This window comes from Kitasatospora sp. NPDC127121 (assembly GCF_042677305.1).
Taxonomy (GTDB): domain Bacteria; phylum Actinomycetota; class Actinomycetes; order Streptomycetales; family Streptomycetaceae; genus Kitasatospora.
In genome coordinates this window covers 68,908-176,795 of the sequence record NZ_JBHXTQ010000005.1, presented here as the reverse complement: position 1 = coordinate 176,795, position 107,888 = coordinate 68,908, and the positions used below count along the sequence as shown (strand labels likewise).

Here is a 107,888-nt window from a genome sequence, read left to right as displayed (position 1 = left end):
GCGCTTCCCCGCGGGGGGGGGTGGGGCTTCCGGCCCCGCCCCACCCCCCACTCCGCACCCGTTCGGGCCCGTCCGCCCGGATTGCCCGAAAGCTGAGTACGGATACTCAGGCGCCCGGGACCGGGCGCGGCGCACCCTGGACGTGTGCTCTGGTCAGACCCCCGCGACGAGCCCTCCCCGGAGGCCCGCCGGATGATGGAGCGGCTGCACCGGGCCGGCCGGGTGCTCGCCGCCCTCGCGATGGTGGCCGCCGTCCTCCTCCTGCTGTGACCGCCGCTCACCCGATCGCCGCGACCGCCGTTCACCCGAACGGCGGACACCGGCACCCCCTACCCTGAGGGGCATGACCGACCAGCGCATCCTCGTCCTCGCCTCCGCCTCCCCCGCCCGCCTCGGACTGCTCCGCCAGGCGGGCCTCGACCCGCGCGTGGTGGTCAGCGGCGTCGACGAGGACGCGATCAGCGCCGCCACCCCGGCCGAACTCGCCCTGGTGCTGGCCGAGGCCAAGGCGAAGGCGGTCGCCGCCGCACTGACCGGCGGCGAGCTGGTGATCGGCTGCGACTCCGTCCTGGAGCTGGACGGCCAGGCCCTCGGCAAGCCCGCCGACGCCACCGAGGCGCTCGCCCGCTGGCAGTCGATGCGCGGCCGGGCCGGGGTGCTGCGCACCGGCCACTGCGTGATCGACACCGCGACCGGCCGGCAGTCCTCGGCGACCGCGTCCACCACCGTCCGCTTCGGCACCCCGGACGACGCCGAGATCGCCGCCTACGTGGCCTCCGGCGAGCCCCTGCACGTCGCCGGGGCGTTCACCCTGGACGGGCGCTCGGCGCCGTTCATCGAGGGCATCGACGGCGACCCGGGCAACGTCATCGGCCTCTCGCTGCCGCTGCTGCGCGCCCTGCTCGCCGACCTGGACGTCCGGCTGGTCGACCTCTGGGCCTGACGGCCGGGCCCGCAGGACGGCGGCGGCCCGCCGCCCGTTCCACCGTCGTTTGAGCCGGCCGCGCGAGAGTGTGTCCGATGCCACCGGGGCACCGGACAACGCCCGGTCACCCGCTGTGGATCCGGCCGGTTCGACCGCACCGGCCGCGACCTGCGGCGTCGCCGGACGGGCGGTCGACGGGCCCCGGAAATTCATCACCGTCCGTGTGGGATAGTTCACAACCTGGGGCTACTCGCCGGTACCGCCCAGGAATCCATAAACTCGACCAGGTTCAAGAAGGGAGCCACAGTGCGCAAGGTGCTCATCGCCAACCGCGGGGAAATCGCCGTCCGCGTCGCCCGGGCCTGCTCGGACGCCGGTATCGCCAGCGTCGCCGTCTACGCCGAGCCGGACCGGGATGCGCTGCACGTCCGCGCGGCCGACGAGGCTTACGCGCTGGGTGGAGACACCCCCGGCACCAGTTACCTGGACATCGCCAAGGTCCTGAAGGCCGCAGCGGACTCCGGGGCCGACGCCGTCCACCCCGGCTACGGGTTCCTGTCGGAGAACGCCGACTTCGCCCAGGCCGTCCTCGACGCGGGCCTGACCTGGATCGGCCCGCCCCCGCAGGCCATCCGCGACCTCGGTGACAAGGTCACCGCCCGGCACGTGGCGCAGCGCGCCGGCGCGCCGCTGGTCGCCGGGACCCCGGACCCGGTCTCGGGTGCCGACGAGGTGGTCGTGTTCGCCCGGGAGCACGGCCTTCCGGTCGCCATCAAGGCGGCCTTCGGCGGCGGCGGCCGCGGCCTCAAGGTCGCCCGCACGCTGGAGGAGATCCCGGAGCTGTACGAGTCCGCGGTGCGCGAGGCCGTCGCCGCCTTCGGCCGCGGCGAGTGTTTCGTCGAGCGCTACCTGGACAACCCGCGGCACGTGGAGACCCAGTGCCTCGCGGACAAGCACGGCAACGTGGTGGTCGTCTCCACCCGTGACTGCTCGCTGCAGCGCCGGCACCAGAAGCTGGTCGAGGAGGCGCCCGCGCCGTTCCTGACCGCCGAGCAGAACGCCGAGCTGTACCGGGCGTCCAAGGCCATCCTGAAGGAGGCCGGCTACGAGGGCGCCGGAACCTGCGAGTTCCTGGTGGCGCTGGACGGCACGATCTCCTTCCTGGAGGTCAACACCCGGCTGCAGGTCGAGCACCCGGTCACCGAGGAGGTCACCGGACTCGACCTGGTCCGCGAGATGTTCCGGATCGCCGACGGCGAGGAACTGGGCTACGGCGACCCCGAGGTGCGCGGCCACTCGTTCGAGTTCCGCATCAACGGCGAGGACCCGGGCCGGGGCTTCCTGCCCGCGCCCGGCACCGTGACGCTGTTCGCGCCGCCGTCCGGCCCGGGCGTCCGGCTGGACTCCGGCGTGGAGACCGGCTCGGTCATCGGCCCGGCCTGGGACTCCCTGCTGGCCAAGCTGATCGTCTCCGGCCGGGACCGCAAGCAGGCCCTGGAGCGGGCCCGCCGCGCGCTGAACGAGTTCAAGGTGGAGGGCATGGCCACCGCCATCCCGTTCCACCAGGCGGTCGTCACCGACCCGGCATTCGCGCCCGAGGTGCACGGCGGCGAGGGCCCGTTCACGATCTACACCCGGTGGATCGAGACCGAGTTCGACAACACCATCCCGCCGTTCGCGGGCGCGGCCGGCGACGGCGAGGAGGCCGAGGGCCGCGAGACCGTCGTGGTCGAGGTCGGCGGCAAGCGGATCGAGGTCTCGCTGCCGTCCTCGCTGGGCGTCTCGGCGGCCCCGGCGGCCGGTGCGGCGGGTGCCGCGAAGGCCAAGCGCCGGGTGGGCGCCAAGAAGGCCGGTTCGGCCGTCAGCGGTGACACCCTGGCCTCGCCGATGCAGGGCACCATCGTCAAGGTCGCCGTCGAGGAGGGCCAGGTCGTCGCCGAGGGCGAGCTGATCGTGGTCCTGGAGGCGATGAAGATGGAGCAGCCGCTGAACGCGCACAAGGCGGGCACCGTCGTCGGCCTCAAGGCCGAGGTGGGCGCGAGCGTCAGCAGCGGCGCCGCGCTGTGCGAGATCAAGGACTGACGCGCTCCCTGGAGCACCGGCCGGCCCGTACCCCCCTCGGGGTGCGGGCCGGCCGCGTTCGCGCGGCGGTACGGACCCTCAGCGCCCGCGCGGGAGGCCCAGCTCGGCCAGCCTGGCCGGCAGGCCGCCCGGACCGCCCGGACCTCCGTGCGCGCCCGGCCGGCGCTGGCCGGGCAGCGGGGCGCCGCCGGGGGGCGGGGCGGGGCGGCGCGCCAGCGGGCCGGGCTGGGTCTGGTGGACGGGCCCGCTGCCGGTGCCGTGCACCGGGGCGTCCCCGGTGGGGGCGGCGCCGAGCGGCGCCAGGTCGATCTGCACCCCGCAGTCGGCGATCGCGTCGAGTTGCCGGGCGGTGCCGTCGTCGGCGGTCGCCTGCTCGTCCGTGACCAGCCGGGTGATGTTCTCGGTGGGCACGGTCTGGAACATGGAGTCCGCGCCGAGCTTGGTGTGGTCGGCGAGGACGATGACCTCGTTGGCCGACTGCACCAGCGCCCGGTCCACGCTCGCGGACAGCATGTTGGCGGTGGACAGGCCCCGCTCGGCGGTCAGCCCGCTGCCGGAGATGAAGGCCTTGGAGACCCTCAGCCCGTGCAGGGACTGCTCGGCACCGCTGCCGACCAGCGCGTAGTTGGAACCCCGCAGGGTGCCGCCGGTCATCACCACCTCCACCCGGTTGGCGTGCGCCAGCGCCTGGGCGACCAGCAGCGAGTTGGTGACCACGGTGAGGCCGGGCACCCTGGCCAGCCTGCGGGCCAGCTCCTGGGTGGTGGTGCCGGCGCCGACCACCACCGCGTCCCCCTCCTCCACCAGGCCGGCGGCGAGGTCGGCGATGGCGCTCTTCTCCGCCGCGGAGAGGTGGGTCTTCTGCGGGTAGCCGGGTTCGCGGCTGAAGCCGCCGGGGAGCACCGCGCCGCCGTGCCGGCGGTCGAGGAGCCCTTCTGCCTCCAGTGCCCGTACGTCGCGGCGCACGGTCACTTCGGAGGTCTGGACGACGCGGGCCAACTCCCGGAGCGAGACCGCTCCGTTGGCGCGCACCATTTCGAGGATCAACTGGCGACGTTCTGCTGCAAACACAGAACCGACGGTAACCTGCGTGACCGTCTGCTTTCAGGCGTTTGCAGCTAGTAGCTGGAATTGCTCACGCAAGAGCGGCGCGTGACCGTACAATACGCGCCGTCAGCAGCCCGGGACTGCGCCCGCCGTCCGGGTGACGATCACTCCTGCGCAAAAGGCGGCCGCCGATCGGCAGCCGCCCTCAACTGTGCGCCGGAGGTTCAGGATTCGCTCTCGACCCGCTTGCGGATGTGCAGCTGCCGGGCGGCCTCGGCGGTCGAGCCGGAGACCGACGGGTAGACGGTGAAGGCGCTGGCCACCTGTTCGACGGTCAGATTGGCGTCCACCGCGAGCGCGATCGGGTGGATGAGCTCGCTGGCCCGCGGGGCGACGACCACGCCGCCCACCACGATGCCGGTGCCCGGGCGGCAGAACAGCTTCACGAAGCCGTCCCGGATGCCCTGCATCTTCGCCCGCGGGTTGCCGCGCAGCGGCAGCTTGACCACGACCGCGTCCATCTTGCCGCACTCCACATCGGCCGCGGTGTAGCCGACGGTGGCGATCTCCGGGTCGGTGAAGACGTTGGAGGCGACGGTCTTCAGGTTCAACGGCTGCACCGCGTCGCCGAGCGCGTGGTACATCGCGATCCGGCCCTGCATGGCCGCCACCGAGGCGAGCATGAAGACGCCGGTGCAGTCGCCGGCCGCGTAGACGCCCGGGGCGCTGGTGCGGGAGACCCGGTCGACCTGGATCTGGCCCCAGTCGTTGAGCTTGACCCCGGCCTCCTCCAGGCCCATCTGCGCGGTGTTGGGGATCGAGCCGACCGCCATCAGGCAGTGCGTGCCCTCGATCACCTTGCCGTCGGCGAGGGCCACCTCGACCCGGTCGCCGATCCGCTTGACGCTCTCGGCGCGCGAGCGGCCCATCACGTTCATGCCGCGGCGGCGGAAGACGTCCTCCAGCACCTCGGCGGCGTCCGGGTCCTCGCCCGGCAGCACCCGGTCACGGCTGGAGACCAGGGTGACCTTGGAGCCGAGCGCCTGGTAGGCACCCGCGAACTCCGCGCCGGTCACACCGGAGCCGACCACGATCAGCTCGCGGGGCAGCTCCTCCAGGTCGTACACCTGGGTCCAGGTGAGGATCCGCTCGCCGTCCGGCTGGGCGTCCGGCAGCTCGCGGGGGTGGGCGCCGGTGGCGATCAGCACCGCGTCGGCGCGCAGCGACTGGACGGTGCCGTCCGGCGCGTCCACCAGCACCTCGCGGGAACCGTCCACCGCCTGCCCGCCGCCGCCGAGCCGGCCGCGGCCGCGCAGCACGGTGACCCCGGCCCGGGTGACCGACTGGGTGATGTCGTGGGACTGCGCGATCGCCAGCCGCTTCACACGGCGGTTGACCTTGCCCAGGTCCACGCCGATGACCTTGGCCGCGTCCGCGGCCTCGTCCTGCGCGACGGTGATGCCCAGCTCCTCGTACGAGCTGTCGAAGGTGGTCATCACCTCCGCGGTCGCGATCAGGGTCTTCGACGGCACGCAGTCGGTGAGCACCGCCGATCCGCCCAGACCGTCGCGGTCGACGACGGTCACCTCCGCGCCGAGCTGCGCGGCCACCAGCGCAGCCTCGTAGCCGCCGGGTCCGCCACCGATGATCACGATCCGAGTCACGTGCACCATTGTCCCGCACGCCGGGAACGCCGCCACGCCGGGGTCCGGGCTTCTGTGCGATCGCCCAGTCGCCGCGGACCGTCCATCCACCGGGCTAGTCTTCCCCCCATGCCCCTTTACGCCGCGTATGCCACCAACCTCGATGCACGGCAGATGACCCGCCGCGCCCCGCACTCACCACTGCGCGGCACCGGGTGGCTGGACGGCTGGCGGCTCACCTTCGGCGGTGAACAGCTCGGCTGGGAGGGCTCGTTGGCCACCGTCGTCGAGGACGGGAAGGACCAGGTCTTCGTCTCGCTGTACGACGTCGCGCCGATGGACGAGGAGGGCCTGGACCGCTGGGAGGGCGTCCAGCTCGGCATCTACCGCAAGATCAAACTGCGCGCGCAGACCCTGGACGGCGACACCCCGGTCTGGACGTACGTGCTCAACGACTACGAGGGCGGCCTGCCCGCGGCCCGCTACCTCGGCCTGGTCGCCGACGCCGCCGAGAGCGCCGGCGCCCCGCACGACTACGTGATGGACCTGCGCCGCCGCCCCTGCTAGCCCTGACCCGCTAGCCCTGACCTGCTAACCCTGGCCCGCTAGCCCTGACCCGCGGCCCAGCCGCGGGCCGTCTGCGCCAGCACCCCGGCCACCGCCACGCGGCGGGCCGGCTCGGTGCGCAGCCCGTTGCCCAGCTCGACGTGCAGCCACGGCACGCCGAGCCCGGCCGCGAACCGGCCCTCGACGTTGGTGGTGCCCCCGAGCTGCCCGCACTTCTCCCGCCAGGCCCGGCAGGCCGCGTACCCGGCCTTCCCCAGCCCGGTGGCGGTCAGCTCGGCGGCCGGGCCCGGCTGGCCGGCGCCGCTGGAGACCACCGCGTCCTGCCCGGGCAGGCTGCCCTCGTCGAAGCCGTGCACCTGGATGCCGGGCAGGCCGCGCCCGGTGAGCGCCTCGACCACCGCCGCGAAGACCGTGTCGGCGCGGTGCGCGACGTCCGAGGCGCCGTCCGCCCCGGCCCGGCGGTGCGCCCCGGCGAGCACCAGCACCCCGCCCGGCGCGGCCCGGAAGAGGTCCACCCCGAGCGCCTCGGTACGGGCGTCCGAGACCGGGTGGGGCACCTGCACGGACCAGCCCGTCCGGGCCGAGAGGTCCAGGTAGACCCGGCCCCAGCCGCGGCCCTCGGCGTCCGTGCCGTCGGCGATCTCCGCCACCCGGCGGCCGGTCGCCGCCTCGGTGAACTCGGTGAGCCGGTAGCCGACCCGCGCCAGCGAGCGCCCGGCCTGCTCGGCCTGCCCGTCCAGCGCGCCGAGCACGCCGTCGGCGATCGCCCGGCGCTGCCCGGCGTCCGGCGCGGTGTACGGGCCGCCTGCGGTGAACCCGGCGGTGTACCCGTCGACCAGGGCCGCCAGGTCCACCGGGGCGGGCCCGGTCGGTCCGCTCCGGCCCGCCGGGGCGCCCGCCGCAGCGCCCGCCGCCGGCCGCTCGGCGGAGCCGCGCACGGCCAGCGTCAGCACCGCCGCGAGCGCCGCCAGCACCAGCAGCACCGCCGCCGACAGCAGCAACGGGCGTCGCGAACCCCGAGTCTCCATGGCCGTCGAACCTACCGTGCCGCCCGCCGCGGACCACCGGGGGCCGCCCGGGGCCGCGCACCACGCCCGGTTCGCGGAAAGAGATCTCCAAGCGGCATCCGATCGACACCGAAACGTGACAACTTTTCGAAATCTCCTTCGTACGCTGTTCCGGCTTGACCAACTCTTGATCAGTGCTTGACCGACGAGAAGGCCGGCGGACCTCCCGGGGACAGGTGCGCCGAGCCCCGAGAAGAACGAGGCCCCGTGAGCACGGCACCCAACCCGCCGCGACAGCACCGCTATCGCCGCCGGGCCGACATGCCGCTGCTGGGAGGCATCCGCCCGCCCATCGCGCTGCTGCTGGTGCTACTGCTCGCCGTCGCCGCCATCACCGCGCTCGCCGTCGGCGGGCTGCGCGTCGACGACACCCCGCAGGCCGTCCGGGAGTCCCACCAGTACGCCGCCGAGGACACCGCGGCCTCGCTGCGCGCCGGGCTGCACGAGAGCGCCACCGACCTGCGCCGGGCCGCCGCCCGCTACGACGCCGCGCCCGCCGAGCCGGCCGCGGTGCTGTCCGCGCTCGGCCAGGCGTACCACAAGTGGCGCGGCACGGCGGTGGTCCGCCCCGACACCGGCAGGCTGCTCGCCGCCCGCGGCGAGACCGTGCCGCTGGCCGGCCTCGACCTCAGCCGGGTCACCGACACCACGCCCGCGCCCGTCCTGGTGCCCTCCGCCACCGGCACCCGGCTGCTCACCTTCGCCCTGGTCGCCACCAAGGCCGACGGCCGCGCCCTGCTGGTCGCCTCCGACAACCTGCGGCTGCCCGGCATCGCGACCCGCAAGGAACAGACCATCCAGGTCCTCGACGCCGCCGGCGCCGTCCTGGACAGCACCGGCGCCGAACTCGGCGCCGAGGCCGACCGCGCCGTGGTCACCGGCGCCCGGGAGCGCGCCGCCCGCGAGCGCCCGGCCCCCGGCGGGACGGCCGCCGGCAGCCTGGCCGGCAGCCCGGACGCCAAGGGCGTGCGCCGGGTCGCCGGCTACGCCGCCGTCGGCACCACGGGCGGGCACGACCCGGCCGCCCCGCTCGGCCTGACCGTGGTCTCCACCAGCACCGTCGACGGCAAGCCCGGCAGCCTGCGCCACCCCGCGCTCGGCCTGGCCGCCGCCGGCGCGCTGCTCGCCCTGGCCCTGCTGCTCGCGTGGTACCTGAGCCGCAGCCTCCAGCGGCCGCTGCTGCGGCTGTTCCTGGAGTCCCGCCGGCTCACCCGCGGCGAACGGCTCGACCTGCCGGTCCGCGGCCCGAAGCGGAGGGAGGCCGGCCGGATCGCCCGCGCCCTGGAGGAGCTGCGGCTGCAACTCCTCGACCCGGCCCGCCCGCCGGCCCCCGCCGCGCCGAAGCGCCGCCCCGGCACCGCACTGCCGCTGGCGCTGTGCGCCGTCCTGGTGCTCGGCTGGTCCGGCCCGCTGCTGTTCCTGGGCGGCAACGACCCGACCGTACGGGTCCCCACCCAGGTGGTGGCGGGCCAGCGCGACCGCACCGACACCGCCGCCGACCGGATCCGCCAGGCGCTCAACGAGGGCTACGCGGACCTGCGTTCGCTCGCCCCCGAACTCGCCGGCGCCTCCGTCGGCAAGGCCGACGCCCTGCTGCGCGCCACCCTCACCGAGCACGACCGCTACCGCGCGCTGTACGTCCTCGGCGCGAACGGCGAGGTCCTCGCGCACGCCGGCGACGCCCCGCACCGCACCGGCCCGCAGGCCCTCGGCGCGAGCGGCGTGCTGCTGCTCAACAGCTCCGGCCGGGAGCCCCGGATCGCCGCCCGCGCGGCCCTCACCGCCGCCCCCGCCGACGCGGAGTCGGAGGGCGCCGCCGAGCCGCCCGGGCCCGTGCTGATCGGCGAGTTCAAGACGGACTTCCTCAGCGGGCTGCTGGTCCGCCCCGGCCTCGGCCGGGTCTGGCTGGTCGACGACCGGCAACGGGTGCTCGCCGCCAACGAGGGCTACAGCTCCTTCGGCGAGCTGCCCGAGGGCCGCGCCAGGGCCCTGCTGGCCCAGGCGAAGAAGTCGGCCGCCGCCGAGGTGCTGCGCGGCGGCGGCGACCCGGCGCTGTTCGCCGCCGCCCCGCTCGGCGGCAACGGCAGCGTGGCCAAGCTGGGCTGGTCGGTGGTCACCGCCCACCCGGTGGCCTGGCTGCACCTGGACGAGAACCGGGCCGACCGGCGGGCCGTGCTGGCCGGCATGCTCGGCCTGGCCGCGGCCGCGCTCTGCCTCGGCTGGCTGTTCATCGCGGTCGGCCTGCCGCTGCGCCGGCTCGCGGCGAGCGCCGAGGCGCTGGCCGCCGGGGACCGCCGGACGGTGCTCTACCCCGTCCACCACGACGAGGTCGGCGCCGTCGCCCGGAGCCTGGAGCTGATCCGCCAGGAGCTGGTCCGTCAGGAACCGGCCCGCCCCCGCCGCACCGCCGCCCCCGAGTCCGTCCCCGTGCCCGCGCACGCCCGCTGAGCCCCGCCCGAAGGACCTCCCGTGCTCTTCCTCTACGTCGTGCTGCTGGTGTGCTGCGCCGTGCTGCTGGTGGCCGGCATCGTCGAGCAGCGCCGGCACTTCGCCGCGCTGGAACAGATCCCGACCCGGGTGCTGGTCAACGGCATCCGCGGCAAGAGCTCGATCACCCGGCTCTGCGCGGGCGCGCTGCGCGGCGGCGGGCTGGTGACGGTCGCCAAGACCACCGGCACGGCGGCCCGGTTCATCCATCCGGACGCCACCGAGGAGCCGGTCTACCGCAAGTTCGGCATCGCCAATGTGGTCGAGCAGATCGGCATCGTCCGCCGCGCCGCCACCTACCGGCCGGACGCCCTGGTGATCGAGTGCATGGCCGTCATGCCGGCGCTCCAGGAGGTCAACCAGACCAAGCTGATCCGCTCCACCATCGGCGTGCTGTGCAACGTCCGCGAGGACCACCTCGCCGAGATGGGCCCGACCCTGGACGACGTCGCCCGCTCGCTGTCCCGCTCGATGCCGGTCGGCGGGGTGTGCGTCACCGCCGAGCAGGAGCGCGCGCACATCCTGCGCACGGAGGCGGCCCGGCGCGACTGCGAACTGATCGTGGTGGACCCGGAGTCGGTCACCGACGAGGAGCTGCGCGGGTTCAGCTGGTTCACCTTCAAGGAGAACGTGGCGATCGCCCTGGCCGTCGCCGAACTCCTCGGCGTGGAGCGGCGGACCGCGCTGCAGGGCATGTGGGCGGCCCCGCCGGACCCGGGCGTGCTGTCCGTCGAGCGCTACCGCACCGAGGACGGCAAGCGGCTGCGCTTCGCCAACGTCTTCGCCGCCAACGACCCCGAGTCCACGCTGATGAACGTCCGCCAGCTGGAGGGCCTGGGCGCGATCCACCGCCCGCTCAACGTGGTGATCAACTGCCGCCCGGACCGGGTGGAGCGCAACGGCCAGATGGGCCAGATCGTGCCCGAGCTCGACCCGGACACCGTGTTCCTGATCGGCCACCCCACCAGGAGCGCCCGGGACGGCATCCCCGCCGGGTGGTCCGGCCGGGTGGTCGACCTCGGCGGCGACAAGCGCGACCCGGCCCGGCTCACCGCCGACCTGCTGGCCGAACTCGGGCCGGACTCCTCGCTGGTGGCCGTCGGCAACATCCACGGCCAGGGCGAACTGTTCCTGGAGGAGCTGGCCCGGCTCGCCCCCGACGAGGCCCCGGACGCGCCCGACGCCCCCGAACTCCCGTACCACGAGCCCGAACCGCTCTACCCCGAGCCGGTGTACGACTCCGCGTACCAGCCCGTCCACCACCCCGAACCGCTCCCCGACTCCTGGTTCGAGCCCCACCACCACACCCCCCACCACGGAGACCAGCAGTGATCCCCACCGAGCTCACCCCCGAGATCGCCGCCATCGGCATCGCGCTCGGCCTGGTCTTCTCGCTCGTCTGCTACCTGACCACCAACCTCTCCCCCGGTGGCATGATCACCCCCGGCTGGCTGGCCCTCACCCTGGTCGAGGACCTCCAGCGGGTGGCCATCGTGATCGGCGTGACGGTGCTGACCTACCTCGCCACCCGGGTGGTCCAGAAGCTGGTGATCCTGTACGGCAAGCGGCTGTTCGCCGCCGTGGTGCTGATCGGCGTGCTGCTGCAGGCCACCGTGATGCTGGTCCTCCAGCGCGAACTGCCCACCCTGTACGCCAACCAGACGCTCGGATTCATCGTCCCCGGCCTGATCGCCTACCAGCTGGTCCGCCAGCCCCGGGCGGCCACCCTGATGGCCACCAGCACGGTGACGCTCGCCAACTACGTGGTGCTCACCGCCGGCGTCCTGCTCGGCGCCCTGCCCGGCACCTGATCCCCCCGTTCAGGAACCCCCGCCAGGAATCCCCGCAGGAACCCCCAGGAAGACCCCCCGATGCCCGTCACCCGCAAGTCCCTGCTCAGCGGCGGCCTCGCCGTGGCCCTGCTGGCCGCCAGCGGCTACCTCACCGTCCAGCTGCGCGACCGCGACCACGACCGGCCGTCGGACCCGGGCGGCGGCGCGCCGCTGATCACCAGCGCCGCCGTGCCGAGCCCCGCCCAGGGCACCGCCGCCGAGTACCGCTACGAGCGGCTGGGCGGACCGGACCGCACGGTGGTCCGGGACGCCCGCGGCGGCGTGGTCGCCACCCTGACCGACAGCGCCCGCACCGCCGTCCTGGCCGGCCCGAGCCGCACCTTCGCCGAGCCGGGCACCACCACGGCCACCGTGGTGACCGACACCTGGGTCCGGCTGATGCCGCAGCCGTGGCGGCCGGGCGCCGAGCAGGAGGGCTGGTTCCGCACCTGGTTCCAGCAGTCGCTCGGCTCCACCGCGGACGACGTGCTGGCGGTGGCCACCCAGTACCTGGCCGGCGCGGCGCCGGAGAAGGACGCCAAGGGCGTGCGGTTCAAGGGCGACGCCTCCTTCGGCCCGCTCAACCCGAACGGTTCGGTGGGCAACGACCTGCGGCTGGAGCAGACCGACTTCCTCGACTACCTCGGCGTTCCGTACACGTTCGCCGACAAGGTGGCCAAGCAGCCGGACAAGACGCGGTACGGCGCCTTCGACTGCTCCGGGTACGTCCGGATGGTCTACGGCTACCGCTCCGGTTACCCGCTGCTCTCCAAGGACGTGGCCGGCCCCGGCCTGCCGCGCAGCGCCAACGGCCTGGCCCGGGTCGGCCCGGGCGTCCCGGTGCTGCCGCTGACCACCGCGCCGGGCTCGGACACCACCCTGCGGCCGGCCTCGATCGACCCGCTCCAGCCCGGCGACCTGGTGTTCTTCGAGATCGACGCCCGCACCGGCGCCCGGCTCGACCACACCGGCATCTATCTGGGCCTGGACACCGACGGCCACCCCCGGTACGTCTCCAGTCGGGAGGAGGCGGACGGCCCGACCTTCGGCGACAAAGGCGGCACCGCGCGGCTGGACGACAACGGCCTGTACGCGAAGGGGCTGCGCAGCGCGAAGCGGCTCTGAACCCGGGCCCGGCCCGCACCGCCTGCGGTTCGACCCCGCACCGACCTCGCACCGACCCCGCACCGACTTGTACGTACCGACGAGCGACGTCACCCGAAAGGCGCCACCGAGCTGTGCTTTCGGGTCAACCGGGTAACGATCCGGCATGCCGCGCCGGATTTTCTACGCGCGTAGTCGAATCCCGTCTATCCTCGGAGCCGTGAACGCATCTCCTCAGTCGGTCGTCTCCGCCGACCCCTACGCCGCCGCCCAGGCCGCCGCCGAGCGCCTGCGCGAGCTGACCGGTGCCGAGCGGCACGACGTCGCCCTGGTGATGGGCTCCGGCTGGGTGCCGGCCGCCGACGCCCTGGGCGAGACCGTGGCCGAGTTCCCGGTCACCGAGCTCCCGGGCTTCCCCGCCCCCGCCGTCGCCGGCCACGCCGGCACGATCCGCTCGGTGAAGATCGGCGACAAGCGCGCCCTGATCTTCCTCGGCCGCAACCACTACTACGAGGGCCACGGCGTGGCCACCGTCGTCCACGGCGTGCGCACCGCCGCCGCGGCCGGCTGCGGCATCATCGTGCTGACCAACGGCTGCGGCGGTCTGCGCGAGGGCTGGGTCCCCGGCCAGCCGGTCCTGATCAGCGACCACATCAACCTGACCGCGGACTCCCCGATCGTCGGCGCCAACTTCGTCGACCTCACCGACCTGTACTCCAAGCGCCTGCGCGCGCTCTGCCACGAGGTGGACCCGAGCCTGGACGAGGCCGTCTACGTCCAGTTCCGCGGCCCGCACTACGAGACCCCGGCCGAGGTCAACATGGCCCGAGTGATCGGCGGCGAGCTGGTCGGCATGTCCACCACCCTGGAGGCCATCGCCGCCCGCGAGGCCGGCTCCGAGGTGCTCGGCATCTCGCTGGTCACCAACCTGGCCGCCGGCATCACCGGCGAGCCGCTCAACCACGCCGAGGTGCTGGAGGCCGGCAAGGCCTCCGCCGAGCGCATGGGCGAGCTGCTCGCGAAGGTCCTTGAGCGGATCTGACGCCCGGCTGGCGCACAATCATGAGCGACGGGGCCCTCGGCCGTGATCCCCTGATCACGCCCCGCGGGCCCCGTCCGCATGTGCCCACCCCTTCTTTGCGGAACCCTCCGGCCGACCAACCGACGCACTTCCCGATGGAGCAGGCAGCCATGACGCAGGCAACCACCACCGACCTCCTCGCCCGGGCCCGAACCTGGCTGGCCGAGGACCCCGACCCGCAGACCCGCGAGGAGCTGACCGCCCTGCTCGCCCGGGCCGAGGACCCGGCGGCCGAGACGGACGGCAAGCTCGCCTGGTCGGACCTCGCCGAGCGCTTCGCCGACCGGCTCCAGTTCGGCACCGCCGGCCTGCGCGGCGAACTGGGCGCGGGCCCGATGCGGATGAACCGCGCCGTGGTGATCCGGGCCGCCGCCGGCCTGGTCGCCTACGTCAAGCAGCAGAACCTGGGCGACCTGGTCGTGATCGGCTACGACGCCCGCCACAAGTCCTACGACTTCGCCCGGGACACCGCCGCCGTGGTGGTCGGCGCCGGCCTGCGCGCCGCGCTGCTGCCGCGCCCGCTGCCGACCCCGGTGCTCGCCTTCGCCGTCCGCCACCTGGGCGCGGCCGCCGGCGTCACCGTGACCGCCAGCCACAACCCGCCGCAGGACAACGGCTACAAGGTCTACCTGGGCGACGGCTCGCAGATCGTCCCGCCAGCCGACGCCGGGATCGCCGCCGAGATCGACGCGATCAGTTCGCTCCACGACGTCCCGCGCGCCGAGGACGGCTGGGAGGTGCTCGGCGAGGACGTCATCGAGGCCTACCTGGCCCGGGCCGTCTCGATCGTCGACGAGCACAGCCCGCGCAACCTCGACGTCGTCTACACCCCGATGCACGGCGTCGGCCGCGACACCCTGGTCGCCGCCTTCCGCCGGGCCGGCTTCCCGGCGCCCACCGTCGTCGCCGAGCAGGCCGAGCCCGACCCGGACTTCCCGACCGTGGCCTTCCCCAACCCGGAGGAGCCGGGGGCGATGGACCTCGCCTTCCGCACCGCCGCCTCGGTCGGCCCCGACATCGTGATCGCCAACGACCCGGACGCCGACCGCTGCGCGGTGGCCGTCCCGGTCCTCGCCAACGCGGCCGGCAGCGGCAACGGCACCTCCGGCTGGCGGATGCTGCGCGGCGACGAGGTCGGCGCGCTGCTCGGCGCGGCCCTGGTCGCCAAGAAGGCCGAGGGCGTCTTCGCCACCACCATCGTCTCCGCCACCCTGCTGGGCCGGATCGCCGAGGCCGCCGGCCTGGGCTACGCCGAGACGCTGACCGGCTTCAAGTGGCTCTCCCGCGCCGAGGGCCTGCGCTACGGCTACGAGGAGGCGCTCGGCTACTGCGTCGACCCGCAGGGCGTCCGGGACAAGGACGGCATCACCGCCGCCCTGCTGGTCGCCGAACTGGCCGCCACCCTCAAGACGTCCGGCCGCACCCTGACCGACCTGCTGGACGACCTGGCGCTGGAGCACGGCCTGCACGCCACCGACCAGCTGTCCGTCCGCGTGCAGGACCTCTCGCTGATCGCCGACGCCATGCGCCGGCTGCGCGAGCAGCCGCCGACCGTCCTGGCCGGCCTCCGGGTCACCCGTGCGGACGACCTGTCGGCGGGCTCCGCCGAGCTGCCGCCCACCGACGGCCTGCGCTACTACCTGGCCGGCGAGGCCGTCCGCTCGGCCCGCATCGTGGTCCGCCCGTCCGGCACCGAGCCCAAGCTCAAGTGCTACCTGGAGGTCGTCCTCCCGGTCGCCACCGCCGCCGACCTCACCGCCACCCGCGAGCGGGCCGCCGAGCTGCTCGAAGCGGTCAAGCGCGACCTGGCCGAGGCCGCGGGCATCGCCGCCTGACGCCCGCCCGTACGACAAGGGGCCCGCCGGTCGCGTACCGGCGGGCCCCTCGCGTGCTTCGGCTCAGACCGCGATCACCGTGATCAGCGCGGCCAGGCCGGCCAGCGTCGGCGCGATCACCCACCAGCACCACGCCACCTCGACCGGGCCGGCCGCGTCGGGGCGGCGGGCGTTGCGCTCGGCCATCTCCTGGAGCACGTTGGTCACCTGGTCGGACCAGGCGCGGGTCGGATCGGGCGAGCCCTGCACCACCGGGTTGGTCTGGCGGCCGAACACCATCCCCATCCGGGAGGCGTGCTCGGCGCCGCCGCGCTGCTGGGCCCGGGTCGCCCGCTTGCGCTGCCGCAGCGACACCGGCACCGCCCACACCTGGTACTTCTTGCCCCCGGCCAGCAGCTCGACCGAGTACCCCGCGCGCAGCGCGTCCACCGAGGCCCACGGCGCGGTGATCGTCCGCCACGGGTTGCGCACCAGCAGCCGGCTGCTGTCCGCCAGCACCGCCGGGCGCAGCGTGTAGGCGATCACCGGGAAGGCGAACAGCGGTACCGCCGCGAGCGAGACGTACGGCGTCTTCCCCGTCCCGTTCAGCACCGCGTCGCCGATCAGCCAGGCGGCGACGGCCAGCAGCAGCACTCCGGAGATCACACCGGGGACAGAGCGGTACACGCGGTCCGCGTACGCGGGATCCCCGTCGGGGGCGGCGGAACCCTTGCGGGGCTTGCCGTGGGAATCGGTCATGCCGTCGATTCTGCCCCATGCCCCCCACCGAGAGGTCTCGGTCCGGCATCGAATGCCGCCCCCGGACCACCCGGTCGCCGGTCGCCGCGCCTCCCGCGCGTACACGCCCCCTGCCGCCCCTCCGCCTCCCCCGAGGTCTCGGTCCGGCCACGAAAGGCAGGCCCCCTAGCGGTCGACTACGCGCGTAGATATGCTGCTCTGGTGACTATGTCCACTGTTGCAGCCAATGCCCTCGGCGTTGCGGGCAGCGGCCTTCAGGACGTTGCGGCGTCCGAGGCCTCGCTCCGCCGCTTCCTGCACGGCCTGCCCGGCGTCGACCAGGTCGGCCTTGAGGCGCGTGCCGCCACCCTCGGTACCCGCTCGATCAAGACCACGGCGAAGGCGTACGCCATCGACCTGTCGATCTCGATGATCGACCTGACCACGCTGGAAGGCGCGGACACGGTCGGCAAGGTGCGCGCCCTGTGCGCCAAGGGCAGGACCCCCGACCCGACCGACCCGACCACCCCCCGCGTCGCCGCCATCTGCGTCTACCCGGACATGGTCGCCACCGCGAAGGACGCCCTGCGGGGCACCGACATCCAGGTCGCCTCGGTGGCCACCGCCTTCCCGGCCGGCCGCGCCGCCCTCCCGGTGAAGCTCGCCGACACCGCCGACGCGGTCGCCGCGGGCGCCGACGAGATCGACATGGTGATCGACCGGGGAGCCTTCCTCTCCGGCCGCTACTACGACGTCTTCAACGAGATCGTCGCCGTCAAGGAGGCGTGCAAGCGCCCGGACGGCACCAGCGCCCACCTCAAGGTGATCTTCGAGACCGGCGAGCTGCAGACGTACGACAACGTGCGCCGCGTCTCCTGGCTGGCGATGCTGGCCGGCGCCGACTTCATCAAGACCTCCACCGGCAAGGTCGCCGTCAACGCGACCCCGCCGGTCACCCTGCTGATGCTGGAGGCGGTCCGCGACTTCAAGGCGCAGACCGGCGTCCAGGTCGGTGTGAAGCCCGCCGGTGGGATCAAGACCACCAAGGACGCCATGAAGTACCTGGTGATGGTCAACGAGACCCTCGGCGACGACTGGCTGAGCCCGCACTGGTTCCGCTTCGGCGCCTCCAGCCTGCTCAACGACCTGCTGATGCAGCGCCAGAAGCTCACCACCGGACGCTACTCCGGCCCCGACTACGTGACGGTGGACTGATCACCATGGCCAAGAAGAAGAACATCGAGGAGCCCGCGAAGGCCTCCGGCCTCTTCGCCTACGCCCCGGCCCCGGAGTCCCCCGCCGCCGCGGGCGACATCGCCACCTCCTACGGCCACTTCATCGGCGGCGAGTTCGTCGACTCCTCCGGCAGCGAGGCCCTGAAGACGGTCAACCCGGCCACCGAGCAGGTGCTCGCCGAGTTCGCCCAGGGCACCGACGAGGACGTGGACCGCGCGGTCGCCGCCGCCCGCAAGGCCTTCGCCGACTGGTCGGCGCTGCCGGGCAGCGAGCGCGGCAAGTACCTGTTCCGGATCGCCCGGATCATCCAGGAGCGCAGCCGCGAGCTGGCCGTGCTGGAGTCGATCGACAACGGCAAGCCGATCCGCGAGACCCGCGACTTCGACATCCCGACCGTCGCCGCGTGGTTCTTCTACTACGCCGGCTGGGCGGACAAGCTGGACTACGCGGGCTTCGGCGCGAACCCGCGCCCGCTGGGCGTGGCCGGCCAGGTCATCCCGTGGAACTTCCCGCTGATGATGCTGGCGTGGAAGATCGCGCCCGCCCTGGCGACCGGCAACACCGTCGTCCTCAAGCCGGCCGAGACCACCCCGCTGACGGCCCTGCGCTTCGCCGAGATCTGCCGCCAGGCCGGTCTGCCGAAGGGCGTCGTCAACATCGTCACCGGCGACGGCCGCACCGGCGCCGCGCTCACCGCGCACCCGGACGTCAACAAGGTCGCCTTCACCGGCTCCACCCCGGTCGGCAAGGCGATCGCCAGGCAGCTGGCCGGCAGCCGCAAGAAGCTGTCGCTGGAGCTGGGCGGCAAGGCCGCGAACATCGTCTTCGACGACGCGCCGATCGACCAGGCGGTCGAGGGCATCGTCAACGGCATCTTCTTCAACCAGGGCCACGTCTGCTGCGCGGGCTCGCGCCTGCTGGTCCAGGAGTCGATCCAGGACGAGCTGCTGGACGCCCTGAAGCGCCGGATGTCCACCCTGCGGGTCGGCGACCCGCTGGACAAGAACACCGACATCGGCGCCATCAACTCCGCCGCCCAGCTGGCCCGGATCACCGAGCTGACCGACGCCGGCGAGGCCGAGGGCGCGGACCGCTGGTCGCCCGAGTGCGAACTCCCGGGCACCGGCTTCTGGTTCAAGCCGACCCTGTTCACCGGCGTCAGCCAGGCCCACCGGATCGCCCAGGAGGAGATCTTCGGCCCGGTCCTGTCGGTGCTGACCTTCCGCACCCCCGACGAGGCGGTCGCGAAGGCCAACAACACCCCGTACGGCCTCTCCGCCGGCATCTGGACGGAGAAGGGCTCGCGCATCCTGTGGACGGCGAGCCGGCTCAAGGCCGGCGTGGTCTGGGCCAACACCTTCAACAAGTTCGACCCGACCTCGCCGTTCGGCGGCTACAAGGAGTCGGGTTACGGCCGCGAGGGTGGCCGCCACGGTCTGGAGGCCTACCTCGATGTCTGATGTCGCGACGCGTCTTGACGTCCTCAAGACCTACAAGCTGTACGTCGGCGGGAAGTTCCCGCGCTCCGAGAGCGGGCGGGTGTACGAGGTGACGGACGCCAAGGGCCAGTGGCTCGCCAACGCTCCGCTGGGCACCCGCAAGGACGCCCGCGACGCCGTCCTGGCCGCCCGCGCGGCGGTCAAGGGCTGGGCCGGCACCACCGCGTACAACCGCGGCCAGGTGCTGTACCGGGTGGCCGAGATGCTGCAGGGCCGCCGCGAGCAGTTCGCCGCCGAGGTCTCGGCCGCCGAGGGCATCGGCCCGAAGAAGGCCGCCGCGCTGGTGGACGCCGCGATCGACCGCTGGATCTGGTACGCGGGCTGGACGGACAAGGTCGCCCAGATCGCGGGCGGCGCCAACCCGGTCGCCGGCCCCTTCTTCAACCTCTCCACCCCGGAGCCGACCGGCGTGGTCGGGATCGTCGCCCCGCAGGCCGGGTACGGGCACTCGCTGCTCGGCCTGGTCTCGGTGATCGCCCCGGCGATCGCCACCGGCAACACGGTCGTGGTCGCGGCCGCCGCGGACGCCCCGCTGCCGGCCCTGTCGCTGGGCGAGGTGCTCGCCACCTCGGACGTCCCCGGCGGCGTGGTCAACATCATCTCGGGCAGGACCGCCGACATCGCGCCCACCCTGGCCTCGCACCAGGACGTCAACGCGGTGGACCTCACCGGCGCGATCGCCGCCGACGGCCCCGGCGCGGCGCAGGCGCTGGAAGCGGCCGCTGCGGATACCCTGAAGAGGGTGGTCCGTCCGGAGCTGGACCCGTTCGCCCAGGACTGGACCAATGCGCCCGGTACCGACCGGCTACTCTCGTTCCTGGAGACGAAGACGGTCTGGCACCCGATGGGGATCTGACCGCCCCGTCGACACCGAGTAACAACTCCACAGACTGGCCGTCCCCAGTGCCCTCTCCCCCCCAGGGCCCGGACGGTCATTGGACGGACCCGCGCCTCTCCCCCCCTGGCGCGGGTCCGTCGCCTTTCCGTGCCGTTTCGACGCCGTTTCGCCGCCGTCCTGCGGCTCGCCGATCCGCGGGGCCCGCAGAAGGTGTGATCCGACGGGTTTCGGCATCGGGCCCGGATGCGTCAGACTGGTGTCCCGTGAGTGACGACCCGCTGAATCCTGTGCCGACGACCCACGCCCGGGTCGTCCTGCTGTCCGGCCCCTCCGGCTCCGGGAAGTCCTCGCTCGCCGAGCGCAGCGGGCTGCCGGTCCTGCAACTGGACGACTTCTACAAGGACGGGGACGACCCCACCCTGCCGCTGCTGCCCGACGGCGCGGTCGACTGGGACTCCCCGCTCGCCTGGCACCGCGACCAGGCGGTCGCCGCGATCCGCAGCCTGTACGAGACCGGCCGCGCCGACGTCCCGGTGTACTCGATCCCGGACAACGGCCGGATCGCCACCCGCGCCCTGGAGCTGGACGGCGCCCCCGCGTTCATCGCCGAGGGCATCTTCGCCGCCGAGATCACCGCCGAGTGCGCCGCCGAGGGCCTGCTCGGCGACGCCCTGTGCCTGCGCAACGGCGCGCTCACCACGGCCTGGCGCCGACTGCGCCGGGACGTCCGGGAGGGCCGCAAGTCGCTGCCGGTGCTGCTGCGCCGCGGCTGGCGGCTGATGCGCGCCGAGCGCTCCATCGTCGGGCGGCAGGTCACCCTGGGCTCCCACCCGTGCGCCGGGGCCGAGGCCGAGCGCCGGATCCGTGCCGCGGCCGGGCGGCGGGAGCTGTCCTCCGTCTGAGCCGCCCTCCGTCTGAGCCGCCCTCCGTTGGGGCCGTCCTCCGTTCGGGTGGGCCGGCTCCGGGCGGGGGCTCGACGCGGAACGAAGACACGAAGAACGACGGGCCCGGTGCGTCTCCCCCGCACCGGGCCCGTCGCCTTCCCCGAACGGCCGTCGGGCTCCCCGTGTTCACCGCTCCCCCGAGCCGGCGTCCACACACCGCGACCGTCCGCTACCCGTCCCCCGACGGGAGTTCCACTCCTTCGCGTCACCCGCGTCCGCGTCAGGCGACCAGCTCGCCGAACGCCCGGACGGTGTCGCCCGACTTGTTCAGGTGCTCGTCCTCGCGCAGCCGGCGCAGCGCCCGCCAGATGCTGCTCTTGACCGTGCCGACGCTGATCCCCAGCACGTCGGCGATCTCCGGGTCGGTCTTGCCCTCGTAGTACCGCAGCACCAGCATGGTGCGCTGGTTCTCCGGAAGCTTCGCCAGCGCCTGCCAGAGCACGGTGCGCAGCTCGGTGCCGCCCATCGCGTCGGTGTCGCCGGCCGTCTCCGGCAGCTCCTCGGTCGGGTACTCGTTGACCTTGCGGCGCCGCCAGGCGGAGATGTGCAGGTTGGTCATGGTGCGGCGGAGGTACCCGCCGACCGCGGCCTTGTCGGTGATCCGGCCCCAGGCCCGGTAGGTGCTGAAGAGCGCGCTCTGCAGCAGGTCCTCGGCCTCGTAGCGGTCACCGGTGAGGTGGTACGCCGTGGCGTACAGGGAGGCGCGGCGCTCACGCACGTACGCGGTGAACTCCGTGATGTGGTCCTCCGCGACGGCCGGGTGCTCCCCCTGCGCGTCCGCCCGTCCCGCCTCGGTGGTGCGGGCCGCCGCCGGGTTCAGCTGCAGCAGCGTCGCACCGGCGGCCTCGCGGCCGGCCGACTCCCCCGAGCCGACCGTCCGCAGACCGTTCCCGCCGACGCCCCGGTTCCCCGCCGGAGCGTCCTTGCCCTCGACGCGGACGGGGAGGATCCCCCGCAGCGTGAGGGTGTTGCCGGAGTCGGCCGCGTTCCCCACCCGGCCGATCCCGAACAGCTCCCCCGTCCTGGCGCCGCCGCTCACCCGGCGGGCGACAGGGTTTCCACCGGTGCTGTGCGCGCACCCCCGTACGGTCACGGCACCGGAGTTCTCGTCGGTCCTGACCTCGTACCGAGTCCGCGGGGCGGTGGCTGACGAACGCGCGGTGCGGACAGCCGGGTTGGTCCGGGTCTGAAGCATGGCGTTCATCGTGCGCCCCCTGGGTCGGTACGAGCGGTTCCTGTTGCCGCCTTCCAGCCGGCCGGGTTGGCCCGCTGTCCTGCGGCGACATGGAAAATCTTGCCCGCCGGTTGTGATGACGCTGTCCGCCGACTGTCACAGGGGTGTCACAGGGGCGGGCCTTTCGTCCCGGTCCGCCTCCCTCCGTACCGGACGCCGGTAGTGCTCCTTCCGGTTCCCATACGGTCGGTGACCGGTCCTGGGGGTGATTCGACGCTTCGAGTGGGCCAAAATGGGGCCGTGCCTTTCCTCCTTCTGATCGAGGACGACGACGCCATCCGGACCGGCCTCGAACTCGCCCTCACCCGCCAGGGCCACCGTGTGGCCACCGCCGCCTCCGGCGAGGACGGTCTGAGGCTCTTCAAGGAGCAGCGGCCCGACCTGATCGTGCTGGACGTCATGCTGCCCGGAATCGACGGCTTCGAAGTCTGCCGCCGCATCCGCCGCACCGACCAGCTGCCGATCATCCTGCTGACCGCCCGTTCGGACGACATCGACGTGGTGGTCGGCCTGGAGTCCGGCGCCGACGACTATGTGGTCAAGCCGGTGCAGCCGCGGGTCCTGGACGCCCGGATCCGGGCCGTGCTGCGGCGCGGCGAGCGGGAGAGCTCGGACTCCTCCGCGTACGGCACCGTGGTGATCGACCGGGCGGCGATGACCGTCACCAAGGACGGGCAGGACCTCCAGCTCACCCCGACCGAGCTGCGGCTGCTCCTGGAGCTCAGCCGCCGCCCCGGCCAGGCGCTCTCCCGCCAGCAGCTGCTGCGGCTGGTCTGGGAGCACGACTACCTGGGTGACTCCCGTCTGGTGGACGCCTGCGTGCAGCGGCTGCGGGCGAAGGTCGAGGACGTGCCGTCCGCGCCGACCCTGATCCGCACCGTCCGCGGGGTGGGCTACCGGCTGGACCCGCCGGCCTGAGTTCCGCTCCCGTCCTCCTGCCTGCCGTCCTCCTGTTTGCCGCCCGCCCGATCCGCCTGGGCCGCCCGAAATTCCTGAACTCTCTGAACTCCCTGAACTTCCGTACGACGACAGGCTCTTGTGACTGATCATCAGACGACGGCCCGCCGCTTCGCCGCGGGCCCGTGGCGCAGGCTGCGCTCCCTGCGGGTACGGCTGATCGCGGTGTTCGCGGCGGTCGCGCTGCTCGCCGCCGTCTCGGCCTCCGGCATCGCCTACTGGCTCAACCGCGACGCGGTGCTCAAGCGCGCCCAGGACACCGCGCTCAACGACTTCCGGGTCTCGCTCAGCCGCAACGTCTCCGAGCTGCCGCTGAACGCGAGCTGCCCGGACCTGACCGCGCTCGCGTCCACCGTCGCCAGCTCCGGGCTGAGTTACGACGTGGTGGTGGCCGACCCGGCGCACCCGGAGTGCACGGCCTCCTCCGACCCGGGGCAGTTCACGCTGGCCGACGTCCCGGCGGCGCTGCAGTCCACCGTCGCCCGGCAGCGCGAGGTCACCGAGAACAACCCGTACCCGTACCACCTGTACTGGCAGCGGCAGAACCTGGCGGGCCAGCCGTTCCTGATCGGCGGCACCAAGGTGGTGCCGACCGGCCCGACGGCGTACATGTTCAAGTCGCTGGAGAACGAACGCAAGGACCTCAACACGCTGGGCTGGTCGCTGGCCATCGCCACGCTGCTCGCCCTGATCGGCTCGGCGCTGCTCGCCCAGGCCGCCTCGTCGACCGTGCTGCGGCCGGTCAAGCGGCTCGGCGACGCCGCCCGACGGCTCGGCCAGGGACACCTGGACACCCGGCTGGAGGTCGAGGGCGGGGACGAACTCGCGGACCTGGCGAGGACGTTCAACCGGGCCGCGGAGTCGCTGCACGAGCAGGTCGAGGAGCTGAGCGCGCGCGAGGCGCAGAGTCGGCGGTTCGTCGCCGACATGTCGCACGAGCTGCGCACGCCGCTGACCGCGATGACCGCCGTCACCGACATCCTGGAGGACGAGGCCGAGTCGCTGGACCCGATGATCGCGCCGGCCGTACGGCTCGTGGTCAGCGAGACGCGGCGGCTGTCCGACCTGGTGGAGAACCTGATGGAGGTGACCCGCTTCGACGCCGGCACCGCCAAGCTGGTCGCCGACGAGGTGGACATGGCCGACCTGATCATGTCCTGCATCGACGGCCGGGCCTGGTACGACGCCGTCGAACTGGACGCCCCGCGCGGCATCCTGGCCGTGGTCGACCCGCGCCGGCTCGACGTGGTCTTCGCCAACCTGATCGGCAACGCGCTCAAGCACGGCGGCTCCCCAGTGCGGGTCAAGGTCCGGCAGACCGCGGGCTCGGTCGTCATCGAGGTCTCCGACAGCGGCCCGGGCATCCCCGAGGACGTGCTGCCGCACGTCTTCGACCGGTTCTACAAGGCGGACCGGGGGCGGGCCCGCTCGGAGGGCAGCGGCCTGGGGCTGTCGATCGCGATGGCCAACGCACAGATCCACGGGGGCACGATCACGGCGGCGAACGGGGAGGTCGGGGCGGTGTTCACGCTGACGCTGCCGCTGGCCCCGCCGCCTCCGCCGAACGAGGGCGAGACCGGTGACGGCCTTGTCGGCGACTCCGCCCAGGACAAGGACGCCACGTGACCGCCCCCACCCGCACCGCCCTGCGCCGCACCGCCGGCGCCCTGCTGCTGCTCGCGCTCGCCTCCGGCTGCGGCATCCGGCCGACCGCCGTCCCGGTGGACGCGGGCGCCCCGGCCAGCCGGACGGCCTGCCCGACCGCCCCGCACATACCGACCGCCCTGGCCACGCCGTCGGCGCCCACGCCGACCCCGCCGGCCCGCGGCGCCGCCAAGGCCGGTGTGAGCCCGAGCCCGTCGCCCACGGTGGTGCCCGCCACCCCGCCGGCCGACAACGTGTTCGGCGCGGTGCCGACCGCGGCACCCTGCCGGTAGCCCCGCCTGCCCGTCATCCGTCTACCTGTCTGCCTGTCGCCCCGCCGTTCGGCCCCGGGGCGGCGGGCGAACGGGGGCGCGCCCCGGAATGTTCACGCCCGGGGGGAACCACCGCGCCACCGGTCCACGTCCTTCCCCCCGTGCAGCGAGATGGCACCAGGACACGCGACGAGCGTTCCGGCGCACGGACCAGGAACCGGCCGGCGGCGGCCGTCCACCGTCCCCTTCGAACAGCCGGACTGGCGGGCCTGACCTGCCACCTGGCCCTCGTCCTCTGGCTGGTGGTGCTGAGGCCGCTGCCGGTTCCCTGGGTGTACGACACCAACCTGACGCCACTGGCCTCCCTCCGCTCCTCCACCGGCTGGCAGGTGGTCGGCGAATTCCTCCTGCTGGCCCCGCTCGGCGTGCTGCTCCCGCTGGCCGGCGGCCGGCTGCGGGCCCCCTGGCTGCCGTCCTTCCTGCGCACCACCGGCGCCTCCGCCCTGCTGGCGACCGGCCTGGAGTTCCTCTCCTCCTGGACGCCCGGGCACGTCCTCAACGTCGACCACATACTGCTCGCCGTGATCGGGGTGGCCATCACCCACCTGGCCCTCGTCCCCGGCCTGCGGCGGCTGCTGCGCGACCGGCGGCCGCGGGTCCGGATGCCGGTGCCCGCGTCCGGGGCCGCGCCCGCGCCCGCGCCCGCGCCCGCGCCGAAGGTGACCACCCTGGTCGGCCCGCCGGTCGCGCGCGCCCGCGCCTACGCCGAGCCCACGCCCCCCACCCGCTGAGGCCCGCCCTCCCGCACCACGGCGAGTGCGTTCCCGCACTCGCCGCCGGGGCCGCAAAAGACCCGCAGCACCTCATAGTCAGTCATTTCCCACCCCGTCAATTGCCGTTCCGTCGGGGTGCGACGACTCCGTGATGAAAAGGCGACGCCGAATGTCGGCCGCCTCCGGTAACCTGCGCTGTCGCCCCAAAGGCTTCACCGTCTTATCCCCCGTCCCACAGGAATCCCCCCTTGAACAATCTCAATTTCAGCGCCGAGCCGCTTTTCTCCTGGTACGTCGTCGCGCTCGCGATCAGCGGTGCCGCCATGCTGGTCCTCGGAGCGGTCAATCCCGGTAGCGGCCTGAAGGTCGGCTGGCGAATCCTCAACGTCCTCGCCGGCCTCGGATTCCTGGGGTACGCCTACTACCTCGCGTTCGTCTTCGAAGGCGGCCGGTACGAAATCTTCCTCAAGGCGTTCATCCTCCCGATCGCGCTGATCGCCAGCTCCGTGAAGGCGATCGTCGAGCGCGGCAACGCCAAGAACCAGCAGCCGGCCCCGCAGCCGGCGCCGTACGACCCCAACGCCCCGCAGGCGGCGCCGTACGGCCAGCCCGTCCCGCCGCAGGGCGCGCCGCACGCTCCGCAGGGCGCCGCGCCGCAGGCCGCGCCGTACGCTCCGCCGACGCAGCCCGTGCCGGACAACCCGTACGCGCAGCCGGTGCCGCCGGCCGGGCAGTCCGGGCAGGCGCAGTAGCCGCCTGCTGATCCGCCGCCGGCGGGGGGGGGGGGGCGGGGCCGCCGGGGGCCCCCCCCCGGGGGTTTTTTCTCACCCACGCCCTAGGGGCCCGTCCTGCGAACCCGGACCAGGTAGTCGGCCGGACCGTCCGGGGGGTTCCCGGGGATTTCCGCACCGCCCGGCACCCGTTCACCCGCCGTCCGCCCGCCCGCCATCCGCCACCCGTTCGCCGCCCGACCATCGCCCGTCCGATGCCCGTGCCGCCCGTCCGATACCCGTCCGCGGACCCCCGGCGTAGGGTGGCCGGATGGCCGATCCCACCGTCCTGCGGGACGATCTCGACCTGCCCGTCCGGCTCGGCCCGCGCCCGCCGCGCCGGGTGGTGTCGCTGGTGCCGTCGCTGACCGAGGCGGTCGCCGCCACCGCCCCCGGGCTGCTGGTCGGCGCCACCGACTGGTGCAGCCATCCGGCCGACCTGGCGGTCACCAGGATCGGCGGCACCAAGAACCCGGACGTGCCCGGCATCCTCGCCCTCGCCCCGGACCTCGTCCTCGCCAACGACGAGGAGAACCGGCGCCCCGACCTGGACGCGCTGCGGGCGGCCGGCCTGCCGGTCTGGGTCACCGACATCCGCACCCTGGACGACGCGTTCCGCTCGCTCGACCGGCTGCTCACCGCCGCCTGCGCGCTCCCGCGCCCGGACTGGCTGGACCAGGCCGAGGCAGCGTGGGCCCCGGTCCGGCGCCCGCCGGACGGCCCGCGGGCGATCGTTCCGGTCTGGCGCCGCCCGTGGATGGTCCTGGGCCGCGACACCTTCGCCGGGGACCTGCTGCGCCGCCTCGGCCTCCGGCTCGTCCACGCCGGACACGCCGAGCGCTACCCGGCCGTTCCGCTGCCCGAACTGCTCGCCTGCCGACCCGAGTTGGTGGTCCTCCCGGACGAGCCGTACCGCTTCACGGCACAGGACGGCCCCGAGGCGTTCCCCGGCGTCCCGGCGGCGCTGGTCAGCGGACGCCACCTGACCTGGTACGGACCGTCCCTGGTGACGGCGCCGACGGTCCTCGCGCACGCGTTGGACCACCCGTTCACAGGGGGCATGAACATCACATCGTAGGATGACCGCCACTCACCGGGCCCGCCGGTGACGAGTGGGGGGAACCACAGTGGCAGTGAGCGCATCCCGGAGAGCACTGGTCATGGTGTCGGCCGCAGCGGTCTCGACGGCCGTCCTGGCCGGCTGCGGCACCAAACACGCCGACAACCACCAGAACAGCGCGCCGGACACCACCGCGGTCGCCGCCACCGGGACGCCGACCGAGACACCGAGCGCGAGCCCGTCCGCGACCGCCACCCCTACGCCGACCGCCTCCCCGACGGCCAGCGCCTCCCACAGCCCGAACCCGTCCGCGAGCAAGTCCAGCAAGCCCGCCCCGACCACCCCGGCCCCGACCGCCGCCAGCACCAAGCCCGGCGCCCCGAGCAGCCCGCCCGCCGCGCCCGCCACGCCGCCCCCGGTCGCCAAGCCCGCCGTCGTGGCCCCCGTGCCGGTCGCCAAGCCCGGACCGGTCGCTCCCCCGCCGCCTCCCGCGCCGCCGACCCCGCACGTCCCGCCGCTGCAGAGCAGCTGCCAGCCCAGCAAGCCCCAGCCCGACGAGCCCAAGGAGGCCGTCGGCGCGGCCCTCGCCACCGCCGCCGGCCAGGCCCGCACGCTCAACCTCAGCAGCGGCGGCACCGACAAGCTCCCGCCGCTGCCCGTCAACCTGGTCAAGGCGATCGCCTGGCAGGAGAGCGGCTGGCAGTCAGGCATCCTCGCCTGCGACGGCGGGATCGGCACCATGCAGATCATGCCGAACACGATCAGCTGGATGAACAGCAAGTTCGGCACCAACTCCGACGCGAAGACCCTCCCCGGGAACGTCCAGCTCGGCACCCAGCTGCTCGACTGGCTGGTCGCCTACTACGGCGACTCCTCCTTCGACGGCAAGTACGACCTCTCCCCCGACCCGGCCACCGGCAAGACGCCGCTGCTCGACCTCGTCATCTCCGCGTACAACGCCGGGGCGGGCAACGTGCACTACAACACCGTCACCGACCCGGCCACCGGCCAGGTCGTCGGCAGCCTGGTCATCCCCAACCCGGGGTACGTGGCCAACGTCAAGGCGCTGATGACCGGCCAGCCGTGGACCAAGACGGGCTGACAAACCCCGAACCCGCGCGGGACAGCGGAAGGGCCCGGAACGCGATCCCGCGTCCCGGGCCCTTCGCCGATGTTCCCCGCTCGTACGTCAGCCCCGCGCGGCGGTGACGGCGGCGCCCAGCGCCTCCTTGATCCGCGGCCCGAGGCGGGCGAAGCCCAGCTCCTTCATCGCCGCCCGCAGCAGTTCCTCCTCCGTACGCTCCACACCGTCACCGTCCACCCACCGGACGACGGCGAGCAGTTCGTCGGCCGAGTAGGCGGTCACGGGCCGGCCGGGCGTGAAGTCCGGCTTCTCGGGCCGACCGGCGGCGACGGGCGCGGGCTCGACGGCGGGCGCGGACTCGACGACCTCGACCTCGACGACCTCGGCCACGGCCACCGGCTCCGCCACAGCGGCGGGCGCCTCCTCGACGACCTCGACCTCAGCCACCGGCTGCACGTCCTCAATGGCCTCGGTCGCTTCGACCGACTCCACGACGACAGCGGCGGGCGCCTCCTCGACGACCTCAACCTCGACCACCGGCTCCACGACAACTGTGGGCTCAGCGATCGGCTCGACCTCAGCCACCGGCTCGTCCGCCTCTGCCACGGGAGCCTCGACCGCGTCGACCTCGGCAACCTCGGCAACCTCGGCGACCTCGGCGACCTCGGCGACCGTCTCAGGCTCCGCAGCGGGCTCCACCTCAGCCACCGGCTCCACGACGACGGCGGCAGGCGCCTCCTCGACGACCTCAACCTCAGCCACCGGCTCCACGACAACTGTGGGCTCAGCGATCGGCTCGACCTCAGCCACCGGCTCCACGACGACGGCGGCAGGCGCCTCCTCGACGACCTCGGCCTCGGACACCGGCTGCACGTCCTCACTGGCCTCGGTCGCTTCGACCGACTCCACGACGACAGCGGCGGGCTCAGCGATCGGCTCGACCTCAGCCACGGGAGCCTCGACCGCGGCGACCTCGGCGACCGTCTCGGGCTCCGCAGCCTCCTCGGTCGTCTCCGGCTCGACGACGGGCGCGTCCTCCAGGACCGGCGCCTCCTCCGCAAGCTCGACCTCGGCCTTGGCTTCGACCTCGACCTCGACCTCGACAGCGGAAACCTCGACGACGGCCTCGGCCTCCGTGGTTTCCGCGGCCTCCGCCAGGGCGGCGGTCGCGGCGGCCACCAGGTCGTCGGCGGCCGGGGACGGCGCCGGGAGGGAGACCACGACAGCGGACGGGGCTTCCTCCGTCGCCTCTTCCTCGGCTGCCTCGGCCGTCTTGACCACGGCCGCAGCCTCAGCGTCGCCCGAGTCTGCTTCCGTGTCCGCGTCCGCGTCGGTCACCGTCTCCTCAGCCGAAGCCGGAGCCGGAGCCGAGGCCTCGACGGCGCTGCCCTCCCCCGCGAGCCCGTCGCGCTGGCCGCCGGCCAGGGCCTGGCGGGCGGCGAACGCGGCTTCGGCGGCGCGGCGGTCGGCCCGGGCGGCGGCCAGTTCGGTGAGCAGGTCGCCGAGGCCGGCCTCCTCAAGGGTGGTGCGCAGCCCGCGGATGGTGGGCAGGCGGTAGAGCGTGCCCTCGTCGGCGGCGAGCCGCTCGACGAGGTCGACGAGCTCGGCGAAGGCCAGCCCGTCGAGGTCGTGGTCGGGGAGCATCCGGGCGAGGCCGCGCAGTCCGGTGTTGATCGCCTCGAAGGCCTGGGCGGTGCGCTCGACCAGGGCGCCGTCGGCGGGGACGACCGGCAGGGTGCCGGCGGGGGCGAGGGCGGCCCAGGCGCGGCGTTCGACCTCGGCGGAGGCGAGTGCCTCGTGCAGGTCCTCGCGGCGGATGCGGCGGTCGGTGGCGAGTGCCGTGGCCTGCTTGCGCAGGGAGCGGGCGCGCAGCCAGGAGAGCTTGACCCCGTTCTCGCGGCGCCAGGTGCCGTCGGCGGTGGCGGCGGCGAGGGCGCCGAGGTCGGCGTCGTAGGCGGCGGTGGTGAGGGTGGCGGAGGTGCGGTGGACGCGCTGGAGCATCTCGACGAGGAGTGCGGCCTTGGCGACGGTGTCGGGTTCGTCGAGCTTGGCGTCGGCGGCGAGGACGGTGACGGCGTCCCAGGTCTGGCGGAGGTCGCGGCCGCGCAGTTCGGCGAGGGCGGTGGAGGCGGCCCGGGCGTCCTCGGGGGTGGCGACGGTGTCGACGGCCGCGTACCAGGCGTGGGTGTCGGCGGTGAGGGTGAAGGCCCCGAGTTCGGCGTAGCGGCCGAGGTCCTCGCGGAGGTCGGTCTCCGCCGTGGTGGCCTTGGCGTCCTGGGGGTCCTTGACGTCTGCGGCGTCGGCGACGTCCGCCGGGTCGGCTGCGTCGGCGTTGCGCGAGTGAAGCACTGTCATGTGAGGTCCGGTTCTGGGCGACGACGGCGGGGCTGGCGGCGAGGGGGCGGCGGACCGGTTGCGCGGGGTGCCCCGGGGGCGGGGCTGGGGGGCGCGCGGGCGGCCGCCGGTTGTGGACGCCCAGAATACGGGTGCCCGTTCGAGCCTTGCACGCACCCACCGCCCGACGGGCGGGTGTCGTGTGCCATACCCCCCGCCTGGCCGCTACCCGGGAGGGCCGCACGGGTGGTGGGGCGTTGGGCCGGACGGGTACTGGGGCCCACGGCCGTCGGGCCGGGCGGGCGGGCTCTCCGGGCGGGCCCCGGGCCGCCGCGGCCGGTCCAGCGGGACGGTGCGGAGCCGTCGGCCGAGGGGTGGGCGGTATCCGGCGCGGCCGAGGGTGGTGAGGTCGACCGGCGCGAGGTACTCGTGGAGCGCGGTGCGGTGCCACCATGCGCCGGTTTCCCGCAGTTCGCGCCAACTGGTGAACCGGTAGAGGTAGAGGGTCGCCCGGACGTGGGTCGGCGGGGTGCCGGGAAAGGGGTTGTGGCGCAGCAGGCGAAGGGTGGCGGGATCGCCGGCGAGCAGGCGGGCGATGAAGGGCAGGAACCAGGGGCGGGCGTAGGCGGGTGAGATGCCGGCGAACCACATCAGCCAGTCGAGCCGCAGGTGGTAGGGGGCGTACTGGCGCGGGAGACGGCGCACGTCGCCGGGTTTGCCCTTGAAGCCGTACTCGTGCCAGACGGTGTGCGGGGTGAGGGTCGGTTCGTCGGTGCCTTCGACGACGACCTCCTGGCGGATGCGGCTGATGCTGCCGAAGGCGCCGTAGGTGTTGACGAGGTGCAGCCGGTTGAAGGAGCGGTTCATGGCCTGGCGGCGGGAGACGAGGTTGCGGACCGGCCAGTAGCTCAGGACGGCGACGGCCGCGGTCAGGGCGATCACCAGCGCCTCGAACCAGACGGGCGTGGCGGGGTGGACGCGGGCGTGGACGGGCAGTCCGACGCGGGCCGGGTCGACGGCGGCGAGGGCGAGCGTGGTGGTGAGCCAGTTGAGCCAGGCGAAGTTGCCCGAGGCGATCAGCCACAGCTGGGTGGCGACGACGGCGCAGGCGGCGTAGCTCGCGACCGGCTGCGGGAGGAGGAGGCCGACGGGGACGACGAGTTGGACGAAGTGGTTGGCGGCGACCTCGACGCGGTGCAGCGGGTCGGGCAGGTGGTGGAAGAACCAGCTGAGCGGTCCGGGCATGGGCTGGGTCTCGTGGTGGTAGCGCAGGCAGGTGAGGTCGCGCCAGCAGCGGTCGCCGCGCAGTTTGATCAGTCCGGCGCCGAACTCGACCCGGAAGGCCAGCCAGCGCATCAGCCAGAGCACCAGGGTGGGCGGGGCGGTGTCGGCGTTGCCGAGGAAGGCGGCGAGGAAGCCCGCTTCGAGCAGCAGCGACTCCCAGCCGAAGGAGTACCAGGTCTGTCCGACGTTGACGATCGAGAGGTAGAGCCCCCAGAGCACCGCCCACAGCAGGACGGACGCCCAGAGCGGGACGGCGTCACCGAGTCCGGCGGTCACGGCGGCGGCGAGCGCGGCGCCGCTCCAGGCGACGGCGGCGAAGAAGCGGTCGCTGTAGTGGAGGTGGAACAGTCCGGGCGAGTGGCGGAACGGGACCCGGGCGGTGAAGCGGGGCACCGGCAGCATGCCGTCGCTGCCGATGAGGGCGCGGAACTGTGCGGCGGCGGCGAGGAATCCGATCAGGTAGAGGCCGGCGAGCAGGCGTTGGACGAGCAGTCGGCTCAACCAGTAGTCGGGGGCGGCGAACCAGTCCATGCGGCCCATGCCTACCATCGGCGGCCGCCGGGCGGGACGCGGCCGGGGCGCGGGCGGGGACGGTTCACCCGCTCGGGCCCGCCCCCGGACGGCACCGTGGCGGGGAGCCTCTCCTCGGGGGTGAGAGGCGCCCCGCCACGGTGGTGGGTGGTGCGCGGTGGTACGGATCGACGGGCAGTGGTGCGGAGGGGGACGGCGACGCCGCACGCGGACGGCGGGTCGGCGGCTCAGCTCGGCAGGACGAGACCGGACTCCCCGGCGATGCCCGGGCGGCCGACGGGGGTGGCACCGTTCTGTTGGAGCCGGTCGACCAGCAGGGCGGCCAGCGTGCCGAGTTCCTCCTCCGTGCGGGACTGCGCGGTGACGTCCATGCCGACGGTGAGGACACCGTTGACCTGGCCGGTGCGCGCGGCCCGCAGCGGGGTGCAGGTGAAACTGAAGATCTGCTGGCCGCGCTGGACGTCGGGGCGGCCTGACTGGATCCGGACGTCGTTGAGGACGGTGCTGCGCCCGGTGTGGTAGGCCTCGACGATGACCTGCTGGAGGCCGGCGGCGCCGAGCTGCGGGTAGGCCAGGCCGATCGCGCCGTACGCCACCGGGGCTCCGAAGGTGTCGGCGTGCTGGGCGTTGGCGTAGCGGATCTCCTGACCGGGGCCGTCGGTCAGCATGATGGGGAACGGGGAGCCGTCGAAGGCGGCGAACATCTCCTGCTGCTGGGCGAGCAGGTTGTCGCGCAACCGGATCTCGGAGAGCAGTGCCTCGGCGAGGTGCTGGATGTCGCGCAGCCGCTCGCGCCCCCACTGCCGGGGTTCCCGGTCGAGGACGCAGACGGTGCCGATGACGGTGTTGGTGTCGTCGACGAGCGGGGCGCCGAGGTAGGCGCGCACGCCCAGTTCGTCGACGACCGGGTTTCCGGAGAACCGGGGGTAGGCGAGGATGTCGTCGAGCGCGAGGGGGGACCGCTGGGCGACGACATGCGGGCAGAAGCCGTGACTCAGCGGCATCTGACGGGTGGGAAGGTCGAAGGCGATGCCCCGATCGGCCCAGGAAGCGCCTTCATCGACCGCGACGTCGTTCGAGTTTGGCGGAATGTAGAGCCCCCGGAACATCTGGCGCTCGTCGTTGATGAAGTTGACCATCGCGATGGGAGCGCGGGTGATGCTGGCGGCCAGGTGGGCGAAGCGGTCGAAGGCCTCGTCCGCGGACGGTTCGTTGAGACCAAGGCTGCGCAGCCTGCGGGTCCGCTCGGACTCCCCGGCGGCACCCGGGAACTGGCCTTGAGTGCTCATCACATCAGTCATGGCGCACATGTAATCAGACATCCGGGCGGTTCGGTGCTCCCGGTCCGGCTCATCACCGTTGCTGATGGACAGTCAAAGCCGCATGTGAGCGGCCGCTCAGCAGGTTGCCATGGCGGGGCAGGATCACTTCCCACTCAGAGCCATGGCAAAACTCCTCAGCGTAAGGACGGGCCGATTTCCGCCAATCCAAGATCGACTCTGGGTCAGCACAGGAGGCCCATACGACAATGAGCCCTGCCGAAGACACGGGCGGCATTCCCAACCCCGGGGAGGACGCCCCGAGTTCCGCATGCACCGATTGCAAAGGGGCAGTCGGCCGCCACCACCTCGAACCCCCACTCATTCCCGGGGAGCGGCTGGAGCGACTTCGACAGCACGGACGGAGGCACGGCACATCCACTGACAAGAGAGGACCCCAGCATGGCGATGGACTACTTCACCGACGAGCGCCACGAGAGTCTCCGAGCGGAGGTCCGGGAGTTCGCGGAGAAGGAGGTACGCCCGCACGTGGCCCGAATGGAGGCCGAACGGACCGTCGAGTTCGAACTGTCGCGGGAGATCGCCCGGCGGGGCTGGATCGGGGTGACCATTCCGCGCGAATTCGGCGGACTGGGACTGGGGCACCTCGCCAAGACCATCATCGTGGAGGAACTCGCCCGGATCAGCGGCGCCATGGGTGCGATGGCGCAGGCCTCACAGCTCGGAGTCGCCAAGGTCATCCACTTCGGCTCGGACGCCCAACGGCGCAAGTGGCTGCCGAGGTTCGCCTCCGGCGAGTCGCTGCCGACCATCGCCGTCACGGAACCGGAGTGCGGCGGCCACGTGCTCGGCATGTCCGGCACCGCCCGCCGCGAGGGCGACCAGTACGTGCTCAACGGCCGCAAGTGGTTCGTCGGCAACTCCCACATCGGCGACGTGCACGGCGTGGTCTTCCGCACCGGCGAGGGCAGCAGGGGCCTGTCCGCGTTCCTGGTCGAGAGCGAGCGCCCCGGCTTCCGCGTCGGCGAACTCGGCTCGCAGAGCGGCCTGCACGGCTTCAGCTTCGGCGAGATCGTCTTCGAGGACTGCCGCATCCCCGTCGGCAACCGGCTGGGCCTGGAGGGCCAGGGCCTGGACGTCGCCTACTCCTCCTCCACCCTCTACGGCCGGCTCAACCTCGCCGCCGTCGCGCTCGGGATCCACACCGCGATCGTCCAGGACACCGCTCGCTTCGCCGAGGAGCGGGTGCTCTACGGCAAGCCGATCAACCAACTGCCCAACATCGCGCTGAAGCTCGGCGAGATGCAGTCCAGGCTGATGACGGCCAAGTTGGCCGCCTACCACGCCTCCCACCTGCTCGACCACGGCAAGGCCTGCGACGCCGAGCTGATGAACGCCAAACTCATCAACACCGAGTACGCGCTGGACTCCGCGCGCAACGCCATGGAGATCCACGCCGCCCGGGGCCTGCAAGCCGAGTTCCGCATCGAGCGCTACCTGCGCGACGCCACCCACGTCTACCCGCCGGCCGGGACCTCGGACGTCCAGCGGCTGCGGCTCGGGCAGGTCGCCTCCGGCACCTACGGCAAGCAGTGGTCGGCGGAGCTGTCCGACCTGGCGAGCTGGGCGTGGAGCGAACTGTCCCAGCGGGAGGCCGCGGTGGAGCTGCAGGCCATCGGGGGCGGGCAGGTGGTACCGATACCGCTGGCGGGCTGAATCGGTACTGCGCGCCCTCGGGGCCGGACGCCCTTGGAGCCGGGCACCCTCGGAGCCGGGCACCCGAACCGAGAGGGCGAACGTTCGGCACGGCGGCGACTTGACCTGTTCCTGACGACTCTCCGGGAGGTTCTCCCGGCCCCCGGAGAGCCGTCCACGCGCCGTCCGCACGCCATCCACGCGCCACCCGCGACCGACGTGAGCTGCGGCTTTCCGCCGGCGGACATTCCCCCCGGGCTCCTCCACCATCGTCACCACCCGTCCACAGATCGTCAGTTGATGTTGCGATGAGGGCACCTGGGACTGATAGCGTTCCTGCCGTCGGCGGCCGTGCTGCACCCCCGCCCGGACGATGACACCGCGTCACCCCGTCCGGCCACCCCGGCCGCGGCGCCCTGAAGCCCCGGCCGGACCGCGTACAGGCCGGCCCGCCGTTCGGCCCAGCGACTCGGCCCTGCAACAAGGAATCAGATGCCAGGCATATCGGCCCCCCGCACGGCCCACCGCGCCGGCCGGTCCGGCTCGCTCCGCAGCTCGCTCCTCGCCCTCGTACTGGTCCCCAGCCTGGGCCTCGCCGCCGCCTGGGGCTACGCCGCCTACCTGCTGCGCGGCACCGAACACCGCACCGCCCTGATCGCCGGAAGCGCCGCTGTCGCCCTGGTCCTGCTGATCAGCCTGGCCCACGGCATCCGGACCGCGCGGGCCCTGTCCGCCCGCCTCGGCGCACTGCGCACCGACACCCTCGCGCTCGCCCAGGACGAGATCCCCGAGGTCGTCGGACGGCTGCGCGCCGGGGAGCCCGTACCCACACCGCCCGCCTGGTCACCGTCCCGCCGGACCGGCGACGAGGTCCAGCAGACCTCCGACGGCCTCGCCGCCGTCCGCCAGGCCGCCGTCGCCGCCATCATCCACCAGGCCCAGGGCCGCGAGGGGACGAAGAAGGTCTTCCTCAACATCGCCCGCCGCACCCAGATCCTGATCCACCGACAGATCAGCATGCTCGATGCCCTGGAGCGCGAGCACGAGGAACCCGAGCTGCTGCGCGAACTGTTCGCGGTCGACCACCTCGCCACCCGGATGCGGCGCAACGCCGAGAACCTCGTCATCCTCGGCGGCGCCCTGCCCGCCCGGCGCTGGCGCAACGCCGTGCCCATGGTCAACGTGCTGCGCAGCGCCGTCTCCGAGACCGAGAACTACGCCCGCGTCGTCGTCCAGGGCGTGCCGCGCGCCTCACTCAGCGGACAGGCCGTCGCCGACGTCATCCACCTGATCGCCGAACTCATCGAGAACGGCACCACCTTCTCCCCGCCGTACACCCAGGTGCAGGTCTCCGCGCAGGAAGTCCCCAAGGGCCTGGCGGTCGAGGTCGAGGACCGCGGCCTCGGCATGGGCGAGGACGAGTACGAGCGGCTCAACGACTACCTGGCCAACCCGCCCGAGCTGGACGTCTCCGCCCTCGGCGACGACCTGCGCCTCGGCCTGTTCGTCGTCGCACGGCTGGCCGCCCGGCACGACATCCAGGTCACCCTGCGGCCCTCGCCCTACGGCGGCACCCGGGCCGTGGTGCTGGTGCCGTCGGTGCTGCTGGAGCAGGCCGACCAGCCGGCCGCCATGGCCGGACTGCCGTCCGGCGCGCGGGTCACCCGGACCCCTGTCCCCGAGCCCGTGCGGGCGGCGGGCGGCAACGACCCCGGCGGTCTGGACGGCGGGCTGGACGGGGGGCTGACCGGCGCGCTCGCCGGAGTGCTCGGCGGGCTGATCGGCACCGGGCCGGGCGCTCCGGCGCCCGGGGCCGAGCCGGGTGCGCCCGGCGGGCCCGGGGCTGGTGGTGTGGCCAGTGGCCTGGTGGTGCCTGGTGTTCCCGGGGGACCTGGTGTTCCCGGTGCGGGTGGCAGCGGTGTGATCATCGGCGAACTGCTCGCCCAGTACCCCCTGGACGGCGGCCCGGCCGAGGGAGCCGCCCCCGGCCCGGCCAACGGCGGTCTGCCGGTCGGCGCCGAGATACCCGGTCTGCCCGGGGCCGTGGTCGTCCCCCGGCCCGTCTTCCCGCGCCCGTACGAGGTCCCGTCCGACATCCCGCCCGGTGGGCCGCCGGCCGACGGCCGTGCTGCGGACGTGCCGGCCGGAACCACGGCCGGGCCCACGACCGGGCCCTTCGACGGTGCCACCGCCGAGCCTCCTGCGCCCGCCCACGGACGCGCCCAGGAGGAGCACTCGGACCACGGCCCAAACGGCGAACTGCGCACCCCGCGGGTCCTGCCGCAGCGGGTCCGCAACGCCAGCCTCGCCGAGCAGCTCCGCGAGGCCCACGCTCCCGGCGCCATGCTGCCCCCCGTGGTCGGCCCGCCGCCCCAGGCCGGGCCCTGGCACGGAGCCGCCGGGGCCACCGGACAAACCGGGGCCACCGGAGGAACCTGGGCCGCCAGGGCCGACGACCCGTCGCCACAGCGCTCCCGCACCACCATGGCCGCCATCCAGCGCGGCACCCGGACCGCCCGCGCGGCCGACCCCGACGCGCCGACCACCCCCACCGCCCCCCAGGCGCCCGCCGCGCCCCACCTCCCGGCCGCACCTTCCGCCGCCTGGGAGGCCTCCGCCGTTCAGGAAGCCAAGGAACAGCAGTGATGACGCAGCACACCGACACCCCGCGCGACCTCAACTGGCTGCTGGACCAGCTGGTGGCGCGGGTACCCGAGACCCGGCACGCCATCGTCCTCTCCGAGGACGGCCTGCTGGTCGGCATGTCCCAGGGCCTCGACCGGGCCGACGCCGAACACCTCTCCGCCGTCGCCTCCGGTCTGCAGAGCCTCGCCCGCGGCGCCGGCCACCGCTTCAACGGCGGCCGGGTCCGGCAGACCGTGGTCGAGATGGACCAGCTGTTCCTGTTCGTCACCACCGCCGGGCAGGGCGCCCGGCTCGCCGTCCTCACCAGCGAGCAGGTGGACGCCGGGCTGATGGCCTACGAGATCAACATGCTGGTCAAGCAGGTCGGCCAGTACCTCACCGCGGCACCGCGCAGCGACGCAGGCCAGGCCGGCGCGGGTGGCGGTGCGTGACCGCCGACGCCGAGGAGGCCTGGTTCTACGACAAGGACGCAGGCCATCTGGTCCGCCCCTACGCGATCACCAACGGGCGCACCGGCCCGGTCCGTGACGGATTCGCGCTGATCACCCTGGTGGTCACCTCCGACCCGCGCACCGACACCAGCCGGCTCACGCCCGAACCGGCCGCGATCCTCGACCTGTGCCGCGAACGCCCGCTGGCCGTGGCCGAGATCGCGGCCACCCTCGACCTGCCCGTCAGCGTCGTCAAGGTGCTGCTCGACGACCTCGCCGAGGCCCGGCTGATCCTCACCCGCGCCCCGGTCCAGCTCGCCGAGGCGCCGGACATCTCGCTGATCCAGGCCGTGATCGAGGGCGTCCGCCGGCTCTGACCCGGCGGACCCGACCGCCCCGCACCTCTCAGTCCCACTCCAGGAGACCCGAATTGACGACCCAGAGCCTGGTGCCGGGCGCGGTCAAGATCCTCGTCGCCGGCGGCTTCGGCGTCGGCAAGACCACCATGGTCGGCTCGGTCAGCGAGATCGAACCGCTGCAGACCGAGGAGCGGATGACCCGCGCCAGCATCGGGGTCGACAGCCTCGACGGCGTCCAGGGCAAGTCCACCACCACCGTGGCGATGGACTTCGGGCGGATCACCGTCCGCGAGGACCTGGTGCTCTACCTGTTCGGCACACCCGGCCAGTTCCGGTTCTGGTTCATGTGGGACGACCTCGCGCTCGGCGCCCTCGGGGCGATCGTCCTCGCCGACACCCGGCGGCTCGAATCCAGCTTCGCCGCCGTGGACTTCTTCGAGCAGCGCGGCATCCCGTTCGCGATCGGCGTCAACTGCTTCCACGGCCGCCGCGACGCCAGCCCCGAGGACGTCCGGCGCGCCCTCGACCTCGGCCCCGAGGTCCCGATCGTGCTCTGCGACGTGCGGGAGCGGGCGTCCAGCAAGGAGCTGCTGCTCGCCCTGCTCGACCAGGTGCACCGCAACGCCCTGTCCGCCGGGCGGCGTTGAGCGTCCGGGCCGTGCGGGCCGCGCGGGGTCACCGGGGCCGGCGCCGGACTTGATGTCGAGGTCGGGGCCGGGGTCGGGGTCGGGGTTCAGGCGTTGGCCGGGGTTCAGGCGTTGGTCGGGGGGCGGCCGGTGAGCCCGGCCGGGTCGTCGAGTCCGGAGAGCGCGTGGACCAGCGGCGCCAGCTCCGGCACCTCGGCGGCCTGCGCCAGGGTCGCCTCCAGGGTGGCGTCGTGCACCGGGCGGGCGGCCGTCAGCAGGGTGCGGCCCTCCGGCGTCAGCTCGGTGTAGATCCCGCGCCGGTCGTCGGCGCAGAGGTAGCGGCTGAGCAGCCCGCGGTCCTCCAGCCTGGTCACCAGGCGGGTCGTCGCGCTGCTGCTCAGCGCCGCGGCGCGGGCCAGCTGCTGCATCCGCATGTGCCACCCGTCCTGCCGCGACAGGGCGTCCAGCACCGTGTACTCGACCACCGAGAGCCGGTGCTCCGCCTGCAGCGCCTTCTCCAGCGCCGCGTCGATCAGCCCGTGCAGCGCGGCGAGAGTCCGCCAGCCACGGGCCCGGACCTCGGCCGCGTCGTCGCGGATACCCATCGCTCGCCTTCCCTTCCACTTCCCTGCACGTCTCGTGACGTCTTCCCTGGGACAAGTATGCCAGCCGACGCGGATTAGCTGTCTATGCAAATAGTTTTCCTTATACCTCCCCTCGATGCCGGTCCATGGCGGGCTCCCCGGCCCAGGCGGCGGCGCAGAGCGCGGCGGCCAGTTCCTCCGTGTAGCAGGCGGCCGCCAGCCAGGACCCGGCGAAGGCGTCATGGTCGTCCGGGACGACCCGGCCGAACACGTCGCGGCGCCGGTCGTCCGCGGCGGCCCGCAGTGCGTCCAGGAGCTCGGCGGCCGTCACCAGCCCGGCGGCGCGCAGCAGGCTCCCGTCGGCGGCCGCCGTGGCCGCGCTCGGGGCCAGGGCATGGCGCCCGGTGGTGACCGCCTGCTCGACCCGGCGGCCGAGCACGTGGACGGGCGGCCCGTACGGGGCCTCGCTCGGGAGACCGACCGGGAAGCCGGGCACGGCATCGGTGGCGGTGGCGGTCTGGAGGTCGGTGGTCCGCAGGTCGGCGGTCTGGAGGCGTTCGAGGCCGAGATTGACCCGGTCGGCCCGGTCCGCGGGGACGGCGAGCGAGGGAAGGCCGGGGGCCTCGGGGGCCGTCGAGGGCTCCGGGGGTGTGCCGATCGCGAGCAGGCGAAGCTCCGGACGGTCCGATCGCTCCAGACGGCCGATCACCCGCAGCCGCAGGCCGGGCGTGGTGGCGAGCAGTGCGAGGTTCGCCCGGAAGGCCAGGCCCGGGTGCTCGTGCCCCGTGCACAGACCGACCACCAAGCCGCCGTCGGCACCATCGGCACCGTCGGCACCGCCCTCGCAGCGCGCCAGCAGCCTCGGCGCCCCGCCCGGGCCGGCCGGAGCCGGGCCCAGCAGAGTCACGTCCAGGAACAGCAGGTCACTCCCGGCCGGGCGGCCCTCGTACGGCAGCGACTCCGCCGCGAGCGCCCGCGCCACCTGGGCGGCCGCCGGTTCGGCCCAGAGCGCGGCCACCGGCTCCGCCGTCCACGCCACGCCCGCCGCCCGGACCGCCCGGACGGAAGCACCCGCGCCCAGCCGCCCGGCGGCGGACCGGGTGGCGCCCTGGACGGCCAGCCCGGCACGGCTGAACTCCCGGTGGCTGAGCGGGGCCTCCCCCAGCCGGACCGTCCGGTTGCCCGCCCCGACCGCCTGCGGGGCGGCGGCCGCCGCGTCACCGTGCGGCATCACCTCGGCCACCGTGCTGAGCCGGCCCCCGGCGTCCACCGCCCAACTCACCACCCCCGCATGCGTGGCCGTCAGCACCGGCTCGGTGAACAGCCCGTACAGCCGCAAGCCGCCCTCCTCGCCGTACGCCTGGCGGGCGGTGCCGCGCAGCTCGGCGACCGGGCCGGAGCCGGTGCTCAGGGCGGTGGTGAGGTCCAGCAGCTCGCGCAGACCGGCCACCAGGTCCGCCAGCCGGTGGTCCGGCGCCCCGGACCGGGCCGCGCGCAGCCTCGTCACCACCGCGACCGCCGCCGCGGCCGGGCGGTACAACCCCGCCAGCCGCGCCCGGTGGGCCGCCCGCAGCAACTCGGCCTGCGCGACCGCCCCCGCGCCGCTCACTCCGGCGGCCAGCACGGCGCACCCGGCCCGGTGGAGGTGGCGGGCCGCCGCCACCTCCACCGGGGTGGGCCCGGCCTCGGACTGCGCCTCCTGTGACTTCTGTGACTCCCGTGACTCCCGTGACTCCCGTGACTCCCGTGGCTCCCGTCGCTCCTGCGGCTCCTCCGAGGGCGCTGGGGCCGCCTCGGTCGGCGTGACCTCCTCGGGCTCCCCGGGCTCCTCCGCCAGCTCGGCCAACGGGCAGAGCATGACCGCAGCGGCCCGGTGCACGCAGGCCGGGGCCAGCAGGCAACCGCAGCGGACGCCGGCCGCATCCGCGACCACCGCGCCCGGGGCGTGCAGCACGAGCGCCGTCTCCTCGTCCACCTCCACCCGCCACTCGTCACCGCAACGGGTCACCGGCCGCTCCGCCAGCTTCGCCGCCGCGCCGTCCAGCCGCTTCTGCAACCGGGCGCTCAACCCGGCCACCACCTCCGCGACCACCTCCGGCCGGACCGCCGGCCAGCCGCTCGTCCGCTCCGCCACGCTCATCGCACCTTCTCCCCCACCCAGCGGGCCAGTTCCAGCGGACTCAACGCCGCCACGGGCATACCGGCCGCGACCAACTGGCCCGCGACCGCCTTCGAATAGCGGGCCGTCCCCGTGTCGTCCAGCGCGGCGCAGCCGAGCAGGTGCACACCGGAATCCACCAGTGCCCGGGTCTGGGCCAGCAGCCCGCCCACCGGGCCGCCCTCCTCGAAGTCGCTGACCACCACGACCAGCGTCCGGGACGGCACCGTCACCAGCTTCCGCGCATACCGCAGCCCGCCCGCGATGCTGGTGCCACCACCGATCCGCACCTCCAGCAGCACACTCAGCGGATCCTCCACCCGCTCGGTCAGGTCGACGATCTCGGTGGAGAACGCCACGAAGTGGGTGCTCAGCGAAGGCACCCCGGCCAGGATCGACGCCGTCAGCGCCGCCCAGACCGTCGAGGCCTCCATCGACCCGGAGACGTCCACGACCAGGATCAGCCGCCAGTCGGCCGCCTGCCGGGCCCTGGTCCGGAACACCGGACGCTCGGGCACGATGAGTGTGCCGCCGTCCCCCGACGGGCGGGCCGTGGCGAGATTGGCGCGAATGGTCCGGTCCAGGTCCAGTCCGCCACCCGGCCGACGCGTCGGCCGCGGCACGCTGATCCCGGTCAGCGCCGGACGCAGCCTGGTCGCCAACGCGCGCGTCAACTCGTCCACCAGACGCCGCACCAGCGGACGCAGCCGCGCCACCCTCGCCTCCGGCAGGCCGCCCGCATGCTCCAACACCGTGCGCAGCAAGTCGACCGACGGGCGGACGGCACCCGGCTCGATCGCCTCCAGGACGTCCGTCCGGCCCTGCGCCACGGCGGCCGCCAGCACCTCCTCCCGGACGCCCGGCCCGAACAGCGCCGACAGTTCCTCGGCCCACTCCCGCACCCCCGGGAAGGGCGCCTCGCGGCCGCCCCGCCCGGACCGCCCGTCCAGGCCCGGGCCGGAGCCCTCGCCTCGCCCGCTGCCGTACAACTCGTCCAGGGCGGTGGCGAGTCGGGCGCACCGCCCGCTCAGGCCACCGCTGCCGGGGCGGCCGAGGAGCAGCCGCCAGCGCTCGGCCGGGGCGAGGGCGTGCCGCGTGGCGACGGATGCGGAAGGGAGCGGCTCGACGCGGTGCGGTGGCTCGGACGCCGGATCGCCCCCGGGCTCCGGCAGCAGGCCGCGCCGGGCCAGCGCCGCGCGGGCGGCCAGATCCGCGCGGACCCAGCCGGCCACCACCGCCGGCGGGACCTCCTCGGGCAGGCCCGCGAGCCGGGTGCCCAGGCGTTCCTCGACCAGGAGCAGCAACCGGTCCCGGGCGGCCGGGCTGAGCGTGTCGAAGCCCCCGCGCAACGCCGGCAGCCGGTCCAGGAAGGCGGCGTCGGGCAGCGAGGTGATCCGCTCCAGCACGGGCTCCAGCGCCTCCGGCGCGGTGGCGAACAGGCCCTCCGCTGCCGTCAGCAGGCCGACCAGCCCCCGCCCGAGCGCGTGCCGGGCCTCCGGGCCGGTCGCCCCGTCCACCCACGAAGCCGCCCGCCCGCCCAGCGCCTCCGCCCGCTCCCGCCCCAGCAGCACCCGCACCGCTCCGGCTGCGCCTCGCACCAACGGACTCCCCCGGTCCGCGAGTTCGGCCAGCACGTGCCCCAGCCGCAACCCGCCGTCCAGATCCGCCCGCCGCGCCAGCTCCACCAGCGCCCGCGCATCCGCCGGATCGTCCGACCCGCCCAACCCCTCCAACTGCCGCACGGCCGCCACGGTCAACACCTCGCCCACCGCCCCCAACCGCCCCGCCGGCCCGGCCGACGCCCCGCCCGCACCGGGCAACGGCGGGGAGCCGTCGGGGAACGCGGCGAGGTACGCCGGCTCCTGCCGGCCGGGGGCGGCGCCCAGCTCGGGCGACGACGCGAGAGCCCCGGGGGCGCCGGGGGTGTCGGGTGGGAGGTAGCCCGGGAGGTGGCCGGCGGCGAGGCGGTCGAGGAGGGCCAGGGCGTCGAGGAGTTCGGGGAGGGTGCCGGAGGACGGGAGGACGGTGGCGAGTTGGGTGAGGCGGGTGTCGGCGAGGGCCGGGAGGCCGCAGGCGGCCGCGTCGGTGAGGCCTTGGAGGACCTCGCGGGCAGTGGGGCCGTCGGCCTGCTGTTCGCGGCGGAGGCGTTCGCGCAGGGTGCCTTCGGCGGCCTGCGCGGGGGTGACGCCTCGGGCGCCCGCGACGGTGAGCATGGCGGCAGTGGCCGGGGTCCAGTGGAGGCGCCAGCGCGTGCCGATGGCTTCGGTGCCGCCCGCGCCGGTGGTGGTGACGGGGTCGGCGTAGGGGACCCCGCAGGCGGTGAGGCGGTGGAGGAGGATCTCGCGGCGGCGGTCGAGGGGGGTGCGCAGCGGATCGAGGCGGAGTTCGCGGGGCTCGGGGTCGGCGGGGCCGGGGAGGCCGAGGTCGGCGAGGAGGGCTTCGACGGCGGGGGCGAGCCCGCTGCGCGGGGCCGCGGGGGTGGCGCGGCCGGTTCGGGTGCCGACCAGGACGCGTTCGAGGGCGCGGGCGACGGCCCGGCCGCGGCCGAGGGGTTCGCCTTGGGCGAGGACGGTCTGGACGGCTTCGACGAGTTCGCCGCGGCCGGGGGCGGCGTGGCCGCGCAGGCGGGCGAGGTCTCCGGCGAGGCGGACGATCTCGCGGGCGTCGGCCGGGCCGGAGGGGTGGTCCTGGCTGCGCAGTGCTTCGCAGATCCGGACGGCGGTGGTGGTGAGGGCCCGGGTGAGGCGGTCGGGGTCGCCGCCGGCGTCGAGGACGGTGTGCTGCCACTCGGGATCGCGGATGCCCGCCGGATAGCCGGACCGGGCGTCGAGCAGCGGGTAGGTGTAGGGGATCAGGGAGAGGGCGTGCCCGAGGTGGTCCGGGTGCGGCGGTTCCTCGGTGGCGGCGGGCCCGTCGAGCAGGGCGGGCGCGTGGAAGGCGCCGACGACGGCGGCGACCCGGCGCCCGCCGGCCGCCGCGGCCCGGATCCGGGCACGCATCCAGGCTTCGCGCCGTAGGTCGTACGGGTCGACGCCGGGGCCGGTCTCGGCGTCGCGGCGCAGCGCCCAGCCGACCAGCAGGGCGGCGCGCCGGACGGCGTCGGGGGTGGAGCCGGGGGCTGCGGTCTCGACGAGGCGGTCCCACAGGTCGTCGTCGGAATCGCGCCCGGTGAGGCGGTGGCGCAGCGCGTCGGCGACACCGGGGGCGCCGGGGGCACCGGGGGCGGGCTGTTGTTCCTCGTGGGGCGTGGTGCGGTGGGCGAGCGGGAGGTCGCAGGCGAGTGTCTCGACGCCGTTGCGCCGGGCCCAGCGCAGGGCGACCAGCTCCGGGGAGAAGTCGGCGAACGGGTAGAAGGCGAGCCGGCCGGGGCCGGAGTCGGCGGCGGGGCCCCGGCCGCCCTCGCGGCCGGGCGAGGCGGCCGCGAGGGCGACGGGGGCCTGGGTGTCCTCGTCCGCCAGCCAGCCGAGCCAGGGCTGGAACTCGGTGGGGAGTTCGACCAGCACCACCTCGGGCTTGACGGCGTCGAGCAGCGCGGGGAGGACCGCGCTGAGCGACGGCGCGTGGTGCCGCACGCCGATCAGGTAGGGCCCGGGCCGGCCGGTGCCGGAGGCGGCCAGCCGCTCGGCCTCGGCCCGGACGGCCGGGCGCGGGTCGTCTAGGCCGTCCAGGTGGCCGGGGCGGAGCGGACGGACGGGGCCGTCCTGGTGGTCGCGGCCGGCCTGGTGATCGGGGCCGGCCGGGGCGGGCGTCACCGTGCTGGTCATCGCCTCATGCCTCCAGGGCCGAGCGGAGGTCCCACAGGGTGCGCCAGGTGCCGGCGCCCTGTTCGGCGCGCCGGCGGACCGGCCCGTCCCAGTAGCCGAGCAGCCGTGCCGCGTCGGCCGGGTCGTCCTTGCGGACGACACCGATGAGTTGGCCGGGAAGGCGGCCGAGCAGGTCGCCGCCGTCGGGCAGGTAGGCGGCGGTGACCCCGAGCGCGGTGGCGACCGAGACGGCCTCTGCCGTGCTCATCACGGTGGACGGGCGCTCGACGTCCCAGCCTTCGGTGGAACGGCCGGTGCGCAGGTCACGGAAGGCGGTGACGAGGGCCTCCAGGACGGCGTCGTCCACCGCGTAGGGGGCTCCGGCGCGGGCGACGGCGACGGTCGACTGCCGGCGGACGAGTTCGACCTCGGCGGCGAGGCTGGCGATCGGGCCGACCGTCTCGAAGTTGAACCGCCGCTTGAGCGCCGCGGACATCTCGCTGACGCCCTTGTCCCTCAGGTTGGCGGTGGCGATCAGGGTGAAGCCGGCGGCGGCGTGCAGCTGTCCGTCCGGGGTGCCGGCCAACTCGGGTACGGAGAGCCGCCGTTCGGAGAGCAGGGAGACCAGCGCGTCCTGCACCTCGGGCAGGCAGCGGGTCACCTCCTCGACGCGGGCCACCGCCCCGGTGGTCATCGCGGTGAGCACCGGGGAGGGCACCAGGGCATCCCGGCTGGGCCCCTTGGCGAGCAGGAGGGCGTAGTTCCAGCCGTACTTGAGCTGGTCCTCGGTGGTACCGGCGGTGCCCTGGACGGTGAGCGCGCTGGTGCCGCAGACGGCGGCGGCGAGCAGTTCGGAGAGCATGGACTTGGCGGTGCCGGGCTCGCCAACGAGCAGCAGGCCGCGCTCCCCGGCGAGGGTGACGACGCAGCGTTCGACGAGGGCGCGCTCGCCGACGAACTTCTGCTCGATGGCGAGGCCGCGGCGGCCGGCCTTGAGCTTCTCGCCGTCGCTGCCCATGACGAAGGTGACGACGGCGCGCGGGGTGAGCCGCCAGCCGGGCGGGCGCGGGCCGCTGTCGTACGCGGCCAGGAACTCCAGTTCGGCGGCGTGCTTCTCCTCGGGCGGGATGATCTGCCGGCTCGCGGGGGCGGTGTCGGCACTCGCCGGTGTGTTGCCCGTCGGTGTGCTGTTCGTCGGCGTGGTGCTCATCGGCGGGCCTTCCTGCGCTTGCTGGTCTGGAGCTCTTCGTAGCCGGGGGCGTCGCCGTCGAGGGTCCGCTGCCAGGCCCGGGCGAACAGCTCCGGGACGGGCAGGTGGGGCAGCGGGACGCGGTGGGTGGGCAGTTCGTAGAGGGCGGCCTTCCACGTCTCGGCGGGCAGGGCGGGGGCCTTGGCCTCCTGCCAGCCGCCGGGCAGGAAGAGGGTGCGGCCGGCCCGGGCCCGCTTGGCCTCCAGCACCAGGTCGGTGGCGGCGAGTTCGACGCGGGCGCGCTTGAGCCTGGCCGGCTTCCAGCCCGTCCAGCGGGCGACGTTGCGGTCGGTGGGGTCGGGCAGGGCCAGCAGTTGGAGGTAGAGCACCGCGGCGTCCTCGCCGAGGCCGTGGGCCCGGGCCGCCTCGGCGACCAGGTCGGGGACAGTGAGCTGCGGGTGCTGTAGCCAGGCCTGGCCGTCGGCGGCCACCACCGCCTCGGTGGCGGCGGCTGTCAGGCGCTCCACTTCGCCGCGCAGGACGGCCTCGATGGCGCCCCGCTCGATTTCCAGCCAGTAGCTGGCCCCCAGCCCGCCGAGCAGTTCGAGCACCGGGTCGTCGGGGCCGGTGAGCCCGGCCGGACGCAGCCAGACCCGCTCGTACTCGTCGTGGTAGGGCGTCAGGACGAGGGCCGGGCCGCAGTCGACCAGTCCGTTCGGGTCGGCTCCGCCCGCGGCCGGCAGGCCGAAGTGGGTGCGCAGGACGGCCGACATCGAGGCGCCCTTGGTGGTGTGGACGAGGTGGAAGTCGAGCAGCAGGTCGGGGTCGGCGAGGCGGCTTCGCAGCGCGGCGGCGGCCGCGGGCAGCAGCGGGCGCAGCGGGCTGTCGGCGGGCAGGTGGTAGGCGAGCCAGCGCAGGGCGTCGACGGCGCGGCCGAGGTCGCCGGAGGCGGGTGCGGCGCTCTGGTCCTCTGCGAGCAGCTGGGGGGTGGACCCGCCGCCGTCGCTGAGCCGGAAGGCCGTGGTGCCGGTCAGCCAGGGGGTCTGTGCGGGGTTGAGCACCGCCTCGATGTGTTCGATCTGCGCGCCCTTGACGGTGGCCTGGGCGGCCTCGGGGAGGGTGACGAGCCGGCCGAAGTGCCGGATCCAGGCGGCGGCGCCGGCGTCGAGGTCGGGGCCCTCCGCCCAGAGGGTCTTCGGGTCGGCGGGCAGCAGGGCGCCCCAGACGTCGGCGAGGGCGGCCCGGTCGCGGCCGCGCAGCCAGTCCCGGGCGGCCTTGGCCTCGGTGGACTTGAGGCCGTACTCGGCGAGCCGGTCGGCGGGCAGCACGGCGCTGTGCCACTGGAAGAGCCCGGGCGGCGGGCTGAGCAGCAGGGCGGCGCGGGCGGCGCCGATCCCGGTGAGCCCGCCGAAGGCGGTGGCGCGGTCGAGCTGCCAGGGGGCGCCTCCGTGCAGCGCGGCCACCTGCCGGAACGCGGCGATCCAGGCGGCGCCGACCCGCTCCTCGGTGCCGCGTTCCTTGACGGTGGTGAAGTGGGCGACGGGCCCGAACGCGCCGCTCGGGTCGTGGTCGACGGCGTACCACTGCTCGGTGCCCTCGTGGTGCCGGCGGTGGCCGAGGATGACGACGGTGCGGTCGCCGTGGCGCAGCACCTGCCCCTCGCGGGGGACGGCGGGCTGGTGGCGGTTGGCGCGGTCGGCGGGTTCGCCGAGGACGATCTCGCGCAGGGTGGCGCCGCGGTCGGCGAGCACTCCCGCGGTCAGTTCGCCGAGGAGCAGCACGAGGCTGGAGCGGTGGGCCGGTTCGGTGAGCGGGGCTGCCACCGCGTAGGCGAGGGTGTCGAGACGGCCGAGCAGGTGGAGCCAGCCGTGGTGGGTGTCGCCGTGTTGCAGGGTGACGGTGGCCGGGGTGCTCCAGCCCTCGCCGGTGGCGGCCGGCGGGTCTGCCAGGACGGCGGTGACGGCGCGCAGGTTGTTGAGCACCCGCCACCGGTCTCCGCCGCCCCAGTTGGGGCCGAAGCAGGCGACGTCGGGCAGGAGGGTGGTGACGGCCTCGCGCAGTTCGTGGTCGCGGCCGTGCTCGGGCCGGTACTCGGCGGCCTCGGCCTTGGACGGCTTCTCGGCCTCCGGCTGCGGGACGAACCGGGCGATCCGGTCGAGCAGGTCGGCGGCGGTGCGGGCGAGCCCGGCGACCCCGGCGAGCAGCAGCGGGTGGCTGATGCCGGGCAGGACGGTGCCGACCGCCTGAACGGGCAGGGCGCGGCGGGCGCCACCGGACTGGGCCAGCGGGCGTCGGACGCCCTGGGCGGTGATCCAGCGCTGCTCGTCCTCGGGCACGGGCCGGCTGTCGGTCGGCCAGGCGGCGTCGATCAGGCGGGCCGCCTGCTCGGTGTCGACGGCCCGCAGGACGCGTGAGCCCGCCTCGTCGCGGGGCCGCAGGGCGTGCCAGTGGTCGAGCGGGGGGACGAGCGCGGTGCCGGCGGCGGCGAAGTCCCCCGGGCGGCAGGGGCGCAGGTCGACGGTGCGGTCGGTCTCGGCGGCCAGGTCGGGCAGGGTGAGGGCGAGGCCGTCGCGCTGCGCCTCGGTGACGACCGGTTGCGCCTGGCCGGGGAGGGTGAGGCGGCCGACCGGGACGTGGTCCGGGTGGCCGTCGGTGATCGGCAGGACGATGACCTGCCCGTCGGCGGTGGTGGTGGTGACGGCACGGTCGAGGTCGACCCGGACCCAGCTGCCGAGCACGGTGCCGTCGGTGCCGAGCGGCGTCTGCTCCAGGCCGGGCTGGAGCGGCAGCAGTCGGGCGCGCGTGAGGGTCAGTCGGCCGGCGGCCGCGGTGGCGGCGATCACCGGTGGTTCGGCGGCGCGGCCGAGGGCGCCGGTGTGCGGGTCGAGTTCGCGCAGGACGGCGCCGTCCTGGCCGTAGCGCACTGTCCAGTGGCCGGTACCGTCGCCGAGGACGCGGTGTTCGGCGGGCATCCGGGTGTCGCCGGGGTGCAGCGGGCGTTCGCCGGTGGTGCGGCCGCCGCCGGGCAGCGGGAGGGAGGGGGGCTCGGGATCCCGGTCGCCGTAGTGGTAGCCGGTGATGGTCTCGCCGGTGAGTTCGACGACCTCGCCGGGCTGGCTGGACCAGTAGGCGTGCTGCTTTCCGTCCTGGTGCCAGGCGACGAGGAGTTCGCCGTCGACGAAGCGCAGCCGGGGCTGGTTCCAGCGTTCCTTCGCCGGGGGCAGGCGCAGGGTGTGCTCCAGCAGGACGCCCTGCGGGCCGACCACGACGGCCTGGTCGTGGCGGGCGAGGATCAGGTGCGGCCAGGCGTCCTCGACGATCAGGCCGGTGAGGCGCCCGCCGTTGAGGCCGGGGGTGTCGGGCGACTCGGAGTCCGGTCCGGCGGAGTCGGGGACGGCGGAGTCGGGGCCGGCAAGGTCCGCAGGGTCCACGGGCTTGGCGGGGTCGGCCGGGTCGGCGAGCTTGGCCAGGGCCTCTTCCAGGGCCGGCCAGCCGAGTTCGTCGAGGATGCCGGCGCCGAGCGCCCCGGCGAGCAGGGCGGTGACGTCGAGGGCGGCGATCCGCTCGGCGGCGGCCGGGGCGACGGCCCGCACGGCGGTGCGGTACGGGCTCAGCGAGCTCACCAGGTCGGCGGCGCCGGCCAGGCCTCGGGCGGCGGTCAGCTCGTCGGTCCGGAGTTCGGCCCACTCCTCGAACAGGCGGCGCAGCAGCGGCAGGGCGGGCACCTGCCGCTTGACGGCGGTCTCCCAGGCGGGCGGGGTCGCGGCGCGCAGGACGGGCCGGAACCGCGGGTCGGCGGCGACGGCCGCGAGGCCGGCGCTGTCGGGGCCGCACTGGTCGACCCAGTCCTTGAGGTCGAAGCGGAGGGTGGCCGACGGGTCGGCGACGGGCACGCCGTCGGCGAGCAGCCGGTCCAGCAGGTCGAGTTGGGTCTGGCTGCTGTGGACGCCGGTGTACAGGTCCACCGGGACGCCGTCGGCCCGCAGCCGCTCGGCCATCCGGCCGGCCAGGGCGACGGTGGCGGCGCAGCTGGGCCGGGAGCGCCAGCCGCGCCCGAGGTGGTGGCACCAGCGCTGCAGCCACGCGGCGGCGGGCTCGGCGCCCTCGGCGCGCGGGCCGGTGAGCAGCTGCTCGGCCCCGGTCTCGGCGAGCAGGACGAGCCAGGCGGTGTCGTTCACGGCGGCGTCGGTGCCGGCCGGGTCGGGCATCAGCTCCAGCAGGCGGGCCCGGACCACCGGGTCGCGCCGGCCGAGTTCGGTCAGGGGGCCGTGCCAGGACTTCCAGAACGCCCCGGGCGCCCGGTTGGCACCCGGGCCGGCCAGCAGTTCGGCGAGCAGCGCCTGTTCGTGCTCGGCGCGGTCCAACCCGGCGGCCTTGATCAGTGCGCGGGCGTCCTCGGCGACCCCGGCGTAGGGGGCCATGCCGGCGGCGGAGCGCTCGGTGCAGAGCTGGCGGAAGCGCTGCCAGGCGGTCAGCGCGTCGAGCCGTTCGGCGAGCTCCTTGACGTACTGGCGCAGGGACTTGACGGTGAGCGCGCCGGCCAGGGCGAACTCCAGGAAGACGGCGCGCAGCCGTTCCTCGTCGACCGTCAGGCGGTAGGTGCGCTCGGCCTCGCGGGCCTTGCCGAAGTAGCCGGCGGCGTAGGTCTGGTTGCCGTGGGCGAGGAAGATCCGGCCGACCTCCTCGCAGAAGGTGGGCAGGAAGTGCGGCACGGCGCGGCCGAGGCGGGCGGCGAGCGCCTCGAACCCGTCCTTGGCGGTGCCGGGCTTGGACCGGGCCTGGCGGGAGAGCCGTTCCATCTCCTTGACCAGGGCGAGCGCGTGGTGCCCGTTGGCCGGGTCGTGGACCAGCGCCCAGGCGGGGAAGCCGAGCGCCTCCTGGCGGACCTGGCCGACCTCGGCGGGCGTGCCGTCGGGGACCAGCCCGAGGAAGTCGACAGCGAGGTCCTCGGCCGGTCCGAGCGCGCCGGGGACCAGCCGGACGATCCGGCGCCCGTCGAGCGCGGGGTGGGTGTAGGCGCGGGCGGTGAGCACGTCGGCGGCGCTGTCGGGGCGGCCGACGCCGGGCAGGGTGCCGGGCGGGAGCACGGCCCCCGCGTCGAGCAGCCGCTCGTGCGGCCCGGTGTCCTGGGCGGCCGTCCGGTCGGCGTCCTGAACGGCCCTCTGGTCGAGTCCGGTGGCGGTCATGCGGCGTCCTCCCCTTCGATGGTGCGGCCTGCGTACAGTGCGGCGGCCATCCGCATGCCCTCGGACCAGGCGATCGGGCCGACCTCGGCGAGCGGCAGCACCCGGCCGTCCGGGCCCGCCCAGCTGAGCGCGCCCGTCTCGCAGGCGTCGTACTCGTAGTAGTCGCCCACCCAGACGCGGGCCTCGACGGTGCGCCCCGCCTCCACCACGGGCTGGACGGCGGAGCCGCCGCGCACCCGGTGGCCGAGCCGGGCGCAGCGCCCGAGCAGTTCGCGCAGCTCCCGGTAGCGGCCGCCGGCGTAGGTGGTGACCTCGGTGCCGGTCGGCCGTTCGTCCGGCCGGTGCCAGACCTCCCGGTAGAGCTGCGGCACGCGCTGGGAGACGCCGAGCTCGACGGCGAACTCGCGCAGGTCGTCGAGGTCCGGGAGCAGCACGGGGTGGGGTATCAGGATCTCGCCGTCGGTGAGCCGGACGGTGTCGCCGTCCAGGTCCACCAGGCCGAGCCCGCGCTCGGCGTCCGCACCGCGCAGGAAGCCGGCGACGGCGCCGTCCGGGCCGGTGACCACCAGGTCGCGCAGGACGGCCTGCCAGGCCTCGTCCGCCCAGACCGCGGTCAGCACGGCGGCGGGCACCGGCAGCGAGCGCACCATCCACCGCTCGACGTCCTCCTGGCAGCGCCGCTCGTGCGCGGCCAGCCATTCGGTGAGCTGCCTGAGCTGGGTGACCACCGGATCGTCACCGAGCTTCGACGGCAGGGACTTCAGCTCGCGGCCCGCCGCGTTGCGGCAGACCACCTTGCCCTCCCCGTCGAGCGCGACGCGGTACCCTCCCGCGCCTGTTTCCACCCATGCCACGGACGTCTCCTCCCACCTGCCGGTCAGCGATGCGAGGAACGTAGCGAGGCCCACTGACAAAGCGGCGGCCGGGGAGGCCGCTGCGCGGCTTCCGGGGCGCAAACCCGTCGAACGAGTGAACGGGACAGGGCGGCACGCCGCCTGCCCCGCCACCCGTCTCTCGCCGCCCGCCAGATCACATCTGACGCATCGTCAACGCGCTGACGCCGCACGGGGGACGATCACCGGAGCGCCGTCGCCGGGGGCGGCGAGCACGTCGCTGTCGATGTCGTACAGCGCGCGCACCAGCGGTGCGTCGACCACCTCGCGGGGCGGGCCGCAGGCCACCACCGAGCCGTCGCGCAGGGCGACGACCAGGTCGGCGTAACGGGCCGCCGCCGCGAGGTCGTGCAGCACCATGACGACCGTCCGCCCGCCGGCGGCGACCTCGCGGACCAGTTCCAGCACTTCGACGGCATGCCCGAGGTCGAGCGCGCTGGTGGGTTCGTCGAGCAGCACGACGGGCGCGTCCTGGGCGAGCACCATGGCGAGCCAGCAGCGCTGCCGCTGGCCGCCGGAGAGGCGGTCCAGCCGGCGGTCGGCGAGCTCCTCGACGCCGGTGGCGCGCAGCGCCCGCGCGGTGAGCCGCTCGTCGTCGGCCGACCACTGGCGGAAGAGCCCCTGGTGCGGGTGGCGGCCGTAGCGGACGAGTCCGGCGACGGTGACCGCCTCGGGGGCCTGCGGGCTCTGCGGGAGCAGCGCGACCCGGTGCGCGGCCTGGCGCGGCCGCAGCCGCCAGACGTCCTCGCCGCCGACCAGCACCCGCCCGCCGTCCGGCCGGTGCAGCCGGGCGACGGCCCGCAGCAGGGTGGACTTGCCGCAGCCGTTCGGGCCGACGACGGCCACCACCCGGCCGGCCGGGACGGTGAGGTCGACGCCGGCGAGCACCGGGCGGCCGGGGCCGTAGCCGGCGGTGAGGCCCTGGATCGTCAACTCCATCGAGGGTTCCTTCGGTTGGAGGGGGCTGCGGGCCGGCCGGGCACGGGCGCGGACCCGGCCGGGTACGGGCCCGAGCGCGGACACGAGCCCGAGCCCGAGCCCGAGCGCGGACACGGGCCCGGAACGGGGCCCGAACGCGGGCCGGTCAGGAGGCGGCGAGCGCCTTGCCGATGTCGCCGATGACCACGTCGGCCGCGAGCGGCCCGCCGCGGGTGGACCAGACCGAACCGTCCACGGTGACGGCGTGCTTGTTCTTCACCGCGCCCAGCTCCTGGTAGGCGGGCTTGGACTGGACGTCCTTGAGCGCGGTCTTGCCGTCGTCGGTGAGGGTGGACAGGAACAGCCAGTCGCCGTCGATCTCGGCGAGCTTCTCCAGGCTGAGCGCCGGGCTGTGCGCGTTGCCGTCCTTGTCCTGCGCGGCCGGGCGGGTGAGGCCCATGTCGAGGGCGACGCCGCTGGCGAACTGCTTCTTCTCCATCCAGCTGGGCCCGGTGGGGTTCCAGCGGACGATGGAGACGGCCGCGCCCTTGTTCTTGCCGAGGTCGCCTCCGGCCTTGGCGGCCTTGGCCTCGTAGTCGGCGATCACCTTGTTGCTCTGGTCGAGCTTGTTGACGGCGTTTCCGATGCCGCGGAAGGCGAGCTTCCAGTCGTCGGTGGGTGCCATGGTGACGAGGGTGGCGGGGGTGATCTCGCGCAGCTGCTTGAGCATCTGCTCGTCCTGCATGTCGCCGGCCAGGATGAGGTCGGGCTTGGCGGCGATGACCTTGTCCATCACGGGCTGCAGCAGGTTGCCGACCACCGGGACGCCCTGGACCTTGTCCTTGAGGTAGGCGGGCGGCTCGTTGAGCCCCTGGCCGTTGGTGATGCCGACGGGCTTGACGCCGAGGGCGAGCACCGCGTCGAGGTCCTCCTGGGTGAGGGTGACGATCCGCTGGGGCGCGGCGGGGATCTCGACGGCCTTGCCGGTCGCGTCCTTGACGGTGCGCTTGCCGCCGGCCGCGTCCGCCGCCGGGCTGCCGGCGGCGGTGGAGCCGCCCGCGGAGCCCGAGGATCCGGAGGAGGACCCGGAGGAGCCGCACCCGGCGAGCAGGAGGGCGGCCGCCCCGGTGACGGCCAGCGCCCGGGCCGCGCGGCGGCGGACGGGGTGGAGCGGGCTCTGGGCGAACGGCATGGGTGCCTCCGGGCAGCGGTGGTACGGGGGTTGGGCGGCGTCCGGGTGACCTGGCACGGTGGCGGTGCCCACAGGACGATGCGCTCATTAGGTTAGCCTTACCTTATGACATTGTCGCAAGTGGGCGCCCCCGGGGAGTCCCGCACCGAGCCGGACGCCCCGCCGCCACCGCCACCACCGCGCGGGGACGGCCGCCGCGCCGCCTGGCCGATCGCCCTCGGCGCGGTCGCGGTCCTGCTCGCCCTCGCCGCGCTCTCGCTGTCCGTCGGCGCCGGGGAGGTCGGCCCCGGGCGGGTGCTGGACTACCTGCTGGACCGCCACGGCGCCCGCGCGGACAGCCGGCTCGCCCTCGTCGTCGGCGACCTGCGCCTGCCCCGCACGGCCACCGCCCTGCTGGTCGGCGCCGCACTCGGGGTCGCCGGGGCGCAGCTGCAGTCCGTCACCCGCAACCCGCTCGCCGAGACCGGACTGCTCGGCGTCAACGCCGGCGCCTCCCTGGGGGTCGTGCTCGGCATCGCCGTACTCGGCATCCAGACCTCGTACGGGTACCTGGCCTTCGCCTTCGGCGGCGCCGTGCTCGCCAGCACGCTGGTGCTGCTCATCGCGGGCGCCCGGGGCGGGTCGCCGATGCGGCTGGTGCTCGGCGGCTCGGCGGTCGGCGCCACCTTCGGCGGGCTCACCGGCGTGCTGATCGTCAACTCGCCCGAGGCGTACGACCGGTACCGGGTGTGGGTGCTGGGCTCGCTGGCCGGGGTGGAGGGCTGGACGACGCTGCGCCAGCTCGCCCCGGTGCTCGGCGTGGGCTTCCTGCTCGCCCTGCTCGCCACCCGGCCGCTCACCGCGCTCGCGCTCGGCGACGACCTCGCCCGCGGCCTCGGCCACCGCCCCGGCGCCACCCGGGCCGCGGTCGCCTTCGCCGTCACCCTGCTGACCGCCTCGGCCGTCGCGCTGGCCGGCCCGATCTCCTTCCTCGGCCTGCTCGCCGGATTCCTGGCACGGACCGTCGCCGGCCCCAGGGTCGGGCAACTCACCGTGCTCGCAGGGCTGTTCGGCGCCGCCGTGCTCACCGGGGCCGATGTGCTGGCCCGGGTGGTGGCCCGCCCGTTCGAGGCGCCGGTGTCGGTGATCGTCTCCCTGGTCGGCGCCCCCGCGCTGATCGCGATCGTCCGCTCCCGCCGGACCGCCGCGCTCGGCATGGCCGATCCGGCCGAGCCCTCCCCCGTCCGGCGGTCCGAGCCGCCCGCGCCCAAACCCGACCTGGTGCTGCGGCGCGGCGCCTGGTCGCTGCTGCTCCCCCGCCGGGCGCTGCTCGCCTCGCTCGCCCTGGCCGCGGCGCTGCTCGCCATCGTCGTCGTGTCCGCCCACGCCGGGCAGAGCGAACTCGGCCTCGGCCGCACCCTCCAGGCCGTGTTCGGCTACGGCGACCGGCTGGACGTGCTGCTGGTGCAGAAGTTCCGGCTCGGCCGGATCGTCGCCGGGCTCGCCGCCGGCGCCGCCCTCGGCCTGGCCGGCTGCCTCACCCAGACCCTCGCCCGCAACCGCCTCGCCACCCCCGAACTGCTCGGCGTCAACGACGGCGCCACCGCCGCCGTCCTGATCTCCGCCACCGTCTCCGGCACCTTCGGCGCCTGGTGGGCCGGCCCGCTCGGCGCGCTGGCCGCCGTCCTGGTCGTCACCCTGGTCTCCGGCGGGCTCGGCGCGCAGGGCTACCGGGTGCTGGTCGTCGGCCTCGCGATGTCCGCGCTCGCCTCGGCCGTCATCCAGGTCGCGCTCGCCCGCCGCTCGCTCAACTCGGCCGGCTCGCTGTACGTCTGGACCTCCGGCAGCCTCAACGGGCGGGACTACGCCGTCGCCACCCCGGTCCTGATCGGGCTGGCCGTGCTCGTGCCGCTCGCGCTGGCGGCGGCCCGGCGGCTGGCGGTGCTGCGCTTCGACGACAGCGTGGCCGCCTCGCTGGGCGTCGACCCGGGCCGGGTCCGGCTCGGCTGTCTGCTGCTGGCCGTCGCGCTGGCCGGACTGGCCGTCGGCGTGTGCGGGCCGGTCGGCTTCGTCGCGCTGGCCGCGCCCGTGATCGCCGGGCGGCTGGCCGGGCCGGCGCGCGTACCGGTCCTCGGCTCGGCACTGACCGGCGCCGTCCTCGTCGTGCTCGCCGACACCGTGGGGCGGGTGCTGATCGGCGGGGTGGAGATCCCCGTCGGCATCGTCACCACCGTCCTCGGCGGCCCCTTCCTGCTCTGGGTGCTGCTCGGCCGCAAGGGCACCCCCGCCTAACCTCCCCGAGGAGTCCCGCAGATGGAAACCCTTCCCCTGGTCGAGCCCGATCCGGCCGACCCCGCCTACCGCCTGGTCACCTTCGTGCACGAGGACGCGTCGTGCGACGGCGTGCTCGCGCTCCTGCACACCGTCACCGACAAGGACCGGCACGCCGGCGACCTCGCCCCGCACCTGATGACCCGCCGCGGCGACGGCCGTTGGTCGATCACCTACCGGCTGCGCGCCGACCACCGGGCGTCCTACCAGCTGTACCCGTTCCGGGGGGACGCCCCCGGCACCACCCGGGCGGACTGGCTGCGCGTCCTCGACCACGCCCGCCCCGACCCGCACGACGCCGCCCCCCGGCTGCCCGCCCGCGACGGGCGCCACCCGTCGTCCGTGCTCAGCCTGCCCGACGCCCCCGCCCAGCCGTACGCCCGGCGGCGCGACGGCGTGCCGCGCGGGCGGATGGTGGCCCACGAGGTGGCCGGGCGGCGGGTGGACGTCCACCTCCCCGCCGGTGGCGGGCCTTCCGCCGGTGGCGGGCCGTTCGCGGTGGCCGTGCTGCTGGACGGCGAGATGTGGGGCGAGGTGCTGTCGGTCGGCGACACCCTCGACAACCTGGCGGCGGACGGCGCCATCCCGCCCACCGTCGCCCTGCTCGTCCACACCATGGGCCCCTGCCGCCCTGACGACCTCAGCTGCAACCCGGCCTTCGTCGACCTCCTCGCCGACCGCCTCCTCCCCTGGGCGGCAGCGGAGTTCGGCACCACCACCGACCCGGCCGGCACCGTCATCGCCGGCCAGAGCGCGGGCGGCCTCACCGCCGCCTTCGCCGCGTTCCGGCGCCCCGACCGCTTCGGCGGCGCGCTCTGCCAGTCCGGTTCCTTCTGGTGGCCGGACGAGACGGAGTTCGACGAGGGCAGTGAGTGGCTGACCCGCCAATTCGCCCGCGAGCAACGGCGGGAGGCCCGGTTCTACGTCGAGGTCGGCCTCCAGGAGTGGATGCTGCTCCCGCAGAACCGCCACCTGCGCGACGTCCTCACCGCCCGCGGCTACGACCTCGCGTACCGCGAGTTCAACGGCGGCCACGACTACGCCTGTTGGCGCGGCGGGCTGGCGGACGGGCTGGCGCACCTGCTGGGGCGTGCCTGACGGTTCCCGGCGAATCGGCGAATCGGCGGACCGGCGGACCGGCGGACCGGCGGACCGGCGGACCGGCGCGCAGCGACGGGGGCGTGCTAGCGTCCCGGTGGCGGCGCGCCGGTGACCGCCCCGGACGAGATGTGCGCCGTACCCGGCCCGCCAAGACGACGCACCCAGGGAGACGTCATGGCCGCCGGTGCCCCGATCGCCCGTCCGCTCGACGTGCGGTGGATCCACGGATCCCCGTCCGCGAAGCACAACACGGACCCGGACATCCAGGTCCACGCGTACGACGAGCACACTGTCATCCTGCGGCAGAACAAGGCGGTCAACTACGAGGCGCCGTTCCTGTTCCTGCTGTTCGGGGGCGAGCGGGCCGTCCTGATCGACACCGGGGCCACCGCCTCCGCCGCGTACTTCCCGCTGCGCACCGTGGTCGACGGGCTCATCGACCGGTGGCTCGCCGACAACCCCCGCGACGGCTACGGGCTGCTCGTCCTGCACACCCACCCGCACGGCGACCACGTCGCGGGCGACGGGCAGTTCGCCGACCGGCCCGCGACGACCCTGGTCGGCGCCGACCCGGCCACGGCCTGGCCGTACTTCGGCTTCGACCAGGACCCGGACGCCGTCGCGCGGGTGGACCTCGGCGGCGGCCGGGTGCTCGAATGCCTGGCCACCCCGGGCCACCACCCGGCGGCCGTCACCTACTACGACCCGTGGACGGGCCTGCTGCTCACCGGCGACACCGTCTACCCGGGCCGCCTCTACATCGACGACTGGCCGGCCTTCACCCGCACCGTCGACCGGCTGATCGACTTCGCCGAACGCCGCCCCGTGACGCATCTGCTCGGCTGCCACATCGAGATGACCCGCACCCCCGGCGTCGACTACCCCATCCGCACGACCCACCAGCCCGACGAGCCGCCCCTGGAACTGACCGTCGGACACCTCCGGGCCATCCGCACCGCACTCGCCGACCTCGGCGACCGGCCGCGCCGGCACGCCCTGCCCGACCTGATCCTCTGGCCGAGTGCCTGAGCCCATCGGTCAGGCGCTCGGCGATCAGTCCTTGTACGGGACGAGCCGCGCGAGGTCCAGTTCGAAGCCGAACGGATCGGGAACGCTGATCGTCCCGCCGAACTCCCGCTCGGTCCTCGTGTGGTACCGGTCGTGGTTCGGCTCGGAGAACAGCGTGGCCGTCCGCTGCCGCGGGTCCACGATCAGGTAGAGCGGGAAGCCCATGCGCGGGTAGTCACGGACCTTCCCCGTCCAGTCGTTCTCGGGATTGGACGGGGAGACGATCTCGACCGCGATCAGGGCCAGCTCGGCGGGGATGTCGTGGCCGGCCAGGTCGATGACGTCCTCGGGCAGGTACGTGAGGTCGGGATTGCGCACGGAGCCGACCTCGGGTGAGGAGAGATCACTGTTCCCGGTGGGGAAGTAGCCGGGAGGGCAGTGCGCCTCGAACTGGCGTTGGACCAGCGCGAGGTTCAGCTGGTGGACCGACGACGGTGACGCCTGCATGACGATGATGTCGCCGGACAACTCCACCTTGTAGCCGTCCGGGAGACTGCGCCGGGCCTCTTCGAGAAGACGGTAGCGCTCGGGGTTCATGGACTCTCCTCCAGTGCTCCGGCCACCGTACGGCAGCCGGAGCCGATTCAGGGTGCCGGCGCCTCCCGGGGGAGGCGGGTGGTGAGAAGGGTGCCGGCGGCGACCAGGGCGGCGGTGAGCAGGAGGGCGAGGCGGTAGGGGCCGGGTGAGCCGCCGTCGGTGTCCAGGGCGCCGATGAGGGCGGCGGTGGCGGCGATGCCGAGGGCGCCGCCGAGGGTGCGGACGATGGTGAACAGGCCCATGGCCCGGCCCATCGCGGGCCCGGGGACGTCGGCGAAGCCGGCGATCTGGACGGTGAGCACGGCGGTGCCCAGGACGAGCCCGACCGCGAACATCAACGCCCGTACGGCCCAGGGGTTCTCGGCGAAGCCGAGGGCGGCCAGGACGAGGGCCGCGAGCAGCAGCGCGGGCAGCGCGAGGCGGCGGGGGCCGAACCGGGGCAGCAGGCGGTCGACCACCTGGGAGGCGGCCATCAGGCCGATCGCCTCGGGGAAGACGCTCAACCCTGCGTCGAGGGCCGAGGCCCCGAGGGCGGCCTGGTAGAGCAGCGGGAGGACGAACAGGGCGCCCATCAGGCCGGCCGAGGTGAGCAGCGCCAGCCAGGTGGCGGTGCCGAAGGTGCGGTCGGCGAGCTGCCGCAGGTCCACCAGTGGTTCGGCGGCGCGGAGTTGGTGGCGCACGGCGATGCCGAGCAGGAGGAGCCCGGCCACGCCGCCGAGCGCCACCGGGGGCGAGGACCAGCCGTGCGCCGGGCCGAAGCCGAGCGCGTAGGTGAGCAGCCCGAGGCCGGGGGTGGCGAGCAGGAAGCCGGTGGTGTCGAAGCGGCCGGCCGGCGGCTCGTCCGCCGCGCGCAGGCCGATGAGCCCGGTCACGACGGCCGCGACCCCGATCGGCACGTTGACCAGGAACAGCCAGTGCCAGGAGAGGTGTTCGGTCAGGAGGCCGCCGAGCGGCGGGCCGAGGGCGGGCATCAGGGCGGTCGGGACGATCAGGATCCGGCCCAGGCCGGCCCGCTCGTGCGGGGCGAAGGCCCGGAACAGCAGGGTCATCCCGACGGGGGTGAGCAGTCCGCCGGCCACGCCCTGGACGGCCCGCGCGGCGGCGAGCGAGCCGAGGCCGGGCGCGGCGGCGCACAGGGCGGAGGCGAGGGTGAACGCGGCCAGGGAGCCGAGGAAGACCCGCTTCACGCCGAACCGGTCGCCGAGCCAGCCCGCCACCGGCAGGCCGACGGCGAGGCCGACCAGGAAGGCCGTCTCGACGGCGTTGGCGGCCGAGACGGGCCGCCCGAAGTCCTCGGCGATGGTGAACAGCGCGGGGTTGACGATGGTCGAGTCCAGGCCGTTCATGCACATCGCGGCGGTGTAGACCACGACCACCGCGGCGCGCCCCGCGAGCAGGGGGCGCGCCCGGGCGGCCTCGACGGCCGGAGGGGTCACAGGTCGGTCCAGTGGGCGGTGATCCACTGCACGGCGTCGGCGCGCTCGCACGGGCCGTGGGAGACGTTCCAGCCGGCCGGGACGGCGGCGAAGGCCGGCCAGAGCGAGTGCTGGCCCTGGTCGTTGACGAGGGCGAGGAACTCGCCGTCACCGTCGAAGGGGTTGGCGGGGGCGTCACTCATCGGAGGACTTCTCCAGGTGGTCGGTGATCACGCGGGCGATGTGCGCGATCGGGGCGGGCAGGGTCATGTCCTTGTGCGAGCAGGCGACGTCGGTGTTGTCGATGCGGCCGGACACGTACGGGGTCCAGAGTTCGGGCACCAGGGTCTCGTCGATGGTGTCGACGGTGGCGCGGAAGAACAGCACGTCGCCGTCGAAGGGGCGGTGGTCGTGGCCCCGGACGAGGTGGTTGGTGTTGAGGTAGATCCGGTTGAGGGCGGCCACGGTGGCGTCGTCGAGCCCGGCGAGCGGGCTGCCCTCGCGGCGCAGCAGCTCGGTGACGGCGGCGAGTTCGAGCGGCCGCCCGGCGAGGTCCTCGGGGCCGTAGCCGCCCATGGTGAGCAGCGCCTCCAGCGCCTCGGCCTGGTCGGGGACGGGCAGGTCGCGGAAGCCCTCGGCGGGGTAGGCGTCCAGGATCGCGAGCAGTTCGACGGCGTGGCCGAGGTCCTGGAGCCGGACGGCGACGGCGTGCGCGATGATCCCGCCGGTGGACCAGCCGAGCAGCCGGTACGGTCCCTCGGGCTGGACCTCGCGCAGCCGGTCGACGTAGTGCGCGGCCAGTTCGTCCAGGGTCTGCGGCAGGGGCCGGGCCGCCGTGGCGGCGCCGACGCCCTGGGCCTGGAGGCCGTAGATCGGCTGGTCGGCGGGCAGGTGGCGGATCAGGCCGGTGTAGCACCAGCTGAGGCCGCCGGCGGGGTGGACGGCGAACAGCGGGGTACGGCGTCCGGGCGCGGCGGGGCGCAGCGGGAGCAGGACGTCCAGCGCGTCGGCGCTCTGCGAGCCGGCCGCCAGGGCCGCGTCGAGGGCGGCGACGGTGGGCGACTGGAACAGGGTGCCGATGCCGACGTCCAGGCCGAGCAGTTCGCGGATCCGCCCGGCGAGGCGGACGACCAGCAGCGAGTGGCCGCCGAGGGCGAAGAAGTCGTCGTCGACGCCGACCGCCGCGACGCCCAGCACCTCGGCGAAGAGTTCGCACAGCTGCTGTTCGCGCGGGGTGCGCGGCGGGCGTCCGGCGCCGGTGGCGGGTGCGTCGGGGGCGGGCAGGGCGCGGCGGTCGAGCTTGCCGTTGGCGGTGAGCGGCAGCCGGTCCAGCAGGACGACGGCGGAGGGCACCATGTGGGCGGGCAGTTCGGCGGCGGCGTGGGCGCGCAGGTCCTCGGGGGTGACGGCGGCGACGGCGACGGCGTGCGACTCCTCGGGGCTCGCCGTGGTGACCGCGTAGCCGACCAGTCGCTTGTCGCCCGGGGCGTCCTCGCGGACGACCACGGCGGCGTCGGCGACGCCCGGGTGGGCGGCCAGCACGGCCTCGATCTCGCCGAGTTCGATCCGGAAGCCGCGCAGCTTCACCTGCTGGTCGGCGCGGCCGAAGTACTCCAGGACGCCGTCGGCGCGGCGGCGGGCGAGGTCGCCGGATCGGTACATCCGGGTGCCGCGCTCGCCGAACAGTTCGGCGTACGGGTCGGCGACGAAGCGCCCGGCGGTGAGGTCGGGGCGGCCGAGGTAGCCGCGGGCCAGGCCGGCCCCGGCGACGTACATCTCTCCGGTGACGCCGGGCGGGACGGGCTGGAGGTGCTGGTCCAGGACGTAGACCCGCAGGTCGGGGATGTTGACGCCGATGGTGCTGCTGCTTCCGGCGGCGGCGGTGGCCCGGTCGAGGGCGATGTAGGAGACGTGCACGGTGGTCTCGGTGATGCCGTACATGTTGACCAGGGTGGGCGCGTCCTCCGGGTGGCGGGCGTACCAGTCGTCGAGCCGGGCCAGTTCGAGCGCCTCGCCGCCGAACACCACGTAGCGCAGGGCGAGTTCGACGCCGGGGCGGTCCCGGTCGGCGGCGCTGAGCTGGTAGAAGGCGGACGGGGTCTGGTTGAGCACGGTGACGCGCTCGCGGGCGAGCAGGTCGAGGAAGGCCGCCGGGTCGCGGCTGACCAGGTGCGGGACGACGACCAGGCGGCCGCCGTGCAGCAGGGCTCCCCACAGCTCCCAGACGGAGAAGTCGAAGGCGTAGGAGTGGAAGAGGGTCCAGACGTCGTCGGCGCCGAAGCCGAACCAGTGGTCGGTGGAGCGGAACAGCCGGACCACGTTGTGGTGGGTGACGGGCACGCCCTTGGGCCGGCCGGTGGAGCCGGAGGTGTAGATGACGTAGGCGGTGTCCTCGGCGTGCAGCGGGCGGGTGCGCTCGTGCTGGGCCAGCGGGGTGGCCGGGTGGGCGGCCGACTCCGGTCCGTCGACGAGCAGTTGGGGCACCTGGTGGGCGGGCAGCCGGGGTGCGGTGGCGCGGTCGGTGAGCAGGGCGGCGGGGGCGGCGTCGGCCAGCATGTAGGCGAGGCGGTCGGCCGGGTAGTCGGGGTCGAGCGGCAGGTAGGCGGCGCCGGACTTGGCCACCGCGAGGAGGGCGACGACGAGTTCGAGCGAGCGCGGCAGGGCGAGGGCGACGATGGTGCCGGGGCCGATGCCGTTGGCGGCCAGCAGTCGGGCCAGGCGGTCGGCGCGGGCGGCGAGTTCGGTGTAGTCGAGCTGCTCGTCACCGCAACTGACGGCGACGGCCTGCGGGTTGGCGGCGGCCGCGGCCTCGAACAGCTCGGCCAGGGTGGCGTCCGGGGCCGAGGTGTGCGGGGCCGAGGTGTGCGGGGTGCCGTTCCACTCGACGAGGGCGCGCAGCCGCTCCTCCTCACCGATCAGCGGGAGCCGGCCGATCGCGGTGTCGGGCGCGGTGGCGGCGGCGGTGAGCAGCCGGGCGAGGCGGGTGGCGAGCCCTTCGACGGTGGCGGCGTCGAAGAGGTCGGTGCGGTACTCCAGGAAGCCGCCGATGCCGCCGTCGGGGAGCTCGCCCGCGTTGAGGGTGAGGTCGAACTTGGCGGTGCCGCTGGGGACGGCGGCGATCCGGGCGGTGAGACCGCCGCCCAACGGGTGGGGCTCGTCGGGCCGGCTCTGCCAGGCGAGCATCACCTGGAACAGCGGGTGGCGGGCGAGGGAGCGCGGCGGGTTGAGCTCCTCGACCAGGCGGTCGAAGGGCAGGTCGGCGTGCTCGTGGGCGGCGAGGACGGTGCTGCGGACCTTGCCGAGCAGCTCGCGGAAGGTCGGATCGCCCGAGGTGTCGGTGCGCAGGACCACGGAGTTGACGAAGTAGCCGACCAGGTCGGCGGTTTCGGGGTCGTCGCGGCCGGCGACCGGGGTGCCGACGGGGATGTCGGTGCCGCAGCCGTGCCGGGTGAGCAGGGCGGCGAGTCCGGCCTGGACGGCCATGAAGACGGTGCCGCCGGCGGTCCGGGCGAGCGCGGCGAGGGCCGCGTGCGCCTCGGCGTCGAGGGTGAAGGGCACGGTGGCGCCGTGGTGGCCGGCGACGGCGGGGCGCGGGCGGTCGGTGGGCAGTTCCAGCTGGTCGGGCAGGCCGGCCAGGGCGGTGCGCCAGTACTCCGACTGCCGCGCGGCGAGCGGGCTGGGCGCCTCGGAGGTGCCGAGCAGCTGCCGCTGCCAGGCCGCGTGGTCGGCGAACTGCACGGCGGGCGCCGGGAGTTCCGGTGCGCGGCCGGCCAGCCGAGCGGTGTAGGCGGCGGACAGGTCGCGGACCAGCGGGGTGGTGGACGCGCCGTCGCTCGCGATGTGGTGGAGCAGCAGGAGCAGGGTGTGTTCGGCCGGGCCGTGGGTGAACAGGGTGGCGCGCAGCGGCGGCCGGCCGGTGAGGTCGAAGGCGTGCCGGACGGCTTCGGCGAGCTCGGTGCCGTCGTGCAGTTCGACGGGCGCGGCGGGCAGCACCCGCTGGTACGGCGTGCCGTCCGGCTCCTCGCCGTAGACCGTGCGCAGCACCTCGTGCCGGGCGGCGAGGTCGCCGAGGGCGAGGGCGAGGGCGGCCCGGTCGAGCGGGCCGGTGAGGGTGAGGGCGAGCGGGATGTTGTAGGTGGGGCTGGGGCCCTGGAGCCGGTGCAGGAACCACAGGCCGCGCTGGGCGGGTGACAGCGGCATCCGGTCGGTGCGCGGCACGGGCACCAGCGCGGGGCGGGCCTCGGGCTCGCCGCCGGGGTGCGCGTCGAGCAGGGCGGCGAGCGCGGCCGGGGTCGGGTGGCGGAAGACGTCGGCGAACCCGACGGCGGCGGCGAAGGTCTCGCGCAGCCGGGCGGCGAGGCGGCCGGCCAGCAGCGAGTGGCCGCCGAGGTCGAAGAAGGAGGCGTCCCGCCCGGGCGCCTGCGGCAGGTCGAGGACGTCGGCGAACAGCCCGCAGACCAGTTCCTCCTGCGGAGTGGCCGGGGCCGTGCCGGGCTCGGCGGCGGCGGGTTCGGGCAGGGCGCGGTGGTCGAGCTTGTCATGGGCGGTGCGCGGCAGTTCGTCGAGGACCAGGACGGCGGCCGGGACCATGTGGCCGGGCAGCCGGGCGGCGAGCGCGGCCCGCAGCTCGGCCGGGTCGAGGGCGACGCGGGGGGTGGGGGCGGGTTCGGCGGCGTCCTCCGACATGGCCTCGGCAACGGTCTCGGGGGCGGCCTCGGGGGCGGCCTCGGACTCGGAAACCGCCTCGGAAGCCGCCTCGGGAGCCGCCTCGGGGACGACGTAGCCGAGCAGCCGCTTGCCCTGCGGACCGGAGCGGGCGATCACCACGGCCTGGGCGACGCCCGGCAGTTCGGCGAGGACGGCGGCGATCTCGCCGGGCTCGATCCGGAAGCCACGGATCTTCACCTGGTCGTCGGCGCGGCCGAGGAATTCCAGGGTGCCGTCCGGTCGGCGGCGGGCGAGGTCGCCGGTGCGGTACATCCGGTCGCCGGGCGGGCCGAACGGGTCGGCCAGGAAGCGTTCGGCGGTGAGGTCGGGGCGTCCGAGGTAGCCGCGGGCCAGGCAGGCCCCGGCGACGTACAGTTCGCCGGCGACGCCGTCGGGCGCGGGGCGCAGCGAGCCGTCGAGGACGTAGGCGCGGGAGCCGCGCACCACCCGGCCGACCGGGGCGCCGTCGGGACCGGGCGTCCAGGCGTAGGCGTCGACGGTGGTCTCGGTCGGGCCGTAGAGGTCGATCGGGTGCAGGCCGGCTGCGGCGGTGAGGCGCTGCCAGAGGGCGGGCGGGGTGGCTTCGCCGCCGACCGCGATGACCGCCGGGCGGTGCCACTCCTCGTCCAGGATGCCTTCGGAGAGCAGGACTTCGAGGTAGGAGGGGGTGACGTCGAGGTAGTCGACGCGTTCCCGGTGCAGGTGGCCGGCCAGGGCGGCCGGGTCGCGGTAGGTGGCGTCGTCGAGCAGGTGCAGCTCGTGGCCGTGGACCATCCACAGCACCGGGTCCCAGGAGGCGTCGAAGGCGAACGAGGCGCTGTGGGCGACGCGCAGGCGTTCGCGGCCGGTGCGGCGCACGGCCGGGGCGATGTGGTCCTCGCCGTGGCCCGCGTACAGGTTGGCCAGCGAGGCGTGGGTGACGACGACGCCCTTGGGGCGGCCGGTGGAGCCGGAGGTGTGCAGCACGTAGGCGGCATGGTGGGGCCGGGGGGCCGGGGGCGCGGTGGCGGGCTCGGCGTCCGCGTCCCCGGGCAGGACGGTGGGCAGGCCGGCCGGCAGGTCCAGTTGGGTGAGGGCGTCGGCGGTGCCGACCGCGCAGACCGGGCGGGCGTCGTCCAGGACGGCGGCCAGGCGCTGCCGGGGGTGGGCGAGGTCGAGGGAGACGCAGGCGCCGCCGGCCTTGAGCACGCCGAGCATCGCGACCAGGGTGTCCACGCCGCGCGGCAGGGCGAGTGCGACCGGCGCACCGGCGCGCACGCCGAGGGCGTTCAGGCGGTGGCCGAGGCGGTTGGCGGCGGCGTCCAACTCGGCGAAGGTGAGGGCGGTTTTGCCGCTGCGGACGGCGACGGCGGCCGGGGTGCGGGCGGCCTGCGCGGCGAACAGCTCGGGCAGCGTCCGGTCGAGCGGCGGCTCCGCGCGCCCGGCGGTGGCGCGGCGCAGGCCGTCCGGGTCGAGCAGGTCGATCCGGGCGATGGGCGTCTGCGGGGCGGTGAGCAGCAGGTCGGTGAGGGCGTCGAGGTAGCGCAGCAGCCCATCGCGGTGGGCGGCGAGCGAGGCGGCGTCGTGGCGGGCGGGGTCGGCGTCCAGGACGAGGCGCAGCGCGCCGCCGGGGGCGGGCGAGACGCCGACGGCGAGGTCGTCGACCGGTCCGGCGGCGAGGTTGCGGACGACGCCGGGCAGGCCGGCCAGGTCGAGATCGCCCTCGAAGGCCTTGATGTTGACCATCGGGCCGAACAGGGCGCGCCGCTCGCCGGTCAGCCCGAGGTCGCGGCGCAGGTCCTCCAGCGGGTAGCGCTGGTGGCGGCGGACGGCGCGCAGTTCGCGGACCACCCGGCGCAGCAGCGCCTCGGCGCTGTCGGCGGGGCGGACGGCCAGGCGCAGCGGGAGGACGTTGGCGGCGGCGACGGGGGTGCGCAGGGCGGCCGGTCCGCGGCGGTTGGCGAGCGGCAGGCCGAGCACGACGTCCTCGGTGCCGGCCAGGCGGTGCAGGTAGCCGGCGGTGGCGGCGAGGAGCAGTTCGGCCCAGGTGGCGCGGGCGGTGGCGGCGGCGCGCTCCAGTCGGTCGCGGGTGCCGGCGGGCAGTTCGGCGGTGAGGCGCAGGGGGGCCTGGGCCGGGGTTGCGGCCAGCGCGGGCGCCGGGCTGCCCGGCAGGGTCGCCGGGGTGTCGGCGCCGGCCAGGCGGTCGGCCCAGTAGGCGCGGTCGGCCGGGTACTCCTCGCCGTCCCGGTAGGCGGCCTCCTCGGCGGCGACCTCGGCGAGGGTGGCGAACGGGCGTGCGGCGGGCTCGGCGCCGGTGGTGTGCGCGGTGTACAGCTCGGCGAGGCGCTCGCCGAGGAGGTTCAACGCGTAGGCGTCGACGGCGAGGTGGTGGATCCGCCGGTACCACTGGTACCGGTCGTCGGCGAGGCGGATCAGCGCGTGGGTGAACAGCGGGCCCTCGGCGAGGTCGGCCGGGCGGGCGAGGTCGGCGCGCATCCAGGCCTCGGCCTCGGCGGCCGGGTCGTGCGCGGCGCGCAGGTCGAGGTGGTGCAGCGGCCAGCGGCGGCCGGGGCGCGGCTGCTGGCGGGGCGTGCCGTCCGGGCCGGTGACGACGACGGCGCTCAGCGCCTCGGCCTCGTCGACCGCCTGCCTCAGCGCGTCCTCGAACCGGGCCTCGTCGAGCGGGCCGGTGATCTCGACGGCGTCGCCGGTGTTGTAGACCGGGCTGTCGGGGTCGAGTGACTGCGCGTACCAGATGGCGGCCTGGGCGGCGAGCAGCGGGACATCGACGGCCTGGGTTTCGACGGCAGGCATGGTTCGGGGTGCTCCTCGGGGTCCGGCGAACGAAACGCCTAGTTAGGTTAGCCTAATCTAACTTCATATGATCTGGTCAACGGCCTCCCAGTACGGGGGCCCTGACATCCCGGAGGCGCCGCCCATGCCCCTGACCGCGACCAAACAGGCCGTCCGCGAACACGTCCACGCGCACCGCGCGGAACTGCTCGCGCTCAGCCACCGCATCCACGCCCACCCCGAGACCGCGTTCGAGGAGCACCGCGCGGCCGCCTGGTGCGCCGAACTCCTGCGCGCCCACGGCTACGCCGTCACCGCGCCCGCGCACGGACTGGACACCGCGTTCACCGCGAGCCTCGGCAGCGGGCCGGTCACCGTCGCACTCGTCTGCGAGTACGACGCGCTGCCCGGCCTCGGGCACGCCTGCGGGCACAACCTGATCGCCGCCGCCGGCCTCGGCGCGGCGCTCGGCCTCGCCCCGTACGCCGACCAACTCGGGCTCACCGTACGGGTGATCGGCGCGCCCGCCGAAGAGCGCGGAGCCGGAAAGGCGCTGCTGCTGGAGGCGGGCGCATTCGACGGCGTGGACGCGGCGATGATGGTGCACCCCTGCCCGGTCGAGGTCGCCGACTTCCGCTCCTTCGCGCTCGGCACCCTCTCCGTCCGCTACACCGGCCGCGCCGCCCACCCGAGCCTCAACCCGCACCAGGGGCGCAACGCCGCCGACGCGCTCACCGTCGCCCAGGTCGCCCTCGGGCTGCTGCGCCAGCACCTGCCGCCGCAGTGGCGGGTGCACGGCATCACCACGGCCGCCGGCACCGCGCCCAACCTGATCCCCGACAGCGCGAGCGCGGAGTACGAAATCCGCGCCTCGGCGGCCGAGGACCTCGCGCAGCTGCGCGCCCGGGTCGAGGACTGCTTCCGGGCCGGGGCGCTCGCCACCGGCTGCGAGGTGACGCTCGACCGGCCCGAACCGGACTACCTGGACATGCGCTCCGACCCCGCCCTGCTCGCCCTCTGGCGGGCCAACGCGGCGGCGCTCGGCCGGCCGGAGCCGGTCGAGAGCGGGCCGTTCGCGTGCACCGACATGGGGAACGTCTCCCACGCCGTGCCCGCCATCCACCCGGTGCTGGACATCACCGGCGGCGCCTGCGCCCCGCACGAGGCCGCGTTCGCCGAGGCCGCGGTGGGGGCGGAGGCCGACCGGGCGGTGCTGGACGGCGCGGTCGCCATGGCCTGGACGGCGGCGGACCTGGCGGCGAACGCCTGACAGCCGGCGGCTGACGACCGACGGTTGCCGACCGACGGTTGACAGGCAACAGATGACAACTTTCAGATAACAGATTTCATCATCTGTCATCTGAAAGTTGTTCGCTGAATGTTGTCATCTGTTCGCCGCGCTCGCCCTCGCCCCGCCAGCGCCCCGCCCGCGCCCCGCCCCCTTCAGCTGCCGCCCAGCAGCGCCGCCGGCGTCGCCCGCACCGCCGTGACACCCAGCTCCCTCACCAGCTCCCCGACCTCGCCCGGCCGCTGCGGGTCGGCCAGCACCACGGCGGCGCCGGTCCGCAGCGGCCAGAGGAACTCCCAGAGCGGCAGGCCAAGTTGCAGCACCCGGTCGCCCAGGCCGAGCGGGTGGGCCGCCTGGAGCTCGCGCACCCGGCGGTCGGCCTCGGCGTGGGTGAGCCGGACGGCGTCCGGGCGCCCGCCCGGGCCGTACCCGACGCACAGCAGGTGCTGCGGCGTGAGCGCCCGGGGCGGGTCGGTGGCCAGCTCGCCGTCCACGTCCAGCCCGGCCAGCGCCTCCGGCACCCCATCCCCCAGCACGCAGACCGGCGCGGTCTCCGCGAGCAGCCGCTCCCGGCGTCCGGGCGCGTCCGCCGGGTCCAGCGGCAGGTACGCCGCGCCGGACTTGGCCACCGCGAGCAGCGCGGTCAGCAGCTGCGCCGGGTGGCGGGCCGGCGCCAGGCCGACCACCGCCCCCGGCCGGGCGCCGCGCGCGGCCAGGGCGCGCGCCAGCCGGTTGGCCGCGGCGTTCAGGTCCCGGTACGTGACGACCGCGCCGCCCGAGAGCAGCACGGCGGGGGCGTCCGGGGTCCGGGCCGCCTGCGCCTCGACCGGCCCCACGACGGTGGTCGGCGGGTACTTCGCCGCCCGGTCCGTGCGTGGGGGCGCCTGCGGCCCGGCGGCCTCCAGCAGCACGGCCTCCATCAGGCCGCGCCGAGCAGCGCGGCCCAGGCCTCGACGGCCGGGCGCTCGGCCAGTTGCACGAACGCCACCTCGGCGCCCTCGGCCCGCCAGCGCTCGGCGAGCGCCATCAGCCGGACCGAGTCCAGGCCCCAGTCGGCCAGGTTCTCGTCCAGCGGGACGTCCGCCGGGTCCTCGCCGAGCAGGTCGGCGACCTCGGCCCGGATCCGCTCCACGGTGAAGGCCATGCCCGTCACTTCCCTTCCAGCATCGCGAGGACGGCGTCGGTGGTGGTGACCTGCCCGCAGCGGCCGGCCACCCAGGACAGCGCCGCGCGGTGCTCGTCCGGGCCGAAGTCGGCGACCGCGTCGGCCACCACGAAGGCCGGCAGGTCGCGCATCCAGGCGTCGCAGGCGGTGGCCTGCACCCCGATGTGCGCGTACACGCCGGTGATCACCAGCTGGTCCCGGCCCTGTTCGCGCAGCAGCCGGTCCAGGTCGGTGCGCACGAAGGCGCTGTACTTCCACTTGGTGAGCAGCGTGTCACCCGGTGCGGGGGCGACGGCGTCGGCGATCGCCGTCGCGCGCGGGTCGTCCGGGATGCCCGGGCCCCAGAAGTCCTGCTGGAGGCCGCGTTCGGCCGGGCTCTGCCCGCCGGGCTGGGCCGAGTAGAGCACCGGCATGCCGTGGGCGCGCGCCGCCTCGGCCAACCGGCCGACGTTCCCGAGGAGTTCGGGCACCGGCGCGGCGGCGGCGTCGAAGGCGTCCAGGAAGTGGTTCTGCAGGTCGTGCACCAGCAGCACGGCGCGGTCCGGGTCGACCGTCCACTCGACCCGGTTGGCGGGCAGTTCGGTGGCGGCGGGCAGGGGATAGGAGGGAATGCGGGGCAGGCCCACGGTGGTCTTTCCTTCAGTGAGTAGGGAGTGCGGCCGCGATGGCGGCGCGCAGGTCCTTCTTGCTGACCTTGCCGATCCCGGTGGCGGGGAAGGCGTCGACGAACTCGACCCGGTCCGGCACCTTGTACTCGGCCAGTCCGCGCTGGCGTACGAAGCGCTTCAACTCGATGCTCTTCGGCGGCTGTTCGCGGTTCTCGGCGCGCAGGACGACGTAGGCGCAGGTGCGTTCGCCGAGGTAGGGGTCGGGCATCGACACCACCGCCGCGTCGTGCACGGCGGGGTGGGCGAGCAGGTGGTTCTCGATCTCCTCGGCGGCGACCTTCTCGCCACCCCGGTTGATCTGGTCCTTGGCCCGGCCCTCGACCACCAGGTGGCCGGTGGGGGTGCGGCGGACGAGATCGCCGGTGCGGTAGAAGCCGTCGGCCGTGAAGGAGTTGGCGTTGTGCTCGGGCGCGTTCCAGTAGCCGCGGATGGTGTACGGGCCGCGGGTGAGCAGGTGGCCGGTGACGCCGTCGGGCAGGTCCTGGTCCTGGTCGTCGACCACCCGGACCTCGTCGTCCGGGGAGATCGGCCGGCCCTGGGTGGTGGTGATCAGCTCCTCCGGGTCGTCCAGGCGGGTGTAGTTGACCAGCCCCTCGGCCATCCCGAACACCTGCTGGAGCGTGCAGCCGAGCACCGGGCCCACCCTCCGGGCGGCCTCGGCGCTGAACTTGGCGCCGCCGACCAGCAGCACCTCCAGGCTGTCCAGGCCCCCCGCGCCGGGGCCGCCCGCGTCGCGCTCGGCGGCGTCCAGCCAGAGCAGGGCCAGCGGCGGCACCAGCCCGGTGATGGTCACGCCCTCGCGCTCGATCAGCGGGAAGGCCGTCTCCGGATTGGGCCGCGGGCACAGCACCACCCGGCCGCCCGCGTACAGCGTGCCGAGCGAACCGGGCGAGCTGAGCGGGAAGTTGTGGGCGGCGGGCAGCGCGCACAGGTAGACGCTGTCCTCGTCGAGCGCGCACAGCTCGACCGAGCCGCGCAGCGAGTAGATGTAGTCGTCGTGGGTGCGCGGGATCAGCTTGGGCACACCGGTGCTGCCGCCGGAGAGCTGGAGGAAGGCGACGCTCCCGGGCTCCGGCTCCTCGGCCGGACCGGGCCCGTCGCAGGGCACGTCCGCCAGCCGGAGGTGCTCGCCCGGGTCGTCCCCGGCCACCAGGACCAGCCGCAGCGCCGGGCTCTCCGCCTTGACCCGGGAGGCCAGTTCGCGGTAGTCGAAGCCGTTGTCGACGGCCGCGACGACGTAGCCGGCCGCCCCGGTGAAGGAGCAGAAGTAGCCGATCTCGGTGGCACGGTGGGCGGGCAGCGCGAAGACCGGCAGCGCGCCGATCCGGAACAGCGCGAAGACCACCTCGAAGAACTCGGCCACGTTGGGCAGTTGGACCACCACGCGGTCACCGCGCCCGATCCCCCGGGCGAGCAGCCCGGCGGCCATCCGGTCGGCGCGGCGGTCGAGTTCGGCGTACGTCCAGCGCCGCCCCTCCCCCGCCGGGTCGACGATCGCGATCCGCTCGCCGTGCGCGGCGGCGCGCTCGCGCAGCATCCGCCCGAAGGTCTCGCCGCGCCAGTACCCGGCGGCCCGGTAGCGCTCGGCGAACTCGGCGGGGTACGGGGTGAAGGCGGACTCCTGAAGGGAGACCTGGTCCACAACGTCGAACTGATCCTGCATCAGAAAACTCTCCGGCGCCGTCACTGCGACACCCCCGCGGCGTCCAGGAAGGTACGGAACTTGGCACTGGTCTCGGCGAGTTCGTCCTCGGGCCGGGACCGGTCGACGACGCCCGCGCCCGCGTACACCCGCAGGGTCCGCTCGTCCGCCTCCGCGCAGCGGATGGTGACCACCCACTCGCCGTCGCCGTCCGCGTCACCCCAGCCGACCATGCCGGTGTACAGGCCTCGATCGAAGGGCTCGACCTCGCCGATCACCCGCCGGGCGATGGCCGTCGGCGTGCCGCAGACCGCCGGGGTCGGGTGCATGGCGGTGGCCAACTCCAGGGCGGAGACCGCCGGATCGGCCAGTTCGCCGGTGATGGTGGTGGCCAGGTGCCACATCGCGGCGGTGCGCACCAGGGTCGGCCGCGCCGGCACGTCCAGGGTGCGGCAGTACGGCGCCAGCGCGGCGCGGATCGCATCCACCACGACGGCGTGCTCGTGCAGGTCCTTGGGCGATTCCAGCAGCGCGGCGGCGCGCCGGACGTCCTCGCCGAGGTCGGCGCTGCGCGGCACCGAGCCGGCCAGCGGGTTGGCCAGGACGGCCGTTCCGCGCCGGGAGACCAGGAGTTCGGGGCTGGCGCCGATCAGCGTCCGCCCGCCGCCGGCGGGGACGGCGAAGGTGTAGCCGCCCGGGTCGCGGCGGCCCAGCCGCTGGAGGATCGCGGGCAGGTCCAGCGGGCGGTCGGCGCTCAGCTCCAGCGTGCGGGCCAGCACGACCTTGCTCAACTCGCCGCCGCGCAGCCGCTCGACGGCCGCCGCGACGCCCGCGCCGTACGCGGCCGGCTCGGGGATCGGGCGCACCTGCCAGTCGACCGGCTCGGCCGGCGGCGCGGGCAGCGCGATCAGCGGGTCGTCGCGCAGCGCCCCGGCTCTGCGGACTCTCTCGGGGACGGCGAGTTCGACCCGGCTGTCGTGGTCGAACGCCACCGCGCCGACCACCAGCGGCCGTTCGACCCCGGCGCGACGGGCCTCGGCCAGCGTCGCGGCGACCCGGACGGGCAGCGGGCGCTCGTCCTGCGGGACGCGGGCGTGCACCCCGGCGGTGAGCAGGGTGCGGGTCGGCGAGGCGAAGAACGCCTCGCCGGCCGCGGCCCGGTACTGGCCGAGCAGGCCGCTGGCCGCGCCGATGACGGCGTGGTCGGGGCCCGGGGCGGAAGCGTCGGCGGGCCCGGCGGGGGCCGGGGCGGCGGAGGGGGCGGGAGCGGCGTGCTCGGCGACACCCCCGGCGGGGGCGTGGTGCACCGTGGTCACCGTGAAGTCTCCAGTCTGGGACGGTCTGGACGGTCTGCGCGTCAGGGAAGAGGGTCGGGGAGGGAGGTCAGGGCATGGCCGGCGCCCGGGGGTTGCCCGGGGCGCGGAGGGGAGCGGCGAGGAAGGCGGGGGGACGGCGAGGGCGGTCAGGGCGGTCAGGCGCGCAGGGTCGCGCCGCCGTCGACGTAGAGGTCGTGCATGGTGATGTGCCGGGCCCGGTCGGAGGCCAGGAAGACCACCGCCTCGGCGATGTCGGCGGGTGCGGCGATCCGCCCGAGCGGGATGCCGACCCGCCAGGCGCCCAAGTCGCCGTCGATGACCCGCTGTTCGGCGGCCTCGGCGTCCTCGCCCCAGAGCGCGCGCTGCATCCCGGTGTCGGTCGAGCCGGGCGAGACGATGTTGCACCGCACGCCGGAGCGGGCGAGTTCCAGCCCGAGGCAGCGGGTGAACATGGTGGCCGCCGCCTTGGACGCCGCGTACGCGGCCATGCCGGCGCGGGGCACCCCGGCGGCGTTGGAGCCGACGGTGACCACGGCGCCGCGGCCGCGGTCGGCCATCCGGCGGCCGACCGCGCGGCCGGTGTGGAAGACGCCGGTGGTGTTGACCGCGAAGGTCTCCGCCCAGTCCTGGTCGGTGAGTTCGACGACGGGTGCGGTGCGCAGGATCCCGGCGACGTTCACCAGTGCGGCGATCGGCCCGAGTTGGCGCTCGATCAGGTCGACCGTGTCGTCCACCGCCCGGCCGTCGGCGACGTCCAGGACGTACGGGTGCACGGCGGGCGACTCCGCCGCGAGGGCGGCGAGCGGGCCGGGGTTGCGGTCCACCGCGGCGACGACGGCCCCCTCGGCGACGAGCGCCCGGGCCACGGCCGCACCGATGCCCTGCCCGGCCCCGGTGACCATCGCGACGGCACCGGCGAATTCGGACTTTTGCACGGACATCCCCTCCGACCAGCAATATTAGGTAAGCCTAACCTAACACATATGTTCGGCTGCGCCGATGCCCTGTGCAGTCGTCAACTCGCCGCCGCCCCCTCGACTCCGGCCCGATCGCCGCCGCTTCCGGGTGCGCCAGTACGAGACGTTTCGTCTCGCCAAGATGGTGGACCGAACCTCCTACGGCCGCGGTGCCGCGGCGGCTGGAGGGCGGCGAACTGCCGGACGGCGACCGGGAGCTGAGGGCGGCTCCCGGTCGCTCACGATAGGGCCACGGGCCCCCGGAAACGACTCAGCCCGTCGCGCCGGTCGCCGGAGCCGACGGAGCCGCCGGGGCCGGGGCGAGGCCGGTGCAGCCCCGGAGGGCGTCGCGGCGCTTGCGGGCCGCCTCGGCGGTGGCGCCGGCGACCGGGACGGGGACGCCCTTGTCGTCGATGGTCGCCGGGGCGAAGGCCTCGCCGGTGACCTTGCCGTCGCGGGTGAGGGTGAGGGTGGTGACGCCGGTCTCGTTGGAGAAGGCGTAGTTGGAGGTGCCGTACCAGAGGAAGTTGCCGAAGCCGTAGCCGATGTACGTGTTGCCGAGCATGCCCGAGCCGACCATGGTGTGGGCGTGGGTGCCGACCACGGCGGTGGCGCCGGCGGTGGCGAGCTTCTTGGCGATGGCGGTCTGCGGGCCGGTGGGGCAGGCCTTGCCCTCGTCGCCCCAGTGCAGGTAGACGAGGACGACGGGCGCCTGCTGCTTGGCCGCCTCGACCGCCTTGACCAGCGCGGGGACGTCCAGCGCGGAGGCGATGCCCGGCTTGTTGGCGCCGGCCCGCCACTTCTGGTTGGTGAGGTCCTCGACCTGGCTGGCGGCGACGACGGCGACCTTCACGCCGCGCACGGTGGTGACGTACGGGGCGTACGCCTCCTTGGCGTTGCGGCCGACGCCGACGACCGGGATCGGCGAGGAGTCCTTGGCGGCGAGGGTGTCGGTGAGGCCGTCGGCGCCGAAGTCGACGGCGTGGTTGTTGGCCATGGAGACGACGTCGACGCCGGAGTCCTTGAGCGCCGAGAGCGCCTTGGGCGAGGTGCGGAAGGTGTAGGTCTTCGGCTCGGGGGCACCGCGCCCGGTGATCGCCGTCTCCAGGTTGAGGACGGACAGGTCGGCGTCGGCGAGCGTCCGGGAGAGCGGGCCGAGGGCCTGCTCGGGCGGCTGGACGGCGAGCCGGGCCTCGGTGCGGCCCTCGAAGTGGACGTCTCCGGCGAACGCGACGGTGATGCTGCCGTCGGGCCGGGGCGCGGCGTTCTTCCCGGCGGCGGTTCCGGAGGGCGTCGCGCCCGGGCTGGTGGGCGTGCCCGCCGCCCCGCCCGAGGCGGCCGCGGTCGAGCCGGGCGCGGCGGCCGGCGCCGGGGCGGGGTCGTCGGGCCCGCAGGCGGCTATGGCGGTCAGGCCGACGAACAGCGCGACGGCGGCCGCGGCACGGCGCATGAGTGGTTCCCCCCGGGTCGATCCAGAAGCGGTCAGCCTACGGCACGGCTTCCGCACCCATCCGCCTCGGTTCCGCAACATTCCGAGCACAACACCGGCTTCATTCCGAGCACGACACCGGATTCCGAGCGCAGCGCCGGCGGGCCGAACACCAACGGCTGGAGCACCGGGCGCCGAGGACTGAGCGCCGCCCCGGCGCGGTAGGAGATGCTGAACCGCCCCACCCGCCCCCGTCCGCCAGAGCCCGGAGCCGCACCCACCCCATGGACGACACCGAGACCACCGCCTCCGCCGGCCCCGCCCCCGCCGGCCGCCCACCAGTCGACTTCACCCCCGCCGAGCGCGCCCGTGGCCGCGCGCTGCGCCGCGCCCAGCTGCCCTGGGCGCTGGGCGGGCGGCTGGCGGGCCTGGCGCTCACCCTGTTGCTCGGCCTGACCCCGGCCGGCGCCGGCCTGGTCTCGGCCGTCGGCGGCTGGTTCGGCGGCTCCCGGACGGCCGGGGTGCTGGCGGGCGCGGCGGCCCTGGTGGTGCTCGGCCAGGCGTTGCAGCTGCCGTTCGGCGCCCGGCTGCGGGCGGTCCGGGCCCGGTACGGGCTGGTGACGCAGGGCTGGGCCGGCTGGGCGGTGGACGCGCTGCGCGGCCTGGGGCTGGCCCTCGTGCTGGTCCTTCCGCTCGCGCTCGGGCTGTTCGCGCTGACCGCCTGGTCGCCGCGGCACTGGTGGCTGCCGGCGGCGGGCGCGGCGGCGGTGCTGACGGCGGCGCTGTCCTTCCTGCACCCGCTGCTGATCGAGCCGGTGTTCAACCGTTTCACTCCGATGCCGCCGGGCCCGCTGCGCAGCGCCCTGCTGGCGCTGGCCGAGCGGGACGGCGTACGGGTGCGGGACGTCCTGGTGGCGGACGCCTCGCGGCGGACCACCGCGCTCAACGCGTACGTGTCGGGGCTGGGCGCGACCCGCCGGATCGTCGCGTACGACACGCTGCTGTCGACGGCCACGCCGCGCGAGGTGGAACTGGTGGTGGCGCACGAGCTGGGCCACGTGAAGCACCGGGACGTGCCGTTCGGCACCTTGCTGGGCGCGGTGGGCGCGGCCGCGGCGGTGGCCGTGCTGGGGGTGCTGGGCGCCTGGCAGCCGCTGCTGTCGGCGGCGGGGGCGGCGGATGCGGCCGATCCGCGGGCGCTGCCGCTGCTGTCGGCGTGCGCGGCGCTGCTGGGGGCGCTGTCGGGGCCGGCCCAGTGCGCGGTGAGCCGCCGGATCGAGGCCAGGGCGGACCGGCACGCACTCGAACTGACGTCGGACGCCGAGCAGTTCGTCGCGATGCAACGCAGACTGGCGTTGGCGAACGTCTCCGATGTCGACCCGCCGAGGGCGCTTGAGCTACTGTTCGCCACTCACCCGAGTGCGACCCGCCGGATTGCCGCCGCCCGCGCCTGGCAGGCCACTCAGGGACAGGGAGGCCCGGAGCGGCGCGCGGACCCGGGGGATTCCGTTGTATAGTGCAACAAATATCGAGGAGGTAGGAACGCCCGTGCCCGGCCGCCAGTCGTCCATCGACGCCATCCAGCGCGAGCTGACCGCCTTCGCCCGGCGCGCCCGGCACAAGGCCTCCCAGCTGCACCCCGACCTCTCCCTGGTCACCTACAGCATCCTCGACCTGATCACCGAGCGCGGCGGCTGCCGGGCCGCCGACGTGGCCGCCCACTTCATGCTCGACAAGTCCACCGTCAGCCGCCAGGTCACCGCCCTGGAGAAGCTCGGCCTGCTGCGGCGCGAGGCCGACCCGGACGACCAGCGCGGCCAGATCCTGCGCGCCACCGAGGCCGGGCTCGCCCTGCTGCAGGACGCCAACGAGCAGCGCCGGCTGGCCTTCACCGCCCGCTTCACCGACTGGTCCGACGAGGACGTCGCCCGCTTCGCCGCCTACCTGGCCCGCTACGGCGAAGAGGGCTGAGACCCCCCTGTACTGAGACCCCCTGCACCGAGACCCCCCGTACTGAGACCCCTGTACGGAGTGCGCCCGAGGGCCTCCGGGGTGCACCCGAGGAGCGCCCGGGGTGCGCCGCACCGCCCCGACGGTGTACAGAGGAAAGGTGCCACTCCGGCAGCGTCTCCGTGACCCGCAGCCCCGCGACCGCCCGCGCGACCGCCGCCACCCCCGGCGGCCCGACCGTCGCGCGCTGACGGCGCTGTCGCTCGCGCTGATCGTCGTGATCACCGTCGTCGACATCCTCTCCCCCGCACAGATCCACCTCGGCCCGCTGCTGATCGTCGCCCCCGCGCTCACCGCCTCCTACGCCGGCGCCCGGGCCACCGCCGGAGTCGCCCTGCTGGCCCTCGCCGCGCTCACCGTCATCGGCATCCTCCGGGACGGCCTCACCAGCGCCAACATCGAGACCCAGTTGGGCGCGCAGCTCGTCGTCTCCGCCCTGATCATCGGACTGCGGGCGCTGCGCGAACGGTACGAGCGCGAGCTGGCCCAGGTCCGCTCGGTGTCCGAGGCCGCCCAGCGGGTCCTGCTGCGCCCGCTGCCGGACCGGATCGGGCCGCTGCACCTGGCCTCCGTCTACCTGGCCGCCGAGGCCGAGGCGCAGGTCGGCGGCGACCTGTACGCGGCCGCCCGCACCGCCACCGGCACCCGGCTGCTGGTCGGCGACGTCCGCGGCAAGGGCCTGTCCTCGCTCGGCGACGCGGCCCTGCTGCTCGGTGCCTTCCGCGCCGCCGCCCACCTGCACGCCGACCTGCCCGGGCTCGCCGCCTACCTGGACGGCAGCGTCTGCTGGGACCTCGCCCAGCTCGGCGAACAGGCCCGCCGGCGCCGCCTGAGCGGCGAGGACCCGGACGAGGCGGCCCCGCCGGAGGACAGCGGCGAGTCCTTCATCACCGCCGTCCTGCTCGACATCCCCGACGACGGCACGGCGATCCGACTGATCGACTGCGGCCACCCGCCCCCGCTGCTGCTGCGCCCCGACGGCATCACCACGCTGGCCGCCCGCCGCCCGGCGCCGCCGCTGGGCCTGGGCGAGCTCGCCCCGGTCCGCTACGAGGTGGAGACCTTCCCGTTCCAGCCCGGCGACCGGCTGCTGATCTACACCGACGGCGTGATCGAGGCCCGCGACGCCGACCGGCGCTTCTACCCGCTCACCGACCGCGTCACCGCCTGGCAGGACGAACGCCCGACCGCCCTGCTCCAGCACCTGCGCCGCGATCTGCTCGCCCACGTCGGCGGCCGGCTGGACGACGACGCGGCGATGGTCATCGTCGAGCGGCTCCCCTAGCTCCCCCGGCTCTCCTGGCTCCCCTGGCTCTCCTGGCCGGCGTCCGAGGAGGCGGGCGGCTGGTGGACGTACGGGGTCGACGTGGTCAGGATCGCGAATCCGAGCCGTTGCAGGATGGGGCGGCTCTGGTCGCTCGCGTCGACCTGGAGGTAGCGGTACCCGAGGTCGGCGGCGATGCGGGCCCGGTGGGCGACCATGGCCCGGTAGATGCCCCGCCCCCGCCAGTCGGCGACGGTGCCGCCGCCCCACAGGCCCGCGAACTCGGTGCCCGGGTTCAGTTCCATCCGCGCCGCGCACACCGGGCGCTCGCCGGCCATCGCCACGACCAGGCTGACGGTTTCCGGGCTCCGGGCCAGCTGGTCGAGCATCCGCTGCCGCAGGCGGGCGCTGCTGGTGCCGAAGGCCTGCTCGTGGACGTCCGCCACGAGGTCCACCCCGGCCCGGTCGGTCACCGAACGCAGGTGGACGCCCTCGGGCAGGGCGGTGTCGGTGGCGAGGTCCTCGATCCGGGCCACCATCACCGCCTCCTGCGGCTCGGCCGTGAAGCCGGCCGCCCGCAGCCGTTCCCCGAGGTCGCCGGGCCGGTCGTGGGCGTAGGTCTTCCATTCGAACTCGCGGCCCAGTGCGGTGAAGTACCGCACCTGTGCCGCGATCGCCCGGTCCGCCGTGGCCTCGTCGAGGTCCGACCACAGGACGCCGTTCCAGTCGTGGGCGGCGCCGACCTGCCGGATGACGTCGCCGTGCCGCTCGATCCGGGCGCCGGGGCCGTCGGGCTTCGCTTCGCGCCTCAGTCGGCGGTCGAACAGGGCGAGTGTGTCCTCATGATCCATCCGCCCACTCCAGCACAGGGCGGCGTGCCACGCGATCGGGTTTCTCCCGGCGGCGCGGCCCGGGCCCGCCGGGCGCACGCCACGGGACGACAGGGCTCAGGCCCGGCGGGGAGGGCGGCGGGCGGAATCCTGGTCCGGGCGGGGTGCGCGGATGAGGTCGCTCGGCGCGTCGGCCCCCATGATCGCGTCCAACAGCCCTCGCGCGGCGGCGAGTTCGTCGATCTGTTGGGTGATGCGGGCGCGCTCGCGGGCGAGGCCGGTGAGGAGTTCGGGGCAGGTGGGGCCGGGGCGGCGCGCGCCGGGGCGGGGGAGGCCGGGGAGGATCCGGGCGATGGCGGCGCTGCCGAGGCCGGCGGCGAGGAGGGTGCGGATGCCGTGGACGGTGTCGATGTCGGGTTCGCCGTACTCGCGGTAGCCGCTGGGGCGGCGGGCGGGGGCGAGCAGGCCCTGTTCCTCGTAGTAGCGCAGGGCGCGGGGGCTGACGCCGGTGCGCCGGGCGAGTTCTCCGATCCGCATGCCGTGCCGTCCTTCGTTCGTTCGTTCGTTCGTTCGTTCGTTCGTCTGACTCCGCCGTTGACTCCGCTATTGACGCCGACGTCGGCTCCGACGCCAGCTCCAACGTCGACTCCGCCGTTGACTCTGACGTCGACGTGAAGGTCTAGCGTAGCCGCCATGCCGACCGAACGATCTTCCGCAACCCCCTCCTCCCCCACCGCAGTTGCCGTCCTCGGCCTGGGCCCGATGGGCCGGGCGTTGGCCCGGGCCCTGCTGGCCGCCGGGCATCCGGTGACGGTGTGGAACCGCACGCCCGGGCGGGACGCCGAACTCCGCGCGCTCGGGGCGCGGTCCGCCGCGACGGCGGCCGAGGCCGTCGCCGCCGGACCGCTCGCCCTGCTCTGCGTCCGGGACCAGGCCGCCGCCCGGGCCGTCCTGGACTCCGCCGGGGCCGCTCTGCGCGGCCGCACGCTGGTGAACGCCACCTCCGTCACGCCGGACGACGCCCGCGCGAACGCCGCCCGAGCCGGGGCCGGCGGCTTCCGGCTGCTCAACGCCGCGATCCTCACCCCCACCCCGACCATCGGGCGGCCCGAGGGCGCCGTGCTGCTGAGCGGCGACGCCGGGGCCTTCGCCGCGCACGAGGCGGCCCTGCGCACCCTCGGCGGGGGCGTCAGGCTGCTCGACAGCGGGGATCCGGGCCGGGCCGCGGCGTTCGACGCGGCGCTGCTGGACCTGTTCTGGACCACCGTGCACGGCTACCTGCACGCGCTGGCGCTGGCCCGCGCCGAGGGCATCGGCGGCGCCGAACTCGCCCCGTACGCACAGGGCCTGCCCCGGCTGCTGCCGGCCCTGATCGACGAGTTCGCGCAACGGGCGGACCAGGGCAGCCACCCGGGTGACCGCAGCAGCGTGGCCTCGGCGGAGGCCGGTCTGGCGCACGTCGCCCACACCGCCCGGGCGCGCGGCCTGGACACCGCCGTGCTGGACGCGGCACTGGCCGTCACCCGGCGGGCGGTCGCGGCCGGTCACGGCCCGGACGGGGTGTCCGCCCTGGTCGAGACCGTCGGGACCATCAAGACCGCCGGGGCCGTCGGGGCCGCCGCGACCGCCGGTGGCGTCGAGCACACCGAGGGCTGACGGCTACTGCGCGAGGTAGCCGCCGTCGACGGGCAGCACCGCGCCGGTGATGAAGGAGGCGTCGTCGGAGGCGAGGAACAGGACGGCCGCCGCAACCTCCGCCGGGGCCCCGAGGCGGCCCATGGGGTGGCGCTTCTCGATCGCGGCGAGGTACTCCGTCCCGCCGGGCTCGTCGTACAGGCGGGCGACGCGGTCGGTGGCGATGGTGCCGGGGGCGACGGCGTTGATCCGGATGCCGCGGTCGGCCCATTCGACGGCGAGGTGCCGGGTGAGGCCGGAGGCGACGAACTTGGCGGGCCCGTAGACCGCCTGGCCGCGCTGGCCGGCCTCGCCGGAGATGGAGGAGACGCAGACGATCGCCCCACCGGGCCGTTCCTGGGCGGCCATCGCCTGGATGCCGTACTTGCAGGTGAGGAACATGCCGCGGCCGTCGACGGCCATGACCTGGTCCCACTCCTCGGCGGTGGCCTCGGTGACCTCCATGAGCGGGATCACCCCGGCGTTGGCCACCAGGACGTCGAGGCGTCCGTACCGTTCGACGGCGGCGTCGACCATCCGGCGGGCGTCCTCGTCGCTGGCCACGTCGCCGACCACCGTGCTGACGGCGTGCGGGAACCGGTCGGCCAGCCGGCGCAGGCCCTCGGCGTCGATGTCGGTGCCGACCACCGACGCGCCCTCGCGCACGAAGCGTTCGGCGACGGCCCGGCCGATGCCGTTGGCCGCGCCCGTCACCACGCAGGACCGCCCGGCCAGGCGGCCCGCCGACACCCCTGATGTGTTCTCAGTCACCATGCCACCGGACTCTACCGATTCCACGTCAGGAAGCCCGGTGCATCGACCAGTTGATCAATGCACCGGGCCGGTCGCCGAACCTCGACGACCTCCGGCACCCCCGGCGCCCATGGCCTCAGACCGTGAGCACGATCTTGCCGCGCAGGTGCCCGTGCTCGCTGAGCCGGTGCGCCTCGGCCGCCTCCGCCAGCGGCAGCACCTGGTGCAGCGGCAGCCGCAGGGTGCCCGCCTCGTGCAGCGCCAGCACGCCGGCATAGGCGCGCTGGTGGTAGGACTCGACGCCCTCCGCCCCACCGCTGAAGCGGACGCCGTACTCGGCGGAGCCCGCGAAGTCGACGATCGTCACCACCCGGTCCGCGGAGCCGGTCAGCTCGATGGAGAGCGGCAGCACCCCGCCCTTGCCCGCCGCGTCCAGCGCCCGGTCCACCCCGCCCGGGGCGGCGGCCCGCACCCGCTCCGCCAGGCCGTCGCCGTAGGCCACCGGGATCGCGCCCAGCTCGCGCAGGTAGGCGTGGTTGGCCTCGCCTGCGGTACCGACCACGGTGATCCCGCGCGCCCGGGCCAGTTGCAGCAGCAGGGTGCCGACCCCGCCGGCCGCGCCGTGCACCAGCAGCGTCTCGCCGGCCCGCACGCCCAGGACGCCGAGCACCCGCTCGGCGGTCTCGGCCGCCACCGGGATCGCCGCGGCCTCCTCCCAGCTCAGCGAGGCGGGCTTGCGGGCCAGCAGGTCGGCGTCGACGAGCGCCTGCTCGGCGTACGCGCCGCCCATGACGGCGCCGAACACCTCGTCGCCGGGCGCCCACGCGGTCACGTCCGGGCCGACGGCCTCCACCACACCGGCCAGCTCGTAACCACCGACGTGCGGGAAGGAGACCGGGAAGGCCGCCACCATCGAGCCGCTGCGCACCTTGTGGTCCAGCGGGTTGACGCCCACCGTGCGGACCGCGACCCGCACCTGGCCGGGGCCCGGGGCGGGCAGCTCGACGTCGGTCGGGCACAGCACGTCCACGCCGCCGTACTCGGAGAAGGCGATCGCCTTGGTCATGGAATGTCCTTGCGGGTTCGGTGAGTTGTTTCTTCCGTCGGCTCCATCCTGGATCGTCCGGGGCGGTCGCCAGGCCCGCCTTTCGGATGGTTCCACCTGTCCGAACGGCCAGGCCACCACCCCGGCCCCCGGGCTAGGCTGGCCGGCATGGGCGACGGCATCGGCGTTGACAGGCGTTGACAAGGGCCTGCGCAACGAGACGGGCGGGGACGTGGACGGCGGGAACGAGAACGGCAGGGACGGGAACAGCGTGGACGAGAGGTGGCGGCAGCACTGGGGCCGCCCCGAGGAGGCGCTGGCGCACGCCGTCGAGGTGCTGCGCACGCCCCGGCCGCACCTGATGGACCGGCTCTCCGAGGTGGTCGCCACCCTCGTCCCGCACGTCGCGATCGCCCAGCTCAGCGGCATCTGCACCTACTCCCCCACGCTCGCCTTCGGCCCGCCCGAGCTGACCGCCGCCGTCAGCGGCCTGGAGCTCGCCAAGCTCGCCGAGACGACCACCTCGGCGACGGCCGACGGCCGGGCCTGGCAGGGCGAGGCGCAGCTGGCCGGGCGGGCGAGGTCCGTCGTGGTGGTCACGGCGTCGGCGTCGGACGCCACCACCGCGGTGCTGGTGCTGGTCCGGGACGGCGGCGCCGACCCGGTGGCGGCCGGGGCGCTCGCCGTCCTCCAGCAGCTGTGGGACTTGGTCACCACCCACTCGCACCACCGCGCCACCGATGCCGGCCCCACCCACGCGGCGGCCTCCCGGGCCTCCGCCAACGCCCGGGCCCGGGCGATCGCCGAGTTCACCGGCTCCCACGGCGCCGCGCTCACCGCGATCCTCGCGCCGCTGCGCTCCGCCGCACTGGACGACACCACCGCGCGCCGCGCCGCCACCGAACTGGCCGTGACGGCGCTGCTCGACCTGCGCCGGGGCGCCGACCTGGACCGGGCGCTCAGCGAGGAGCCCGCCGACGCCGCGTTCGCCCGGCTCGACCAGCAGCTGCGCCCGCTGCTGCGGCACACCCGGGTGCGGCTGGACGTGGCGCCGCCGGCGGAGGCCGGCCGGTCCGTGCCGGCGGACACCGCGCACGCCGCTCGGGACGCCGTCCGGGCGGCCGTCCTCGTGATGCTGGAGCAGGACGCCGTGACCAGGCTGCACGTGAGCTGGCGGTTCGCCGGTGACACGCTGCGGGCGGTGGTGCGGGACGACGGCCCCGGCCTGCTGGCCGCCGACGCGCTGGCCGTCCACCGCACCGCCGACCGGATCGCCGCCCTCGGCGGGCGCTGCGCCATCGAGGCCGTCCCCGGCTGGGGCACCACGGTGAGCGTCGACCTGCCGCTCGGCCTACCCGAACGGCCGCACGCCACCGACCCGGTGGACGGCCTCCAGCCGCGCGAGCTGGAGGTGCTCGACCAGCTGGCCCAGGGCCGGCGCAACCGGGACATCGCCGTGGCGCTGCACATCAGCGAGTCGACGGTGAAGTTCCACGTCGCCAACATCCTGGCCAAGCTCGGCGTCTCCTCGCGCGGCGAGGCGGCGGCCCTGGCCCACCGGGCCGGGATGCCGGGCACCCCGGCCCTGCACGTCGCGTCCTGAGGAGAACCACGAGATGACCGAGACCCCCGAGACCCCCGCGCCGACCGGGCCGACCGGGCCGACCACGCCCTGGGACCCGGCCGCCCCCGGCGTGCTGCGCCTGCCCTCCGGCCGGCTGCTGCGAGGGCGCGGCCTCAGCCGCCCGCTGCCGCCCGGCCCGCACCCCTCCTTCGGGCTCTACCTGCTGGGCCGCCCGCCCAAGCCGCTCCCGTGGCAGGGCCGTTGGGTGCGCTGGCCCGACTTCCGGCTCCCCGCCGACCGGGCGGACGCGGCCGACGCCTTCCGCGAGGTCTGGCGGCGGTCGGCGACCGAACGCGTCGAACTCGCCTGCGTCGGCGGCCACGGCCGCACCGGCACCGCCCTCGCCTGCGTCGCGATCCTGGACGGCGTCCCGGCCGCCGAGGCCGTCGCGTACGTCCGGGAGCACTACGACCAGCACGCGGTGGAGACGCCCTGGCAGCGCCGCTTCGTGGAGCGGTGGGCCTGAGGCCTGAACGGCCGTCCCGGCGGCCGGGAGCGGGAATCCCGACCCGGCGACCCGGCCGCACTCGCGTGCGACGGGTTCGAACTGGAGTGTCCGGCGCGCCGAGGGGTGGCCGCGCCACGGGAGTGACCCGTTCGGGCTCCGCGCGCCCTACCGGGGGTCGCGGGCCGAAGGAATGATGAGCGGATCGCACGTGATCCAGACGACCCCGCACACCGGCCCCGGCCGGTGTACCTGCGGTGGAAGGAGCCCACGTTGTTGCTGCTCATCTCCCCGGACAGTGTCGAGGAGGCCCTCGACTGTGCGAAGGCGGCGGAGCACCTCGACATCGTCGACGTCAAGAAGCCGGACGAGGGCTCGCTCGGCGCGAACTTCCCGTGGGTCATCAGGGAGATCCGCGACGCCGTCCCGGCGGACAAGCCGTTGTCCGCCACCGTGGGGGACGTCCCGTACAAGCCCGGCACCGTGGCCCAGGCCGCGCTCGGTGCGGCCGTCTCCGGCGCCACGTACATCAAGGTCGGCCTCTACGGGTGCACGACGCCCGAACAGGCCGTCGACGTCATGCGAGGAGTCGTCCGGGCCGTGAAGGACTACCGGCCGGACGCGTTCGTCGTCGCCTCGGGCTACGCCGACGCCCACCGGATCGGCTGCGTCAACCCGCTCGCGCTGCCCGACATCGCCCGCCGCTCCGGCTCCGACGCGGCCATGCTCGACACCGCGATCAAGGACGGGACCAGGCTGTTCGACCACGTTCCGCCCGAGGTCTGCGCGGAGTTCGTCCGGCTGGCCCACGAAGCCGACCTGCTCGCCGCGCTCGCGGGCAGCGTCAAGGCGGCGGACCTCGGCACGCTGACCCGCATCGGCACCGACATCGTGGGGGTGCGCGGGGCCGTCTGCGAGGGCGGTGACCGCACCGCCGGAAGGATCCGGCCGCAGCTGGTGGCCGACTTCCGGGCGGAGATGGACCGGCACGCCCGGGAGCACGCGGCCGTCGTCGCCGCCGCGAGTTGACCGCCGGCATGCCGACGAGCCGGCCCGGCCGCCCGCCCGGGCCCGACGGCGGGCGCTTCGCCGTCGTCGACCCGGCGACGGGCGAGGCCTTCGCCGAGGCCCCCGACCAGCAGCCGGACATGCTGGACGCCGTCGTCGGCCGGGCCCACGAGGCCTGGCGCGGCTGGCGGGCCGACCCCGCCGCCCGCGCCGCCGCGTTGCGTGCGGCAGCCGACGCCGTGGAGGCGGCCGGAGCCGACCTCGCCCCGCTGCTCACCCGGGAACAGGGCAAACCCCTGGCCGAGTCGGCCGCCGAGGTCGCCCGGACGGCGGCCCGCCTGCGCTACTTCGCCGACCTGGCCCCCGCGCCCCAGCCGATCGCGGACGGCCGCCCGGTGCGCAGCGAGATCCGCTGGCGGCCACTGGGGCCGGTCGCCGCGATCGTCCCGTGGAACTTCCCGCTCCAGCTCGCGGCGGCGAAGTTCGCGCCCGCGCTCGCCGCGGGCAACACGATGGTGCTCAAGCCCTCCCCGTTCACCCCCCTCGCCACCCGGCTGCTGGGGTCCGTCCTCGCCGCCGCCCTGCCCGAAGGCGTCCTGACGATCGTCACCGGCCGCGAACCCCTCGGCGCCCGGCTCGCCTCCCACCCGGGGATCCGCCACGTGACCTTCACCGGCTCGGTCCCCACCGGTCGGGCCGTCGCGGCGGGCGCGGCCGCCTCGCTCGCCCGGGTCACCCTGGAGCTGGGAGGCAACGACGCCGCCGTCCTGCTGGACGACGTGGACGTGGACCGGATCGCGGACCGGCTGTTCTGGGCGGCGTTCCGCAACTGCGGGCAGGTCTGCATGGCGGTCAAGCGCGTCTACGCCCCGGCCCGGCTCTACCCCCACGTGGTCGAGGCCCTCGCGGAGCGGGCGAAGAGCGTCGTCGTCGGCGCCGGACTCGACCCGGGCACCCGGCTGGGGCCGGTCAACAACGCCCCCCAACTGGCCAGGGTCGAGCGCTACACGGCCCGGGCCCTGGCAGGCGGCGCCCGGGCCGCGGCCGGTGGCCACCGGCTGGACCGGCCGGGCTACTTCTTCGCCCCGACGATCCTGGCCGACGTCCCCGCCGACAGTCCGGTGGTGACGGAGGAGCAGTTCGGCCCGGTCCTGCCGGTGCTGGCGTACCGGAGCGTCGACGAGGCCGTCGAGGCGGCCAACGACACCGGATTCGGACTGGGCGGCTCGGTGTGGGGGACGGACCTCGACCGGGCCGAGGCGGTGGCCGACCGGCTGGAGTGCGGGACGGCGTGGATCAACCACCACGCCGAACTGTCCCTCGCCCAGCCCTTCGCGGGCATCAAGGACAGCGGTGTCGGCGTCGCGGGCGGGCCGTGGGGGCTCTACGGGAACCTCAGGCCGTTCGTCGTGCACCGGCCCGAGGAGGCTTGACGATCCGGAGGAGCGTGACGATGAGGTTCGACGCCGCGGTACTGCGCTCGTACGAGGGCGGGTTCGCCGTCGAGGAGGTGGTCCTGAACGGGGGGCCGGCCGACGGCGAGGTCCTGGTGCGGATCGCGGGCTGCGGGATGTGCCGCACCGACCTCGCGGTCCGGCGTTCGGCGGGCCGCTCGCCGCTGCCGGCGGTGCTCGGGCACGAGGGGGCCGGGGTCGTGGTGGAGACCGGCGGCCCGCACACCGGGCTGAGCGTCGGCGACCACGTCGTGCTGAGCTTCGACTCCTGCGGACACTGCCGGAACTGCCTGGGCGCGGCCCCCGCCTACTGCGACTCCTTCGCCGCGCTCAACCTCTTCGGCGGGCGCAAGGAGGACGCGGCGCGGTTCACCGACGCGGCCGGGGGCGAACTGGCCCCCCGGTGGTTCGGCCAGTCCTCGTTCGCCGAGTACGCGATGGTTCCGGCGCGCAACGCCGTCCGGGTCGACCGCTCACTGCCCGTCGACCTGCTCGGGCCGCTCGGCTGCGGCTTCCTGACCGGTGCCGGGGCGGTGTTCAACTCCTTCGGCGCCGGCCCCGGCGACACCGTCGTGGTCCTCGGCGCGGGGGCGGTGGGCCTGGCCGCGGTGATGGCGGCCACGGCCGCCGGGGCGGTGACCGTGGCCGTCGACCGGTACCCCGAACGGCTGGACCTCGCCGAGCGGTTCGGCGCGATCCCGCTGCGCGCCGGACCAGCCGACCAGGCCTCCGGGCCCGACCCTGTCCCCCGGCCCGGACTGGCCGAGCGGATCCAGCGGCTGACCGACGGCGGCGCGCAGTACGCACTGGACACCACGGCCTCCGCCCCGCTGATCAACGAGGCGCTCCGGGCCCTGCGCCCGACCGGCCACCTCGGGCTGGTCGCCCGGCTCCGCACCACACTGCCGCTCGATCCGGGGACACTGGACCGGGGCCGGCGGATCTCCCACATCTGCGAGGGGGACGCGGTGCCGGCCCTGCTGATCCCCCGGCTGACCCGGCTGTGGCAGGCCGGGAAGTTCCCCTTCGACCAGCTGATCCGCCGGTACCCGCTCGCCGCCGTCAACGAGGCCGAACGCGACTGCGACGCGGGCCGGGTGGTCAAACCCGTCCTGGTCCCGGAGCGGAGCGCCCGCTGAGCGAGGCGCTCCGCCCGGTGGCTCGCTACACCCGGGGCTTGTGCGCGAACACCCAGCGGTTGCCCTCCAGCGCGTCGTTCGGCTCGGGCAGGGGGCCGCGTCCGTGCTGGTGGGTGAAGTCGAAGGGGGTGTGGACCGAGGTGATCCAGCCCTTGCCGGCCAGGGCGCCCGCGGAGTCGGGCCGCGGCTCTGCGTCGAACAGATCGAGCAGGTCGATGCCGATCTGGTGCTTCGTCGAGGTGTAGAGCGGGCTCTCGCGGTAGTCCAACAGGCTCTTCTCCAGCTTGACCTCGTACGCCATGGCGCTGCCGCCCGCGCTCAACCGGCCGACCGTGTCGATGAGTTGCGTCTCCACGCCGTTGGGCAGGTAGAAGAGCAGCCCCTCCGCCAGCCAGACGCTCGGCACGGCCGCGTCGAAGCCGGCCTCGGTCAGCGCTGCGGCCCAGTCGGCGCACAGGTCGGCGGCGACCGGGACGCGCGCCGCCTTCGGGGAGGCCGACAGCCCGCCGAGCACCCCGTGCTTGAAGGCCAGTACGCCCTCCCGGTCGACCTCGAAGACCGTGCAGCCGGGAGGCCAGTCGAGCCGGAACGCCCGCGTGTCCAACCCGGCGCCGAGCAGGACCACTTGACGGGCGCCCGAGTGCACCGACCGGAGCAGGAAGTCGTCGAGGACCCTCGTCCGCAGACCGAAGTAGCGCGCGAACCGCCCCCACAGCGGGTTCGCGTCCCCGTCCGGCACCTGGTGCATCCGGACCGGCCAGCCCGCGGACGCCGGCGCGGCGAGCACGAAGTGCTCCGCGTAGACGTCCTGCGCCAGGGTGTCGTCCCGGTGGGTCTCGATCGCGCGTGCCGCGGCGACCAGGAGGGCCGTCAGACCGACACCGCCCTCCACCCCCTCCACACCGGTGCTCCGGTGCGCCGTACCGACCATGTGTCCTCCTCTTGAAGCGAGTTGAGAACGCGAACAGCGAGGAATGCGACTGCCTCCTCACTATCCAGCCGGCCCGCGCCCGCCCGGGAGCGCTCCCACCGGATCCACCCGACCGGGTGAATCCCGCCGTCGCGGCGCCCGGACGCCCCCCGGGTGTGCTGCTCACCGACCGCGGCGTGCCCCAGACCTCCGGCGGCGTGGACTCCCGGACCGCCCGCGCCCCGCCGCCCCCTCCCCGAGGCGCCGGGGCGCTTCGGGGAGGTACGGGGAGGTACGGGGAGGTACGGGGAGATACGGAGCGGGGTCAGGTCTTGCGCAGGGCCGGGGCCGGGGCGCCGACGAGGAGCCGGCGGACGGCGTCCCAGGCGGTGCGCTGGGCGGCGGCGCAGGCGCGGGTGTCGGAGCCGAGCAGGCGGAGCCAGGCGCCGCTGTCGTGCGGGAGGACGCTGACGCCGTGCAGCAGGCCGCTGCCGGCCAGGGCCTCGTGCAGGGTGTCGGCGACCTGCGCGGCGGGGGCGAGCGGCGTGACGACGTAGAGGCTCGCCATGACGTCGTGGCCGGCCAGGACCGCCGGGCCGGTCACGCCGGCCTCCGGCGGCTCCAGCCGGACGGTGTCGAGGGCGATCAACTGGCCGTCGGGGCGCCGCACTTCGAGGTCGGAGGCGAACACCTGGTAGGCGTTGCGCTCGCCCCGGGCGAGGCGGCCGGCGAGGACGGTCTCGCCGGCCAGCACGGTGGCGGTGGGGTCGACGGTGAGGACGGTGCGCTGGTAGAGCCGGGAGTCGACGAAGGGGATGACGGGCTCGGGCAGGTACTCGACGTAGGCGCGGGGGCCGGCGTCCAGGTTGACCAGCTGCGTCGCGTAGTCGAACTCCATCCGGTAGACCTTGGTGGCCGCCTGGGTGGTGAGGTGGGTCGCGGTGTCGGCGCCGCAGCGCAGGTCGGTGCGGAGCCGGTCGGCCTGGAGGATGCCGCCGCCGGTGGACATCAGGAAGGTGACGGCGAGGTCCGGGCGGGCCGGGTCGAAGTAGAGCGGGCGCATGATCTGCAGCGGCGACTTCTGGTAGTGGCCGGTGAGTTCGGTGCGTTCGCCGATCCGTTCGAAGGCCAGCTCCAGCAGGCCGACCTTGCCGGGGCGCCCTACGCCCAGGGTGTCGGGCGTCCCGGCGTACCGGCGGACGGCGTACGGGACGCGGGCCGGCTCGTAGTGCCGCGGATCGAGCCGGGGCACGGCGGCCTCGGCGGCCTCCCCCGCAACCGCTTCCCCCGCGGCCACGGTGACGGTCATGCCGGGACCTTGCGGAAGGTCTCCAGGAAGGTGGCGATCTCGTCCAGCCCGTGCCCGGTGAGGCAGTTGGTGAGCACGACCGGCCCGCCCTCGCGGACGCGGTGGGCGTCGGACTCCATGATGCCGAGGTCCGCGCGGACGTACTGGGCGATGTCGATCTTGTTGATGACCAGCAGGTCGGACTCGGTGATGCCCGGACCGCGCTTGCGGGGCATCTTCTCGCCCTCGGCGGTGTCCAGGACGAAGAGGAAGAGGTCTACCAGGACGGGGCTGAAGGTCAGCGTGAGGTTGTCGCCGCCGGACTCGAACAGCAGGGTGTCGACGTCGGGGAAGCGCTCCAGCATCTCGGCGCCGGCCGCGAGGTTCATCGTCGGGTCGTCCCGGACGGCGGTGTGCGGGCAGGCGCCGGTCTCGACGCCGACGACCCGCTCGGGGTCGAGGACGCCGGCCAGGGTGCGACGCACGTGCTGCGCGTCCTCCTGGGTGTAGATGTCGTTGGTGATGACCGCCGGGCGGTGGCCGTTGGCGATCAGCACCGGGACGAGGGCCTCGATGAGCGCCGTCTTGCCGGAGCCGACCGGCCCGCCGATGCCCACGCGGAGCACGTTCTCGGTCATTGCTGTCTCCTTCTGATGCGGTGTGACGTTGGTTCTGCGTCCGGGAGGAGCGGGAGCTGCGACACTCCGGCGCCCGCCCGCACCTCCCGGACGCGGTTCAGCTGGCGAACAGCCGGGCCTCGGCCCGTTCGTGGCGTCCTGACATCGCGTCGGCGACCGGCACGCACCCGCCCAGGTCGTCCAACTCCCGGTCGAGGGCGGCCCGTACGGTCTCCTCGATCACCGGCGCCGCGGCCCGCAGCACCACCTGCGCCTTGCGGTGGTCGGTCAGCCGCAGCCGCAGGGCGGCGCCGACGAAGCTGGTGCAGAAGGCGAACAGGTCGCTGGCGACGGCCTGGTCGACGGGTACGGCGGCGGAGGCGTAGGCGACTCCTGCGGCCACCGGCTGGGAGCCGGGGGCCTGCTTGGCGGCGACCAGTTCGGCGTACCGGTCCAGCGGTTCGCCGCCGATCGACTCCCGGGCGATGTCGAGGAGTTGGCGCCCGGTCCGGGTGGAGGCCAGGCGCAGCTCGCGGTTGAGCTTGGTGGCGTGCAGCCGCTGGTCCACCTCGACCAGCAGGCCCCAGTCACCGGCCCGGGCGGCGCCGTGGGCGAGGGCGAGCGCGGTGGCGTCGCCGGGGCCGACCGAGTGGCGCAGCAGGTCGGTGAGCAGGTCGGGCATGGTGTCCGCGGTGACGGCCTTGGCCTGGGCGTAGCCCTCCAGGCCGTGCGAGAGGGTGTAGAAGCCGCTGGGGAAGGCGGAGTCGGTCAGCTGGAGGCTGACCAGCAGGGCGTCGAGGCCTCCCCCGGGTCCGGAAGGGCCGGGCCCGGGCGAACCGGACCCCGAAGCGCCGCTCACGCGAGGTAGAACAGGTGGTTGAGCGGGAGTTCGCGGGCGGGCTCGATGGTGGCCGGCTCGCCGTCCAGGGTGACCTTGTAGGTCTCCGGGTCGACGGCGATCTTCGGCAGCGCGTCGTTGCGGACCATGTGCTGCTTGCCGACCGAGCGGCAGCGCCGCACGGGCAGGACCCGGCTGTCCAGCCCGAGTTGGGCCGGGACGCCGAGGTCGATGGCGGCCTGCGACATGAAGGAGACCCGGGTGGCCTGCTTGGCCCGGCCGAGCGCGCCGTACATCGGGCGGTAGTAGACGGGCTGCGGGGTGGGCAGCGAGGCGTTCGGGTCGCCCATCAGCGCCCAGTTGATGACGCCGCCCTTGATGACCATCTTGGGCTTGGCGCCGAAGGAGTTGATCGGCCAGAGCACGATGTCGGCGAGCTTGCCGCTCTCCAGCGAGCCGATGTGGTCGGCGGTGCCGGAGGCGATGGCCGGGTTGATGGTGAGCTTGGCGAGGTAGCGCAGGACGCGGAAGTTGTCGTTGCGCTCGGTGTCGCCGTCGAGCTTGCCGCGCTGGTCCTTGCAGTGGTGGGCGGTCTGGAAGGCGCGGGTGAAGGACTCCCCGATCCGGCCCATCGCCTGCGAGTCCGAGGAGAAGATCGAGATGACGCCCTCGTCGTGCAGGACGGTCTCGGCGGCGATCGTCTCGGCGCGGACCCGGGAGTCGGCGAAGGAGACGTCCTCGGGGATGTCGTGGCTGAGGTGGTGGCAGACCATCACCATGTCCAGCAGCTCGTCGACCGAGTTGACGGTGTAGGGCAGCGTGGGGTTGGTGGAGGACGGCAGGACGTTGGGCTCGCCGGCGATCCGCATGATGTCGGGGGCGTGGCCGCCGCCCGCGCCCTCGGTGTGGAAGGTGTGGATGGTGCGGCCGTCGATGGCGGAGAGGGTGTCCTCGAAGAAGCCGCCCTCGTTGAGGGTGTCCGTGTGGATGGCCACCTGGACGTCGTACTCGTCGGCGACGCCGAGCGCGCTGTCGATGGCGGCGGGGGTGCTGCCCCAGTCCTCGTGCACCTTGAGGCCGCAGACGCCGGCCTCGACCTGCTCGCGCAGGGCGCCGGGCAGCGAGCCGTTGCCCTTGCCGAGGAGTCCGACGTTGACCGGGAGGTCCTCGACCGCCTGGTACATCCGGTGGATGTTCCACGGGCCGGGGGTGCAGGTGGTGCCGTTGGTGCCGTCGGAGGGGCCGGTGCCGCCACCGATGAGGGTGGTGATGCCGTTGCTCAGCGCCTCCTGCACCTGCTGCGGGGCGATGAAGTGGATGTGGGTGTCGATGCCGCCGGCGGTGGCGATCAGGTGCTCGCCGGAGATCACCTCGGTGCCGGGGCCGATGACCAGCCGGGGGTGCACGCCGCTCTGGGTGTGCGGGTTGCCGGCCTTGCCGACGGCGGTGATGAAGCCGTCCTTGACGCCGATGTCGCCCTTGACCACGCCGAGGACGGCGTCCATCACGACGACGTTGGTGATCACCAGGTCCAGCGCGCCCTGGGCGGAGGTGGCGGCCGGGTCCTGGGCCATGCCGTCGCGGATGCCCTTGCCGCCGCCGTAGACGGCCTCGTCGCCGTAGTGGCCCTGGTTGAAGTCCTTCTCGATCTCGACGACGAGGTTGGTGTCGGCGAGGTGGAAGCGGTCGCCGACGGTGGGCCCGAAGAGATCGGTGTACTGCTTGCGGGACAGCGTGGCCATCAGCGGTCGCCTTCCTTGTGGTCGAGGTTGGTGCCCTTGAACCCGAGGGCGATCGCCCGGTCGATCGCCCGGGCGCGGGTGTCGGCCGACCTGATGCCGCCGTCGACGAGGTTGCTGAAGCCGATCAGGCGGCCGTGGCCGCCGAACTCGGCGAGCGTGACGTCCTTGGTGTCGCCCGGCTCGAAGCGGACGGCGGTGCCGGCCGGGATGTCCAGGTGCTTGCCGTAGGCGGCGTTGCGGTCGAAGTCGAGGGCGCGGTTGGCCTCGAAGAAGTGGTAGTGCGAGCCGACCTGGATCGCCCGGTCGCCGGTGTTGCTGACCGTGATGGTGACCTGGGCGCGACCGGCGTTGATCTCCACCGGGTCGTCGCCGTACAGGTACGTGGCGCCACCAGACATGGCGGGCCCTTCCTCTCTGTCAGTTCAGTTCAGTCGGTTCAGTTCAGTCGGTTCAGTGATGTGTGTGGCCGTGGGTGTGCCCGCCGGTGGCACCGTGGCCGTGCCCGTGGCCGTGCCCGTGGCCGTGCGAGTGGTCCCCGCCGGGGCCGTGGCTGTGGGCGTAGCCGTGCCCGTGCTCGGCGTCGAGGCCGGCCAGGATGCCGTCCTCGCCATGGCCGAGCAGGTGCAGGGCCGCCGCGGTGCGGGCCGCGACGACGCCGGCGATCGCGGACGGCCGCAGCAGCGGCCCGCCGTCCCGCACCCCGGGCAGTTCGGTGCGCAGCGCCGGTCCGAACGAGGCTGGGACGGCCGTCACTTCGCGGGCGCCGAGCAGCCGGCAGCGTTCGGCGCCCTCGGCGAGGTCGGGGTCGCCACCCGCGAAGGCCACCTCGACCCAACGGTGGTGGCCGTACTGGCGGACCAGCCGGGCGATCCGGAACAGGTCCGCGTCCTCGAAGGGGCCGGCCGCCGGGGCGGTGACCAGCACGGCGCCGTCGGGCCCGGGGGCGGCGGAGGCCGCGGCCCGCAGCCAGCCGACGAGGTGGTCCTTGCCGCCGAACGCCCCGGTCAGGGCGAGTCGTCCGCGCCCCTCCCCTGCTGCCAGCCAGCGCAGCGCCCGGGCGGTGTCGGCCACCAGCTTCGGGTCGCGGCCCAGCGTCATCGGGACGACGCACACCGGGCCGTCGGTGGCGGCCAGCGCCGAGCGGACGGCCTCGCCGAGCGCCCGGCCGGCGGCGGCCGCGGCGTGGACGGCGGGCTCGCGCTCCACCAGGGCGGCCAGGTCCCGGCCGCCGTCGCTCTCGTGCCCGCCCGCCAGCACCACCGTGGCGGCGGGTACCGGGGCCGAGGTCGGCGCGGGCGTGGGGGCCGAGGTCGACCCGGGCGTCGGACCGGTCGCCGCTTCCGCCTGACGTACCGTCATGGCTCAGGCACCCACCGGGTCGTGGCAGGAGACCAGCTTGGTGCCGTCCAGGAACGCGGCCTCGACCTGGAGCAGCGGCAGCATCTCGCGGACGCCGGGCATGACGTCCTCGCCGCTGACGACCTGCTTGCCGATCTCCATGCACTCGGCGACGGTGCGCCCGTCCCGGGCGCCCTCCATGATCGCCTCGCTGATCAGCGCGCAGGCCTCGCTGTAGTTCAGTTTCACACCGCGGTCGCGGCGTTTGCGGGCCAGATCGGCCACGACGTAGATGTACAGCTTGTCCATCTCACGCGGGGCGAGATTCACGGGAATCACTCTTCCTTTCCGAGGGAACTCCGCAGGAACTCCGAATGAACACGCCTGTCACGGGCGGGAATTCGGGCTACCGAAACCCGGTCAGACTCTGCGCAGCCGGGGAATGGCCGGCACCGCCGCCAGGAACAGCATGGTGGTCAGGACGAACGGCCAGGTGAAGGCGTGGCCGCCGAACGGCGCGGTGGCGGCGGCCAGCGCCGGGGTCAGGACGGTCGCGGCGGCCGCGCCGAGGACGGCGTAGGCCGCGCTCCACCCGCCGGGGGCGACGAACACGCCGCACAGCGCCATCGCGACGAGCACCCCGCTGTACCCGAGCAGCCCCTGGCCGACGGCGTCGGCGGGCGCGCCGAGCGCCCAGGCGGTGAGCAGCCCGGTCGCGCTGCCCGCGCAGGCCAGCAGGCCGGCCGGGCGGCTGGCCGCGAAGATGCCGGCCAGGAACAGCAGGCCGACGTACCACTGGGGCATGAAGAAGATCTGGCCGATGTTGGCGAAGAACCCGTGCCACAGTTGGTCCCAGGTCAGCCCGGTCGGGCCGGCGGCCGGCCCGGCCAGGGCGGTCGGGGCGCCGGCGCCGTGCCACAGGTGGCGGAAGCCGGGCGCCGCGGCCGTCGTCGCGGTGGCGACCAGGCAGAACGGCGCGGTGAGCGCGGGCAGTTTCCAGCTGTCGAGCACCGCGCCGAGGCCCGCGGTGACCACCACGGCGACGACGGCGCCGAGGACGGCCGCCGCGACGGTGGCGGGGTGGTCGGGGCCGAGGAACACCGCGCACCCCAGCGCCACCAGGCAGCCGTTGTAGCCGTGCAGCCCGGCCTCGACGGCGTCGCGCGCCAGCCGCAGGCCGTACGCGACGGCGGTTCCGACGGCGCTGCCGAGCAGGCCGTAGACGCCGTAGCGCCAGCCGGCCGCGAAGAGTGCGGCCACGAAGAACAGGCCGCAGACGGCGGACGGCATGAAGTCCACCTGCGCGACGCCGCGCAGGACTTCGACGGCTAACTTGAGGGATATCGGGCGGGCGGCCTCGGAGGCCCCCGGCTCACCCTTTTTCTGACCCATACTTCGCACCAATTCCCGGTACGGCTTTTCACGGCATGGCGAATAGTCCCGCAAGGCTGCTCGGCTTTACTCGCGAGCACGCCCGGCGATTCCTCCGGAACCGTACTCCTGCAGAATGCCGGTCGGCGCGGACACGACCGGTTACACCCTTATGGCGAAGGGTGATCATCAGGCCTCTGAGCTGCAACAATATGTTGATTGCGCAGGTCAGTGACCCCCCTGCGGAGAGCCATTCTTTGCGAAGTTTTACTTGCGACAGACGAAAACGAGAAGGTGGTCATGCCAAGGAATTCGACACGAAGCCGCCCCGGTCAGGCAATTCGGACATCCGGCGCCGCGAAAAGGCGGCGCAGCGCTGCGGGAATGTGGCGGAAATGTGTATGCGCCGCGTTGGAAAGCAGCCGGGCCTGCGGACGCGGGCCCGCGGGCACGAACCGGCCGCCGGGCCCCGGCAGCGCGGGAGCGGGCCGGTGGCCGGTGGCCGGTGGCGGCCTCCGGGACGCCTGCGGGCTACCGGCAGTGGGGCGGTCGGACTATCGTTAGTTAGCGAAAGCTATCGAAGTACTCTCCGACTGGCGGCCCCGGTCTGCCACTCATCTGGGGGCAGCGGTGGCGACGAAGATCCCGAACAACGGCAGGCGCCGGCCCGTCCGCGCGGTCCGCGGAGCCGTGGCGGCGGACCATCCCCGGTACAAGTGGGTCGCCCTCTCCAACACCACGCTCGGCACCCTGATCGCCACCGTCAACGCCTCGATCGTCCTGATCTCCCTCCCCGCGATCTTCAACGGCATCGGCCTCGACCCGCTCCAACCCGGCAACGTCAGCTACCTGTTGTGGATGCTGATGGGCTACATGCTGGTCACCGCCGTCCTGGTGGTCACCCTCGGCAGGCTGGGCGACATCCACGGCCGGGTGCGGATCTACAACGCCGGCTTCCTGATCTTCACCCTCACCTCGGTGGCCCTCTCCCTCGACCCGCTGCACGGCGGGCCGGGCGCGCTGTGGCTGATCGGCTGGCGGGTGGTGCAGGCGATCGGCGGCTCGATGCTGATGGCCAACTCGGCCGCGATCATCACCGACGCGTTCCCGGCCCACCGGCGCGGCATGGCGCTGGGGGTGAACATCGTCGCGGGCATCGCCGGCTCCTTCATCGGCCTGGTGCTGGGCGGGCTGCTGGCCGAGTGGAACTGGCGGTCGATCTTCTGGGTCAACGTGCCGATCGGCATCCTCGGCACGGTCTGGGCCTACCGGTCGCTGCGCGAGACCGGCGTACGGCGGCCCGCCCGGATCGACTGGTGGGGCAACGTCACCTTCGCCGTCGGCCTGACCGCCCTGCTCGCCGCGATCACCTACGGCATCCAGCCCTACGGCGGCCACACCATGGGCTGGACCAGCCCCTGGGTGATGGGCGGGCTGTCCGGCGGCGTGGCGCTGCTGATCGCCTTCTGCCTGGTCGAGTCCAGGGTCGCCGAGCCGATGTTCCCGCTGGCGCTGTTCCGCGACCCGGTCTTCGCCGGCGGCAACGCGGCCACCCTGCTGGGCTCGATCGCCCGCGGCGGCCTCCAGTTCATGCTGATCATCTGGCTGCAGGGGATCTGGCTGCCGCTGCACGGCTACGACTACGCCGACACTCCGCTGTGGGCGGGCATCTACCTCGTCCCGCTGACCGTCGGCTTCCTGGCCGCCGGGCCGGTCTCGGGCTACCTCTCCGACCGGGCCGGGGCCCGGCTGTTCGCCTCCGGTGGACTGGTGGTGATGGCCCTGTCCTTCGCCGGACTGCTGCTCCTGCCCACCGACTTCGGCTACCCGTGGTTCGCCGTCCTGGTGTTCCTCAACGGCTTGGGCGGCGGCCTGTTCGCGGCCCCCAACACCTCGCTGATCATGTCGAGCGTGCCGGCCGAGGCCCGCGGCGCCGCCTCCGGCATGCGGGCCACCTTCCAGAACGCCGGCATGGTGCTCTCGATCGGCGTCTTCTTCTCGCTGATGGTGGCCGGCCTGGCCGGCTCGCTGCCGCACACCCTCACCGCCGGACTGACCGCGCAGGGCGTGCCCGCCGCCGACGCGCACACCATCGCCTCGCTGCCACCGGTCGGCACGCTCTTCGCCGCGTTCCTCGGGTACAACCCGATCCAGCAGCTGCTGGGCCCGCACGTGCTCGGCATGCTGCCGGCGGCCAACGCCCGGACGCTGACCGGCCGGGAGTTCTTCCCGCAACTGATCTCGGGCCCCTTCCACGACGGCCTGGTCGTGGTGTTCTGGCTGGCGATCGCCATGTCGCTGGTCGCCGCAGCGGCCTCGCTGGTCCGCGAGCGGACCGGGCCGCGCCACACCCGCCGCACCCGGCCGGGCGCGGCCGGGCCCGCCGAACGGCCCGGTGTGAGCCGGCCCGCACCGCGCGGAAAGGCCCGCAGGCCATGACCGGACGCGATGCCGTGACCGGCGCCGACACCGCGACCGACGCCGAGGCCGAGGCCGAGGCCGGTCTCTCCGCCGAGGCCGTCGTCCGGCTGCGCCTGGCGATCGGCCGGCTCAACCGGCAGATGGCCCGCGCCTCCGGCGGCCAGGACCTCACCGTCGCCCAACTCTCCGCCCTGGCCCGGGTGGAGGTGCACGGCCCGCTGCGGCTCGGCGAACTCGCCGCGCGGGAGGGGGTGGCCGTGCCGTCCGTGCTCCGCACGATCGCCCCGCTGACCGCCGACGGCCTGATCGCCAAGACCCCCGACCCGCTGGACGGCCGCTCCCAGCTGCTCGAACTCACTCCGGCCGGCCTGGCGGCGATCACCCGGATCCGCCGGGAGCGCTCCGCCCTGCTGGCCCGCCGCAGCGCGCGGCTCACCCCGCAGCAGTGCCGCCAACTGGAGTCGGCCGTACCGCTGTTGGAGTTGCTGCTGGACGATCCCGACGCGGCCTTCCCCGGCCAGGCCTGCCCCGATCCGTCCTACCCCGACCCGCCCTGCCCCGACCCGCCCTGCCCTGACCCGCCCTGCCCCGACCGGCGCGACTCCGCCGGCTGAGGCAGCGCTCCTCGGGGCGCCTACGCCGTCTCGCGGAGGAATCCGGTGAGCAACTCGAAGGTCTCCTCGGGCCGTTCGAGGCCGGGGAAGTGGCCGGCCCAGGGCAGTTCGAGCCGGCGGGCGCCGGGGATCCGGGTCGCCAAGGAGTCGGCGATCTGCCGGAAGTCGTCCACGTCGTGGCCGCCGGTCACGACCAGGCAGGGCGCCGTGATCCGGGAGAGGTCCGCTTCGTCGTCGGTGGGGCCGATCTCGGCGTCCGCCTGCACCTCGAAGGCGCGCCGCTGCATCCGGCGGACGAGTTCGCGGGCCTCGTCGCCCGCCTCCGGGCCGAGCCAGGTCTCGACGTTGAGCTCGACGGCGCCCTCGACGTCCCCGGTCGCGAGGAGTTCCCGCTCCCGCGCGGCGAAGGACATCAGGGCGTCGCCGGCGACGTGCTCGGCCGCCCCGGAGCAGAGCAGGGCCAGCGCGGTGACGGCCCCGGGGCGCAGCGCCGCCACGTCCATGGCGATCTTCCCCCCGTACGAGGCGCCGATCAGCGCGGTGCTCTCGACGCCCAGGTGGTCGAGGAGCGCCAGCACGTCCTGCGCGTCGCTGTACGGGGCGTCGGCCGGCGGCGTGTCGCCGAAGGCCCGGAAGTCGCCCCGGATCACCCGGTAGCCCGCGTCGACCAGCCCCTGCCACTGCGGGTCCCACATCCTCCGATCGCACACGGACGAGTGCAGCAGCACCACGGTGGGGCGGTCGCCCGGCAGGTCATGAGATACGTCATGGGAGAGGATCATCCGCGGATCGTATCGACGCCTCTGGGGGACGCCAACCGGTTTGGTGATCGGAGGGAGTAAGCGCTTTGGGCCGCTTCCGGGCTCTAGGTGGGTGAGGAGGTGCTCATGGGAGGCACGAAGACCGACCGGGACGAGGAGTTCCAGGCGTTCATCGTCGGGGCCTGGCCACGGCTGCTGCGGACGGCGTACCTGTTGGCCGGGGAGCAGTACGCGGCCGAGGACCTGGTGCAGTCCGCGGCGGAGAAGGCCTGCGCGGCCTGGGCGAAGGTGCGACGGGCCGGCGATCCGCACAGCTACGTGCGGCGGATCCTGGTGAACGAACACGCCCGCCGCTGGCGCCGCCGCGCGCCGGAGCTGCTGGTGTACGCCGTGCCGGACGAGGCCGGAGCAGAGGACTGCTACGCCCGCTCCGACCAGCGCGGCGCGCTGATGACGGCGCTGGCCGCCCTGCCGGCCCGCCAGCGCGAGGCCGTGGTGCTGCGGTACTGGGAGGACCTGAGCGACAGTCAGGCCGCCGAGGCGATGGGCTGCTCGACGGGCGCCGTACGCAGCCACGCGGCCAAGGGGATCGCGAGACTGCGGGGGGCCGCAGCGCTGAAGGAAATCAAGGGCATGACGAGCATCGGAGGTGCGGTATGAGCGCGGGCGGCAACGGCGGGACGGTCGGCATGGGCGCGGCGGGCGACGACGGCGACGTGTGGGTCGGACTCGGCCTGGCGGAGGTGGCGGCCGGGGCCAGGATCAGCCCGGCGCCGATGGCGGACATCATGGCGGGCGGCCGCCGGATCCGGCGCCGTCGCCGGTCGGTGGTCGGCGCGCTCGCACTGGCCTCGGTGGTGGTGCTGGGCGGCGGGACGATGGCGGGTCTGCACAGCTCCCCCGCGAGCAGCGGCGCCCAGGCGCTCGTCCCGGCCAACGGCGGTCCCGGCGGCGGCACCGGGGGCGGCCCGGCCGCCCAGCCGTCCGGCACGGCGACGGCCGAGCGGGACCCGTTCACCCCGGTCCGGGTGACGCTCGCCCAGGGCAACACCCCTGACGGCAAGACGTGGAAGCTCTGGACGGCGCTCTGGCCGGTCGCCCCGAAGGAGCGGGCGTACGAGCAGGCGGTGGCCGTCTGGGAGGAGCGCCACGCCGTCGACTCCTCGCTCGACAAGCCGACGGAGGCGTACGTCCAGCAGTACTGGCAGCCCAACGAGGACGTCGTGAACGACTACGTCACCCTGGACGGGGTGCGCCAGCCGCACGACAACGCGGGCAGCTACCCGGCGCCGGGCCACCTCGACCCGCGGATGGCCGACACGTTCAGCGGCGGCCTGATGGGCGCCCGGGACAAGTCCGGCACGCCCGGTCCGCTCCCGATCAAGCTCGCCGTGATGGCCCTCGGCCCGGACGTCGGCAAGGTCCTGGTGACCTGGTCGGACGGCACGGTCATGGAGCCGTGGCTGAAGGCCGTCGGGGATTCCCCGTACCAGCGGCTGGTGGTCCCCGAGCAGCCGGGCAAGAAGGTGACGTCGTGGCAGTTCTTCGACAAGAACGGCGCCAAGCTGCCGGACGCCGGCGTGAAGATGCTGTCCGAGTAGCGGTCGGCGCGACCGGCTGAACACGACCGGCTGAACACGACCGGGCGGCCACGACCGCCCGACCAGGCCCGCGGGGCGGTCGGCGTGCGGGACGGTCAGCGTGCGGGGCGGTCAGCGTGCGGGGCGGTCAGCGTGCGGGGCGGTCGGCGTGCGGGGCGGTCGGTGCGCATCGCGGAAACGTGGGAGAAAGTGCTCCCCCGGTCGAGGGAGGTCATCGGCGGGCCGCCCGAGCAGACTGGCGATCACAGCCGGGGAGGACTTCCCGGCCTCCCCTTGATTGCACCGGAGTTGACTCGTGCGTGAGCAGATGTGGCAGCCGCTTTCCTCCCGACCTTCCTCCTGGCGTTCGTCCCGGCTTTCCTCCGGGCTTTCCTTCCGGCGCCCGCAGGCCGGTCGGCGCGGGGTCGTCGTGGCGGCGGCGGCCGCGGTGGCCGTCGGCGTCATGACCGCGGGCACCGCGCTGGCGCCGTCCACGGCGGCCGCCGCCCCCCGCCCGGACAGCGTCCAGCAGGGGCTGAACGCGCTGGTCCGCGACGACGGCCTGCCCGCCACGCTGGCCAGCGTCCAGGGCCGTGACGGCCGCACCCGCACCTACACCGCGGGGGTCGGCGACGTCACCACCCGCGCGAAGGTGCCGGTCGACGGCCAGGTGCGGATCGGCAGCAACACCAAGACGTTCACGGCGGTGGTCGTGCTGCAGCTGGTCGGCGAGGGGAAGATCGGCCTCGACGAGCCCGTCGAGTCCTACCTCCCGGGCCTGGTCCGCGGCGACGGCATCGACGGGCGCCACATCACGGTCCGCCAGCTCCTCCAGCACACCAGCGGGCTCCCGGACTACGAGGGAGACCTCGACGAACCCTCCCTCCAGCACCGGTACTTCGAGCCGCGCGACCTGCTGGACATCGCCTTCCAGCACAAGGCCGACTTCGCCCCGGGGGCGGGCTTCAAGTACAGCAGCACCAACTACGTGCTCGCCGGCCTGGTCGTCCAGAAGGTCACCGGCCGCCCCATCGCCGAGCAGATCGACCAGCGCATCATCAAGCCCCTCGGCCTGCGGCACACCTACTACCCCGCCCAGGGCGATCGGACCATCCGCGAGGCCCACCCCCAGGGCTACCGCAAGGACGCGGCCGACGGGCACCTGATCGACTTCACCGAGATGGACCCCTCCGCGGGCGGGGCGGCGGGCCAGATGATCTCCACCAACTCCGACGTCAACCAGTTCTTCACCGCCCTCCTCGGCGGCCGCCTCCTGCAACCGGCCCAGCTCGCCCAGATGCGCACCACCGTCCCCATCGGCGACAGCGGCGCCGCCTACGGCCTGGGGCTCATCAGCCGGCCGCTGTCCTGCGGCGGCGTCTACTGGGGCCACGGCGGCGACATCCCCGGCTACGAGACCCGGGGCGGGGCGACGGACGACGGCCGCGCCGTCAACATCGCGGTGACCACCGTCCCGCCGGACGCCGCCGGCTCGGAGCACGTCGAGAACGTCGTGGACACGGCCCTGTGCCGCTGACCGAAGTCCGGTGAGGGAGTGGGAAGTCGGCGGGTCCGACTTCCCACTCCGCTTTTCCACTCCGCTCAGGTTCTGTCCCGAGGTGAAACCCCTAGAGCTGGGTGACGCCGCCGTCGACGAGCAGTTCCGCGCCGGTGGTGAAGGAGCTCTGGTCCCCGGCCAGGTAGAGGGCGGTGGCGGCGACCTCCTCGGGTCGGCCGATGCGGCCGAGCGGGGTCGTGGCGACGGCCTGATCGACCTGGGGGTACGCCGCCCGCAGCTCGTCGGCCCCGGGGGTCGCGACCGGGCCCGGGGTGAGGGCGTTGACCCGGATGCCCCGGCCGGCGAGTTCGGTGGCCCAGGTGCGGGCGAGGCTGCGGATCGCGGCCTTGGTGGCGGCGTAGACGCCCAGGCCCGGGACGCCGCGCAGGGCCGCGCTGGACGAGAGCAGGACCACCGAGGCGCCGGCCGACAGCAGCGGGAGGGCCTTCTGCACGGTGAAGACCGTGCCCTTGAGGTTCACGGAGGTGGTGTGGTCGTACTCCTCCTCGGTGATCTCGCCGAGCAGGCCGAAGTCCCCGAGGCCGGCGTTGGCCACGACGATGTCGAGCCGGCCGCTGCGCTCCGTGATCTCGGCGAAGAGCCGGTCGAGGTCGTCGAGCTTCGACACGTCGCCCCGGACGCCGATGCCCCGGCTGCCGACCTGCTCGACGGCGGCCGCCAGTTCGGCTTCGCGGCGGCCGGTGAGGTAGACGGTCGCCCCCTCGGCGGCGAAGCGGCGGGCGATGGCCAGGCCGATGCCGGTGGAGGCGCCGGTGACGAGGGCGGTCTTGTTGTCCAGCTGTCCCATGAGATTCTCCGAATCTTGACGTAACTATTCTTGTTACATTTCTGGGCACAAAAAGCGGCGCGGGAAGCGGCGCAGGAAGCACTGCCACGGCCGAGGCTAGGCGGCCTTCAGCACGTCGCGCAGCACATCCTCCAGCGTGGTCCCCGCCAACTCCCGGCGGAGGGCGGCCTCGATCCCGCCGTAGACGGCGGCCATCACCGGAGCGATGCCGTGGCCCACGACGCACTCGGGGTCGGGCGTGGCGGGGTGCAGGGCGAAGATCGGCCCCGGCTCCACCGCCTCGTAGACGTCGAGCAGGGTGATCGCCGACAGGTCCCGCGACAGCGTCCAGCCGGCCCCGGCACCCCTTCGCGAGTCGGCCAGGCCCGCCTTGCGCAGCTGGGCCAGCAGGCGGCGGATCACCACGGGATTGGTGTTGACGCTCGTCGCGATCTGCTCGGAGGTGGCGACCTCGTGACCACGGCGCTGGTACAGCCCGATCCAGGTCAGGGCGTGCGCGGCGACGGTCAACCTACTGTTCGCACTCATGCCGCCCATCACCCCTCTCCATGTCGTAACTGTAATAGTTACATCGGCCTACGACAAGCCCCGGCGGAGTCGAGGGGGGAGAGCTTGCGGGCGAGGAGGCCCAGCACCGACATTTAAGTCTGGGGGGTGTGGAGGATCGAGACGCCG

Annotated in this window: 87 protein-coding genes, 1 pseudogene and 1 riboswitch; of the genes and pseudogenes, 44 read left to right on the top strand and 44 right to left on the bottom strand. The window is 74.6% G+C overall.

Annotation, left to right across the window (positions count from 1 at the left end; all coding sequences use genetic code 11):
* The first annotated feature begins 144 nt into the window (after positions 1-144).
* The 3 genes from mmpB (at position 145) to ACFVHI_RS05600 (ending at position 3,007) form a co-directional block, all read left to right on the top strand.
* On the top strand, positions 145-270 hold the full coding sequence (gene mmpB / locus ACFVHI_RS05610; protein ID WP_279634918.1) for a morphogenic membrane protein MmpB: 126 nt from the start codon (positions 145-147) through the stop codon (positions 268-270).
* A gap of 73 nt (positions 271-343) precedes the next feature.
* A complete protein-coding gene (locus ACFVHI_RS05605) occupies positions 344-943 on the top strand; it encodes a nucleoside triphosphate pyrophosphatase (RefSeq protein WP_350877314.1) in 600 nt (199 codons plus the stop codon).
* Positions 944-1,231: 288 nt separating this feature from the next.
* Positions 1,232-3,007, top strand: a complete 1,776-nt coding sequence (locus tag ACFVHI_RS05600) for a biotin carboxylase N-terminal domain-containing protein (protein WP_363369182.1) — start codon at positions 1,232-1,234, stop codon at positions 3,005-3,007.
* Positions 3,008-3,085: 78 nt separating this feature from the next.
* On the opposite strand, the gene ACFVHI_RS05595 is transcribed toward ACFVHI_RS05600, so the two are convergent.
* Both ACFVHI_RS05595 and ACFVHI_RS05590 read right to left on the bottom strand, forming a co-directional pair.
* On the bottom strand, positions 3,086-4,042 hold the full coding sequence (locus tag ACFVHI_RS05595) for a DeoR/GlpR family DNA-binding transcription regulator (protein ID WP_380336068.1): 957 nt from the start codon (positions 4,040-4,042) through the stop codon (positions 3,086-3,088).
* Between the two features lie 236 nt (positions 4,043-4,278).
* Entirely contained in the window at positions 4,279-5,727 is a 1,449-nt protein-coding gene (locus ACFVHI_RS05590; RefSeq protein ID WP_063349077.1) for an NAD(P)H-quinone dehydrogenase, read from the bottom strand.
* A gap of 99 nt (positions 5,728-5,826) precedes the next feature.
* Here ACFVHI_RS05590 and ACFVHI_RS05585 point away from each other — a divergent pair, with 99 nt between their 5' ends.
* The gene (locus ACFVHI_RS05585; protein ID WP_063349076.1) at positions 5,827-6,264 is read left to right on the top strand and encodes a gamma-glutamylcyclotransferase; all 438 of its coding nucleotides are present in this window, start codon (positions 5,827-5,829) and stop codon (positions 6,262-6,264) included.
* A gap of 38 nt (positions 6,265-6,302) precedes the next feature.
* On the opposite strand, the gene ACFVHI_RS05580 is transcribed toward ACFVHI_RS05585, so the two are convergent.
* Positions 6,303-7,292 (bottom strand): hypothetical protein, encoded by a 990-nt coding sequence (locus tag ACFVHI_RS05580; protein WP_380336051.1) that lies wholly within the window; start codon positions 7,290-7,292, stop codon positions 6,303-6,305.
* Between the two features lie 246 nt (positions 7,293-7,538).
* Between ACFVHI_RS05580 and ACFVHI_RS05575 the strand changes: the two genes are divergently transcribed.
* From ACFVHI_RS05575 to ACFVHI_RS05550, 6 genes are all read left to right on the top strand, one after another.
* On the top strand, positions 7,539-9,779 hold the full coding sequence (locus ACFVHI_RS05575) for a HAMP domain-containing protein (protein WP_380336048.1): 2,241 nt from the start codon (positions 7,539-7,541) through the stop codon (positions 9,777-9,779).
* Positions 9,780-9,800: 21 nt separating this feature from the next.
* Complete coding sequence (gene pgsB / locus ACFVHI_RS05570) at positions 9,801-11,150, top strand: poly-gamma-glutamate synthase PgsB (RefSeq protein ID WP_380336045.1); 1,350 nt, start codon at positions 9,801-9,803, stop codon at positions 11,148-11,150.
* Positions 11,147-11,629, top strand: a complete 483-nt coding sequence (locus ACFVHI_RS05565) for a poly-gamma-glutamate biosynthesis protein PgsC/CapC (RefSeq protein ID WP_063349074.1) — start codon at positions 11,147-11,149, stop codon at positions 11,627-11,629. Before pgsB ends, ACFVHI_RS05565 begins: the two co-directional genes overlap by 4 nt.
* Positions 11,630-11,689: 60 nt before the next feature.
* Complete coding sequence (locus tag ACFVHI_RS05560) at positions 11,690-12,775, top strand: NlpC/P60 family protein (RefSeq protein ID WP_380336042.1); 1,086 nt, start codon at positions 11,690-11,692, stop codon at positions 12,773-12,775.
* A gap of 199 nt (positions 12,776-12,974) precedes the next feature.
* Positions 12,975-13,796: a purine-nucleoside phosphorylase gene (locus ACFVHI_RS05555; protein WP_063349072.1), complete on the top strand. Its 822-nt coding sequence runs from the start codon at positions 12,975-12,977 to the stop codon at positions 13,794-13,796.
* Between the two features lie 149 nt (positions 13,797-13,945).
* Positions 13,946-15,670: a phospho-sugar mutase gene (locus tag ACFVHI_RS05550; protein ID WP_380336039.1), complete on the top strand. Its 1,725-nt coding sequence runs from the start codon at positions 13,946-13,948 to the stop codon at positions 15,668-15,670.
* Between the two features lie 63 nt (positions 15,671-15,733).
* Here the strand turns inward: ACFVHI_RS05550 and ACFVHI_RS05545 are convergent, their stop codons facing one another.
* Positions 15,734-16,408, bottom strand: a complete 675-nt coding sequence (locus ACFVHI_RS05545; protein WP_063349070.1) for a PH domain-containing protein — start codon at positions 16,406-16,408, stop codon at positions 15,734-15,736.
* Positions 16,409-16,615: 207 nt separating this feature from the next.
* Between ACFVHI_RS05545 and deoC the strand changes: the two genes are divergently transcribed.
* The 4 genes from deoC (at position 16,616) to ACFVHI_RS05525 (ending at position 20,862) form a co-directional block, all read left to right on the top strand.
* Complete coding sequence (gene deoC, locus ACFVHI_RS05540; protein WP_079135833.1) at positions 16,616-17,602, top strand: deoxyribose-phosphate aldolase; 987 nt, start codon at positions 16,616-16,618, stop codon at positions 17,600-17,602.
* Positions 17,603-17,607: 5 nt separating this feature from the next.
* Positions 17,608-19,083, top strand: coding sequence for an aldehyde dehydrogenase family protein (locus tag ACFVHI_RS05535; protein ID WP_380336037.1), 1,476 nt, complete (start codon positions 17,608-17,610; stop codon positions 19,081-19,083).
* Positions 19,076-19,978: an aldehyde dehydrogenase family protein gene (locus ACFVHI_RS05530; protein WP_380336034.1), complete on the top strand. Its 903-nt coding sequence runs from the start codon at positions 19,076-19,078 to the stop codon at positions 19,976-19,978. Before ACFVHI_RS05535 ends, ACFVHI_RS05530 begins: the two co-directional genes overlap by 8 nt.
* Before the next feature lie 245 nt (positions 19,979-20,223).
* The gene (locus tag ACFVHI_RS05525) at positions 20,224-20,862 is read left to right on the top strand and encodes an ATP-binding protein (RefSeq protein ID WP_380336031.1); all 639 of its coding nucleotides are present in this window, start codon (positions 20,224-20,226) and stop codon (positions 20,860-20,862) included.
* Between the two features lie 262 nt (positions 20,863-21,124).
* On the opposite strand, the gene ACFVHI_RS05520 is transcribed toward ACFVHI_RS05525, so the two are convergent.
* Positions 21,125-21,787: a SigE family RNA polymerase sigma factor gene (locus tag ACFVHI_RS05520; protein ID WP_107453068.1), complete on the bottom strand. Its 663-nt coding sequence runs from the start codon at positions 21,785-21,787 to the stop codon at positions 21,125-21,127.
* A 591-nt stretch (positions 21,788-22,378) separates the two neighbouring features.
* On the opposite strand from ACFVHI_RS05520, the gene ACFVHI_RS05515 reads away from it, so the two are divergent.
* The 4 genes from ACFVHI_RS05515 (at position 22,379) to ACFVHI_RS05500 (ending at position 25,802) form a co-directional block, all read left to right on the top strand.
* Entirely contained in the window at positions 22,379-23,056 is a 678-nt protein-coding gene (locus ACFVHI_RS05515; protein ID WP_063349065.1) for a response regulator transcription factor, read from the top strand.
* Between the two features lie 120 nt (positions 23,057-23,176).
* The gene (locus ACFVHI_RS05510; protein WP_063349064.1) at positions 23,177-24,721 is read left to right on the top strand and encodes a HAMP domain-containing sensor histidine kinase; all 1,545 of its coding nucleotides are present in this window, start codon (positions 23,177-23,179) and stop codon (positions 24,719-24,721) included.
* Positions 24,718-25,032 (top strand): hypothetical protein, encoded by a 315-nt coding sequence (locus tag ACFVHI_RS05505; RefSeq protein WP_363369413.1) that lies wholly within the window; start codon positions 24,718-24,720, stop codon positions 25,030-25,032. The genes ACFVHI_RS05510 and ACFVHI_RS05505 overlap by 4 nt, the downstream gene beginning before the upstream one ends.
* A 140-nt stretch (positions 25,033-25,172) precedes the next feature.
* Positions 25,173-25,802, top strand: coding sequence for a VanZ family protein (locus ACFVHI_RS05500; protein WP_380336026.1), 630 nt, complete (start codon positions 25,173-25,175; stop codon positions 25,800-25,802).
* 5 nt (positions 25,803-25,807) lie between these two features.
* On the opposite strand, the pseudogene ACFVHI_RS05495 reads toward ACFVHI_RS05500, so the two are convergent.
* Positions 25,808-25,888: pseudogene (locus ACFVHI_RS05495) on the bottom strand (PhzF family phenazine biosynthesis protein); the annotation flags it as partial.
* A gap of 144 nt (positions 25,889-26,032) precedes the next feature.
* Between ACFVHI_RS05495 and ACFVHI_RS05490 the strand changes: the two are divergent.
* From ACFVHI_RS05490 to ACFVHI_RS05480, 3 genes are all read left to right on the top strand, one after another.
* Entirely contained in the window at positions 26,033-26,536 is a 504-nt protein-coding gene (locus ACFVHI_RS05490) for a hypothetical protein (RefSeq protein WP_380336024.1), read from the top strand.
* A 289-nt stretch (positions 26,537-26,825) separates the two neighbouring features.
* Entirely contained in the window at positions 26,826-27,632 is an 807-nt protein-coding gene (locus tag ACFVHI_RS05485; protein WP_380336021.1) for a helical backbone metal receptor, read from the top strand.
* Positions 27,633-27,714: 82 nt separating this feature from the next.
* Positions 27,715-28,716: a transglycosylase SLT domain-containing protein gene (locus ACFVHI_RS05480; RefSeq protein ID WP_380336019.1), complete on the top strand. Its 1,002-nt coding sequence runs from the start codon at positions 27,715-27,717 to the stop codon at positions 28,714-28,716.
* Between the two features lie 87 nt (positions 28,717-28,803).
* Here the strand turns inward: ACFVHI_RS05480 and ACFVHI_RS05475 are convergent, their stop codons facing one another.
* The 3 genes from ACFVHI_RS05475 to ACFVHI_RS05465 form a co-directional block, all read right to left on the bottom strand.
* Positions 28,804-31,053 carry a hypothetical protein gene (locus ACFVHI_RS05475; RefSeq protein ID WP_380336016.1) on the bottom strand — a complete coding sequence of 750 codons (2,250 nt, stop codon included), beginning with the start codon at positions 31,051-31,053 and terminating at the stop codon, positions 28,804-28,806.
* 204 nt (positions 31,054-31,257) lie between these two features.
* Complete coding sequence (locus tag ACFVHI_RS05470) at positions 31,258-32,847, bottom strand: lipase maturation factor family protein (protein WP_380336064.1); 1,590 nt, start codon at positions 32,845-32,847, stop codon at positions 31,258-31,260.
* 227 nt (positions 32,848-33,074) lie between these two features.
* Complete coding sequence (locus tag ACFVHI_RS05465; RefSeq protein WP_380336013.1) at positions 33,075-34,148, bottom strand: GAF domain-containing protein; 1,074 nt, start codon at positions 34,146-34,148, stop codon at positions 33,075-33,077.
* 426 nt (positions 34,149-34,574) lie between these two features.
* Between ACFVHI_RS05465 and ACFVHI_RS05460 the strand changes: the two genes are divergently transcribed.
* The 5 genes from ACFVHI_RS05460 (at position 34,575) to ACFVHI_RS05440 (ending at position 39,905) form a co-directional block, all read left to right on the top strand.
* Positions 34,575-35,843 (top strand): acyl-CoA dehydrogenase family protein, encoded by a 1,269-nt coding sequence (locus tag ACFVHI_RS05460; protein WP_063351508.1) that lies wholly within the window; start codon positions 34,575-34,577, stop codon positions 35,841-35,843.
* 471 nt (positions 35,844-36,314) lie between these two features.
* Positions 36,315-38,468 (top strand): ATP-binding protein, encoded by a 2,154-nt coding sequence (locus ACFVHI_RS05455; protein ID WP_380336010.1) that lies wholly within the window; start codon positions 36,315-36,317, stop codon positions 38,466-38,468.
* Positions 38,468-38,899 (top strand): roadblock/LC7 domain-containing protein, encoded by a 432-nt coding sequence (locus ACFVHI_RS05450; protein WP_063349859.1) that lies wholly within the window; start codon positions 38,468-38,470, stop codon positions 38,897-38,899. The genes ACFVHI_RS05455 and ACFVHI_RS05450 overlap by 1 nt, the downstream gene beginning before the upstream one ends.
* Positions 38,896-39,276 carry a DUF742 domain-containing protein gene (locus tag ACFVHI_RS05445; RefSeq protein ID WP_063349858.1) on the top strand — a complete coding sequence of 127 codons (381 nt, stop codon included), beginning with the start codon at positions 38,896-38,898 and terminating at the stop codon, positions 39,274-39,276. The genes ACFVHI_RS05450 and ACFVHI_RS05445 overlap by 4 nt, the downstream gene beginning before the upstream one ends.
* A 53-nt stretch (positions 39,277-39,329) precedes the next feature.
* The gene (locus ACFVHI_RS05440; RefSeq protein ID WP_063349857.1) at positions 39,330-39,905 is read left to right on the top strand and encodes an ATP/GTP-binding protein; all 576 of its coding nucleotides are present in this window, start codon (positions 39,330-39,332) and stop codon (positions 39,903-39,905) included.
* Positions 39,906-40,009: 104 nt separating this feature from the next.
* Here the strand turns inward: ACFVHI_RS05440 and ACFVHI_RS05435 are convergent, their stop codons facing one another.
* The 8 genes from ACFVHI_RS05435 to ACFVHI_RS05400 all read right to left on the bottom strand — a co-directional run bounded on the left by ACFVHI_RS05435 (position 40,010) and on the right by ACFVHI_RS05400 (position 55,747).
* On the bottom strand, positions 40,010-40,489 hold the full coding sequence (locus tag ACFVHI_RS05435; protein ID WP_063349856.1) for a MarR family winged helix-turn-helix transcriptional regulator: 480 nt from the start codon (positions 40,487-40,489) through the stop codon (positions 40,010-40,012).
* A 100-nt stretch (positions 40,490-40,589) separates the two neighbouring features.
* Positions 40,590-42,602, bottom strand: a complete 2,013-nt coding sequence (locus ACFVHI_RS05430; RefSeq protein ID WP_380336006.1) for a hypothetical protein — start codon at positions 42,600-42,602, stop codon at positions 40,590-40,592.
* Between the two features lie 2 nt (positions 42,603-42,604).
* Positions 42,605-46,390 carry a DUF5682 family protein gene (locus ACFVHI_RS05425; protein WP_380336003.1) on the bottom strand — a complete coding sequence of 1,262 codons (3,786 nt, stop codon included), beginning with the start codon at positions 46,388-46,390 and terminating at the stop codon, positions 42,605-42,607.
* Positions 46,391-46,394: 4 nt separating this feature from the next.
* A complete protein-coding gene (locus tag ACFVHI_RS05420; protein WP_063349854.1) occupies positions 46,395-47,579 on the bottom strand; it encodes an AAA family ATPase in 1,185 nt (394 codons plus the stop codon).
* Positions 47,576-52,744, bottom strand: a complete 5,169-nt coding sequence (locus ACFVHI_RS05415) for a hypothetical protein (RefSeq protein WP_380336000.1) — start codon at positions 52,742-52,744, stop codon at positions 47,576-47,578. The genes ACFVHI_RS05420 and ACFVHI_RS05415 overlap by 4 nt, the downstream gene beginning before the upstream one ends.
* Positions 52,741-53,598, bottom strand: a complete 858-nt coding sequence (locus ACFVHI_RS05410; protein WP_380335997.1) for a DUF4132 domain-containing protein — start codon at positions 53,596-53,598, stop codon at positions 52,741-52,743. The genes ACFVHI_RS05415 and ACFVHI_RS05410 overlap by 4 nt, the downstream gene beginning before the upstream one ends.
* A 192-nt stretch (positions 53,599-53,790) precedes the next feature.
* Positions 53,791-54,576: an ABC transporter ATP-binding protein gene (locus ACFVHI_RS05405; protein WP_380335994.1), complete on the bottom strand. Its 786-nt coding sequence runs from the start codon at positions 54,574-54,576 to the stop codon at positions 53,791-53,793.
* Between the two features lie 145 nt (positions 54,577-54,721).
* The gene (locus ACFVHI_RS05400; protein ID WP_063351505.1) at positions 54,722-55,747 is read right to left on the bottom strand and encodes an iron-siderophore ABC transporter substrate-binding protein; all 1,026 of its coding nucleotides are present in this window, start codon (positions 55,745-55,747) and stop codon (positions 54,722-54,724) included.
* 105 nt (positions 55,748-55,852) lie between these two features.
* On the opposite strand from ACFVHI_RS05400, the gene fhuB reads away from it, so the two are divergent.
* The 3 genes from fhuB to ACFVHI_RS05385 all read left to right on the top strand — a co-directional run bounded on the left by fhuB (position 55,853) and on the right by ACFVHI_RS05385 (position 60,187).
* Positions 55,853-58,018, top strand: a complete 2,166-nt coding sequence (fhuB, locus tag ACFVHI_RS05395; protein ID WP_380335990.1) for a Fe(3+)-hydroxamate ABC transporter permease FhuB — start codon at positions 55,853-55,855, stop codon at positions 58,016-58,018.
* Positions 58,019-58,039: 21 nt separating this feature from the next.
* Positions 58,040-59,155: an enterochelin esterase gene (gene fes / locus ACFVHI_RS05390; RefSeq protein WP_380335987.1), complete on the top strand. Its 1,116-nt coding sequence runs from the start codon at positions 58,040-58,042 to the stop codon at positions 59,153-59,155.
* Positions 59,156-59,259: 104 nt separating this feature from the next.
* Positions 59,260-59,320, top strand: a riboswitch (guanidine-III (ykkC-III) riboswitch).
* A 12-nt stretch (positions 59,321-59,332) separates the two neighbouring features.
* The gene (locus ACFVHI_RS05385; protein ID WP_063349849.1) at positions 59,333-60,187 is read left to right on the top strand and encodes an MBL fold metallo-hydrolase; all 855 of its coding nucleotides are present in this window, start codon (positions 59,333-59,335) and stop codon (positions 60,185-60,187) included.
* A gap of 24 nt (positions 60,188-60,211) precedes the next feature.
* On the opposite strand, the gene ACFVHI_RS05380 is transcribed toward ACFVHI_RS05385, so the two are convergent.
* The 4 genes from ACFVHI_RS05380 to ACFVHI_RS05365 are packed head-to-tail and all read right to left on the bottom strand — an operon-like array spanning position 60,212 to position 69,678.
* A complete protein-coding gene (locus tag ACFVHI_RS05380; protein WP_380335984.1) occupies positions 60,212-60,763 on the bottom strand; it encodes a Uma2 family endonuclease in 552 nt (183 codons plus the stop codon).
* Positions 60,764-60,810: 47 nt separating this feature from the next.
* Positions 60,811-62,199, bottom strand: coding sequence for a DHA2 family efflux MFS transporter permease subunit (locus ACFVHI_RS05375; protein ID WP_380335981.1), 1,389 nt, complete (start codon positions 62,197-62,199; stop codon positions 60,811-60,813).
* Positions 62,196-62,381 (bottom strand): MbtH family protein, encoded by a 186-nt coding sequence (locus tag ACFVHI_RS05370; RefSeq protein ID WP_063349847.1) that lies wholly within the window; start codon positions 62,379-62,381, stop codon positions 62,196-62,198. Before ACFVHI_RS05370 ends, ACFVHI_RS05375 begins: the two co-directional genes overlap by 4 nt.
* Entirely contained in the window at positions 62,374-69,678 is a 7,305-nt protein-coding gene (locus tag ACFVHI_RS05365) for an amino acid adenylation domain-containing protein (RefSeq protein ID WP_380335978.1), read from the bottom strand. Before ACFVHI_RS05365 ends, ACFVHI_RS05370 begins: the two co-directional genes overlap by 8 nt.
* Positions 69,679-69,802: 124 nt before the next feature.
* On the opposite strand from ACFVHI_RS05365, the gene ACFVHI_RS05360 reads away from it, so the two are divergent.
* Positions 69,803-70,927: an amidohydrolase gene (locus tag ACFVHI_RS05360; protein ID WP_380335975.1), complete on the top strand. Its 1,125-nt coding sequence runs from the start codon at positions 69,803-69,805 to the stop codon at positions 70,925-70,927.
* A gap of 173 nt (positions 70,928-71,100) precedes the next feature.
* Here the strand turns inward: ACFVHI_RS05360 and ACFVHI_RS05355 are convergent, their stop codons facing one another.
* The 7 genes from ACFVHI_RS05355 to ACFVHI_RS05325 all read right to left on the bottom strand — a co-directional run bounded on the left by ACFVHI_RS05355 (position 71,101) and on the right by ACFVHI_RS05325 (position 78,142).
* The gene (locus ACFVHI_RS05355; protein ID WP_380335973.1) at positions 71,101-71,865 is read right to left on the bottom strand and encodes an AMP-binding protein; all 765 of its coding nucleotides are present in this window, start codon (positions 71,863-71,865) and stop codon (positions 71,101-71,103) included.
* A complete protein-coding gene (locus ACFVHI_RS05350; protein WP_063349844.1) occupies positions 71,865-72,089 on the bottom strand; it encodes a phosphopantetheine-binding protein in 225 nt (74 codons plus the stop codon). The genes ACFVHI_RS05355 and ACFVHI_RS05350 overlap by 1 nt, the downstream gene beginning before the upstream one ends.
* A 5-nt stretch (positions 72,090-72,094) precedes the next feature.
* Positions 72,095-72,736 (bottom strand): isochorismatase family protein, encoded by a 642-nt coding sequence (locus ACFVHI_RS05345; RefSeq protein WP_363366835.1) that lies wholly within the window; start codon positions 72,734-72,736, stop codon positions 72,095-72,097.
* Between the two features lie 13 nt (positions 72,737-72,749).
* Positions 72,750-74,441, bottom strand: a complete 1,692-nt coding sequence (locus ACFVHI_RS05340) for a (2,3-dihydroxybenzoyl)adenylate synthase (protein WP_380335969.1) — start codon at positions 74,439-74,441, stop codon at positions 72,750-72,752.
* 20 nt (positions 74,442-74,461) lie between these two features.
* Positions 74,462-75,613 (bottom strand): isochorismate synthase DhbC, encoded by a 1,152-nt coding sequence (dhbC, locus tag ACFVHI_RS05335; protein WP_380336061.1) that lies wholly within the window; start codon positions 75,611-75,613, stop codon positions 74,462-74,464.
* Positions 75,614-75,891: 278 nt separating this feature from the next.
* Entirely contained in the window at positions 75,892-76,677 is a 786-nt protein-coding gene (locus ACFVHI_RS05330) for a 2,3-dihydro-2,3-dihydroxybenzoate dehydrogenase (protein ID WP_063349841.1), read from the bottom strand.
* 286 nt (positions 76,678-76,963) lie between these two features.
* Positions 76,964-78,142 (bottom strand): CapA family protein, encoded by a 1,179-nt coding sequence (locus ACFVHI_RS05325; RefSeq protein ID WP_380335966.1) that lies wholly within the window; start codon positions 78,140-78,142, stop codon positions 76,964-76,966.
* A 263-nt stretch (positions 78,143-78,405) separates the two neighbouring features.
* On the opposite strand from ACFVHI_RS05325, the gene ACFVHI_RS05320 reads away from it, so the two are divergent.
* The 3 genes from ACFVHI_RS05320 (at position 78,406) to ACFVHI_RS05310 (ending at position 81,416) form a co-directional block, all read left to right on the top strand.
* The gene (locus tag ACFVHI_RS05320; protein WP_380335963.1) at positions 78,406-79,638 is read left to right on the top strand and encodes a M48 family metalloprotease; all 1,233 of its coding nucleotides are present in this window, start codon (positions 78,406-78,408) and stop codon (positions 79,636-79,638) included.
* Positions 79,639-79,669: 31 nt separating this feature from the next.
* Positions 79,670-80,092, top strand: coding sequence for a MarR family winged helix-turn-helix transcriptional regulator (locus ACFVHI_RS05315; RefSeq protein ID WP_063349838.1), 423 nt, complete (start codon positions 79,670-79,672; stop codon positions 80,090-80,092).
* A 139-nt stretch (positions 80,093-80,231) separates the two neighbouring features.
* Positions 80,232-81,416: a PP2C family protein-serine/threonine phosphatase gene (locus tag ACFVHI_RS05310; protein WP_079136350.1), complete on the top strand. Its 1,185-nt coding sequence runs from the start codon at positions 80,232-80,234 to the stop codon at positions 81,414-81,416.
* Here ACFVHI_RS05310 and ACFVHI_RS05305 read toward each other — a convergent pair.
* The gene (locus ACFVHI_RS05305) at positions 81,413-82,246 is read right to left on the bottom strand and encodes a GNAT family N-acetyltransferase (protein WP_380335959.1); all 834 of its coding nucleotides are present in this window, start codon (positions 82,244-82,246) and stop codon (positions 81,413-81,415) included. The two genes, ACFVHI_RS05310 and ACFVHI_RS05305, sit on opposite strands and share 4 nt — an antisense overlap.
* A gap of 96 nt (positions 82,247-82,342) precedes the next feature.
* Positions 82,343-82,762: a MerR family transcriptional regulator gene (locus tag ACFVHI_RS05300; protein WP_063349836.1), complete on the bottom strand. Its 420-nt coding sequence runs from the start codon at positions 82,760-82,762 to the stop codon at positions 82,343-82,345.
* A 156-nt stretch (positions 82,763-82,918) separates the two neighbouring features.
* Between ACFVHI_RS05300 and ACFVHI_RS05295 the strand changes: the two genes are divergently transcribed.
* Positions 82,919-83,881 (top strand): NAD(P)-binding domain-containing protein, encoded by a 963-nt coding sequence (locus ACFVHI_RS05295; protein ID WP_380335956.1) that lies wholly within the window; start codon positions 82,919-82,921, stop codon positions 83,879-83,881.
* Between the two features lie 3 nt (positions 83,882-83,884).
* On the opposite strand, the gene ACFVHI_RS05290 is transcribed toward ACFVHI_RS05295, so the two are convergent.
* Together ACFVHI_RS05290 and ACFVHI_RS05285 are read right to left on the bottom strand one after the other, a co-directional pair.
* Entirely contained in the window at positions 83,885-84,673 is a 789-nt protein-coding gene (locus tag ACFVHI_RS05290; protein WP_363366819.1) for an SDR family oxidoreductase, read from the bottom strand.
* Between the two features lie 115 nt (positions 84,674-84,788).
* On the bottom strand, positions 84,789-85,718 hold the full coding sequence (locus tag ACFVHI_RS05285) for an NADP-dependent oxidoreductase (protein WP_380335953.1): 930 nt from the start codon (positions 85,716-85,718) through the stop codon (positions 84,789-84,791).
* 166 nt (positions 85,719-85,884) lie between these two features.
* Here ACFVHI_RS05285 and ACFVHI_RS05280 point away from each other — a divergent pair, with 166 nt between their 5' ends.
* From ACFVHI_RS05280 to ACFVHI_RS05260, 5 genes are all read left to right on the top strand, one after another.
* Entirely contained in the window at positions 85,885-87,300 is a 1,416-nt protein-coding gene (locus ACFVHI_RS05280) for a LuxR C-terminal-related transcriptional regulator (protein ID WP_380335950.1), read from the top strand.
* 13 nt (positions 87,301-87,313) lie between these two features.
* Positions 87,314-87,787 (top strand): protein-tyrosine phosphatase family protein, encoded by a 474-nt coding sequence (locus ACFVHI_RS05275; RefSeq protein WP_380335948.1) that lies wholly within the window; start codon positions 87,314-87,316, stop codon positions 87,785-87,787.
* Positions 87,788-88,039: 252 nt separating this feature from the next.
* Positions 88,040-88,795, top strand: a complete 756-nt coding sequence (locus ACFVHI_RS05270) for a (5-formylfuran-3-yl)methyl phosphate synthase (protein WP_063349831.1) — start codon at positions 88,040-88,042, stop codon at positions 88,793-88,795.
* 8 nt (positions 88,796-88,803) lie between these two features.
* Entirely contained in the window at positions 88,804-90,207 is a 1,404-nt protein-coding gene (locus tag ACFVHI_RS05265) for an aldehyde dehydrogenase family protein (RefSeq protein WP_380335945.1), read from the top strand.
* A 20-nt stretch (positions 90,208-90,227) separates the two neighbouring features.
* Positions 90,228-91,367, top strand: a complete 1,140-nt coding sequence (locus ACFVHI_RS05260) for an NAD(P)-dependent alcohol dehydrogenase (RefSeq protein ID WP_380335942.1) — start codon at positions 90,228-90,230, stop codon at positions 91,365-91,367.
* 25 nt (positions 91,368-91,392) lie between these two features.
* Here ACFVHI_RS05260 and ACFVHI_RS05255 read toward each other — a convergent pair whose 3' ends face one another.
* From ACFVHI_RS05255 to ACFVHI_RS05215, 9 genes are all read right to left on the bottom strand, one after another.
* A complete protein-coding gene (locus ACFVHI_RS05255; RefSeq protein WP_380335939.1) occupies positions 91,393-92,298 on the bottom strand; it encodes a class I SAM-dependent methyltransferase in 906 nt (301 codons plus the stop codon).
* A 304-nt stretch (positions 92,299-92,602) separates the two neighbouring features.
* The gene (locus ACFVHI_RS05250) at positions 92,603-93,586 is read right to left on the bottom strand and encodes an urease accessory protein UreD (protein ID WP_380335936.1); all 984 of its coding nucleotides are present in this window, start codon (positions 93,584-93,586) and stop codon (positions 92,603-92,605) included.
* Positions 93,583-94,203, bottom strand: a complete 621-nt coding sequence (gene ureG, locus ACFVHI_RS05245) for an urease accessory protein UreG (RefSeq protein WP_063349828.1) — start codon at positions 94,201-94,203, stop codon at positions 93,583-93,585. Before ureG ends, ACFVHI_RS05250 begins: the two co-directional genes overlap by 4 nt.
* A 97-nt stretch (positions 94,204-94,300) precedes the next feature.
* Complete coding sequence (locus tag ACFVHI_RS05240) at positions 94,301-95,041, bottom strand: urease accessory protein UreF (protein ID WP_380335933.1); 741 nt, start codon at positions 95,039-95,041, stop codon at positions 94,301-94,303.
* Positions 95,038-96,762: an urease subunit alpha gene (ureC, locus tag ACFVHI_RS05235; protein ID WP_063349826.1), complete on the bottom strand. Its 1,725-nt coding sequence runs from the start codon at positions 96,760-96,762 to the stop codon at positions 95,038-95,040. The genes ACFVHI_RS05240 and ureC overlap by 4 nt, the downstream gene beginning before the upstream one ends.
* Entirely contained in the window at positions 96,762-97,160 is a 399-nt protein-coding gene (locus ACFVHI_RS05230) for an urease subunit beta (RefSeq protein WP_063349825.1), read from the bottom strand. Before ACFVHI_RS05230 ends, ureC begins: the two co-directional genes overlap by 1 nt.
* Before the next feature lie 52 nt (positions 97,161-97,212).
* Positions 97,213-98,121, bottom strand: coding sequence for a sirohydrochlorin chelatase (locus ACFVHI_RS05225; protein WP_380335929.1), 909 nt, complete (start codon positions 98,119-98,121; stop codon positions 97,213-97,215).
* A 3-nt stretch (positions 98,122-98,124) separates the two neighbouring features.
* A complete protein-coding gene (locus ACFVHI_RS05220; RefSeq protein ID WP_063349823.1) occupies positions 98,125-98,430 on the bottom strand; it encodes an urease subunit gamma in 306 nt (101 codons plus the stop codon).
* Between the two features lie 90 nt (positions 98,431-98,520).
* A complete protein-coding gene (locus ACFVHI_RS05215; RefSeq protein WP_380335926.1) occupies positions 98,521-99,492 on the bottom strand; it encodes an urea transporter in 972 nt (323 codons plus the stop codon).
* A 609-nt stretch (positions 99,493-100,101) separates the two neighbouring features.
* Between ACFVHI_RS05215 and ACFVHI_RS05210 the strand changes: the two genes are divergently transcribed.
* Complete coding sequence (locus tag ACFVHI_RS05210) at positions 100,102-101,910, top strand: MFS transporter (protein ID WP_380335923.1); 1,809 nt, start codon at positions 100,102-100,104, stop codon at positions 101,908-101,910.
* Positions 101,907-102,506: a MarR family winged helix-turn-helix transcriptional regulator gene (locus ACFVHI_RS05205; RefSeq protein ID WP_380335921.1), complete on the top strand. Its 600-nt coding sequence runs from the start codon at positions 101,907-101,909 to the stop codon at positions 102,504-102,506. Before ACFVHI_RS05210 ends, ACFVHI_RS05205 begins: the two co-directional genes overlap by 4 nt.
* A 20-nt stretch (positions 102,507-102,526) precedes the next feature.
* Here ACFVHI_RS05205 and ACFVHI_RS05200 read toward each other — a convergent pair whose 3' ends face one another.
* Complete coding sequence (locus ACFVHI_RS05200) at positions 102,527-103,288, bottom strand: alpha/beta fold hydrolase (protein ID WP_063349821.1); 762 nt, start codon at positions 103,286-103,288, stop codon at positions 102,527-102,529.
* A gap of 105 nt (positions 103,289-103,393) precedes the next feature.
* Here ACFVHI_RS05200 and ACFVHI_RS05195 point away from each other — a divergent pair, with 105 nt between their 5' ends.
* The 3 genes from ACFVHI_RS05195 (at position 103,394) to ACFVHI_RS05185 (ending at position 106,384) form a co-directional block, all read left to right on the top strand.
* On the top strand, positions 103,394-103,927 hold the full coding sequence (locus tag ACFVHI_RS05195) for a SigE family RNA polymerase sigma factor (RefSeq protein WP_063349820.1): 534 nt from the start codon (positions 103,394-103,396) through the stop codon (positions 103,925-103,927).
* The gene (locus tag ACFVHI_RS05190) at positions 103,924-104,868 is read left to right on the top strand and encodes a hypothetical protein (protein ID WP_380335918.1); all 945 of its coding nucleotides are present in this window, start codon (positions 103,924-103,926) and stop codon (positions 104,866-104,868) included. The genes ACFVHI_RS05195 and ACFVHI_RS05190 overlap by 4 nt, the downstream gene beginning before the upstream one ends.
* 442 nt (positions 104,869-105,310) lie before the next feature.
* The gene (locus ACFVHI_RS05185) at positions 105,311-106,384 is read left to right on the top strand and encodes a serine hydrolase domain-containing protein (RefSeq protein WP_380336058.1); all 1,074 of its coding nucleotides are present in this window, start codon (positions 105,311-105,313) and stop codon (positions 106,382-106,384) included.
* A gap of 91 nt (positions 106,385-106,475) precedes the next feature.
* Here ACFVHI_RS05185 and ACFVHI_RS05180 read toward each other — a convergent pair whose 3' ends face one another.
* A complete protein-coding gene (locus ACFVHI_RS05180; protein WP_380335916.1) occupies positions 106,476-107,213 on the bottom strand; it encodes an SDR family NAD(P)-dependent oxidoreductase in 738 nt (245 codons plus the stop codon).
* Positions 107,214-107,309: 96 nt separating this feature from the next.
* Positions 107,310-107,741, bottom strand: a complete 432-nt coding sequence (locus tag ACFVHI_RS05175) for an Rrf2 family transcriptional regulator (protein ID WP_380335913.1) — start codon at positions 107,739-107,741, stop codon at positions 107,310-107,312.
* Positions 107,742-107,888 lie beyond the last annotated feature (147 nt).

Coding starts and splice junctions, on each gene's coding strand:
- ACFVHI_RS05605 (WP_350877314.1), top strand. CDS start 344: ATGACCGACCAGCGCATCCTCGTCCTCGCCTCCGCCTCCCCCGCCCGC.
- ACFVHI_RS05595 (WP_380336068.1), bottom strand. CDS start 4,042: ATGGTGCGCGCCAACGGAGCGGTCTCGCTCCGGGAGTTGGCCCGCGTC.
- ACFVHI_RS05590 (WP_063349077.1), bottom strand. CDS start 5,727: ATGGTGCACGTGACTCGGATCGTGATCATCGGTGGCGGACCCGGCGGC.
- ACFVHI_RS05585 (WP_063349076.1), top strand. CDS start 5,827: ATGCCCCTTTACGCCGCGTATGCCACCAACCTCGATGCACGGCAGATG.
- ACFVHI_RS05580 (WP_380336051.1), bottom strand. CDS start 7,292: ATGGAGACTCGGGGTTCGCGACGCCCGTTGCTGCTGTCGGCGGCGGTG.
- ACFVHI_RS05560 (WP_380336042.1), top strand. CDS start 11,690: ATGCCCGTCACCCGCAAGTCCCTGCTCAGCGGCGGCCTCGCCGTGGCC.
- ACFVHI_RS05550 (WP_380336039.1), top strand. CDS start 13,946: ATGACGCAGGCAACCACCACCGACCTCCTCGCCCGGGCCCGAACCTGG.
- ACFVHI_RS05545 (WP_063349070.1), bottom strand. CDS start 16,408: ATGACCGATTCCCACGGCAAGCCCCGCAAGGGTTCCGCCGCCCCCGAC.
- deoC (WP_079135833.1), top strand. CDS start 16,616: ATGTCCACTGTTGCAGCCAATGCCCTCGGCGTTGCGGGCAGCGGCCTT.
- ACFVHI_RS05535 (WP_380336037.1), top strand. CDS start 17,608: ATGGCCAAGAAGAAGAACATCGAGGAGCCCGCGAAGGCCTCCGGCCTC.
- ACFVHI_RS05530 (WP_380336034.1), top strand. CDS start 19,076: ATGTCTGATGTCGCGACGCGTCTTGACGTCCTCAAGACCTACAAGCTG.
- ACFVHI_RS05485 (WP_380336021.1), top strand. CDS start 26,826: ATGGCCGATCCCACCGTCCTGCGGGACGATCTCGACCTGCCCGTCCGG.
- ACFVHI_RS05480 (WP_380336019.1), top strand. CDS start 27,715: ATGGTGTCGGCCGCAGCGGTCTCGACGGCCGTCCTGGCCGGCTGCGGC.
- ACFVHI_RS05475 (WP_380336016.1), bottom strand. CDS start 31,053: ATGACAGTGCTTCACTCGCGCAACGCCGACGCAGCCGACCCGGCGGAC.
- ACFVHI_RS05470 (WP_380336064.1), bottom strand. CDS start 32,847: ATGGACTGGTTCGCCGCCCCCGACTACTGGTTGAGCCGACTGCTCGTC.
- ACFVHI_RS05465 (WP_380336013.1), bottom strand. CDS start 34,148: ATGACTGATGTGATGAGCACTCAAGGCCAGTTCCCGGGTGCCGCCGGG.
- ACFVHI_RS05460 (WP_063351508.1), top strand. CDS start 34,575: ATGGACTACTTCACCGACGAGCGCCACGAGAGTCTCCGAGCGGAGGTC.
- ACFVHI_RS05455 (WP_380336010.1), top strand. CDS start 36,315: ATGCCAGGCATATCGGCCCCCCGCACGGCCCACCGCGCCGGCCGGTCC.
- ACFVHI_RS05450 (WP_063349859.1), top strand. CDS start 38,468: ATGACGCAGCACACCGACACCCCGCGCGACCTCAACTGGCTGCTGGAC.
- ACFVHI_RS05435 (WP_063349856.1), bottom strand. CDS start 40,489: ATGGGTATCCGCGACGACGCGGCCGAGGTCCGGGCCCGTGGCTGGCGG.
- ACFVHI_RS05425 (WP_380336003.1), bottom strand. CDS start 46,390: ATGACCAGCACGGTGACGCCCGCCCCGGCCGGCCCCGATCACCAGGCC.
- ACFVHI_RS05420 (WP_063349854.1), bottom strand. CDS start 47,579: ATGAGCACCACGCCGACGAACAGCACACCGACGGGCAACACACCGGCG.
- ACFVHI_RS05415 (WP_380336000.1), bottom strand. CDS start 52,744: ATGACCGCCACCGGACTCGACCAGAGGGCCGTTCAGGACGCCGACCGG.
- ACFVHI_RS05405 (WP_380335994.1), bottom strand. CDS start 54,576: ATGGAGTTGACGATCCAGGGCCTCACCGCCGGCTACGGCCCCGGCCGC.
- ACFVHI_RS05400 (WP_063351505.1), bottom strand. CDS start 55,747: ATGCCGTTCGCCCAGAGCCCGCTCCACCCCGTCCGCCGCCGCGCGGCC.
- fhuB (WP_380335990.1), top strand. CDS start 55,853: ATGACATTGTCGCAAGTGGGCGCCCCCGGGGAGTCCCGCACCGAGCCG.
- fes (WP_380335987.1), top strand. CDS start 58,040: ATGGAAACCCTTCCCCTGGTCGAGCCCGATCCGGCCGACCCCGCCTAC.
- ACFVHI_RS05385 (WP_063349849.1), top strand. CDS start 59,333: ATGGCCGCCGGTGCCCCGATCGCCCGTCCGCTCGACGTGCGGTGGATC.
- ACFVHI_RS05380 (WP_380335984.1), bottom strand. CDS start 60,763: ATGAACCCCGAGCGCTACCGTCTTCTCGAAGAGGCCCGGCGCAGTCTC.
- ACFVHI_RS05370 (WP_063349847.1), bottom strand. CDS start 62,381: ATGAGTGACGCCCCCGCCAACCCCTTCGACGGTGACGGCGAGTTCCTC.
- ACFVHI_RS05365 (WP_380335978.1), bottom strand. CDS start 69,678: ATGCCTGCCGTCGAAACCCAGGCCGTCGATGTCCCGCTGCTCGCCGCC.
- ACFVHI_RS05360 (WP_380335975.1), top strand. CDS start 69,803: ATGCCCCTGACCGCGACCAAACAGGCCGTCCGCGAACACGTCCACGCG.
- ACFVHI_RS05355 (WP_380335973.1), bottom strand. CDS start 71,865: ATGGAGGCCGTGCTGCTGGAGGCCGCCGGGCCGCAGGCGCCCCCACGC.
- ACFVHI_RS05350 (WP_063349844.1), bottom strand. CDS start 72,089: ATGGCCTTCACCGTGGAGCGGATCCGGGCCGAGGTCGCCGACCTGCTC.
- ACFVHI_RS05340 (WP_380335969.1), bottom strand. CDS start 74,441: ATGCAGGATCAGTTCGACGTTGTGGACCAGGTCTCCCTTCAGGAGTCC.
- ACFVHI_RS05330 (WP_063349841.1), bottom strand. CDS start 76,677: ATGTCCGTGCAAAAGTCCGAATTCGCCGGTGCCGTCGCGATGGTCACC.
- ACFVHI_RS05325 (WP_380335966.1), bottom strand. CDS start 78,142: ATGCGCCGTGCCGCGGCCGCCGTCGCGCTGTTCGTCGGCCTGACCGCC.
- ACFVHI_RS05320 (WP_380335963.1), top strand. CDS start 78,406: ATGGACGACACCGAGACCACCGCCTCCGCCGGCCCCGCCCCCGCCGGC.
- ACFVHI_RS05305 (WP_380335959.1), bottom strand. CDS start 82,246: ATGGATCATGAGGACACACTCGCCCTGTTCGACCGCCGACTGAGGCGC.
- ACFVHI_RS05300 (WP_063349836.1), bottom strand. CDS start 82,762: ATGCGGATCGGAGAACTCGCCCGGCGCACCGGCGTCAGCCCCCGCGCC.
- ACFVHI_RS05295 (WP_380335956.1), top strand. CDS start 82,919: ATGCCGACCGAACGATCTTCCGCAACCCCCTCCTCCCCCACCGCAGTT.
- ACFVHI_RS05290 (WP_363366819.1), bottom strand. CDS start 84,673: ATGGTGACTGAGAACACATCAGGGGTGTCGGCGGGCCGCCTGGCCGGG.
- ACFVHI_RS05285 (WP_380335953.1), bottom strand. CDS start 85,718: ATGACCAAGGCGATCGCCTTCTCCGAGTACGGCGGCGTGGACGTGCTG.
- ACFVHI_RS05275 (WP_380335948.1), top strand. CDS start 87,314: ATGACCGAGACCCCCGAGACCCCCGCGCCGACCGGGCCGACCGGGCCG.
- ACFVHI_RS05265 (WP_380335945.1), top strand. CDS start 88,804: ATGCCGACGAGCCGGCCCGGCCGCCCGCCCGGGCCCGACGGCGGGCGC.
- ACFVHI_RS05260 (WP_380335942.1), top strand. CDS start 90,228: ATGAGGTTCGACGCCGCGGTACTGCGCTCGTACGAGGGCGGGTTCGCC.
- ACFVHI_RS05255 (WP_380335939.1), bottom strand. CDS start 92,298: ATGGTCGGTACGGCGCACCGGAGCACCGGTGTGGAGGGGGTGGAGGGC.
- ACFVHI_RS05250 (WP_380335936.1), bottom strand. CDS start 93,586: ATGACCGTCACCGTGGCCGCGGGGGAAGCGGTTGCGGGGGAGGCCGCC.
- ureG (WP_063349828.1), bottom strand. CDS start 94,203: ATGACCGAGAACGTGCTCCGCGTGGGCATCGGCGGGCCGGTCGGCTCC.
- ureC (WP_063349826.1), bottom strand. CDS start 96,762: ATGGCCACGCTGTCCCGCAAGCAGTACACCGATCTCTTCGGGCCCACC.
- ACFVHI_RS05230 (WP_063349825.1), bottom strand. CDS start 97,160: ATGTCTGGTGGCGCCACGTACCTGTACGGCGACGACCCGGTGGAGATC.
- ACFVHI_RS05225 (WP_380335929.1), bottom strand. CDS start 98,121: ATGACGGTACGTCAGGCGGAAGCGGCGACCGGTCCGACGCCCGGGTCG.
- ACFVHI_RS05215 (WP_380335926.1), bottom strand. CDS start 99,492: ATGGGTCAGAAAAAGGGTGAGCCGGGGGCCTCCGAGGCCGCCCGCCCG.
- ACFVHI_RS05205 (WP_380335921.1), top strand. CDS start 101,907: ATGACCGGACGCGATGCCGTGACCGGCGCCGACACCGCGACCGACGCC.
- ACFVHI_RS05200 (WP_063349821.1), bottom strand. CDS start 103,288: ATGATCCTCTCCCATGACGTATCTCATGACCTGCCGGGCGACCGCCCC.
- ACFVHI_RS05195 (WP_063349820.1), top strand. CDS start 103,394: ATGGGAGGCACGAAGACCGACCGGGACGAGGAGTTCCAGGCGTTCATC.
- ACFVHI_RS05190 (WP_380335918.1), top strand. CDS start 103,924: ATGAGCGCGGGCGGCAACGGCGGGACGGTCGGCATGGGCGCGGCGGGC.
- ACFVHI_RS05185 (WP_380336058.1), top strand. CDS start 105,311: ATGACCGCGGGCACCGCGCTGGCGCCGTCCACGGCGGCCGCCGCCCCC.
- ACFVHI_RS05180 (WP_380335916.1), bottom strand. CDS start 107,213: ATGGGACAGCTGGACAACAAGACCGCCCTCGTCACCGGCGCCTCCACC.
- ACFVHI_RS05175 (WP_380335913.1), bottom strand. CDS start 107,741: ATGAGTGCGAACAGTAGGTTGACCGTCGCCGCGCACGCCCTGACCTGG.